Genomic DNA, 115,014 nt, shown 5'->3' with positions numbered 1-115,014 from the left:
ATCTGGTGGGGCGCGTATTCGGGGAGCACCGCTTTTCGCCCTGTGTGATCGTGCTGGTGAACGATGGCCAGGGCCTGCGCGCCGATGCAGTGCTGACCCGGCGGCGCGACGTGGCGCATCTGTTCGGCGTGTCGCGCAGTTATTTCCAGGCCAACCTGGCTACGGTCGGTGATGCGGTGGTGTTCCTGCGCAGCCTGCTGCCGGGCAAGCTGGTCGATGAGATCTATACCGTGCTCGGGCGGGCCAAGCAGGGCAAGACCGAGCGCTACCGCGCCTTCTTCGGACACTTCCTGGAACACCCTCAGGAGCAGCTGGTACACGCCGAGGGCACCCCGGGCATGGTCATGGCGGTGTTCACCCTGCCCAGCTACCCGCTGGTCTTCAAGCTGATACGCGATCGTTTCGCCTGGCCGAAGGCGATGTCGCGCCAGCAGGTGGAAGACAAGTACGCGCTGGTGTTCAACCTGGACCGGGTCGGGCGCCTCCTGGACGCACAGCCCTATCGGCACCTGCGTTTCCCGGCCACGCGATTCGCCCCGGCGCTGCTGCAGGAACTGCTGCAACACTGTGCGCAGGGCGTGCGGCTGGACGGCGAAGAGGTGGAGATCGCGCTGTGCTACGTGCAGCGGCGCTTCCGTCCCCTGAACCTGTACCTGCGCGAGCAGGGGCCCGAGGGGGTACGCGCGGCGGTGCTTGACTACGCCCAGGCGATCACCGACATGGCCCGCAACAACATCTTTCCCGGTGACATGCTGCCAAAGAATTTCGGTGTCTCACGGCATGGCCGCGCCGTGTTCTACGACTACGACGAACTGTGCCTGGTCACCGAGTGCGTGTTCCGCGACTGGCCTGCCCCGCGCAATGCCGATGAGGCCCTGGCCGACGAGCCGTGGTTCCACGTCGGGCCGCGTGATGTGTTCCCCGAGCGCTTCGGCCCGTTCATGGGGCTCCCCGCTGCGGAACTGGCGGCGGTGCGTGAGCACTTCGGGCACCTGTTCCAACCGGCGTGGTGGCGTGCGCTGCAGGACCGTTTCGCCGCGGGCGAGCATCCCGATACGCCACCTTATGCGCGTGGGAACCGCTTGGCCTGAGTTGGAGGCGGCACCGGCCTTTGCTACCCTCGGGGTACACATCGACACGGAGCAGTCAGCATGCGTACCTCGCTTTTCCTTGGAGTGGTTCTGGCACTGGGCGCCGGTGGCGCGCTGGTTTCCGTGGACGCCAGCGCGCAGAACGCGCGCGCGGCCCGTGCGCAGACCGAAGGCAGCATGGTCCTGAGCGGCAGCATCGACATCGCGCCGGACGGCTCGGTCGAAGGCTTCACGCTCAAGAATGAAGACAGGATCGAGCCCTACATCCAGGATTTCCTGAAGCAGAATGTCGCCAGGTGGCGGTTCGAGCCGGTGCTGCGCGAGGGCAGGGCGGTTGCAGCGAAGACCCCGGTGAACCTGCGGCTGGTAGCCCGGCGAGCGTCCGGTGATGGAATGGATGTCGTGCTGAGCAGCGCCAATTTCCGTAATTTCGATCCCAAGGCCAGCGACGCGGTGGGCATCGACCGCATGCCGCCGCCCTCCTTCCCGCGCGAACTGATGGAGATGGGCGGCGCGGGCGAAGTCCAGCTGTTACTGCGGGTGGCGCGCGACGGCACGGTCGACGATGTGATCGCCGAACAGGTCAACGCCTACGTGGCCGGGTCGGCGCGCGCGATGCAGCGGATGCGTGACGTGATGGCGCGCAGTGCAGTCACTGCTGCGCGGAAGTGGGCCTTCATCGCGCCCACCACCGGTGCCAGCGTCGACGATCCGTTCTGGACGGTACGCGTGCCGGTGCGTTTCTTCTACGGTGGCAACGGGGACCGCTACGGCAAATGGCAGGTCTACATCCCGGGACCGAAGCAAAGCGCGCCCTGGAAGGTGAACGATGTTGCCGCCGATGATGCCCCCGATATGCTGCCCGACGGCGGGGTCTACATGGTCGGGGTCGACAACGGCCCGAAGCTGCTGACGCCGCTGCAGGGCTGACTGCGTTACCGGGGTCAGCGGTAGGGGTAGGTCACGCTGCGGTTGCGGCCCTGTTCCTTGGCCATGTACAGCGCTTTGTCGGCCATGCGCAGGGCCTGTTCGGCATCGGCATCGAAGGTCGGGTAATGCGCCACGCCGACCGATACGCTGACGTGACCGACCGGGTCCAGCACCTGCTCCGCGATCCGCTGCCGCAGCCGCTCGGCGATCAGCAGGGCATCGTCGGCATCGGTGGTGGGCAGCAGCATCAGGAACTCTTCGCCGCCGTTGCGGCACAGCACGTCCCCATCGCGTGAGTAGCGGCGCATCTGCTCGGCGATGTGGCTGATGACCTGATCGCCGACCGCATGGCCATGCTGGTCGTTGATGACCTTGAAACGGTCGATGTCCAACGCCAGGATCGCGAAGGACTGCCCCTGCGCCTTCCAGGTTTCCAGCGCCTGCTGCAGCCCACGGCGGTTGAGCAGGCCGGTCAGCGGATCGGTGCGGCTGGCCCGGTTGAGGGTGCCGATGCGGTCCTGCAGCGCGGTGAAGCTGTACAGCACGGCCTGCTTCAGTTGTGCCACTTCGAAATACCACGCGCGGATGCCGCCGACATCGGAGATCGCCCGGCCGGTGTCGCCCTCCTGCACGTTGCGCGCCAGCTGCCACAGCGGCAGCGAGATACGGCGCGCGAACCACCAGGTCACCAGCAGCGACAGTACCCCGAGCGGGATCGCGCGCCAGATGATCGATGACATCACTTGAGACAAGGGCTGCAGGGTGGCCGCCGTCGGGCGCTGGGCTACCACGCCCCACCCGGTGGCGGGCACCGGCGCGTACCCGGCAAGCATGGAGACGCCACGGCTGTTGTCGACCTGCGCCGAACCGCGTTGACCACGTGACACCGCATCGATCACCCGGTTGCCCGGCGCATACCCGCCGACCCGTTCGGGGTCGACGTGGTACAGCAGGCGGCCATTGCGATCGACCACGTACAGGTAGGACCCGTCGCGGTAGTAGTGCGTGCCCAGCAGACTCTGCAGGATGCTGCGCTGGCGCAGGTAGATGGTCCCGCTGACGTAACCGCGGTAGCGGCCCTGCACGTCGAACACTGGATGCGACATGGCGACCAGCAGCCTGCCGGTGGCCGAGTCGTAGGGATCGCTGACCATGGGCTGGCGGCGCTCCAGTGCGATGCGGTTGCCTTCGCTGCGCAGGGTGTCGCCCTTCAGGTGCAACGTCTGTGGCGAGGTGGCCAGGACCAGGCCGGTGTGGTCGACGATCAGTATCGAGTTGAAGCTGTTGGTCTGCAGTTGCAGGCGCGCGGCTTCGTCCTGCGCACGGCGGTCCTGCATGCCACCCCGGCCCAGCAGCATCGCGGTATAGGCGAGCTGCTGCTGCGAGGACAGCACGAAGTTCTGGGTGGTTTCGGCCAGCTTGTTGGCGTACACCCGGTTCGCTTCCAGGGTGCTGCTGACCAGTTGGTCACGTTGCACGCGGTAGCTGGCCATCAGGGTGTTGGCCAGCGCCACCACGGTGCTGAGCAGGGCCAGGGCAAGGATCAGCGAACCCAGGTTGAGGCGTTTGGAAAGCGAGCGCATGCGGGCAGGTCAGCCAGTTCTGATGCTGGCCCGACCGGTCTGTCCGGAGGGTTCGCCAGCGCGGGACGGCGCCCGCACGCAGCAGCCTGCGCACGGTTCGGTGGGGACTGCGCGGGCATTATCGCTGAAAGCGACGGGTCACGTGCGGACGCAGAGCACGGTCAAGGTCAACGTCAACGTCAACGTCAAGGGCTGCAGGGCTATGGGATGGCGGGGCGGGGCGGGTTGGCGGGGGACGGCAAGAGCCGCTCCTGCGGGCCTCGTTTCGCGCCATCCATGGCGCTCTACGCCACCGCCAACCCACCCCGTCCCACCTTCGTCAGGTTCATGGCGGCCTCGGTAGCGCCGACCCATGGTCGGCGGATGGTGGGGGAACGGGGCCCTCGTTTTGCGCTGCCCCGCACAGCCTCCCCGCCCACCCCGCCCCCAACTGCAGCTCGTAAGCAGCCATCCGCGAGGCGGTTCACCCGTTCGACCCACGCAGCAACCGCGTGCGCAGCACCTCGCGCAGCCGTGCGGCGGCTGCCTCATCCAGTTCGCCCAGCACGCCACGCGCATGCTCCGGCACGTGTGCGGCAACCTGATCGTCTGCGTCGAACACGTAATGCCGGAACATCGCCTGCCAGGCCGCGCGTTGTTCCACAGGCAGGTCACGGATCGCCAGCAGGGCCAGCATCAAGGCGTTCATCGGCGCATCGCGCCATGCCTCGACCGGACGCCACCAGTAATTGACAAGGATGTTGAACGCCTCGAGTCCTTCCATGTGGTGCCACCACAGGGAAGGGATGAATACCGCGTCCCCCGGTTCCAGCACGGCGCTCTGTGCCTCCTGCATGGCCAGCGCGAAGCGCGGGAACCGCTGCAGGTCCGGTGCGGCGAAGTCGACCAGGCTGATTGCCTGTCCGGCGGGGGTGAAGTCCAGCGGGCCGACATACAGGTTGCCGACCTGGCCGGGAGGAAACAGCATGACCCGTCGCCGTCCTGCCGCCACGCAGGCCAGATTGTCCGGCGCATCGTAGTGCGCGGCGATCCGCGAGCGGTTGCCGATCCAGATGCTGGCCAGTGGATCGGCCTGTCCCAGCACCAGCGGATTCTCCTCCCGCAGCCCGGGCAGGTAGGTATCCAGCGTGGTGGATGCCACGTAGATGGTCGGTGCGTCCGGTTCGCTGCGGTACTTGAGCAGGGTGTCCAGCACCACGCGCAGCGGCACCTGTTCGCGACGGAAATTGAAGCCGGTGAGGTCGTCGTTGTAGAAGACCCGGCCCTGCGTGCCGGGCGCCGCTGTGGTGGCGGTCACCGGCATGCCACCGTGGTCGAACCGCTTCAGGTAGTCCACCGCGGCGGTGTCGCCACGCCGGGCAGCCTGTACCAGCGGCCACGCGGCGGCCAACCCCCGCACCACCTTCGGCGTGGTCCAGCTGCGCAGCGCGGCAGGCAGTGCCGCAGGATCTGCGAGCTGGACCTCGTCGATGGGGCGGGGCGGGGGCAGGGTCATCGCCACTCAGAACTTGTAGCGCACACCGAACATGTAGCGCGGCCCGGTCTGGGTGGCATACCGCAGCATGTTGCTGTGGCGTGCATAGGTGCGCATCGTCTCGTCGGTCAGGTTGATCGCTTCCACGCTCAGCGTCAGCTGCTCGCTCACCGCGTAGCTGATGTTCAGATCAAGCTGCCCATAGGCTTCGGTGTAGTTCGGGTTCGGCCCCTGGCCACCGATGCCGTTGAGGAACTTGTCGCGCCAGTTGTAGGCCGCCCGGACCTGCCATGCGTTCTTGTCATAGAACAGTACCGCGTTGGCCGAATCGCTCAGGCCGACCATCGGGTACTGGTCGCCCAGGCTCAGGTTGTCGAAGGTCAGCCCGGACTTCACCTTGGTGTAGTTCGCCGCGACACCGAAGCCGGACTCGCCGAACAGGTGCTGCACCGCCAGCTCCCAGCCTTCCAGATGATCCGAGCGCTGGTTGGCCGGCAGGGTGATGTCGAACCCGGCGATGGGATCACCCGGCTGGCCGACGATGCTGCCGGTCTGCTGGCCGGCCGAGTTGACCCCGGTGGAAACCACGCCCGGGTCGCCGGCATGGTTGGTGAAGATGTAATTGCGGATGCACACCGTGTCGGTGGTGACGCAGCCCGACGCCAGCGCTTCGTTCCAGTACGCACCGCCTACCGGCGTGTGCAGGCTGCCGGCATCTTCGCGGGCGATGGTGTTGCTGATGAAGTTCTTGATGTTCTTGCGGAAGAAGCCGACCGAGGCGTAGCTGGCTTCACCGTAGTACCACTCCAGGGACAGGTCGAAGTTGTCCGACAGCAACGGCTCCAGCGCCGGGTTGCCGCGTGAACCGGTGCCGCCCTGGGTGCGCACGATGTTGTCCAGGCGTTGCCCGCTTTCGATCTGCGTCCATCCCGGACGGCCCAGGCTGCGGCTGTAGCTGCCGCGCAGTGCCAGCGACTCGTTGATGTCCAGCTTGAGGTCGACATTGGGCAGCACGTAATCGTACTTGCCCTGGCCGCCGATGAACGCGCCGTCGTCGGCGTAGGTGATGTTGAACTCGTTGAGGGAGTTCCAGCTGATCGAAGTCGGCACGCGCACCAGCGCCAACGACTCCACTTCGGTCTGCTCATAGCGCACGCCGGCGGCGACATGCAGCGGCATGTTCCAGTCGAAGGTGGTGCGGTACTGCAGGTAGGCGCTCTTGGATTTTTCGGTGGTACGGATGTCCTCGGAGTATTCGGTCGGGGCGAGATAGCACGTCGGGCAGGCCGGCTCGGCGCCGTTGGGTACCTGCGCCGCACGGTCACGCAGGCGGTCGAAATCGAACACCAGGAACTGGCCGGTCAGGCGCGGATCATCGTGCCCGGAGAACGCCTTGAAGTATTTGCCCATGTCATCGGCGTACCAGATGCTGTCGTCGTAGTCCGCCGGCGTACCGACGCCGCCCCAGCTGTCGCGTTGCTGGATCGCCGCCGCCGAGCGGTTGTCCACCTGGGTGTGGCCCACGCCGAAATCGAGTGCGGAATAGTCGGCGAAGCGGAACACGCCCTTGGCCTGCAGCTGTTCCACTTCCGACTTGTTGTAGCTGTTCTGGAATACCGAACCGGTGACCAGTGCATCGGCGGCCTGCACCCCACCCGGCGGCAACGCGATGTTGATGATCGGCAGGTCGCCGCTGTAATCCACCGTGGTCGTGCCGCGCACGTAAGCCGCCACGCCGAGCACGCCAGCCGAGCCATAGGGTCCATCGGGCTGCGATTCGGCACTGGCGCGGTGGTAGTCGAAGGACATGTCCAGCGCATCGTTGACTTCCCAGTCAACATTGAAGCCGAGCGAATCCATGCTGTTCCGGGTGGCCAGCTTCATGCCGCCCATCGCCACGTCGCCGTTCACCACGTCCTCGCTGTACACGATGGGGGCGGCAACCGGACCATCGGTCCAGGTACTGTCACCGGGGCCGTAGTTGAACCACACCGACAGTTCGCTGCGCTGCTGCTGCACCTTGTTTTCGACATAGGTGTAATCCAGCGTGGTGGTGACGTTGTCCAGCGGCTTCCACTGCAGCGTGGCCTGGCCGTTGGTGCGCTGGCGCTGCACGGCGTTGACGTTGTACGCGGTGTTCTGCGGACGGCCGTAGATATCATCGGCACCCGGGCGGTTGGTGATGCGGTCCGAATAGCCCGTGCCTGGCTGCGGCAGTGCGCGCCAGTCGCTGGTGTCGTCACCGCGCAGCGTCGCCCAGCCTTCGGCCACGGTGGCCTGGTTGAAGCCGGAATCGCGTTCCTGGTGGCTGGCGCTGAGCGCCACGCCGAAGCGTCCGTCAGAGTAGGTCTGGCTGAACACACCGGACAGCTCGCCGGTGACATTGGATCCCTGCAGCGTGCGCGGCACGTTGTCGTTGGAGGTATCGTGCACCGCCTTCATGCCAAGGCTGACCACCGGTGCCGCTTCCAGGGGGCGCAGGGTCTTGATGTTGATCGTCGCACCGATGCCACCGGTGGGGTTGTCGGCGCGGGTGGTCTTGTAGACCTCCACTGCGGAGATCGATTCGGAGGCGATGTTGGCGAAATCGAACGAGCGCGAGCCGGACAGTCCACCGCCGCCGTTGCCCAGGTTGGAGGCTGGCATCTGGCGGCCGTTGAGCAGCACCAGGTTGTAGTCCGGGCCGATGCCGCGCACGGTGACCTTGGAACCTTCGCCGCTGGAGGTACGGTCGATGGACACGCCGCTGATGCGCTGCAGCGATTCGGCCAGGTTGGTATCGGGGAACTTGCCGATATCCTCGGCCACGATGCCGTCCACCACGCCCTGGCTGTCGCGCTTGAGGTTCATCGACGAGGTGAGGCTGCCGCGGATGCCGGTCACCTGCACGGTGTCCAGGGTGGCCGGGTCGGCCGGTGCGGCGGTGGAAGCATCCTGCGCCCACGCGGGGCCGGCGATGGCCGCCAGCAGCGCGGAAGTGAGCAGTGTCTTGCGGGGTACGGCCTTGTACATCCTCATTGCGGATCCCTCCCCAGGGAGTGCGGAAACAGCGGGTTTGACTTCGGCTGGAACGCGGCAACTACATGACGGGAGCGATTTGGGGATGCGTTGACAGCGTTGTCAACAAAGCGCCTCCGCTGGTGGCCGGGCGGATCCCGGGGAGACCGCGCTGCAGGTCCCGCAAGCCTTGTCATTGCAGTGTCATCGGCCCGCATGCGGCCGCCGCGCGTGCGCGGTGCTACGCGAATGATCGTGTTGCGATGCGGAACGGTTCTGCGCAGGGCAGGTAGCGCTAACACTGACAGCGCTCGACAAAAGCGCGGCATCACCGGGCGCTCAGCGCCTGCGTTTTCCAGGTGCGGCGGTGGATTCGCGGACCAGCACAGCATGGTCGAGCGTGATCATCCTGCCGGCGCCCGACGAACGGATGCGCTCCAGCAGCTGCAGCGTCGCCAGCCGGCCCATTTCCGCAGTGGGCTGCCGCACCGTGGTCAGCGCGGGGAAGATATGGCTGGCGATCGGGGTGTCATCGAAACCGCATACGGACAGATCGCGGGGCACCTGCAGGCCGCGGCCACCGGCGACCCGGTACACGGCCGCCGCCATGTCATCGTTGGCCGCGAAGATCGCCGTGGGCGGATCGGCCAGGTCCAGCAGGCGGTGTGCCGCCGGGATGCCGGATTCGAAAGAGAACTGGCCGCCGACCACCAGCGCGGCGTCGTAGGCGATGCCGGCCTCGCGCAGCGCTGCGCGATACCCGGCGTGGCGCCACTGGCAGGCACCGTGCGCCCGTGGTCCCTTGATGTGGCCGATGCGCCGATGGCCCTGCGCGATCAGGTGGCGCATCAACTCCACCACGGCCGTGGTCTCGTCCATGCGCACCCCGATGGCGCCGGTGGGGTCACGCGGGGCGATGCTGGCAAAGGGGATGTCATGTTCCTGCAGGTAGGACAGCACCACCGGATCATCGCTGAGCGGCGGGATCAGCACGACGCCGTCGGGCCGTGAGTTGTCGAACAGCGCGCTGAGGTCGGGCAGGGCATGGCGGCCGATCCCCACCGGGCCCAGCAGCAGGTTGTAGTGGTTGCCGTGGCAGGCATCGAGCATGCCGCTCTGGATTTCCATCAGGTAGTTGCGCGAAGGATTGTTGTAGGCCAGCGCCAGCGAATAGGAGCGCTGGCCGGCCAGGCTGCGCGCGGAAGGATTGGGCTTGTAGCCGAGCCGCGCGACCGCCTCGCGCACCCGCGACTGGGTCTGCTCACGCACGTTGGGCTCGTTGTTGAGCACCCGCGACACGGTCTTGATGGAGACTCCCGCCGCCGCAGCGACGTCTTCGATTCGACTACGCATGATGCAGGTGGTCCTCGATGTGCCAGCGGCGGCCAGTGCGCGCCGAGCGATGGTGCAGCGTCGGGCCGATATTGCCACGGCGCAGCGCAGCACGGCGGCGCCCCGCCCCGCCCGCTGTGCTCGCCGACCAGGGGCATGCCGGTCGTCCTGACCGGCGCCCTGCGGGCCGCCGCAGGCACGCAGCCTGCTCTTGCCCGGCCCGCCCCCGCAAACAACAAAGCCCCGCAATGCGGGGCCTCGTCGTGGATCGTCCGGCGCCAGGAACTCAGCGCTTCATCGAACCGAAGAACTCGTCGTTGGACTTGGTGTTCTTCATCTTGTCCAGCAGGAACTCCATCGCGGCCATTTCATCCATCGGATGCAGCAGCTTGCGCAGGATCCAGATCTTCTGCAGCAGCTCCGGCTCGATCAGCAGGTCTTCGCGGCGGGTACCCGAACGGTTGATGTCGATCGCCGGGAACACGCGCTTTTCAGAGATGCGACGGCTCAGGTGCACTTCGCTGTTGCCGGTGCCCTTGAACTCTTCGTAGATCACCTCGTCCATCTTGCTGCCGGTGTCCACCAGCGCCGTGGCGATGATGGTCAGGCTGCCGCCTTCCTCCACGTTGCGCGCGGCACCGAAGAAGCGCTTCGGACGGTGCAGGGCATTGGCATCCACGCCACCGGTCAGCACCTTGCCCGAGCTCGGCACCACGTTGTTGTAGGCACGTGCCAGGCGGGTGATCGAGTCCAGCAGGATCACCACGTCCTTCTTGTGCTCGACCAGGCGCTTGGCCCGCTCGATCACCATTTCGGCAACCTGCACGTGGCGCGCGGCCGGCTCGTCGAACGTCGAGCTGATGACCTCGCCGCGCACGGTGCGCTGCATTTCGGTCACTTCTTCCGGGCGCTCATCGATCAGCAGCACGATCAGGTGCACGTCCGGATGGTTGGTGGTGATGGCCGTGGCCACCTGCTGCATCATCATCGTCTTGCCGGCCTTCGGCTGGGAAACGATCAGCGAACGCTGGCCCTTGCCCTGCGGTGCCATCAGATCGAGGATGCGGCCGGTGATGTCTTCGGACGAGCCGTTGCCGCGTTCCAGGGTGAAGCGCTTGCGCGGGAACAGGGCGGTCAGGTTCTCGAACAGCACCTTGTTCTTGGACGCTTCCAGCGGCTCACCGTTGATGGTGTCCACGATGGACAGCGCGAAGTAGCGCTCGCCATCCTTGGGGAAGCGGATGCGGCCGGACAGGTGGTCGCCGGTGCGCAGGTTGAAGCGGCGGATCTGGCTGGGCGAGATGTAGGTGTCGTCCGGGCCGGCCAGGTAGCTGGCTTCGGCCGCGCGCAGGAAGCCGAAGCCGTCGGGCAGGATTTCCAGCACGCCGTCGGCAGCGACGCCATCACCGTGGCGGGTCAGCACCTTCAGCAGCGCGAAGATCACGTCCTGCTTGCGGGCACGGGCGACACCTTCGGAGATCTGCAGCTGCTCGGCGATTTCCAGCAGCTTCTGCGCCGGCATGCGCTTGAGGTCGCTCAGCGAATACACCGGGAAGCCTTCCGGCACGTTCGGCTGGGTGGTACGCACGAACGGCTGCTGTTCGTTGTTGTCCTGCGGCATGCCATCGTCGCGTCCACCACCACGTGCCGGGCGGTCACGGTCGCGTCGGTTGCGGAAGCGGTCACGGCGGTTTCCCTGGCCCTGCGCGTTGTTCTGCTGGTTGCCCTGGTAGGGGCCCTGGTTCTGGCCGCCTGCGGTGTTCTGCTGGCCGCCGCCGGAGGTGTTGTTGTTCTGCTGCGGGCGACCCTGGCCGGATTCGCGGCCTTCGTTGCCGTCACCGCCGTTGGTGGCGGGAGCATCGGCAGCGGGCGCGCTCGGCGCCGCCGCAGCGGGCGCGGGGGGCGGAGCGGGACGGGGTGCTTCGGGCGCATTGGCCAGCGGCAGGCCGGCCTGTGCCGGGGCACTGGTTTCGGCGGACGCGGGTGCGGCGGCCTTGGTCACGCGCGGCTTGCGCACACGCTTTTCGGCGGGCGCATCAGCGCTGCCGGTTTCAGAAGTGGTATCGGACAAGAGCGTTATTCCTCGCTTGAAGGTGCGAGCGCCCGGCTGGGGCGGCGAACGAAGGGATGGGGTCTGGAGTGAACTGCATCCAGCGGGTGCGGCACGCGAACGCGGACCGGATGTGCCGACACTATCACCGGCGCGCGGCGCCTTGCAAGCACCGCGATGCCGCGACATTCAGGCAGCGCAGGGGCTGCAGGCAGCCGGCGTCACCGGCTGCCGGGAAACACAGGCCTCAGGCCAGCGCCTTGTCGAGCAGGCCGGCCAGCTGGGCCTTGCCCACCGCACCCACCTGCTCACCGACCTTCTCGCCGTCCTTGAAGACGACCAGGTAGGGAATGGAACGGACGTGATACTTCACCGCCAGGTCGCGCTCGTGGTCGACGTTGACCTTGACGATCTTCGCGCGGCCACCGTAGGCCACGGCCAGTTCGTCCAGCGCCGGTGCGATCATCTTGCACGGCCCACACCATTCGGCCCAGAAATCAACCAGGACCGGCTCTTTGGAGTTCAGTACGGTGCTTTCGAAATCAGCGGTGCTGACATGTACAACGTTGTCGCTCATCTTGGTTTCTCGTCTTGTGGGGCACCCGGCCGGGGCCGGAGGTGGGTGAACTGGGCTGGACCAGACTGGCGCAACCCTCGTCGTTGCCTGGTGGAGCAGGCTCCACGGTGCGCTGGGCAGGATGCCTGGATGCTCACGGGCGGCAGTTTACCCCTATCGGCACAGGGAGACAGGGGGCGGCTGGAACCCAGCGTATCGCGATCAATATGACCGACGGAATGTGTCGGATTTCACTGTCCACACCTATGGGATAGGGCCCCGTCCCTGATGCACAAGGGAAGCACCGGGAACGATTCAGCGGGCGGTGGCATGGATGAATGCGCAATGGGCGGGCGGTCTCCGGGGGTGGTGAGACGCTTTGGCCCGGTTGCCCGCCCGATTACGCTAAACTGCTTCATTGAGCGGCAAGGGACCCGAGGGTTCCAAGGCCCGCCGACCCGCCGCAGGGGCCGCAGTTTGCGACGGAGCCCCCAGATGACGCCGAGCCGCCCGATTGCAGGTGGCGGCCAGACCAAGACGGACACATGAGCGACAAACCGCTGACCGATTTGACCTTTTCCTCCTTCGATCTGCATCCGGCATTGCACGCCGGTCTTGAAGGAGCCGGATTCACCCGCTGCACCCCGATCCAGGCGTTGACGCTGCCGGTCGCACTCGCCGGTGGCGACGTCGCAGGCCAGGCACAGACCGGTACCGGCAAGACGCTGGCCTTCCTGGTCGCGGTGGTGAACCGCCTGCTGACCCGCCCGGCACTGGCCGACCGCAAGCCGGAAGACCCGCGCGCGCTGATCCTGGCCCCCACCCGCGAACTGGCCATCCAGATCCACAAGGATGCGGTGAAGCTGGGTTCGGACCTGGGGCTGCGCTTCGCGCTGGTGTACGGCGGCGTGGACTACGACAAGCAGCGCGAACTGCTGCAGCAGGGCGTGGACGTGATCATCGCCACCCCCGGCCGCCTGATCGACTACGTCAAGCAGCACAAGGTGGTTTCGCTGCACGCCTGCGAAATCTGCGTGCTGGACGAAGCCGACCGCATGTTCGACCTGGGCTTCATCAAGGACATCCGCTTCCTGCTGCGCCGCATGCCCGAGCGCACCACCCGGCAGACCCTGCTGTTCAGCGCCACGCTCAGCCACCGCGTGCTGGAACTGGCGTATGACCACATGAACGAGCCGCAGAAGATGGTGGTGGAGAGCGAATCCATCACCGCCGCCCGCGTGCGCCAGCGCATGTACTTCCCGGCCGACGAAGAGAAGATCCCGCTGCTGCTGGGCCTGCTGTCGCGCAGCGAAGGCGCGCGTACGATGGTGTTCGTCAACACCAAGGTGTTCGTCGAGCGCGTCGCGCGCGCGCTGGAACGTTCCGGCTACCGCGTCGGCGTGCTGTCCGGTGACGTTCCGCAGAAGAAGCGTGAAAGCCTGCTGAACCGCTTCCAGAAGGGCCAGCTGGAAATCCTGGTGGTGACCGACGTGGCCGCCCGCGGCCTGCACATCGACGGCATCAAGTACGTCTACAACTACGATCTGCCGTTCGACGCCGAAGACTACGTGCACCGCATCGGCCGCACCGCGCGCCTGGGCGAGGAAGGCGATGCGATCAGCTTCGCCTGCGAACGCTATGCGATGGGCCTGCCGGACATCGAGGCCTATATCGACCAGAAGATCCCGGTCGAAGCAGTGACCGCCGAACTGCTGACCTCGCTGCCGCGTCCGGAACGTGCGCCGCCTGCGCCGGGCGAGGAAGGCGACGAGAACGAAAGCGTCAGCCAGATCTTCCGCGAAGCGCGTGAAGCGCGTGCCGCCGAAGAAGAGCGTCGTGGTGGCGGCCGTGGTGGCAAGCCCTCCGCTGGCCGCGGCGAACGCAGTGGCGAGCGCAGCGGCGAACGCCGCCCGCGTCCGCCGCGCAAGCCGCGCGTGGAAGGCGAAGGGGTCGCCGCAGCGGAAGCCGCCGTTGTCGCCGGCAATGGCGAGGCCGCTGCTACCGCCACCGCCGATGCCGTGCAGGCGCCGCGTCCGCCGCGTGCCGAGGCTGGCGCCGCGCAGGATCCCGCATTGCAGGACGGCGAGCGCAAGCCGCGCAAGCGCCGTCGCCGTCGCAACGGCCGTCCGCTGGAAGGTGCCGATGGTGCAACCCACGGCGCGTCCACCGCGCAGGGTGCACCGGTGCAGGTGGTGGCCAAGCCGGTCCGCAGTGCGGACCCGGGCGACTCCTTCCTGACCCGCATCGGCCGCAAGATCCGCCGGATGCTGGCCGGCGGGTAAGCGGTATTGATTGCACTGCCCCCGGCTCCGGGGGCGGTGGTCTCCCCGGCCCCGGCCGACGCAGGGCCAGGCCCTGGCGCGATGTCTCCACGCCGTGGCGCCTGTCCTGCATAATCAGGGGATGAGCGTCCTGCGGTTCGACAACGTAAGCAAACAGTACGCCGGTGGTCACGAGGCGCTGACCGATGTCAGCTTCGACGTGGCACCGGGCGAAATGGTGTTCGTCACCGGCCATTCCGGCGCCGGCAAGAGCACCCTGTTGAAACTGATCCACCTTGACGAGCGGCCCAGCCGCGGCGCGGTGGTGTTCAACGAGCGCAACCTGTTGAAGGTGCGCGGCGGCGACGTGCCACGGCATCGGCGCGAGGTGGGCGCGGTCTACCAGGACCACCGCCTGCTGATGGATCGCAGCATTTCCGAAAACGTGGCGCTGCCGCTGATCCTGCGCGGCACCCGCCGTGCCGACATCGGCAAGCGCGTGCGTTCGGTGCTGGAGCGCATGGGCCTGGGGCATCGCGAGAAGGCCCTGCCTTCGCAGTTGTCCGCCGGTGAGCAGCAGCGCGTTGGCATCGCCCGCGCGATCGTCGGTGAACCGCGCCTGCTGGTGGCCGACGAACCGACCGGCAACCTCGACCCGACCCTCGCCGCGGAAATCATGGCGCTGTTCGCCGAGCTGCCGGCGCGTGGGACCAGCGTGCTGGTGGTCAGCCATGACCTCGCCCTGCTGCGGCGCATGCGCAAGCGCGTGCTGATCCTCGACCACGGCCGCCTGGTGGACGATATTTCGCCGCAGGACCTGGCCGAATGAGCACCGAATCCACTCCCGCGCCCGAGCGTCATGCCAACGCCCCGGCGGCGGCGCCTTCGAAGCTGGGCATCTGGTGGCAACACCACCTGCACAGCGTGGTGTTCAGCCTGGGCCGCGCTTTCCGCAAACCATGGGCCACGCTGTTGACGGTGATGGTCATGGCCCTGGCGCTGGCACTGCCACTGGGCTTGTCGATCGCCTTGGACAACCTCAAGCACTTCACCGGCAGCGTGCAGCAGTCGCGTGACATCAACCTGTTCCTGAAGGCCGAGCTGGATGCCGCCAGCGCGGAGGCCCTGGCCGCCGAGCTGAGGGCGCGTGACGACGTGGCCGCAGTGACCCTGCGCACCCCCGAACAGGGCCTGGAAGAACTTCGCGAGAATGCCGGCCTCGGCGAGGCGATCGATGCCCTGCAGTCCAATCCACTGCCCAGCCTGCTGGTGGTGACGCCGGCGGAAAAGGCCGACGACGCGCGCCTGGCGCGTGCGCTGGGCACCCTGCCGCAGGCTGACCTGGTGCAGCACGATGCGCTGTGGCGGACCCGACTGGACGGCTGGCTGGCCTTCGGCGCGCGCCTGGTTCAGGTGCTGTCGCTGCTGCTGGGGCTGGGTGCGGTGCTGGTGGTCGGCAATACCGTGCGGCTGGACATCCAGGCGCGCCGCGAAGAGATCGGCGTGCTGCAACTGCTGGGCGCCAGCGATGGCTTCATCCGGCGCCCGTTCCTGTACCTTGGCGCGTGGTACGGCCTCGGCGCGGGCCTGGTGGCGCTGGGGCTGATCGCCGCCGCCGGTGCCGCACTGGCCGGACCGCTTGCCCAGTTGTCGCAAAGCTACGCCAGTCCCTTCGCGCTGAAGGGGCTGGACCTGCTGCATTCCTCTGTCGTGCTGCTGGCCATCGTGCTGGTGGGCTGGCTGGGTGCATGGCTGGTCACCGGACATTTCCTGCGCCAGACGCGCCCCACCGAGACCTGAGCCCTTCCGCATGCAGCCGCAAGCACTCAAGCATCTGCACGATGATGCCACCCGGGTCATGGTGGTCGATGGCTCGCGGCTGGTCCGCAAGCTGATCGCCGATGTGCTGCAGCGCGACCTCCCCGGCGTGCAGGTGGTCGGCTGCGCCAGCATCGCAGAGGCACGCCAGGCCCTGGCGGACGGGCCGGTCAACCTGGTGACCACCTCGCTGTCGCTGCCCGACGGCGACGGCCTGGCGCTGGCCAGGACCGTGCGCGAATCGGCGGGGCAGGCGTACGTGCCGGTGATCGTGGTCTCAGGCGATGCCCAGTCGCACCTGGAACAACGCCGCTTCACCGACTACGTCACCGATTACTTCGACAAATCGCTGGGCCATGAAGCGCTGGCCGCTTTCATCCGCGGCTACGTGCAGCCGGCGATCATTCCCGGTGCCACGCTGCTGTACGTGGAAGACAGCCGGGTAGTGGCCGAAGCCACCAAGCGGATGCTCGAGCGCCAGCAGCTCAACGTGCTGCACGTGATGACCGCCGAAGAGGCCGTGACCTTGCTGACCGCCGAGTCGCTGGGCCGCAACCAGCACCGGATCGACCTGGTGCTCACCGACGTGACGCTCAAAGGTGAGCTCAGCGGACGTGACCTGGTGGAACGGGTGCGGGTGGACTTCGGCTACGGCAAACGCCGCCTGCCGGTGCTGGTGATGACCGGTGACGGCAATCCGCTCAACCAGACCGCGCTGCTCCAGGCCGGTGCCAACGACCTGGTGCTCAAGCCGATCGAAGAGCGGCTGCTGGTCACCAAGGTGTTGTTCCAGCTGCGCCTGTCCCGACTGAATCCAAGATCCGTGGTGTGATGAACGAAGCAGTACCTCCTTCCATCCAGCTCGAGCCGAGCTGGAAAGCACACGTCGGCGACTGGCTGCTGCAGCCGCAGATGCGCGAGCTGTCCCGCTTCCTTCGCGAGCGCAAGGCGGGGGGCGCGAACGTGTTCCCGCCCGGCCCGCAGATCTTTGCCGCCTTCGATGCCACCCCGTTCGATGCCACCAAGGTGGTGATCCTGGGCCAGGATCCGTACCACGGTCGTGGCCAGGCGCATGGGCTGAGTTTCTCGGTGCAGCCCGGCGTGCCGGTGCCGCCGTCGCTGTTGAACATCTACAAGGAAATCGAACGCGACCTCGGTATCCCGCGGCCGGACCATGGCTGCCTGCTGCCCTGGGCGCGGCAGGGCGTGCTGCTGCTGAACGCGGTGCTGACGGTGGAAGAGGGCAGCGCGGGGGCGCACCAGAAGCGCGGCTGGGAAGGCTTCACCGACCACGTGGTGGAAGCGCTCAACCGCGAACGCGAAGGGCTGGTGTTCCTGCTGTGGGGCAGCTACGCGCAGCAGAAGGGCAAGGTCATCGACACCGCGCGTCATCGGGTATTGAAGGCACCGCATCCCTCGCCGCTGTCCGCCCACCGCGGCTTCCTCGGCTGTGGTCATTTCTCGGCCACCAACGAGTACCTGCAGCGCCGCGGACAGACACCGATCGACTGGTCGCTGCCACCGGCAGGGTAACGGTGCCTGACGGCACGAGAGGGCGGGTGCCGGCATGGGAGGGTAGGTGACGGCATGGGAGGGCAGGTGACGGCGTGGGAGGGTGGGTGACGACCGTTGGTCGTCACGCCTTTGCTTTTGCCGATGCGCCGGGCACGGCTCGGCGCTACCGGACTCCAAGCGCTGAACGACTGACAACTTCTCCCGACTGAATGCGTGGATGGCGCCGTCCGTTCAGCCAATCTGCACGGTTTTTTCCGCTGATTTATCCGGCAATACATTGATCTCGAAGGGTTTTGTGCTGACCAAATCGACTATCGCCACTGTCACCAAATCGCGGTAGGGTAGATGGGTAGTCAGCGCCATTGTTCTGTCACCGGAACACTGGAACTTTTTTGACCTTTAGCAGTCGAAGTATCGGACTGCTAAGATGAGACCCATGAGCCAGAACACCTCTACTGCCCTTGTGGCAAACAATCTCCCGATTCCCAGTGCGCTCGGTTCGCTGGACGCCTACATCGGTGCCGTGCACCAGATCCCGGTGCTTTCGGTCGATGATGAGCAGGACCTGGCGCGTCGTTTCCGTGATCAGACCGATCTGGATGCGGCCCGCGAACTGGTGCATTCGCACCTGCGTTTCGTGGTGCACGTGGCCCGCGGCTACAACGGTTACGGCCTCGCCCTGGGCGACCTCATCCAGGAAGGCAACATCGGCCTGATGAAGGCAGTCAAGCGCTTCGACCCGGACATGGGCGTGCGCCTGGTGTCCTTCGCGGTGCATTGGATCCGTGCCGAAATGCACGAGTTCATCCTGAAGAACTGGCGCATCGTGAAGGTCGCCACGACCAAGGCGCAGCGCAAGCTGTTCTTCAACCTGCGCCGTTCCAAGAAGCGCCTGGGCTGGATGAACGCGGCCGAAGTGACCGCAGTGGCGAAGGACCTCAACGTCTCCGAACGCGAAGTAATGGAGATGGAGTCGCGCCTGTCCGGCCGTGATATTGGTTTCGACGCCCCCAGCGACGAAGACGACGACCATGCGCCGCCGTCGCCGGCTGCCTACCTGATGGCCAATGAAGAAGATCCTTCGATGGCCTACGAGCGCGCCGACAGCGAAGACAACCAGCTGCAGCTGCTGCGCGAAGGCATGGCCGAACTGGATGCGCGTTCGCGCGACATCATCGCCCGCCGCTGGCTGGATGCCGACAGCAAGGTCACGCTGCAGGAGCTGGCCGATGAGTATGGCGTTTCCGCCGAGCGCATCCGCCAGGTCGAAGCGAACGCACTGAAGAAGATGAAGGCGCTGTTCACCGCGTGAGCGGAAACAGATACCGCACAGGAAAACGCCGGGCACTGCCCGGCGTTTTTTTGCGCGCTCGCCGGTGGTAGTGACGACCGGTCGTGGTGGGTGACGACCGTTGGTCGTCACGCCGTTACCGCCTCAGCTTTCGCGGGCGATCGCGCGCCAGCCGATGTCGTTGCGGTGGAACTCGTTCGCCCACGTCACCTGGGCCACGCCGGCATATGCATTGGCCTGCGCATCGCGCACGCTGTCGCCGAGTGCGGCCACGCACAGTACCCGTCCACCGGCACTGACCACGTTGCCCTGCGCATCCAGCGCGGTGCCTGCGTGGAACACCTTGGCGGTGTCCGGCACGCGGTTCAGGCCGGAAATCACATCGCCGGTGACCGGCGCTTCCGGATACGGAGACGCGGCCAGCACCACGCCCAGCGAAGGACGCGGATCCCACTGCGCCTGCACCTGGTCCAGCCTGCCGTCGATCGCCGCCTGCACCAGGTCCAGCAGGTCCGACTGCAGGCGCAGCATCACCGGCTGGGTTTCCGGGTCGCCGAAGCGCACGTTGAACTCGATCACTTTCGGCGCACCGCTGGCGTCGATCATCAGGCCGGCATACAGGAAGCCGGTGAACGGTACGCCGTCGGCGATCATGCCCTGCACGGTCGGCTCCACCACCTCACGCATCACCCGTGCGTGCACTTCCGGCGTGACCACCGGAGCCGGCGAATACGCGCCCATGCCGCCGGTGTTGGGACCGGTATCGCCGTCGCCGACGCGCTTGTGATCCTGCGAGGTGGCCATCGGCAACGCATGCACGCCATCGACCATCGAGATGAAGCTGGCCTCTTCGCCATCGAGGAATTCTTCGATCACCACGCGTGCGCCGGCGTCGCCGAAGGCATTGCCGGACAGCATGTCGCGCACCGCCGATTCTGCTTCGGGCAGCGACATCGCCACGATCACGCCCTTGCCGGCGGCCAGGCCATCGGCCTTGACCACGATCGGCGCGCCCTTTTCGCGGAGGTACGCCAGCGCGGCGTCGACGTCGGTGTGCACGGCGTAATACGCGGTCGGGATGCCATGCCGGGCCAGGAAGTCCTTGGCGTAGGCCTTGCTGCCTTCCAGCTGGGCAGCGGCGGCGGTCGGACCGAAGATGCGCAGGCCGGCTTCGCCGAACGCATCGACCACGCCGGCCACCAGCGGCACTTCCGGGCCGACCACGGTGACGGCGACGCCTTCGGACCGGGCCAGCGCCAGCAGGCCATCCAGATCAGTGACCTTGACGGCCACGTTGCGGCATTTCGCTTCGGTGGCGGTGCCGGCATTGCCCGGCGCGACCAGCACTTCGCTGACCTGCGCGGACTGGGCCAGCTTCCAGGCCAAGGCGTGTTCGCGGCCGCCGGAGCCGATGACGAGGATCTTCATGCTGAGGGATTTCCGATACGCGGGGAAAGAAGACGCGAGGTGCCGAACGGGCCGGCACCCCCAGGGATCCGCTGCACGTCAGTGACGGAAGTGACGCACGCCGGTGAACACCATCGCCAGGCCGGCTTCGTCGGCGGCCGCGATGACTTCGGCGTCGCGCATCGAACCACCCGGCTGGATCACCGCCTTGATGCCGGCCGCAGCGGCGGCATCGATGCCGTCGCGGAACGGGAAGAACGCATCGGAGGCCATCACCGAACCTTCCACCACCAGGTTCGCATCGGCGGCCTTGATGCCGGCGATGCGCGCCGAATAGACGCGGCTCATCTGGCCGGCGCCGACGCCGATGGTGCGGTTGTCCCTGGCGTACACGATGGCGTTGGACTTCACGAACTTGGCGACCTTCCAGGCGAACAGCAGGTCGGTGAACTGCTTGTCGGTCGGCGCCAGCTTGCTGACCACCTTCAGTTCGTCACGGGTCATGCCGCGGTTGTCGGAAGACTGCAGCAACAGGCCCGAACCGATCCGCTTGCTGTCGTAGTTGTTCAGGCCTTCACCGTGCGGGATGCGCAGCACGCGCACGTTGGCCTTCTTCGTGGCGTATTCCAGCGCGGCCGGTTCGTACTCCGGGGCGATCAGCACTTCAACGAACTGACGGTCCAGGATCACCTGCGTGGTGGCCAGGTCCAGCGGCTTGTTGAAGGCGATGATGCCGCCGAAGGCGCTGGTCGGGTCGGTGGCATAGGCCAACTCATAGGCATCGCCGTTGCCGGCACCCACGGCGACGCCGCACGGATTGGCATGCTTGACGATCACGCAGGCCGGCGCCTCGAACTGCCGCACGCATTCCCACGCGGCATCGGCATCGGCCAGGTTGTTGTAGCTCAGTTCCTTGCCCTGCAGCTGCTGGAAAGTGGCCAGCGTGCCCGGCACCGGATACAGGTCACGGTAGAAGGCGCCGCTCTGGTGTGGGTTCTCGCCGTAGCGCAGGTCCATCACCTTCACGAAGGAGGAATTCATCTGTGCCGGGAACTCACTGCGCACCGGCACCGCGGTCTCGCGCGAGGCAACCGCGGACAGGTAATTGCTGATCGCCGCATCGTACTGGGCAACGCGGTTGAACGCGGCCACCGAGAAGGCGAAGCGCTTGGCGGCAGACAGCTGGCCATCATGCGCGGCCAGTTCGGCCAGCAGTTCGTCGTACTGCGACGGGTCGGTCGCGACCGCGACGCGGGCGAAATTCTTTGCTGCCGAACGCAGCATGGCCGGGCCGCCGATGTCGATGTTCTCCACTGCATCGTCGAGCGCGCAGTCGGCCTTGGCGGTGACCGATTCGAACGGATACAGATTCAGCACCAGCAGGTCGATGGCACCAATGCCGTGCTCGGCCATCACCGCATCATCGGTACCGGCGCGGCCCAGCAGGCCGCCATGCACCATCGGGTGCAGGGTCTTGACCCGGCCATCCATCATTTCCGGGAAGCCGGTGACGTCGGCGACATCCTTGACCGCCAGACCCGCCTCGCGGATCGCCTTGGCGGTGCCGCCGGTGGACAGCAGTTCCACGCCGCGTGCGGACAGGGCAGTGGCCAGCGCGATCAGGCCGGTCTTGTCGGAAACGGAAAGCAGGGCCCGACGGACGGGCAGCAGGTCAGCACTCATGGGGGCAGGGCAACGGCAGCAGGCGGGGCCGATATTGTAGGCCTTGGGGCGCCCTCACACGTAATGCAGTGCCGCCTCAGGCCGTGATGCCGTATTCCTTGAGCTTCTTGCGCAGGGTGGCCCGGTGGATGCCCAGCATCGCCGCAGCGCGGCTCTGGTTGCCCTCGCAATGGTTCAGCACTTCCACGAACAGGGGGATTTCCATCTCGCGCAGCACGATCTCGTACACGTCATCGGCATCGCAGCCATCCAGGTCGCGCAGGTAGCGGCGCACGGACTGGGCAACATGTTCGCGGAGCGGAGGACGCGCAGCGCCACGACTGGTGTCAGGACGAGAGAGTACAGCGTTCAATGGGAATCCCGATCTGGTGGCCGCGCCGGAGCGAAGGCTGGCGCTGGCGAAGAAGGTGGTGGCGGCCAGTCTAGCGCGAGCAGGCCGCCCCTGCACGGGGCGGGCGCCCGGCCGGCCTCACAGGAATTCGAAATTGAAGGCGACCGTGGACGCCGACGGCTCCTTGACCTGGAAGGCGATCTGCGCGCTCTGGCCGGGTTCCAGCAGCCCCGCCGTCCGTGCCCCGGCACCGAGATAGTCCGATGCCTCGAACACACCACTGCCGATCACCCGGCCGTCGGCGTCGGACAGTGACAGCCGCAGCACGGGCCAGTCCTGTGCCCACCGTGCGTCATTGCGGATGCTCGCCTGTACCTGCAGTGCGCCGGCCTGTTGCGGCATCGGCCGCACGTCGCGGCTGATCATGGTGAAGGCCGCCGGTTCGCGCCAGGCGGGCAGGTCACAGCGCAGCACACGGCACAGGCCTGCAACCCAGGGACGGGTGCTGGCATCTGCCGCCAGGCGGGCGCGGTCGGCCAGCGCGATCTGCAGCAACAACAGCAGCGACAGCGCGGCCACCATGGCCCATTGCCAGCGGGGCGTGCGCAATCGATGCCCGCCACCGCGCAGGAACACCGGCTCTGCCTGGGACAGCGTGGGTTCCGCAGCCGCAGCAGGGACCTGCGCGGAGATCGTCGCGCTCGCCTGCACCGGTACTTCCCCGGCCATCGCGGCTGCCTCCGCGACGGGGTCCACAAGCGCTTGGGCGGTGTCGTCTGCGGTGACCGGAGAGGCGTCGGCTGAAGGCGCCGACGGCTCTGCCAACGGGGTCGCATCCGCGTCGGCCTGCGATCCGGCGTGTGGACGCAGGAAGGTGGCCAACGGTCGACGGGGCGGGTTCGGTTCGGACATGAATGTTCCGGCTCGGATCCAGTGGCTATTCAATCACGTCTGCGCGCGATCAGGCGCGTCGCACGCCGGTGATGCGCATCCAGTCGCCGTCCTGGGTCGCCTGCAGGTCATCGAACCAGGCGGCGTATCGCTGCAGCAGTTCGTGTTCCTGGCCATGCAGGATGCCCGACAGCGCGATGCGGCCTCCGGCGGCAACGCGGGCAGCCAGCAGGTCGGCCAGTGCGTCCAGCGCAGAGGCCAGGATGTTGGCGACCACCACCGGGTAGGTGGCCACCGGTTCGTCCTGTGGCAGGTAGACATGCATGCGCGGAAGTTCGCCATTGCGCTCGGCATTGTCGGCGGTGGCGATCAGCGCCTGCGGATCGTTGTCCACGCCGATCGACTCGGCCGCGCCCAGCTTCAACGCGGCCAGTGCCAGGATCCCCGAGCCGCAACCGAAGTCGAGCACGCGTTGTCCCTGCAGCAGTCCCTCACCGGCCAGGCCATCGAGCCAGCGCAGGCACAGGGCGGTGGTCGGGTGGGTGCCGGAGCCGAACGCCAGGCCCGGGTCCAGCCGCACCACGGCCGCATCGGCGGCCTGGGCGGCGTCGGGCAGTTCATGGTTCCACGGCACGATCCAGGTGCGCTCGCCGAAGGACAAGGGCTCGAACTGGTCCAGCCAGACGCGCTCCCAGTCCTGGTCTTCCACCGCACGGAAGCTCACCGTCGACCAGTCCAGGCCATCGTCGAAGGCTTCCAGCGCGGCCAGCAGCAGCAGTCCATCAGCGTCATGCGGGAACAAGGCGCTCAGGACCAGCGTGTCCCACATCGGTGTCTCGCCGACGCCGGGTTCCAGGATGGCCTGTTCGTTGCTGGTGTCGGCCTCGGCATCGAGCAGGGTCACCGCCAACGCGCCGACGTCCTCCAGTGCGTTTTCGTAGCGGGGCTGGGTGGCTTCAGTGCAGCGCAGTGTCAGTTCCAGGAACGGCATGGTGGCAGGCGAACTCCGGCAAAGAAGGGAATGCTAGACGATCCTGGACGGCGGTAGCCATCTCAAGGCCTGCGGAGAATGAATGCGGCGGGCCAGACAGGCGGCAATCCCCTTGGTAGACTCGCGTTCCTGCCTTGCCTGTCAATGGCTTGTCCCCTGATGGCGTTTGCCCCGGCCCTTAAAACCTGGTTGCTCGTGGTGCCGGCCGTGGCCTTGCTCGGCGCAGCGGGCATGCGCATGGGCGGTCACCTGCTGCATGCGCAGGAATCCGGTCCTGCTGCGATGGACGCAGGGATGTCGCAACCCGTGGACACGCAGGCCACGCCCACGGCATTGCCTGCGGCCCTGGCACGCCGGCTTGGGGCCAGCGAACTTCAGCTCAACGGCGTGCCTTCCGGGCTGCCGCTGGACATCCGCGCCGACATGGAAGGCAACACCGATCTGTTCGCGTTCGCCCAGCGCCTGCGCGGCCAGGCCGACAGTGGCAACGTCGAGGCGCGCTGGATGTTGAGCCGGGTCTACGACTACTGCAGCCAGTACGCCAGCGATCCCGGCGGCTACCAGCTGGACAACAGTGTGTTGACCGGGATGGGCGAGCGTGCATCGACCGCGATGGCCGCCGCACGCCAGCGTGTCGCCGCGCGCTGCGGCGGCTTCGTGGCCAGTGATGGGCTGGGCTATCCGCTGGTGTTCGCGCAGCGCCGCCAGGCCGCGCAGGGCGGCAACTTGGCCGCCGAAGCCTCGTTGCTGGCCGACGGTCAACCGCTGCAGACCGACGAAGACTACCGGCGCGGCCTGGTCGAGCGCGTGCGCGATTCGCATGATCCGGAAGCCTACATGGCGCTGGCCCCGGCAATGGGGCTGCGCGCGTCGGGCGACCGGGCCATGACCGGCATGGTGGCCGGGGAGGCACTGAGCGAACTGGCCTGGCGCGTGGCGGCCTGCGAGCTGGGCATGCCGTGCGGCAGCGACAGCGTGCTGATGAACAGCTTCTGCGCCAACGGTGGCATCTGCAGCCAGGATGAGGGGCAGGACTTCACTGATTTTGTATACGACGCTGCGGTATCGCGGCAGGGTGCCGAAAAAATGACCGAATGGGTCGAAGAACTGATTGGAAAGAGGAAAAGGCGATGAAGTACCGTCGAATCCTGCACGGGGCGAAATTCTGGTTCTGGGTGGCGCTGTTCGTCGCCTATTCGGCGGGTGCGGTCGGCCTGCTGCTGATCGATACCCAGGAAGATCGTTACCGACGACTGTCCGCTGTGGAACTGACCAAGGTGCAGTCCACGCCGGAAGCGCGCCGTGTCGGCGCCAGCCAGGTAGCCGCGGTGTACCGTGCGCAGAGTGCCATGCCATTCACCTCGCTGCCGGCGGGCAGCACCTTCCAGGTGGTGTGGCCGGATGGCTCCACTGAAACCATGGTGATCGTCGACCCGTCGTCGCCCAATGGCGTACGTCCGTTGGCGGGCAGCCAGGTTCCCGCACGCGTGACAGAGCGTCGCTGATGCGGCGCGGAGGGGCGGCCGGTTGGCGGCCCTTCATCGGTCGCGTCCTATTCCGCAGGATGGCGTGAAGGGGCTCTAATGGCGACCTCTGCAGTGTCGGCCCGCGTGGTGAACCGATGGCACTGCCCGTCGGAGAAACCCATGCTTACCGTCGTGATGCGATCGCTATCGGCCCTTGCCCTTGCAGCCGTCCTGCTGTGCCCGCTGGCCGCCGAAGCCGGCGTGGTCATTGCCGGCACCCGGCTTGTCTATCCCGCGCAGGAGCGCGAAGTCACCCTGGGGCTGAACAACGAGGCGCAACGCCCGTCGCTGGTGCAGTTGTGGATCGATGACGGTAACCAGGACACCCCGCCGGAAGAGGCCAAAGCCCCGTTCGTGATGACGCCGCCCCTGCTGCGCATGGACGCCGGTGCCCGACAGGCGGTGCGCATCCGCTTCACCGGCCCGGCGCAGCCTGGCGACCGCGAATCGCTGTACTGGGTGAACGTGCTGGAGATCCCGCCGTCCAGCGCCGCAGAGGACAAGCTGGACCTGGCCTTCCGCAGCCGCATCAAGCTGTTCTATCGTCCCGCCGGCTTGCCCGGCGAGGCAGACACTGCCCACCGCCAGTTGCGCTGGTCGCTGCAGCAGCGTGCGGGCGGCCTGGCCGTGCAGGTCGACAATCCGACCCCGTGGCACGTCAGCTTCGCGGCGATCTCGCTGACCGTCGACGGCAAGGTATCGGCTGATACCGGGGGCGGTATGGTCGCGCCGCGTGCCATCCAGGTGTTCCCGCTGGATAGGCTTGCCACACGGCCGCAAGGCGTGATCGGCATCGAGTACAGCACCATCACCGACGTCGGCGCGGTGCAGCCGGCCAGCGCATCGCTGGCCAACTGAGGCGGCGCCCTCGCATTTCGGACGCATCTGATGGGAGGCCACACGGCAGCGGCTGACACTGTGCAAGCGCCGGGCTGACCTCGACGGTACGCTGCCTGCCCGGTCGGTGAAGCCAGTGAAACCCGCTGCCTTGCTGGCAGACCGGAGGGGGGGGCGGGCCGAGTGCGCGGAGGGCCAGAGAGGGGTGGCATTGCGCTACGAACAGCGCGGAATCAGACCCATCCGATGTCGTGTATGGCGGGGGTTGGGGACACTCCTGATGAGCGGGCCCGGTCCACGCCCGGCCTACCTTCACAACTGGTGATGACATGAAGCAGATTCTTTTCTACCGGCTGCTGACCGCGCTGGCGTTGTGCAATGCAGGCTCTGCGTTGGCGCAGAGCTGCGAACATCCCGCTGAATGGCCGACGCCGTTCCAGATAATCCTGCCCCTCCAGGGCACGATCACCGTGGGAGCCGATGTACCGGACGGCGCGGAGATCTACACCGCACGGCATAACAGCGGCTCACCTGCCTTCATCAGGTGCCTGGGTGGGCCCGGTCGTGTGCAGCGGGAGAATGGCTACATAGGGGTCCCGGGCGAACCATCGGCGTTGCCCGGGATCTACAAGACATCGGTTCCCGGCGTCGGCATTGCGGTGTGGTACGCCGGAACCAGGTTCCCGTTCGATCCGGGTGCCTACACCGTCGACAGCTCCCCTCTGCGTGTGACGTTCAACAAGCAGTTGGATTTCAGCCTGTACAAGATCGGTCCGATCAGTGCGGGCGTGTTGCAGGGCAGTTCGCTTCCACGCGCGCGCCAGTCCACCCTGGGCACGGGCGGCATCAATATCTGGGAAGCGCAGATCTTCGGGCAGTTGAACATCGTGACCGGCACCTGCCGGGTGGGCGATGTGACCGTGTCGATGGGAAGCCCGGCGCAGCGCGAGCTGAACGCGCCAGGTGCGGCCACGGCGTGGAAGCTGTTCATCGTTCCACTGAGCGGCTGCCCGGCGTTCTTCGGCAGGCAACCGGCGTATGTCCAGGATGACAGCGGTGCCAGTGAAGTGGTGGGCCGCCGCGTGGCCAACCGCATCGGTCTACGCCTGGATCCGAGCACGCCGGTGCTGGATGCGGCCCAGTCGATCATGGCGCTCAGCAACAAAGACCATCCCGATACGGCCAAAGGCCTCGGCATCCAGGTGGCGCTGCCGGACAACACCCCGGTGGGCTACGGCGTGTTCCGCGACAGTGGGTTGACCCTCACCACAACGCCGAATGGGACCTACGCCGTGCGGATGCGCGCGCGCTATGTGCAGACCGAAGCGCGGGTAAGGCCCGGTATCGCCAATGGCGCGATGGTGGTGACGCTGCGTTACGAATGAGCGCTGCAGGATCGCCTCAGCGCCGTGATTCCGCCCGATCCGATGTTGCATGGCGTGCCCGCGGCGGAGAATTCGATCCAGTTGGGCCTTTTGCGACGATTTCTTCTTGCCCTGTCTGGTGATGACCATGAAACGTTGTTCCGTACTCCGCCTGCTGTTGCCATTGGCCCTGTGCTGGGTGGGGCCGGCGTTGGCGCAGACATGCACCTACGACGGTGGAATAACCGGTCCGCAGCGCGTGACGATGCCCTTGCAGGGCACCATCACGGTGGGCGCCGACGTGCCCGTCGGAAGCGTCATCTACTACAGCGGCCATAGTGCGACCATTCCCGGGGCGATCGTCTGTGGCGGCGGCACGGGGAGCAGCGATTGGCAGCTGGAGTACACCGGTGACCCGGGGCTCCCGGTACCAGGACGGGCTGGGTTCTACGCGACGCGCATTCCCGGCGTTGCGATCCGCTGGTGGCGAGCGTCCAACACGGTACCGGCAGTCATCGTCAGCGATCCCCTGGGCGCAGGTTACCTCCGGCGCAGCATTCTGGCGTCGCTGACCTTCGAGCTGATCAAGACCGGACCCATTTCACCGGGTACGCTGCTGGCCAGCAGTCTCCCCACGCCTCGAATGGTGGTGCGCTGGGGTCCGGGAAGGGAGCTCGAGGCGTATGAGGCGAACGTACAAGGGCAGCTCAATCTCGTGATCGGTACCTGCAACGTCCGCGACGCCACCGTGCCATTGGGCAGCCATCCCGCGCGCCTGCTGACCGGACCTGGCAGCGCAACGCCGTGGGTTGATTTCTCCGTGGCACTGGAGCAATGCCCGGTGTTTCCCGGCTGGCGCCGCTCCTTCCATACCAGCAACAGCGGCACGGCAGAGCGGTTGAACGAGGGTCGCGCCAATGCGATCGGTTTCCGCGTTGATCCCCAGACCGCGATCCTGGACCCCGCCCAGTCGGTCATGGCACTGCAGCGTGCGCCTGGCACCGTGCCGGCACAGGGCGTCGGGATACAGGTCGCCCTGCCGAACGACACTCCGGTGGGCTATGGCGTGTTCCGGGCCAGCGGTCTGGTGCTGAGCGATACGCCCAACGGCCGCTACACCATCCCGCTGCGCGCCCGTTACTACCAGACGGAGGAACGTGTGCGCGGAGGTCCGGCCAATGGCGCGATGGTGGTGACGCTGCGTTACGAATGAGCTTCGGCGCCGGCCTGCTGGCCGGCGCCTGGGTGTGATCAGGTCAGCGCGATCGACTTGGTCTTGCGCTCGGCCAGGCGCTTTTCCAGGTAGTGGATGTTCTGTCCACCGGCCTGGAAGCCCTTGTCGCGCATGATGCGCTGCTGCAGGGCGACGTTGGTCTTGATGCCATCCACCACCATCTCGCTCAGCGCCACCCGCATGCGGGCGATGGCGGTCTCGCGGTCCGGTCCGTGCACGATCAGCTTGCCGATCATCGAATCGTAGTTGGACGGTACGCGGTACCCAGCATAGATATGCGTATCCACGCGCACGCCGGGGCCGCCGGGTGCATGGAAAGCGGTGATCTGGCCCGGGCTCGGCACGAAGGTCTCCGAATCTTCCGCGTTGATGCGGCATTCGATGGCATGCCCGGTCAGCACGATGTCGCTCTGCTTGATCGACAGCTTCTGGCCGGCGGCGATCTTCAGCTGCTCCACCACCAGGTCGATGCCAGTGACCATTTCGGTGACCGGATGCTCCACCTGGATGCGGGTGTTCATTTCGATGAAATAGAAGCGGCCGTCTTCGTACAGGAACTCGAAGGTGCCGGCGCCGCGATAACCGATGCGGATGCAGGCTTCCACGCAGACCTTGCCGATCTGCTCGCGGGCCTCGTCGCTGATGCCCGGTGCCGGTGCTTCTTCCACCACTTTCTGATGGCGACGCTGCATCGAGCAGTCGCGCTCACCGAGGTGGATGGCGTTGCCCTGGCCGTCGGCGAGGACCTGGATTTCCACGTGGCGCGGATTCTCCAGGTACTTCTCCATGTACACCTCACCGTTGCCGAACGCCGCCTTGGCTTCGCTCTTGGTGGTTTCGATGGACGTCTTCAGCGAGGCTTCTGCATGCACCACGCGCATGCCGCGTCCGCCGCCGCCGCCGGAGGCCTTGATGATGACCGGGTAGCCGATCTCACGCGCGATCTTGGTGTTGGCGACGATGTCATCGCCCAGTGGACCACCCGATCCCGGCACGCACGGCACGCCGGCGGCCTTCATCGCGCGGATCGCTTCCACCTTGTCACCCATCAGGCGGATGGTGTCGGCCTTGGGGCCGATGAAGATGAAGCCGGATTCTTCCACGCGTTCGGCGAAGTTCGCGTTTTCCGACAGGAAACCGTAGCCGGGATGGATGGCCTGGGCGTCGGTTACTTCAGCGGCGGCGATCAACGCCGGGATGTTGAGGTAGCTGTCGCTGGAGGCCGCCGGGCCGATGCAGACCGATTCATCGGCCATGGCCACGTGCTTGAGGTTGCGGTCGACGGTGGAGTGCACGGCCACCGTGCGGATGCCCAGGGTGTGGCACGCGCGCAGGATGCGCAGCGCGATTTCCCCTCGGTTGGCAATGACGATTTTATCGAGCATGGCCGGCCCCTCAGCCGATCACGAACAGCGGCTGGTCGAACTCAACCGGCTGGCCGTTCTCGCCGAGGATGGCGACGATGGTGCCCGACGCATCGGCTTCGATCGGATTGAACATCTTCATCGCTTCGATGATCGCCAGGGTCTCGCCTTCCTTGACCTGCTGGCCGATGCTGACGAAGGCCGGCTTGTCCGGCGAGGCCGACGCATAGAAGGTGCCGACCATCGGCGAACGCAGCACGTGGCCTTCCGGCAGCGCGTTGCCCGGCTTGGCGGTGCCACCGGTGGAGGCTTCGGTCGGCGACTGCATCGGCATGGCTGGGGCGGCAGCGGCGGCCGGCGCGGCGATCATCTGCGGCTGCACGGCCATCTGCGCGAAGGTGCCGACCGGCGCACGCGACAGGCGCACCGACTCTTCGCCTTCCTTGATTTCAATCTCGGCGAGGTTGGATTCTTCCAGCAGGTCGATCAACTTCTTGATTTTGCGCAGATCCATGAGGGCCTCTTCTTCTGTTTTGATTATCTGGGGTGGGAAGGGCGCAGGCGCCCGTTCGAAGCTCAGGCGTTGGACAACCGCTGCAGGGCGGCATCCATCGCATAACGGTAACTGTCGGCACCGAAACCGCAGATGACACCGACCGCCTTGTCGCTGAAATAGCTGTGCTGGCGGAAGGGTTCGCGGGAATGCGGATTGGACAGGTGGATTTCGATGAACGGCACGTCCACCGCGGCCAGCGCATCGCGCAGGGCCACCGAGGTATGGGTGAACGCAGCCGGGTTGATCAGGATGAAGGCGGTGCCGTCAAGGCGCGCAGCCTGGATGCGGTCCACCAGCACGTGTTCGGCATTGGACTGCAGGCTTTCCACCGCGTGCCCGGCCGCCGCCCCCTGCGCGTGCAGCGCCTGGTCGATCTGCGCCAGGGTGGTGTGGCCATAGACCCCCGGCTCGCGCGTGCCGAGCAGGTTGAGGTTGGGGCCGTGCAGTACCAGCAGTTTCGCCATGGGAGCCGAACAACGGGAAAGGGCGGCAGTCTGGCGGAAGCTGGAGTTGATGTCCAGTTCGGCGAAGTTATGCGCGTTTCAAGCATTCGTTTGAAATCTGTCGGCCGCGCGGCGGTTCGCCGGAGCAGGCGGCGGCCCATCATGGCACGCCGCCGCCTGTCCCTCTGTTCCGCTCAGGTCAGAATGTCCAGCCCAGCCGGGCGTAGTAGAACCCGCCGTTGAAGCCATACGGTGAATGCACCGGGTATTCCGCGCCAGCCACGCCGGCCCACGGGTTCTTCGAGGGCACCCGGTCGAACAGGTTCTGCGCGCCCAGGCTGAAGTACAGCCCGGAAGCGAACTTCCAGCCCACTTCGGCATCCACGATCAGCGCGCTGCCGGCGTGGATCGGCAGGCCACCGTCCTCGGCGGAGACCACCCCGCTGTCCAGGTGGTCTTCGTACCAGCTGCTGTAGTAGTTGAAGCGCAGGTTGGCATGGAAGACCTGGCGCTGGTGGTTGACGCTGAAGTAGCCCTTGGTGCGCGGCAGCGACTCTTCCAGCTTGTAGACGCGGGCGGCATCGATGAAGTCGGTATCGAAGCGGTCCACTTCGGTGCGGTTCCAGTTGGCGGCCAGCGCGTAGGTGGTGGTGCCACCGAAATGATCGCTGCGGTAGCTGGTGACCACGTCCACGCCGGTGGTGGTGGTGTCGAAGGCGTTGCCGAAATAGGTGACCTGGGAAATCGATGCCGCTTCCGGATTGCCGCCGGCCACCAGCGCGGCGCGTTCGGCCGGGGTCACCGCGAAGCTGGTGCTCAGTGCGATGCGATCCTCCACCTTGATCTGGTAACCGTCCACGGTGAACAGCCAGTCGCCCTGCGTCCACACCGCCCCCAGCGAGACGTTCTTCGACTCTTCCGGGGTCAACGGCTGGGCGCCCTTGAGTTGGGCGATCGGATCGGTGGGGGGCAGGGTGGCGATGTCTTCCAGCGCCGTCCCCCCGAACACGGTGCTGATCTGGCTGATGTTGGCCTGGCCGGGAGTGGGAGCACGGAAGCCGGTGTTGTAGGCACCGCGCACGGCGAAGTTTTCAGTGAAGTCGAAGCGGCCGGTGAGCTTGCCGGTGGTGGTGCTGCCGAACGAATCGTAATCTTCGTAGCGCAGCGCGCCGGCCAGCAGGAAGCGTTCGGTGAGCTGCGCTTCCAGGTCCGCATAGGCGGCCCAGTTGCGACGGTCGAAGGTGCCGGCGGTGCGCGCGCTGAAGCCGTTGAAGCCGTTGGAGCCCAGCGCGAAGCCCTGCTCGGTCAGCGGGCCGATGGCGGTGGACGGGCCGTCACCGGGGCTGATGGTGAAGCTTTCCTCGCGCCATTCCGCGCCCATCGCCAGGCGCAGGGGCTGGTTGCTGAAGCCGGTGGCGATATCGCGGCTGACATCCACGTTGAGGTTCTTTTCGGTCTGGGTGTTGCCGCCGGGCTTGAACGACAGGCCCGTCGGCTGCACCGGGCCCATCGAGGCGTTGACCGTGTTGTAGATGGTGAAGTCGATCTCGTTGCGGCCCCAGGAACCGCTGACGTCCCAGTACCAGTCCTCCCAGGTGCCCTTGGCGCCGGCGAATACCGAGGTGTCTTCCAGCGACCCGCCGAAGCGCGGGGTGAAGCCGCCCGGCAGGCTGGACAGGAAGGTGTAGCAGTTCGCGGGCAGGGCCGCGACCGCTGCACTGACGCCGGCGTACGGCAGCAGGGTGCCGCTGCCGTCGCGCAGGGCGATGGAAGGGCAGGCACCGGCGCCGGTCAGGTTGCCGACCAGCAGGGTGTCGCCGCCATCGTTGGAATACACGCCCGAGCGCGAGGTCGGATCGCGGTAGTAGAAGCCGCCGTCCACGTCGCGTTTGGCATGGTTGCCGAACAGATAGAAGTCCACGTTGTCGGTGGACAGGCCCAGGTTGTAGACCAGCTTGAAGTCGTCATCGACCTTCGGCGAGCCCCACACCTGCGCTGGCTGGCCGACCCCGGGATAGCCCGCCGCGATCGCGGCGGCGGCGTCGTCACGCTGAACGCTGCGCGAGGTGTCATCGGCGTTGCGCCATTCGGCAGTCAGCGTGGCAAAGCCGCGTTCAGTCAGCGGCAGGCCGATCTGCGCCGAGTACTGCGTGGTCAGGCCGTCGCCTTCGTAGTACTTGCCGGTGAACACTTCGGCGGTGCCGCCTTCGCGCAGCTTCTTCAGGCCGAAATTGATGACCCCGGCGATGGCGTCCGAGCCGTACTGGGCGGCGGCGCCATCGCGCAGCACCTCCACCTGTTCCAGCGCCAGCGATGGGAATACCGACAGGTCTGGACCCTGCGCACCGTCGGACAGGCCATGTCCGAGGAAGGTGATCACCGCCGCACGGTGGAAGCGTTTGCCGTTGACCAGCAGCAGGGTGTTGTCCGGCGGCAGGCCGCGCAGGTTGGCCGGGCGCACCAGGCTGGCGGCGTCATCGATGGGAATGGTGCTGACGTTGAAGGAGGGCACCAGCACCTTCAGCTGGTCCAGCGCATCGGTAGCGCCCTGGTTGCGGAATTCTTCACCGCTGATGATGTCGATCGGTACCGCCGAGGAGGACACGGTACGTGGTTTGGTGCGGCTGCCCAGCACCGACACGGTGTCCAGGTTGGTGGCCGCTTCGGGCGTGGCCGGGCTGTCCTGTGCCAGCGCTCCCGTGCTGGTGACCAGCAGGGCGGTCGCCAGCGCCACGTGTACTGCAGATGCCAATGGCGAAAAGGCTTTCGGAGCGTGAACACACTTGCCAATGCGGTCGTTCATGCATGCACCTTGCAGTCGGATTGTTGAGTTGTCGTTCGGTTAGGGGCTCATCCTGTTGGTTCTCCCTGCGCGTCAGCGGATCTGTTGCGCTGCATCAATAATTAACAGAAGATTAACCGTACTGCAACGAATGTGTGCCGACTTTGGCGGTTCACCGGCGCGGTGGCCGATGGACCGACGCGCCGTACCCGCCGCCCGCTGGCCTTTCGCGGCGTATCCTTGCCGCATGGGGACTCTTATTCCGACGCACCGACGGTCGCGCCTTCGTGCCTGCGCCTGTGCTGCGTTCTGCCTGCTGGTCGGGGCTGCGGCGCTGCCGGCGGCCGCCGCGACGCCAACCACTGTGCTGTTGGACCCGTCTGAACAGGCCTGGATCGCCGCCCATCCGGTGATCCGGGTCACCTCCGATGCCACCCTTCCGCCATTGGAATATGTCCGTGACGGTCAGCTGCGGGGCCTGTCCGGGGACTACCTGCGGCTGATCAGCGCGCGCACCGGGCTGCAGTTCCAATTCGTACAGGCCGCTGACTGGCCGGCCGCGCAGCGCGCGCTGGAATCGCGCGAGGCGGACATGCTGCTCAATGCCATGGACGAGCGCCTGTCACCGGCGACGCGTGCGGCGGTGCGCCTGGGCCGGCCCTATCTGTCGGCCTACAGCGTTGTGTTCACGCGACCGGATTCGCCGGCCGTATGGGACCTGCAGGAGCTGGCCGGGCGTCGGGTCGCTGCACGTGCCGCCGGGGATTACGCCCGGATCCTGCAGGCCCGTTATCCACAGTTGACCGTCGTGCCGACCGCTACCCCGCAGGCCTCCATGCAGATGGTGCTGGACGGCCAGGCCGACGCGGCGATGGGCACCAACGCGACCTTCCAGCCGTTTGTCGCGCGCCGGTATCTCGATGAGCTGCATATCTCCCGGCCGCGCATCGACCTGGTGATGCAGGCGCAGTTCGCGGTACGCAGCGACTGGCCGCAGCTGGAGGCGATCATCGGCAAGGCGATGGCGTCGATCAACACCCAGGAGGAATCGCAGATCCGCCAGCAATGGCTGCGCGAAGAGGACTACGGTGCGCCCAGCGTGGCCACCGTGCTGCGCTACAACTGGCCTTGGCTGCTGGCGATCGGCCTGCTGGTGCTGGCGCTGGGCGTGGTCGCGCGCTGGGCTTGGCGCGCACGCGCGGCGGCGATCGAAAGCGAACGGGTCAAGGCGCGTTTCCTGGCGACCATGAGCCATGAGATACGCACCCCGATCAACGCTGTGCTGGGGGCCATCGAAGTGCTGGCCGACCACGTTCCCGCCGGCCGGCCGCGCGCGCTGGTGCGGGCGGCCGAGGAGGCGGCCGAGTCGCTGACCGGCCTGCTGGACAACGTGCTGGACCTGTCCAGGCTGGACGAAGGCCGCATGCAGCTGGAGAAGATCCCGGTGGATGTGCGCGCGCTGGGGCGCAGCGTCGCGGCGGTATTCCAGGGCGAACTGGAAAAGCGCGGCATCGCGCTGGTCGTCGAGGTACCGGCGCACGACAGCTGGCTGATGCTTGACCCGACCCGGCTGCGCCAGGTGCTGATGAACCTGCTCGGCAACGCGCGCAAGTTCACCGAGCGCGGCAGCATCCGGTTGGCGCTGCAGGTGCAGGACGCACCGGCCGGCACCTGGTTGCACGCGGCGGTGACCGACACCGGCTGCGGGATTCCCGCAGCGCTGCAGGGCCACCTGTTCGATCCCTACACGCAGGCCGACGGCAGCATCTCGCGCCAGTACGGCGGCACCGGCCTGGGGCTGTCGATCAGCCACGATCTGGTGCAGCTGATGGGCGGCCAGATCGACCTGCACAGCGTGGAAGGCGAAGGCACCACGGTGTCGCTGCGGATCCCGGCCGAGCGTACCGATGCCGCAGCTGCACCTGCCGTCGCCACGCCGGGCGGCGTGCTGCGGGGCGTGCGCGTGCTGGTGGTCGATGACCATGCGCCCAACCGCATGGTGCTGGAGGAACAGCTCGGCCGGCTGGGCGCGGTGGCGATGCTGGCAGACAGTGCCGCGCAGGCGTTGGCCACGCTCACCGCGGACCTGCCGGACATCGTGCTGCTGGACTGCTTCATGCCGGACATCGACGGCTACCAGGCAAGCCGGATGATCCGCGCGGCGGGCATCCCGGGCGTGGCCGACCTGCCGATCATCGCCATATCCGCTGCCAGCGATGCTGCCCACCTGGCGCGTTGCCAGCAGGCCGGCATGAACGGCGTGTTGAAGAAGCCGATCCGCTTGGCCGAACTGCAGGGCATGCTGGCGCTGTGGACCGGCCGCACTGCTGCAGCGGGATCCGCCGACAGGGCGGGGCAGACCGCCGCGCTGGAGGCCATCGAACGGGTCACCGTAGACCGGCTGGAGCCAGACCTGCGCGTGCTGCTGGCCGACGATCTGCACAAGCTGCGCGACGCGGTGGATGCCAGCGATCTCGCGCGCATCATCTTTTACGCGCATCGCCTGCATGGGGCCGCCGGGCTGGTCGGGCGGCCGGCGCTGGCCGCGTTGGCCGCCCGGCTGGAAGCCGATCCGGAAATGGATCCGGACCCGGCGCTGGACCAAATCGACGCGCAACTGGCAAGCCTGTCGCGGGCGGGGCCGATCCGGGTATGAACCGTGAGGCGGCTTTGGCGGGATCCTAGACGACTGGTCTAATCGGGTATATAGTGGCTGCCATGAACGCCGTCCCCGCCACCGCCAACGTCCGCGAAAAGATCCTGGCCACTGGCCAGCGGATCATGGGCGGCAAAGGCTTTTCGGCGGTCGGACTGAATGAAGTGCTGGCCGCTGCCGGCGTGCCCAAGGGCTCGTTCTACCACTACTTCGGCTCGAAGGACGCCTTCGGCGAGGCGCTGCTGGAGGGGTACTTCGAGGCCTATGTGGCCGACATGGAGCGCATCTTCCGCCAGCCCGGCAAGACCAAGGCCGCGCAGATCGAAGACTATTTCGCCGCCTGGCAGGACAACCAATCCTTCGAGGACTGCCAGGGCAAGTGCCTGGCGGTGAAGCTGGGCGCCGAAGTGGCAGACCTTTCCGACAGCATGCGATCGGCGCTGGATCGCGGCACTGCGGCGATCATCGCCGGCATGGCTGCGGCGATCGAAGCCGGCCAGGCGGAAGGCTCGTTGCCGGTCCAGGACGACGCCAAGGCGCTGGCGCAGAGCCTCTACCAGCTGTGGTTGGGCGCCAGCATCATGGTCAAGATCGTCCGTACTCCGCAGCCGTTCGACAACGCGCTGCGCACCACCCGTCACCTGCTGGGTCTACCCGCCAACACCGCCGTTCCCTGAACGCAGGGGGCGACACGTTTGTCCTTTTTCACGCGCAATTTCCTAGACGACCGGTCTAATTTTTGTTGTATCTGCACCTCACTGGAGCACACCCATGAAAGTCCTCATTGTTCTCACCTCCCACGACCAACTCGGCGACACCGGCAAGAAGACCGGCTTCTGGCTGGAAGAACTGGCCGCGCCGTACTACACCTTCAAGGACGCCGGCGCCGAGATCGTGCTGGCCTCGCCGAAAGGCGGGCAGCCGCCGCTGGACCCGAAGAGCAACGAGCCTGATTTCCAGACCGCGCTGACCCGGCGCTTCGAAGCCGACGCCGAGGCCAATGCACAGCTGGCCCGCACCGTGCGCCTGGACAGCGTGTCGCAGGCCGATTTCGACACGGTGTTCTATCCCGGTGGCCACGGGCCGCTGTGGGATCTCGCCGAAGATCGTGATTCCATCGCCCTGATCGAATCGTTCATCGCAGCGGACAAGCCGGTCGCGCTGGTCTGCCACGCCCCCGGCGTGCTGCGCCACGTCAAGGCCGCCACCGGTCGCCCGCTGGTGGAAGGCCTGCAGGTCACCGGTTTCACCAACACCGAAGAGGAAGGCGTGGGCCTGACCCAGGTGGTGCCGTTCCTGGTCGAGGACGAACTGAAGGCCAACGGTGGCCACTATTCCAAGGGCCCGGACTGGGGTTCGTACGTGGTCCGCGATGGATTGCTGATCACCGGGCAGAATCCGGCGTCCTCCACCGAAGCGGCGGACGTACTGATCAGGCAGCTCGCGATCCACTGATCACGGCGCCGCCTGCCGTGGCGCTGCGGTGGCTGCAGCGCCACACCGTAATGCGCTAATGCGCTTCAATGGGACCCGCGGTGGGCTGCCCGCAGAGTGCACGCTGCGGCTCGCATAATGGGCCATGCCCAGCTCCCTCGACGCCCTTCCCGCCGCCTTCGCCCCCGCCACGCGCACATGGTTCAGCGGCGCATTCCCCGCTGCAACGCCAGCGCAGGTAGACGCCTGGGCGGCAATCAGCCAGGGGCAGCACACGCTGGTCATCGCGCCCACCGGTTCGGGCAAGACGCTGGCCGCGTTCCTGCATGCCATCGACCAGTTGTTCACCGAACGCGACCAGCAGGCGCGCACTGGCCTGCTGCCACAGCGGGGAACCACCCGCGTGCTGTACATCTCCCCGATCAAGGCACTGGGGGCGGACGTGCAACGCAACCTGCAGGTGCCGCTGCAGGGCGTGCGTGCCGAGCGCGCTCGGCGCGGCGATCCGGACGTGGACCTGTCAGTGGCGATACGCAGCGGTGACACCACCGCGTCCGAGCGCGCGCGGCTGGCGCGGCGTCCACCGGACATCCTGATCACCACGCCGGAATCGCTGTTCCTGATGCTCACCTCCAACGTGCGCGACACGCTGCGCCATGTGCATACGGTGATCATCGATGAAATCCATGCGGTGGCCGGCAGCAAGCGTGGCACACACCTGGCACTCAGCCTGGAGCGGCTGGAGAACCTGCTGCAGGCGCCTGCACAAAGAATCGGCTTGTCGGCCACGGTGCGCCCGGTGGACGAGGTGGCGCGCTTCCTTGGTGGCGGCCGTGCGGTCAGCGTGGTGCAGCCACCGTCTTCGCGCCAGCTGGCGATGCGCATCGTGGTGCCGGTGGAGGACATGGCCGACCTGCCCACGCAGGGGGCGGGTTCCGGCGCGGGCGAGTCGTCCACGCGGGTGGGTTCAATCTGGCCCCATGTCGAGGCCAGCATCCTCGAAGAGGTGCTGCGCTGGCGCTCCACCATCGTGTTCGCCAACTCGCGCGGCGTGGCGGAAAAGCTGACCGCGCGGCTCAACGCACTGTATGCCGAACGCCTGGAGACCGATGCGGGCGGGGGGGCGTCGGGCCAGCGCGATCCCACGGCCTTCAGTTCGTTCAATGGCGGCACGGCGGGGCGCTCCACCGGTGCCGAGCCGCTGCTGGCGCGCTCGCATCACGGCTCGGTCAGCAAGGAACAGCGGCGCGAGATCGAAGAAGCGCTCAAGTCAGGCGCACTGCGCTGCGTGGTCGCCACCTCCAGCCTGGAACTGGGCATCGACATGGGACTGGTGGACCTGGTGATCCAGGTCGCCGCGCCGCCTTCGGTGGCCAGTGCGTTGCAGCGGGTCGGGCGCGCCGGCCACCAGGTGGGTGGCATCTCCACCGGCTTCGTCTACCCGCGCACCCGGCGTGACCTGATCGATGCAGCGGTGATCGTCGACAGCATGCTGGCCGGTCGCATCGAAGCGCTGGATCCACCGCGCAATCCGTTGGACGTGCTGGCCCAGCAGACCGTGGCCGCAGTGGCGATGGACGCGCTGGACGTGGAGGACTGGTACGCCTGCGTACGCCGCGCCGCACCCTATCGCGAGCTGCCACGCAGCGCCTTCGATGCGGTGCTGGACATGCTGGCCGGACGCTATCCCTCGGATGATTTCGCCGGATTCCGACCGCGCTTGGTATGGAACCGCGACAGCGGAAAACTCACCGCGCGCCCCGGTGCGCGCCAGCTGGCGGTGACCAGTGGTGGCACCATCCCGGACCGCGGCATGTTCAGCGTCGTGCTGCCGGAAGGTGAGGAGCGTGCCGGCTCGCGCCGGGTCGGCGAGCTGGACGAAGAGATGGTGCACGAGTCGCGGGTGAACGATGTGATCACCCTCGGCGCCACCTCGTGGCGGGTGGAACAGATCACCCATGACCAGGTGATCGTCACTCCGGCCCCGGGGCGCTCGGCACGCTTGCCATTCTGGCGCGGCGAAAATGCCGGCCGTCCGGCCGAACTCGGCGCGGCGATCGGCGCGTTCCTGGCTGAGCTGGATGGCGCGGCGACGGAGGAGGGCGCCTTTCCGGAGGCAGTGGCCGCACGGCTCCAGGCCAGCGGCCTGGATGGACGCGCCATCACCAACATCCTCGGCCTGCTCGGTGAGCAGCGGCAGGCGACCGGCGTGCTGCCGACGGACCGGCAACTGGTGGTTGAACGCTGCCGCGATGAACTGGGCGACTGGCGGGTGATGCTGCATTCGCCGTATGGCCGCCGCGTGCATGATCCGTGGGCGCTGGCGATCGCAGAGCGGATCCGCGAACGCTGGCACGTCGATCCTTCCGTGGTATCCAGCGAGGACGGCATCATGGCGCGCATTCCGGACAGCAGCGGGCACCTGCCGGGTGCGGATCTGTTCCTGTTCGAGCCCGAGCCGCTGCGGCGCCAGGTAACCGCCGCGGTCGGCAGCTCGGCGCTGTTCGCTGCCCGCTTCCGCGAATGTGCTTCGCGCGCGTTGCTGTTGCCACGGCGCACGCCAGGACGCCGCTCGCCGCTGTGGCAGCAGCGCCTGCGCGCGGGCCAGTTGCTGGACGTGGCGAGCGCCTATCCGGATTTCCCGATCCTGATCGAAACTGCACGCGAGTGCCTGCAGGATGTCTACGACCTCGATGCGCTGGGCGGGCTGATGCAGCGCCTGGAGGCTGGCCACGTGCAGATCGCCGAGGTCACCACCGCAGTGCCATCGCCATTCGCGGCCAACCTGCTGTTCGGCTACGTCGCCGAGTTCATGTACGGCACCGATGTCCCGCTGGCCGAGCGTCGCGCCTCGATCCTGTCCTTGGACAGTGGCTTGCTGGCTGACCTGCTGGGCCAGGTGGATATAGGCGAGCTGTTGGATGCTGGCGTGGTCGAGCGCGTGGTGGACGAGCTGCAGCGGCTGGCGCCGGATCGGCGTGCCGCGGGCAAGGAGGGCGTTGCCGACCTGCTGCGCGAACTGGGTCCGTTGTCTGTGGGCGAGCTTGCCGTGCGGTTGCATGATGCCGATGGTGACGTGCGCGCGCACCTGGCGGCGCTGCAGGAAGAGCAACGCATCATCGCCGTCGCGCTGGCAGGTGAAGCACGCTGGGCGGCGATCGAAGATGCCGGCCGGTTGCGCGATGCACTGGGAATCGCGCTTCCCGGACCGATTCCCGCAGTGTTCCTGCTGCCGTCACCGGATCCGCTGGGCGATCTGGTCGCACGATTCGCGCGCACGCGTGGTCCGTTCACCACGGCCGATGTCGCCGCCCGGTTCGGGCTGGGTGTGGCGGTGGCCGACAACGCACTGGCGCGCCTGGCTGAGCAGGGCAAGCTGCTCAGCGGCCGGTTCGGCGCTACGCCGTCCGCGCACGGCACGCCACTGGCGCGCCACGAATGGATGGCCGAGGCGGTGTTCCGCCGGCTGCGCGTGCGCTCGCTGCAGGCGGCACGCGAAGCGACCCGACCGGTGCCGGGAACGGCGTATGTGCGCTTGTTGCTGGAACGCCACGCGTTGCTGGGATCGGCGGCCGGGCATGCTGCACTGGGTTCGGCTGTGCAGGTCATCGGCACGCTGGAAGGCAGCGAAGGCGTGCTGCGGGTGGTGGAACAACTGGCCGGGGTGCCGCTGCCTGTTTCTGCCTGGGAGAACCAGGTCCTGCCGGCGCGTGTACGGGATTATGCGCCTGCGTTGCTGGACCAGCTGCTGGCCACCGGCAGCGTGCTGTGGTGCGGGCACGGCACGCTGGGCGAGGACGATGGGCTGGTGTCGCTGCATCTGCAGCAGGTGGCTGCGGAGACGCTGCCGGTGATCAGCGAAGGCGCGGTGTCGCCGCTGCAGGAGGTGATCCTGTCGGTGCTGGCAGACGGTGGTGGATTCTTTGCACGGCAACTTGCGACGAGCATCCATGCCCGGATACAGGCGGCGGACCATCTCGCAGCAGGCATCGATCTGTCGCCGGAATCATTGCATGCCGCACTGTGGGGGCTCGCCTGGCAGGGCCGCGTGGCAACGGATATCTGGGCGCCGCTGCGGGCGCTGTCAATGGCTCGCGCGCCATCCCGCGCACGCGCATCGCACGCGTCGCGCCGCCGCCGCGGGTTCATGGGCGTACCGATGGACGATGCAGTGCCTGCCGCCGGGGTGCCGTCCTCCGGCCCGGCGACCTACGACGCGCCTTCGTTGGCCGGCCGCTGGTCGCTGCTGCAGCGGGATGCTGCCAGTGACACCGTGCGTGCGGTCGCACTGGCTGAAGCGTTGCTGGATCGCCACGGCGTGGTGACGCGCGGCGCTGCGGTGGCAGAAGGCATCGCCGGCGGCTTCCCTGCGTTGCAGCAGGTCTACCGGGGCATGGAGGATGCCGGCCGGGTGCTGCGTGGACGTTTCGTGGAAGGACTGGGCGGTGCGCAGTTCGCCGAACGTTCCAACGTCGACCGGCTGCGTGATATCGCCGATGACACCACGCCTGCCGCATCCGCGATGGCCATCGGCCTGTCGGCGGTGGACCCTGCCAATGCCTACGGCACGCTGCTGGCGTGGCCGGCGCATGTGGCCCGCCGCGGCCGGTGCGCCGGTCCGGCGCGTTGGTGGTGCTGGCAGGCGGCGCGTTGCGGATGTACCTGGCGCAGGGCGGACGTTCCCTGCTGCTGTATTTCGACGGCGAGGATCCCGCGCACGCCGATCTGCTGACTGCCTCGGCCTGCGCGCTGGCCGCGGCGCTGCGTCGGGGCCGGCGCCAGTCGTTCACCCTGGACCGGATCAACGATGCGGAAATCGGTCGCGGCCCGGTTACCGAGGCACTGCGTACGGCGGGCTTCCGCAATGCACCGCGCGGGCTGAGCTGGGAAGGCTGAGCTTCCCGGCAGCAGCGCGTCTGGTGACAGTGCTCAGCGCCGCGGGCGCACCGAAACATGCAGATGGTCGGCCACGTGCCAGCGCCACGGAAAGTCCATGGCCCGGCTGATGCCGATACGCGGGCCCACCACCGGATCGCGCGGCGGCGCGGTGCCATCATCGGCCAGCACGATGCCGCCGTCGGCACCGACCAGATCGGCACCGTCCATCGCGCCGGTGATGCCGAAGGCCTGCGAGAGTTTCCCCGGGCCGCTGGCGAGATCGCGGTCGCGCTTCGCCTTGGGCCGGGCCTGGCGCATCGCATCCAGGCCCAGCAGGGGCTCGGCAGCGCGCAGCAATACGCCCACGCCCTCGCCGACCTCGCCGCAGACCGCGTTGCTGCCCCAGTGCATGCCATAGGTGAAGTACACGTACAGATGCCCCGGCTCGCCGAACATGGTGGCATTGCGCGCGGTCATGCCTCGGTAGGAGTGCGCCGCCGGGTCTTCGCTGCCCGCATAGGCTTCCACCTCGACGATGCGTGCGGCGCGGCCATCGGCGCGCAGCAGCACTTTGTTCAACAGCTCCGGGGCCACCATCGTGGGATGGCGGCGATAGAACGCGCGGGGCAGGACCGACCACTGCGGGGGAAGAAAATCGAGCATGCCAACAGGCTGCACCGACAACGGTGTGCACGAAGTCAAAGCGGCGCCTGCACGGCGCAGGCATGCGCACTTCGCCTGTTGCTAACGGTCGCGGGGAGACGCTGCGGGCAGGCGTTGGGAGGACAGGCAGTGGCAACCGAGGTGCGCGTGGGATGTGCGGGGTGGTCGATACCGGGGCGCTACCGGACAGCGTTCGAGTCCGATGGCAGTGCACTGGAGCGTTACGCTTCGCGTCTGTCTGCGGCCGAAATCAACTCCTCGTTCTATCGCGCGCACCAGCCGGCAACCTATGCGCGCTGGGCGGCAGCGGTGCCGGCGCACTTCCGCTTCACCGTGAAAATACCACGCGCCATATCGCATGAGCTGCGGCTACGCGGCACGGGTGCCTTGCTGGACCGGTTCCTTGATGAAAGCGGCCACCTGGGCGACCGTCTCGGCGGGCTGCTGCTCCAGTTGCCGCCGACACTGGCCTTCGATGCGCGCATGGCATCCACGTTCTTTGCGATGCTGCGCCGGCGTACTGCCGTGCCCGTGGCGTGCGAGCCCCGCCACGCTCGCTGGTTCGATGAAGCGGCGGAGGCGTTGATGGATCGCTACGGCATCGCGCGTGTCGCAGCGGATCCGCCGCGCATGGATGCAGGCGCCAGGCCTGCCGGAGCGATTTGTTGGCATTACTGGCGCTGGCATGGCAGCCCGCGGACCTATTACAGCGACTATGACGAGCAGGCACTGCATCGGCTGGCGGCAGAGGTGCGTGTGGCATCCACCGAGGGGCACCCATCCTGGGTGATCTTCGACAACACCGCGCACGGCTTCGCCACGGCCAACGCGTTGCGCCTGCAGGCGCTGCTGGAGCCCGCCCATGCCTGAAGGTCCTTCCATCGTCATCCTGCGCGAAGCCGCGGCGCGTTTCCGCAACCACACGGTGCGCGTGGCTTCCGGCAACAGCAGCCTCGACCTTGCCCGCATGCAGGGCCGACGCGTGGTGTCCGTGCGCAGCTGGGGCAAGCATTTCCTGCTGGAGTTCCGTGGCTTCAGCCTGCGCGCCCACCTGCTGATGTTCGGCACGTGGCGCATCGACGAAAGGAAGCCGACGACCGCGCGTGCCTCGCTGGCCTTCGATAACGGCGAGCTCAATCTCTACACCTGCTCGTTGAAGTACATCGAAGGTCCACTCGACGATGCCTACGACTGGCGCGCGGACGTGATGAATCCCGCGTGGGATCCCAGGCTGGCACGGCGCAAGCTGAAAGCACGGCCGGACACGCTGATATGCGATGCCTTGCTGGACCAGGACATCTTTGCCGGGGTGGGCAACATCATCAAGAACGAGGTGCTGTTCCGCACGCGCGTGCATCCGGCTGCGACCATCGCCAGCATCCCGCCGCGAAAGCTGGGGCAGGTGATTACCCAGGCACGCCAGTACAGTTTCGACTTCCTGGCCTGGAAGAAGGCCTGCGAACTCAAGAAGCATTGGCAGGTACATACCCGCCGGACGTGCCCCCGCTGTGGCGGGCCGGTGTCCAAGCAGTACCTGGGGACCACCCGGCGCCGCACGTTCTTCTGCCCGGTCTGCCAGGCGCTGCCATGAACGTGCGGATCGACGGCCAATGGTTCACCTATGTGTTTCCCTGCGCGTGGGAGGACTACTGCAAGATAGGCTTCTCGCGCGATCCACTCGGACGCATCGGTGCGCTGCACCGGCGATGGTTCGAATTCTTCGACCTGGAAAATGGGTGGCTGGTGGAAACGGAAACCCAGCGTGATGCGCGTGACCTGGAACTGGAGCTGCGCCGTCCGCTGAAGCTGCATCGTTCGCCTGCACCGTTGACCGTGCAGCAGAAGGCGGGCGGGAAGACCGAGTGGGTCCGTGGCGCCAGCGAGGGATTGGACGCCGCCGTGCGCGGGCTGGCAGCGCGCGGCCATCATGTGTATCCGCTGCGTGCCTGGTTGCAGGCGATGCTGCTGCAACGTATTGACCGGCTGTACGCATGGTCTGCCGCGCAGCTGCCTGAAGAGGACGATCTCCGCCATGAACGCATCGAGGTTGAGGTGGCGCTGCGCGACGCGCTCGATGCTTATGCCGCATTGGACATTGACCCGCGCCCCTGGTTGCCGGAGCACGTGGCAAGCTGGTACGCCGGGGATGGGCCACGTCGCTTCTGACCAGGCGGCGCGCCAGTCACGCGGACACACCCTGACATTCTTCGCCCTTCCTGCAGCACAGGCTGTGACCTTCTCCGCAGACCCATATCGCGGCGCAGGGAGAACGAAGGACGGCGTGCCACGTTGAGGCTCCTTGCAGCAAGGAGTCGACGTGGACAATTCTTTCATCGGGCTGCGTGTTCTGGCCGGCCTGGGTCTCGCCGCGGCAGCGCAGGGTGCGCTCGCACAGGGTGTCACCGGTGACTGGGGCGGCCGCCGCCCGGCATGGCAGGACAACGGCATCACGCTGGATCTCGGCTACACCGTGGAAGCGGCGCGCAACACAGCCGGTGGCCAGCGCCGCACCAGTGCCCATGCGGGCCAGCTGTCCGCAAGCGCACGCTTCGACCTGGAGCGGTTGTGGGGCTGGTCCGGCACCCGTGCCCAGCTTTCCCTGAGCCTGCGCGACGGAGACAGCGTCACCGCCCGGGCCGGCCTGGGCAGCCTGATGGCAAGCCAGGAAATCCATGGGCGTGGCCACATCCCGCGGCTGGGCAGCCTGTGGCTGGGGCGGCAGTCCGCCGATGGCCGCTTCGACGCAAAGGCGGGCCGTCTTGCGGTGGGGGAGGACTTCAACATGCTCGACTGCGTTGCCATGAACCTGGCGCTGTGCGGTGGCCAGGTGGCGCTGTTCGGGGGCGACTACTGGTTCAATTCGCCGCTCAGCCAATGGGGCGCGGTGGTCACCTACCGGCCGCTGCCCGCGGTCTACCTGCGTGCGGCTGCGTACCAGATCAACCCCCGCTATGCCGATGAACGTGGGGGTGGCCTGCGCCTGGCACCGGCCGGCACGGTCGGCACCCTCACACCGCTGGAACTGGGCTGGGAGCCGTCATTCGACGGGCGCAAGGGTCGGTATGCGGTGGGTGGCTGGTACAGCAGTGCGCCGCGTGCGGACGCGGTGCAGCCGCTACCGATCCCTGCGGGCGGCGGCATGGCGTTGCTGCGCACCGGTGCCTACGGCGGATGGGCCAGCGCGCAGCAGCAGCTGACCCACGGCAACGCAAGCAGCGAATCATCGGGATTGCGGACCCAGCTGGCCTTCGCACAGGGTGATCGCCGCACTGGCGAGATCGACCAGATGATCAGCCTGCAGCTCGTCCACACCGGAACCATCCGCTCGCGGCCGGATGACCGCATCGGCCTGGGGCTTGCCAGTACCCGGGTCAATCCGCGCGTGGCCGACAGCCAGCGACAGCGCCACCGCGGTCCGCCCGCAAGGCGCGAGCAGGTCGCCGAGGTCTTCTACGGCTGGAAGCCCGCCGCCGGACTGGACCTGCAGCCCGGTGTCCAGTACGTGCGCCACCCCGGTGGGCTGGCATCGCGCAAGGATGCGGTGGTCGTAGGCATCAAGGCGGACGTGCGCTTCTGAGCCGTCTCAGCGTTCGCCGGTTTCGTCATCCAGGCTGATGATGCCGCGGCGCAGGGCCATGGTGACCGCATGCGTGCGGTCACCGACGCCCAGCTTCTCCATGATGCTTTTCATGTGCGCTTTGACGGTCTGCTCGGAAATCTGCATCTGCTCGCCCACGCGCCGGTTGGACATGCCGGCCGCAACGTGGACCAGCACTTCGGTTTCGCGCGGGGACAACCGGTCTTCCACCACGTGGGCCGCGATGCTGGCGGCCAGTTGAGCCGGAATGGCAGCGCGGCGACCGCCAGCGACGCTGCGGATGGTGTCGATCAGCTCATGCCGCAGCATGTCCTTGAGCAGGTAGGCACTGGCGCCGGCCTGCAGCGCGCGTACCGCGCGGACATCGCCGCGGTACGTCGTCAACACGATGATGCGGGCCTTGGGATCCTGTGCACGGATGCGCATGATGGCTTCAACACCATCGATGCCAGGCAGCTGCAGGTCCATCAGCACCACCTCCGGGTGCAGCCGCAGATAGCATTCCACCGCCTGTTCGCCATCGGCGGCTTCGCCCACCAGATGCATGTCCGACTGGGTGGACAGCAGCGCGCCCAGGCCATCGCGCAGCAGCGGATGGTCGTCGACGATCAGCACGCCGATGGAATCGTTGGGGTTCATGCTGGAGGTTTCCTGTTGGGCAGCCAGCGTCGCCATGGGGAGGGACGTTGCCGGTAGATGCGATTGGCGGGCACCGACAGCGCGATCTCGGTGCCCAGCCCGGGACGCGACCAGACGCGTAGTTCTCCGCCCAGTCGGCGCGCGCGCTCGCGCATGCCCTGCATGCCCCAGTGGCCGTCGGCGGCGCCGTGGGTGTCGGTCATGCCGCGGCCGTCATCGCGCACGTGCAGCAGCAGGCAACTGCGCCCGTAGGCCAGTTCCACTTCGATCGCCCCGGCCTGGGCATGGTGCAGGGCGTTGCGGATCGCTTCGCGACCGATCAGGAAGACTTCTTCGGCCGCGTGGGCCTGCAACGGCGGTGCCGCCCCTTCGATGGTTAGCCGTAGTGGATTGACGCCCTGGCCGGCGAACTCTTCATGCACATGGGCCAAGGCGGTCACCAGGTCCTGGCCGGCAGCCGGGCCGTCGCGCAGCGCCGCAACGCGTTCGCGGCCTTCGGCGAGGTTCTGCTCGGCCAGCTGCATGGCCGCCTCCAGGCTGCTGCGCACGGCGGGCGAGGCGTGGGCGGACTGGCTGATGGCATGCAGGCGCAGGATCAGGCCCTGGCTGCCCTGCAGCAGGGTGTCGTGCAGGTCGCGCGCGATCCGCTCGCGTTCGCCGTGGCGCTCCTGCAAGCGGGCGCGCACCAGCGCGGCAAGCTGCCCACTGCGGATGCGCACGGCCATCACCAGCAGGGCCAGCACCGCCAGCACGCACAGCAGCTTGAACCACAGCGTCTGCATGAAGGTGGGGGCGATCTGGAAAGTGCGTGCCGCCGGGGTGCTGCTCCAGACGCCATCTTCGTTGGCGGCCATCACCTCGAAGCGGTAGGTTCCGGGCATGAGGTTGGTGTAGTGCGCGCGGGTCTGGCTGCCTGCCTCCTGCCAGCTGCTGTCCACGCCGGACAGCTGGTAGCGGTAGCGGGTGCGCTCGGGTCGCGCCAGTGACAGCGCCACGTAGTCGATCTGCACCTGGTCGGTGCCGGCGGGAAGCCGCAGTCCGTCGCGCAGCAGTGCATGCTGCCCATCAAAGGACACCTCGCCGATGCGCACGTCCGGCGCACGTTCGTTGCGATGGGGCAGGGTGGTGTCCAGCCACGCCAGGCCCTGGTTGGTCGCCAGCCACAGCAACCCATCATCGGCCAGCATCGCCGTGGCGGTGGGGCTGCTCTGCAGCGCGATGCCTGGCATGCCGTCGGCATCGTCGAACAGGCGCGGGGAGAGCGCGCGGGCGCTGCCTGCCGCCGCCCGCAGCGCATCGGCATCGGTGCGCAGCAGGCCGCGGCTGCCGTTCAACCAGCGCGTGCCCGTTGCTTCACCGGCGATGCCGGTAATGCCTTCCAGCACGCCGGGGATATCGGCCTGCAGCACGTGGAAGCGCGCGCCTTCCCGTGCGGCAAGGCCGGATTCGCCGGCGACCAGCAGTTCCTCACCGCGTGCGTACACGGCGGTGACTGGACCGACATCCAGGCCCTGCGCCGGACCGTAAGCGCGTACCGAGCGGCCATCGACCACGTGCAGCGTGCCATCGTCATGCCCGACCAGCACACGCCCGCGTCCATCGACGCTGACCAGGCTGCAACTGCGTGCGGGCAGACGCGGATCATTGCGCCATCGACCGTCCTTGAAGTGCAGCGTGTAGGGGCCGGCACACGCCCACGCTTCGTCCTTCGTGGCGAAGAACACCGAATTGAAGGATTGCCCGGCGGTCCAGCTCGGCGCGGCGAACGCTACCGTCCGGCCAGCGGTACGTCGGTACAGCACGTCATCATGGAACAGCCATAGTGGAACAGCAGAGTGCAGGCTGGCGCGCTGCATCGCCGCCGCGCCGGCATGGACCAGGCTGCGTTGCAGGTCGAACATCCGCAGGTCGTCATCGTAGCCCTGCACCTGGCCACCCGCGGTGCGGTACAGGGTCCGGTACGGCCCCGACGAACCGACATCCTGCAGCGCATGCACGCTGCGCGCACGGAACCGGTTCAGGCCCAGGTTGGTGCCGATCCAGATGTTGCCTTCGCGGTCTTCCAGCAGCGGCGAGGCCGAGGTCGACGTCAGTCCCTGCGCCACGTCGAAGTTTTCCAGCAGTGTGGGCTGGGTGCCGTCGAAGCTGAGCCGGAACACGCCGCCACTGCCGATGCGGGTGCCCCACAGGCTGCCATCGCGCGCGAACAGGATGCGATCGGCGCGCAGGTCGGCAAGGCGTCGGGATTCGCGTTGCGCGGGCGACAGCACGGTGCCGTTGCGCGCCACCGGCAGGATGCCGCGTCGCCGGTCGGCCAGCCACAGGCTGCCATCGGCACGCTCGGCCAGCACCGACTGCGGTGATGCCTCCACCTCCGTGGGCTCGAACCGCTTGGCGCCGCGCGGAAGCCGCCACAGTGCGTTGCCGGCCAGCAGCCACAGCGTTCCCTGGTGGTCGCGCTGCAGCCAGTGCGCGGGCTGGGAGGGAACCTGCATCGCCGGCGTGGGCGGCTGCCACTGTCGGCCGTCGTACCAGCGCAGGCCGCCCTTGAGCGCCGCCCACAGCCGTCCACCGCCATCGCGTGCCATGCGCGGCACCGGGCCGTTGGGGACATCGCGCCCGGTAAGGAAACTGCGCAGCCGGTCTGGGTGCAGATGGCTGATGCCGGCCTGGAAATAACCGATCCACAGGCTGTCGTCGTGGTCCAGCAGCAACGACACCATGTTGGTGGACGGAAAGCTGCTGCCCGGCGGCGCCGCGTCGCGCTCGAAGCGGTGGCCATCGAACCGGTAGAGCCCGGATCCGGTTGCCAGCAGCAGTGTGCCCTGGCGATCCTGCGCGATGTCCCAGACATCTCCCGGCGCGCCCTGGCCGACGCGCCAGGCGCTGTGCTGGAAGCCGGGCAGCCCGGCCTGCGCCTGCGGTGGCACCGGCAGCGCCGCACGCGCGGCCATCGGCACCGCGACCCACAGCAACACCCCCTGCAGCAGGCAGGTGCACACGTGGCGCAGCAGCAGGGAAGGTGCAAGCGGCATGCTGCATTCTCGCAGGCCGGGGGCACTGGCGGCCTACCCGATCGGGGCAGGTGGGCCGGTGCTGGATCAGGTAACCATGCAGGCCTGTCCACGGGAGGGTGGAATGCAGCGTCTGTTCGTGATGTTTCCTGATCGTGCCCCGGGTATCGGCCTGCTGTGGATACGGCTGTGCCTGGCGGTTGCGATGTGCTCGCCCTGGCCGGTGGCCGCGTGGCAGCAATGGGGCGCGGCCTCGGCGGCGCTGCTGCTGGCCCTCGGCGGGCTGACCCCGCTGGCCGTGGCGTTGGCTACGCTGGTGTTGTGGACCGGGGAGGGCGGCGCGGCGCTGGTCCTGCTGCCTGCTTGCCTGTTGCTGCTCGGTCCCGGCGCCTACTCGCTGGATGCCTGTCTGTTCGGTCGGCGGGTGCTGCTGGCCGCCCGGCGGGTGCCCCCCCCGAAAGAGTGAGCGTGCTGCCCACCCCGTCGGGGGTAGGGCCTCGGCGCGTCTGCAGCCACGCTATGCACTCCCCACCACGAGCACTGCCGATGGCCACCGACACCCCGTGCCGCGGCGCACCTTCGGCGATGCCTGGTCTCAATGCGGGGCAGGCGGCAGCGGTCCGCCGCGCGCAGGCGTTCATGGAGCAGAACCTCGGCCAGCCGATCGACGTGGTGCAGATCGCCGCCGCTGCGTGTGTCAGCCGCTTCCACCTCGCCCGCTTGTTCCGAAGCGCCACCGGGCTCAGCCCGACCGGATGGCTGCGCCAGCGTCGCATCGACCAGGCCCGCCACTGGTTGCGCGAAGGCTCGCAGCCGGTCGGCCGTATTGCCAGCGAACTGGCGTTCTTCGACCAGAGCCATTTCACCCGCAGTTTCCGCGCCGCCACCGGTTGCAGTCCGCGCCGTTACGCGCTGCACGCTGCGTCTCCTTACTGATTCCCTCCCACCCTCCCTGGAGCCAACCGCATGAACAAGGCCACCGCCGTCCCCGGCAACGCGCTGCTGTCCCCGACCGACCACGCGCTGGTGCTGATCGACCATCAGTCGCAGATGGCGTTTGCCACCCACACCATCGACATCTCCGCGCTGCGCAACAACGTCTCGTTGATCAGCAAGGGCGCCAAAGGCTTCAAGGTGCCGGTGGTGCTGACCACCGTGGCGGAGAAGTCGTTCTCCGGTCCGCTGTTCCCGGAACTGCCGGCGATCTTCCCGGGCCAGCCGGTGTTCGACCGCACTTCGATGAACGCCTGGGAAGACCAGGGCGTGATCGATGAGATCAACCGCATCGGCAAGCAGCGCCTGGTCATCGCCGGCCTGTGGACCAGCGTCTGCATCGTCGGCCCGACCCTGTCGGCGATCGAGCAGGGCTTCGAGATCTATGTCATCACCGATGCCTGCGGCGACGTGAGCGAGGAGGCGCATGAGCGCGCCGTCACCCGCATGGTGCAGGCCGGCGCGGTGCCGATCACCAGCGTGCAGTACCTGCTTGAGCTGCAGCGCGACTGGGCGCGCGGTGAAACCTACGACCTCACCACCGGCATCGCCCGCGAGCATGCAGGGGGTTACGGGGTGGGAATCCAGTACGCCAAGACCATGTTCGGCGCACAGGAAGGCGGTCACTGAGCATGGGCAGCAGCCATGCCCTGGACGTGGCGCTGCTGATGCTGCGCGTGGCGGCGGGAGGATTTCTGTTGCCACACGCGCTGGGCAAGTTGTTCGGCTGGTTCAACGGCCCGGGCCTTGCCGGCTTTGCCGGCGAGCTGCGCGGGTTCGGCCTGCCTGCCGCGGCACCGTTGCCGCTGCTGCTGGCGGGGGTACAGGTGCTGGCCGGGCTGTCGGTGCTGCTCGGCTGGCAGACCCACCTCGCCGCGCTGGTCGGCGCAGCGTTCATTGCGTTCACCGCGCTGCTGGCGCTGCCACGCGGGTGGTTCTGGATGCGCGGCGGCGTGGAGTACCCGGTGATGTGGACGCTGCTGCTGCTGTCGGTCGCGCTGGCTGGCGCCGGTACGTTCTCGCTTGATTCCTTCCTTGCTTCCCCTGGAGTGCCGTCATGAGCCCCGACCCCACCCTGCCTGGCCGCCGCGAGGTGCTGCTGGGGGCTGGCGCGGCACTCGCGCTGGGCCTGGCCGGCCGCGGCCTGGCAGCGGCTTCTTCCCCCTCATCGCAGGAGCGTCGCATGAGCACGCTGGTCATCCGCAATGCCCGCATCACCACCCTCGACCCGGCGCAGCCGCACGCACAGGCACTGGCCGTGCAGGACGGGCGCATCGTCGCCGTCGGCAGCGACGAGGACATCATGCGCGGCTGGTCCGCTGAGGCAACGATCATTGATGCTCAGGGGCGCCGGCTGGTGCCCGGGCTCAATGACAGCCATACCCACCTGATCCGCGGTGGACTCAACTACAACCTGGAACTGCGCTGGGACGGCCTGCGCTCGCTGGCCGATGCGTTGGCCATGCTGAAAGTGCAGGTCGATCGCACGCCCGCACCGCAATGGGTGCGCGTGGTCGGTGGCTTCACCGCTGCCCAGTTCACCGAAAAGCGCCTGCCGACGCTGGAAGAAATCAACACCATCGCCCCGGATACGCCGGTGTTCCTGCTGCACTTGTACGACCGCGCGCTGCTCAACCGTGCTGCGCTGCGGGCCTGCGGCTATGACAAGAACACGCCGGATCCGCCCGGTGGGCAGATCGTGCGCGACAAACTGGGCAATCCCACCGGCCTGCTGCTGGCCAAGCCGAACGCGGTGATCCTGTACGCCACGCTGGCCAAGGGCCCCAGGCTGCCGATCGAGTACCAGGCCAATTCGACACGCCATTTCATGCGCGAGCTGAACCGGCTGGGGATCACCTCGGTGATCGATGCCGGCGGTGGCTTCCAGAACTATCCCGAGGATTACCAGGTCATCGAACAGCTGCACCGCGATGACCAGCTCAGCGTGCGCATCGCCTACAACCTGTTCACCCAGAACAAGGGCGGTGAAGTCGGTGACTTCCAGCGCTGGAGCGAGATCCTGCAACCACGCCAGGGCGACGACCTGCTGCGCCACAATGGCGCGGGCGAGATGCTGGTGTTCTCCGCGGCGGACTTCGAACTGTTCAACGAACCACGACCGGAGTTGCCGCCGGAACTGGAGCCGGAACTGCATGACGTGGTGCGGCTGCTGGTGGAAAAGCGTTGGCCGTTCCGCATCCATGCGACCTACGACGAAAGCATCTCGCGCATCCTGGACGTCTACGAGCAGGTCAACCGCGAGGTGCCGTTCGACGGCCTGCACTGGTTCATCGACCACGCCGAGACCATCACCCCGCGCAACATCGAGCGCATCCGCGCGATGGGTGGCGGGCTGGCGATCCAGCACCGCATGGCCTACCAGGGCGAGGCGTTCGTCGAACGCTACGGCGTGCAGGCGGCACGCCACACGCCGCCGGTGAAGCGGATGCTGGCCGAAGGCGTCCCGGTGGGTGCCGGCACCGACGCCACGCGCGTGGCCAGCTACAACCCGTGGGTCGCGCTGTCGTGGCTGGTCACCGGCCGTACCGTGGGCGGGCTGGCACTGTATGGCGATGAGAACCTGCTGGAACGCGAACAGGCGCTGCGTCTGTGGACCCAGGGCAGCGCGTGGTTCTCCGGCGATGAAGACCACAAGGGCACGCTGAAGGCCGGCCAGCTGGCCGATTTCATCGTGCTGTCGGCCGATTACTTCCGCGTGGACGACAACCAGATCGCCGACATCATCAGTGTGCTGACCGTGCTGGGCGGACGCATCGTGCACGCCGGCGAAGACTACGACGGGCTGGCACCGGTACTGCCGCCGGCAATGCCGGACTGGTCACCGGTCAACCGCTTCGGCGGCTACCACGTCGGCGGCACGGCCACGGGTCTGGCGATGGCGCATCACCATCACCACGGCGCGTCCTGTGCCACCCACGGCGCACACGGCCATGCGGCACAGCATGCGGCGCCTACCGGTGACCTGCAGGCTTTCTGGGGTGCCATGGGCTGCTCGTGCTTCGCGTTCTGACCCTCGCCATGCTGGCACTGCCTGCGCTGGCACAGGCGCGGGCGCAGGCCGGCTGCGAGGCGGGCCATTGCAGCGCACTGGGCAACGGCGATGTGCAGTGGGACGCCTCGCTGCGGCTGCGTGGGATGTACTTCGACCCCACCCGCTTCGGCATTGGCGGCAGCGAAGATGGCTATGGCCTGCTGCGCGGGCTGGGATCGGCGACGTATCGCCGCGATGACTGGCAGGCGCGCGTGCAGCTGGGCGTGCATGCCGAACAGGGACGCGCCGGTGGACCCGGCGGCACCGATCAAGGTGCGCTGGACGTGCAGCAGGTCTACTGGCGCTGGCAGGGGCGGCACGCTTGGCTGCAGCTGGGACGGCAGGAAGCCAGCTACGGCAGTTCGCGGTTGCTGTCGGTGCGCGATGGACCGAACATCCGGCTGGCGTTCGATGGCGTGCGGCTGGGCTGGCGTGGCGCAGCCGGCCGGCTGGATCTGCTGGCGCTGCGCGTGGTGGACAACCGCCCCGGCGCGTTCGACGACCGCGGCGAGCCGGGTGCCCACCTGTGGGGCGCGTACGCGACCAGCGCAGCAAGGGGCAGCAGCGGTCAATGGGATGGCTACCTGCTGGATTACCAGCGCGACGGCGCACGCTTCGCCGACGGCAACGGGCGCGAACGGCGGCAGACGCTGGGTACGCGCTGGTTCGGCCAGGCCGATGCACTCGATTGGAACGTGGAGGCAGTGGCACAGCGGGGTCATCTGGACACCGCCACGCAGCGGCTGCAGGTCCGTGCCTGGACGCTGGCCAGCGATACCGGCTGGCGCTGGCACCAGGCGCCGCTGCAACCACGGCTGGGGGTGAAGCTGGACATCGCCAGCGGTGACCGCGATGCGGGCGATGGGCGCCTGCAGACCTTCAATGCGCTGTACCCGAAGTCGTCCTATTTCAGCGAGGCCAGCCTGCTGGCGCCGGCCAACCTGCTCGACGTCCAGCCGACCCTGGACCTGCAGCTCAGCGAGCGCCTCAGCACCCAGCTGGGCGTGCAGCTGGCCTGGAAACAACAGCGCAGCGATGCGGTGTACACCACGCCGGCACCGCTGCTGCCGTTGCCCGGCAGTGGCGGTGGCGCGCGCCGCATCGGCACCCAGTACAAGGCCGAAACCCGCTGGCAGGCCAGCGATGACTGGCTATGGCAATGGCAGCTGGCCTGGGTGGATGCCGGTCCGGCACTGCGCCAGGCCGGTGGCCGCAACACTCTTTTTGCCTCCATCGTAGGAGCGTGGCAATGGTAAACACCGCATCCCCCGCTGCACCCGGCGCCTGGGCGCCGCTGCAGATCAGCATGTTCCGCGCGTTGTGGTTGGCCATCATGGGCAGCAACATCGGCACCTGGGTGAACGACGTGGCCGCGGCCTGGGTGATGGCCGAACGCACCGGCTCGCCGCTGATGGTCGCGCTGGTGCAATCGGCCACCACCGTGCCGATCGTGCTGCTGGCACTGGTGGCCGGCACGCTGGCCGACATCGTCGACCGTCGCCGCTACCTGCTGGCCACCCAGGGCTGGATGCTGGCGGTGGCCGGCACCATGGCCGTGCTGACCCACCTGGACATGCTCAGCCCGACCCTGCTGGTGGTGCTCACCTTCTGCATGGGCTGCGGCGCGGCGATGGCGATGCCGGCGCAGGCGGCGATCGTGTCCGAACTGGTACCGCCGCCGATGCTGGCCTCGGCAGTGGCGCTGAACTCGATCGGCATCAACATCGCGCGTTCGCTGGGCCCGGCCATCGGCGGGGTGATCGTTGCCCAGCTGGGGGCTACGTGGGCGTTCGGCTTCAATGCGATCAGCTTTGCCGCCATGCTGGTGGTGCTGCTGCGCTGGCAGCGCGATCCGAAGGTCGCCAGCCTGCCGCCGGAAGGCTTCGGCGCCGGGCTGAAATCCGGCCTGCGCTATGCCAGCCGGGCCGGCCACCTGCAGGCGGTGCTGATCAAGTCCGCAGGTTTCTTTTTCTTCGCCAGTGCGATGACCGCGCTGCTGCCGGTGGTGGTGCGCGGGCAGATGCAGGGCGGGGCAGGGCAGTACGGCATGTTGCTGGGCTGCGTGGGCATCGGCGCGGTCAGTGGTGCCCTGCTGCTGCCGAAACTGCGCGCGCGGCTGGACCGTGACCTGCTGGTGCTGCTGGCCACGCTGGCACTGGCGCTGAGCCTGGTCGGGCTGGCCGTGCTGCGCAGCTGGGTGCTGTTGCCGCTGGCCATGCTGGTCAATGGCTTTGCCTGGATCACCGTGCTGTCCTCGCTGCAGATCGCCGCGCAGACCGCGGTTCCGGCGTGGGTGAGGGCGCGTGCGCTGGCGCTTTACATCATGGTGTTTTCGCTCGGCATGGCGGCCGGTGGACTGTGCTGGGGCGCACTCGCCCAGCGCAGCACGCCCACCCTGGCGCTGCTGGTGGCGGCCGTCGGTTCGGTGGTGGCGGGCCTGCTGGTATGGCGCGTGCGCATCTCCGGGACCGAAGAACTGGACCTGCGTCCGGCCGGCCATTGGCCTGCACCGGAACTGTCGGTGGCGGTGGCGCATGACCGCGGACCGGTGCTGGTGACGGTGGAATACCGCATCGATGCCGCCGACCGTGCGGCTTTCCATGCGTGCATGCGGCTGCTTGGCCGCGTGCGCCGCCGCGATGGCGCAGTGCTGTGGGGCGTGGCCGAGGATGTCGCCAGCCCGGGCGTGCACCTGGAGTATTTCCTCACCGCGTCGTGGCTGGAGCACCTGCGCCAGCACGAGCGCATCACCTCCGATGACAAGGCCGTACAGGAGCAGCTGCGTGCGTTGCACCGGGGCGAGCGGCACCCGGTGGTACGTCATTTCGTCGGCGGCAGCGATCCACTCGAAGCCGCCGTGCCGCACACCCACAGTGACATCTGACCCACTGTTCCATCCACTTCGACAGGAGCCAACCACATGAGCCACTTCGTTACCGTCAAAGACGGCGCCCGCATCTTCTACAAGGATTGGGGCAGCGGCCAGCCGATCGTGTTCGCGCATGGCTGGCCGCTCAGCTCCGACGCCTGGGACCCGCAGATGCTGTTCATGGGCCAGAACGGCTTCCGCGTCATCGCCCACGACCGTCGCAGCCACGGACGTTCCAGCCAGACCTGGGACGGCAACAACATGGACACCTACGCCGACGACCTGGCCGCCGTGCTGGAGCAGGCCCAGGTCAAGGACGCGATCCTGGTCGGGCATTCCACCGGTGGTGGTGAAGTGGCGCATTACGTGGCCCGCCATGGCAGCAGCCGCGTGGCCAAGGTGGTGCTGGTCGGTGCGGTGCCGCCGCTGATGCTGCAGACCGCCGGCAACCCGGAAGGCACGCCGCTGGATGTCTTCGACGGCATCCGCAAGGGCACCGGCGGTGACCGCTCGCAGTTCTTCCAGGACCTGGCCACGCCGTTCTTCGGTGCCAACCGCGATGGCAACGCGGTCACCCAGGGCATGCGCGATTCGTTCTGGCTGCAGGGCATGCTGGGCGGTGTGAAGGGCCAGTACGACTGCGTGCGTGAGTTCTCTGAAGTGGACTACAGCGAAGACCTGAAGAAGATCGACGTGCCGACGCTGGTGATCCACGGCGACGACGATCAGATCGTGCCGATCAAGGCCGCTGCCGAGAAGTCGATCAAGCTGCTCGCCAACGGTACGCTGAAGGTCTACCCGGGTGCGCCGCATGGCCTGACCTCGACCCACGCCGATCAGTTCAACGCCGACCTGCTGGCCTTCGCCAGGGCCTGATCAGGCCCCACGCACGAGCGGTACATCGGAATGGCCGGAGCGTGCGAGCGCTTCGGCCAGTTCGTTTCCGGCCTTGCCGGATCGCGGTGAAGTACGCAATGACCGGGGTGCCGCAGCGAACCAGGCCACAGCCTGGAGCGTGCACTGTCATCGATGCGACTTGCGGCGCTGTTACAACGAGCAGCGTCCCGCGTGCAGCGCGGCACATTCCGGCAACAACGGGCTAAAGTCCGGCCAGCGCGGGCCGATACCGATGCGTCATTCCGCCTCGGATCCTGTCATGCCGGCTGCCCCCCCCATCCTGCGTTCCGCCTCCCTCCGCCTGCGCCACCTTGCGGCGCGCGCGTGGCCTTCCCTGCAGCATCTGGCCCGGCTCAGCGTGGCCGCCAAGATCAAGGCCAGCCTGCTGGTCTGTGGCCTGGGCCTGGTCACCATTGCCGCGATGTACGGCTGGACCAGCCACGGCAGCGAGCGTGCCGCACAGAGCTTCGCGGTCTACCAGCAGGGCACCGGACTGGCCGCCACGCTGGCCGCCGACATCGCCGAAGCCAGGCGGCTGCAGACCCAGTATGCACGCAGTTTCGATGCCGCCGACCGCGATGCGCTGCAGGTTGCCCAGCAGCGGCTGCGGGCCACCTTGCAGCAGTTGCGGGCACTGCCGATGGACGCAACGCGTCGGCAGGCATTGGCCGAACTGACCACCCAGGCCGATGCGTTTGCCGAAGGCATCGCCGCGCTCAACGCGCGAGTGGATGAAATGGGACGTGGTGACGAAGCGATGTCGGCGCAGCTGGCGCAGGCGGCCGACGCCGTGCAGGCGGCGGTGGACGCAACGCAACGCCCGCTGCTGGCCCTGCACGTGCAGCGCATGCGCCGGCAGGAAAGCCTGCTGCTGCTGAGCGGCGACTCCCGGCATGCCGACCGCGCCAGCGAGGAGAAACTCCCGTTCGATCTCGCGCTGGCGGGCCTGCCGGACGATGCGCAGCAGCAGCTGCGCGATCTGATGGATACCTACCAGGGCGCGCTGTTGACCTACACCGCCGCCCGCATGGGGCTGGACGTGGAAGCGCAGTCGCTGGTGGATACGGCGGCCAGCATCACCCCCGCGCTGCAGGCCTTCCAACAGGCGCAGGCAGCCAGCCTGGAGCAGGCGCGCAGCCGCCAGCAGGCGCAGGCCACACGTCTGGGTGTGCTGTTCGCCGCCTCGCTGCTGGTGGTGGCCGTGGTGCTGATCGGCACGCTGTTGATGGTGCTGCATGCCGTGCGCCGACCGATCCAGGACACCCTGCGTTTTGCGCAGGACATCGCCGAGGACCGCCTGGATACGGTGTTGCGCGTGCATAACCCGCACGATGAAATCGGCCAGTTGGCGCAGCGGCTGGGCCACATGCAGCAGCAGCTGCGCGCACGCATCGAACACGAACGGGCGGTGGCGCAGGAGAACGCCCGTGCGCGGCAGGCACTGGACAGCGCCTCCACCGGCCTGATGGTGGTCAATCCGCAGGGCGAAGTGACCCATGCCAATCCGGCGTTGCTGCAGACCCTGGGGGCGGGCGGGAACGACGTGCTGGGCCGGCCTGCCCGACAGCTGCATCCAGCGCTGGCGCGGATCGACGGCAGCGGCCGACGCGAGTACGACATCCAGCACGGCGGCACCACCTGGCAGCTGGTGACCACGCCGATCTTCGAGGCCGGCCAGTCACTCGGCGAGGTGGTGGAGTGGCGCAGCCGTGCGCTGGAAGTCCTGCTGGAAACCGAAGTCGGCGCGCTGGTGGATGCGGCGGCCCAGGGTGAGCTGGCCGGCCGCATTCCGCTGCAGGGAAAGCAGGGCTACGTGCATCGCCTGTCAGCCAGCATCAACCACCTGCTGGCGACCTTCGAACACAACCTCGGCGACCTGCAGGTCCTGCTGGCGGCACTGGCGCGGGGCGACCTGCGCGTACGCATGGAGGGTGAGCTGGACGGGGTGTTCGCGCGCATGCGCGATGATGCCAACGCGACCGTGGACCAGCTTGCGGGCATCGTGGCGGGCATCCAGGACGCGGCGCGCTCGATCGGCGATGCGGCCGGTGAAATCAGCGCAGGCAATGCGGATCTTTCCATCCGTACCGAGCTGCAGGCGGCCAACCTGGAAGAGACCGCCGCCTCGATGCACGAGCTGACCGATACCGTATCGCGCAATGCCGACGCCGCCGGACAGGCCGACACACTGGTACGTGCCAGCGCGGACGTGGCGACGCGCGGTGGTGAGGCGGTGGGGCAGGTGCAGCGTTCGATGCAGGACATCAGCGCGTCGTCGCGACGCATCGGCGAGATCACCGCGCTGATCGACGGCATCGCCTTCCAGACCAACATCCTGGCGTTGAATGCCGCCGTCGAGGCGGCACGTGCCGGCGAGCAGGGTCGCAGCTTCGCGGTGGTCGCCAGTGAAGTGCGCCTGCTGGCGCAGCGCAGCGCCGATGCGGCCAGGCAGATCAAGGGACTGATCGAGGACTCGGTGCAGCAGGTGGGGCAGGGCACGCGTGCGGTCAGCCAGGCCGGTGCCACCATGGAAGAACTGCAGGCCAGCGTGCAGCAGGTGGCCGCGATCATGGCGCAGATCCGCGATGCCTCGCTGGAGCAGCGCAACGGCATCGGCCAGGTCAACCAGACCATTGTGCAGATGGATGCCAGTACCCAGCAGAATGCGGCGATGGTGGAAGAGGCCACGGCTTCGGCGCGTGCACTGGAAGCGCAGGCGGAGGTGCTGGCCGAGGCGGTGGCGGTGTTCCAGCTGCGCGGTGTCGGCGATGTGCGGTCGGCGCCCCTTTCCCCATCGGGAAAAAGGACGCCGGTCGTGGGCTGAGGCCGCCGTTGCGGATCGCCTAGATGAACATGCCGCCAGAGGCTTCCACGCGTTGGGCATTGATCCAGCGCGTGTCCGCCGACATCAGCGCGACCACGGCCGGGCCGATGTCATCGGGTTTGCCGGCGCGGCCGAGCGCGGTGGACGAGGCGACCATCGCATTGATGCCGGCATCGTCACGCACGCGGCCGCCGCCGAAATCGGTTTCGATCGCACCGGGCGCCAGCGTGTTGGCACTGATGCCCCGCGCGCCCAGTTCCTTGGCCAGGTAGCGGGTGAACACTTCGATGCCGCCCTTCATCATCGCGTAGGCCGAACTGCCCGGCAGCGAAAAGCGCGCCAGCCCGCTGGACACGTTGAGGATGCGGCTGCCATCGGCGAGCAGCGGCAGCAGCGCCTGGGTCAGGAAGTAGGGGCCTTTCAGGTGCACGTTGACCAGGTGGTCGAACGAGGCCGGGGTGGTGTCGGCGATCAGCGCGTAGTGGCCTTCGCCGGCATTGTTGACCAGGCCGTCCAGGCGCTCACGGCCCCAGTCGGCGAGCTGGGTCTGCAGACTTTCGACGAACGCGGCGAACGAGGCGCTGTCGGCCACGTCCAGTGGCAACGCGGCAGCGCGTCGGCCCAGTGCTTCAATCTGCGCCACGACCTCGTCGGCGGCGGACGACTGGCTGCGGTAGGTCAATACGATGTCGGCGCCGTCGGCGGCCAGGGCGAGGGCGGCGTTGCGGCCGAGGCCACGGCTGCCACCGGTGATCAGCAGGGTGCGGGAAACGGACATGTCCAACTCCAACGGGCGGGTAGGTGACCAGCCTATTGGGCTTGCGAGGGCGAATAAACTGCGTGATCCTGATATGACTGTTCAACAATGGCCGACAATCAATGGACAGCGTGTCGCAACTGCGTACCTTCCTGCATGTGGCCGAGCGTGGCTCCTTCACCCGCGCGGCAGAGAGCCTGGGGCTGCCAAAGGCCAGCGTGTCGCTGGCGGTACAGCGTCTGGAAGCAGCACTGGGCACCCAGCTGCTGCACCGGACCACGCGCCGCGTGCAGCTGACGGCGGACGGTGAACAGCTTTTCCAGCGCGCCCGCGACCTGCTGGATGACATGGAGGACCTGCAGGGCATGTTCCGCCGCGATACCGCGCAGCTGCGCGGGCGGCTGCGGGTGGACATGTCCAGTGGGCTCGCACGGCACCTGATCCTGCCGCAGCTGCCGGCCTTCCTGGAACAGCACCCAGGGCTGGAGATCGAACTCAGCGGCACCGATCGCCGTGTCGACCTGGTGCGCGAAGGCTTCGACTGCGTGCTGCGGGTCGGTGCGCTGGACGACAACACGCTGGTGGCGCGACCGCTGGGCAGCATGGACATGGTCAACTGTGCCAGCCCCGGTTACCTCGCCGCGCGTGGCACGCCGCTCACACTCCAGGCGCTGGGCGGACATCGCCTGGTGCACTACGTGAGCACGCTGGGGCAACGGCCCGCAGGGTTTGAATACCGCGATGGCGACCACTACCGGAGCCTGCCGATGGCCGGTGCGGTGACCGTCAACAGCGGCGATGGCTACACCGCCGCCGCGCTGGCCGGGCTGGGCATCATCCAGGTGCCACGGCTGGGCGTGCGCCAGGCGCTGCGTGACGGAACGCTGGTTGAAATCCTGCCGCAGCTGCCGTCCGAACCGATGCCGGTCACCCTGCTGTACGCGCAGCGCCGACATCTGCCCGCACGGGCGCGGGTGTTCATGGACTGGGTGGCCGCGCTGCTGCAGCCGCATCTGTTGCCCTCGTAGTGTCGAGCTTGCTCGACACAGGGGCGGTATCGAGCAGGCTCGACACTACTCAATACACGTCGCGCCGGTAGCGGCCCTCGGCCCTCAGCGCATCCACCGCCTCCTCGCCCAGGGTTTCGCGCAGCACGTCGTCCACGCCCTGCGCCATGCCCTGCAGCGAACCGCACACGTACACACAGGCGCCGTCGGCGATCCAATGACGCAGCTCCGCGCTGGCCGCGCGCAGCAGATCCTGCACGTACATCCGGGTGCTGCCATCGCGCGACCACGCCTGGTCCACCCGGGCCAGGTGCCCCTGCTGCTGCCAGGCGATGATTTCCTGCGCGTACAGCGCATCGCAGGCCTGCTGGCGTTCGCCGAACAGCAGCCAATGGCCATGCTGGCCTGCGCCGTCGGCTTCGCGCAGCAGGCTGCGCAGGCCGGCAATGCCGGTGCCGTTGCCGATCAGGATCATCGGTGGCGCATCGTCGTGCCGGTGGAAGCCCGCATTGCGCCGCACGCGCGCGGGCACGCCGCCGCCAATGCCCGCATGCAGGGACAACCAACCCGAACCGATGCCGGGCCGGCCATCCTCACCCTGCACCAGGCGCACCACCAGCTGCACGTGGCCATCGGCCAGGCAGCTGGCGATGGAGTATTCGCGCGTTGGCAGCGCCGGCAGCTGGTCGAGCCACTGCGCGGGGTCATGCACCGGCTGCACCTGGTCGATCGGCGGCAACATGCGCCGCGCCGCCGCATCGCGCACGCGCTGTTCCAGCCCATCCACATGCACCGGCGCGTCGACATCCAGCCCGGCCGCGGCCAGCACCGCAGTGACATCGTCCGCAGCATGGCGCGGTGCCACCTGCAGGATGTCGCCGGCCTGCCAGCCCGCGCCGTCCGGCGGCCGCAACGTCACCTGCCAGATCGCGCCGCCCTGGCTGCCGGGATTGAGCAGGCTGCGTTCGTGCAGCGTCCACTCCTGCAGCACGCTGCGCGCCTCGGCGTCCTCGGCCACTTCCACGCCGGTCAGCGAGGAAAGCTGGGCCTGCCAGCGCTGCAGCGCACCGGCGTCATCGCCATCCACGTCGATGCACGGGAACAACGCCGCCGCGCCCTGTTCGCCCAGCCACTGTTCCACCCGCCGCGCGAAGCCGCAGAAACGCGCGTACTGGCGATCGCCCAGCGCCAGCATCGCGTAGCCCAGTTCCGGCAGCGCCTGCGCTTGCATCAGCACCTTGCGTTCGAAGGCGCGCGCGCTGTCCGGCGCTTCGCCATCGCCGAAGGTGCTGACCACGAACAACGCACGGCGCGCCTGCTGCAGCATGCCGCCATCCAGGCGCGCCATCGGCGTGACCTGCACGCGCATGCCGGCCGCCTGCAGCTGCCCGGCCGCGCGCCAGGCCAGTTGTTCGGCTTGGCCACTCTGGCTGGCGAAGGACACCAGCCACGCCGGCCCGTCCGCATCGCCCGCCGGCAGCGCTGCGGCGAGGTCCACGCGTGAGGCGCGCACTGCGTGCTTCTTCGCGCGGCGATCCAGGTACAGCATCCAGCCGGTGACGAAGAACAGCACCATCAGCAGGCTCGACAGCATCACGACCAGTCGCCCGGGCAGACCGAAGAAGCTGCCCGAATGCAGCGCGAACATGCTGCCCAGCACCTTTTCACCGCCATCCAGATCGGCATACGCGCGCCGGCCCAGCACGGCGCCACTGGCGGGATCGATCTGCAGGGTGTCGTAGGCGCGGTCATGGTGGGAACGCCCGACGGACATCACCCGTGCGGTGACCCGGCGGTCGCCGCGCGCCGGCAGGCGCAGGTCGATGTAGCCTTCGCGCACGCCGGGCAGCGCATACAGGCTGGCCTGCACGCGCTGCAGGTCCAGCGCCCCGCTTGCCTGCAGCGCGGGCGTGGCAACCGGTTGCCCGCCGAGCAGGCGGGTCAGCCCATCGCGGTACCAGTCGAAGGACCACCACAGGCCGGTCAGGGCGATCAGCAGGTAGACCGGCAGCACCCAGGTGCCGATCACCGAATGCAGGCTCCACAGGAAGCTGCGGCCGCTGTGTTTCCATTCCACCGCCAGCCAGTTGCGCCAGCTCCACCATTGCCGCGGCCAGCGCAGGTAGATGCCCGACAGCACGAACACCAGCAGGATGATCGTGCAGCTGCCGGTGACCAGCCGGCCACGGTCGCCCGCGACCAGGCGCCGGTGCAGGTCTTCGGTGAAGTCGAAAAACCCCTGGCCACGCAGTGCGCTGAAGCGCTCGCCGGTGAAGGGATCGAAGTACACCCAGTTGTCGCGGCCGCCATCGAAGCGGGCCACCGACGGGCGCTGGCCGGTGGCATCCACGCGCAGACGCTGCAGGGCGGTGTCGCTGCCTTCGGCCATCGTGGCCACCAGGATGTCCAGCGGCAGCGTCTGGCGGCCATCGCCCTGCTGGGCGGCAACTGCGGCGAAGTGCGGATTCAACGCGCGCAGCAGATCGTCCTCGAAGGAGAGGGTGGCGCCGGTGAGACCCATCAGGGCGAGCACGGTGCCGGCGGTGATGCCGAGGAACCAGTGCACCTGGAAGAGAACGGTCTTGAACATCGGGGGGAGAAGAAAGCCGGTAGCGCCGGGCCGAGGGTCCGGGTATCACGAGGGAGGGCCGACGGTATCGATCTCCATCGGCAAATGAGAATCACTCGCGTAGTGTTCCGGTCGGCGGCCGCCGGGTCAAGCGCGCTCAGCCGCCGCTCGCCCAGCCTTCGATCTCACCCTTGGCGAACGGTCCCAGCTTCTGCCGCACGATGCGGCCCTGCGCGTCCACCAGCACCGTGTAGGGCAGCAGGCCCTGCGTGTTGCCCACGCGCACGCTGGCGTCGGCCGGGCCAGGGGTTTCCAGCACGATGGGGTAGTCCACCGGCACACGGCGCAGGAAGTCCTGCACGCCTTCGGCGGTATCCAGCGCCAGTCCCAGCACCTGCACGCCCTGGTCGCCCTGGGCGGCGGCGAAGTGGGCCAGCTCGGGCATTTCTTCCACGCAGGGGGCGCACCAGCTTGCCCATACGTTGATCAGCAGCGGCCGGCCACGGAACCGTTGCAGGTCCACCGGCGCGCCGGAAAGATCCGGCAGCACGATGGGCGGGAGCGGATCGCCGATGCCCGCCGTGGCCGCTTTACTGGTGGGGTCAGGTTCCTTTTCCGCACCGGAAAAAGAACCTGACCCCACCTCCGAAGACGTATCCAGCTGCTGCCCGGCCCACAGGCCCAATCCACCGGCCAGCACCGCTGTCCACAGCAGTGCCGGCCTCAGCTTCATCGCGCGGTACGCAGCAGCGCTTCTTCGGCCAGCGCCTGGGTCAGCACGCTGGGCAGCACGATCGGCGGCGCGCCGGGGCCGTACACCACGTACAGCGGCACGCCCACGGCTTTGTGTTCATCCAGGAAGGCGGTGATCTGCGGGTCCACGTTGGTGTAGTCGCCGCGCATGTACACCGCGTTGGTCCGCCGCAGCAGCTCCTGGAAATCAGGCCGCGACAGCACCGCGCGTTCGTTGGCCTTGCAGGTCACGCACCAGTCGGCGGTCATGTTGACGAACACCACGCGGTTGTCCGCGCGCAGACGGTCCAACATTTCCGGCGAATAGGCCACCACGTTTTCGCCGGCAGCCTGCGCGGCGGTCGCCGGCGGGGCCAGCCGGGCAACGCCCCACACCGGCACCAGCGCAGCCAGGATCACCACGCCGGCCAGCAGCGCACCGATCCGCTGGCTGCGCCAGCGGCTGCGCTCGAACCACCACAGCCCCAGCGCCAGCAGGACCAGCCCGCCCAGCACCAGCGCCATCGCATCCACGCCGCGCTGCTTGCCCAGCACCCACAGCAGCCACAGCGCGGTGGCGTACATCGGGAACGCCAGCACATGTTTCAGCGTTTCCATCCACGCGCCAGGACGCGGCAGGCGACGCGCCAGCGTGGGCACGAAACCGACCAGCAGGAACGGCAGCGCCAGGCCCAGTCCCAGCGCCAGGAACACCAGCATGGACTGCAGCGCGGGGGCCGCGAATGCATAGGCCAACGCCGGGCCCATGAACGGCGCCACGCACGGGCTGGCCACCACGCAGGCCAATACCCCGGTGAAGAAATCACCGACCGGACCGCTGCGCGAGGCCAGCGACTGGCCGATGCCGCCCACGTTGCCGCCCAGGGTGAACACCCCGGACAGGCTCAGGCCGACGGCGAACATCAGGTACACCAGCGCGGCGATGAACCACGGATGCTGCAGCTGGAAGCCCCAGCCTGCGGCCTGGCCAGCTGCGCGCAGGGCCAGCACCAGCCCGCCGATCACCGCGAACGCCACCAGCACGCCGGCGGTGTACCAGAGCGCATGCGCGCGTGCACGCTGGCGGCTCTCACCGCTCTGCGCCAGGCCCAGCACCTTCAGCGACAGGATCGGCAGCACGCACGGCATCAGGTTCAGCACCAGGCCGCCGGCCAGTGCCAGCAGCAGCACCACCAGCAGGCCCTTGGCGCTGGTCGGTTCCGGTGGGCGCGTGCGCTGTGCGTTGTCCGCGCTGGCATCCGGGCTGGGGGCCGTGGCACCCGTGGTGGCCGCATCCAGACCCGCAGCGTCAGCGGGAATGCTGTCGGGGATGATCGGCACCACGCGCCGGTTGTCGGTCTTTTCGCCGCCCGTGCCGTCGGTGCGCTGTGCCTCGCGCGGCAATGCGGCTGGCAGTTCATTGCCGGCCGCGGTGGTCGCCGCCGTCGCGTCGACCTTGCCCGCGGGAATATCCAGCCGCACCCGGCGGGTCATCGGCGGGTAGCAGATGCCATCGGTCTGGCAGCCCTGGAAAGTCACCACCAGGGTGGCATCCAGTGCCTCGGCGCGGCTGCGGTGCAGTGGCAGGGTGGCGTCGGTCTGGTCGAAGAACACCGCCACGTCGCCGAAATGTTCATCGCGATGCGACTTCGCCTGCGGCCAGCGCAGCGCATCCACGCGGATGCCGTTGGCCCCTTCCAGCTTCAGCGAAGTGCGGTCGCGGTACAGGTAATACCCCTTGGCCGGAGTGAAGCGCAGCAGCAGGGTGTTGCCATCGTCGACGATGGCTTCGAAGCCGAAGGCCTTCTCCGAAGGCAGCGGCAGGCCCTGCACGGCCGCGGCGGTGCCGGGCAGGCGCAGGCCGCCGCTGTTGCCACCCAGCGGGCTGCCCAACGGCGAAGTGCCGGTTGCTGCGGCAATGCCTGTAGAAGCGATGCCGGCGCCTGCACCGCCGCCGGGCAGCGCGACCTGGATCACGCGCTTCTGCGGCGGATAGCACACGCCCGCATCGGCGCAGCCCTGGAAGCGCACTTCCACGCTGACGGTGCCGGCGTCGGGTGCCGGCTGGCCGGGCAACGTCGCGGCCAGGCGTTGGCGATAGGTCTCTACTTCGCCGAAGAAATCATCATGGTGGCGCTCGCCCGCCGGCATTTTCAACGCGCCGGCATTGAACGAAGGATCTGCCTTGACGCTGGTGCGATGGCGATACAGGTAGTAGCCCGGGGCGATCTTCCATTGCAGCTGGATCTGGTCGCGCTGGGTCGCCGTGGTGCTCAGCGCGAACGCTTCGTCCACCGGCAGCAGGTCCTTTTCGCTCAGTGCCCACGCGGGCAGGGCAAGCGCCAGCAACGCGCACACCGCAACGCTACGACGCAGCGACGCCATCCAACCTGACTTCATGAAAGCTGCCTTCATCAACTGTGTTCCTCCCGGGTCTGTGCCCGGATCCAATCCAGATAGGCCGGCAAGCCGGCGCGTGCTTCGACCGCGATGCACTCGGGGAGTTCATACGGATGCAGTTCGACCAGCCGCGCCATCGCGGCATCGAGCCGGCTGGCGGTGGTCTTGACCAGCAGCTGCAGTTCGCTGTCTGTGGTCACTTCGCCCTGCCAGCGATAGGTGGAGCGCGCACCCTCCTGACGGGTGACGCAGGCCGCCAGCCGCTCGTCGACCAGCGCATGCGCGATGCGCTCGGCGCTGGCCAGGTCAGGGCAGGTGGTGAACAGCAGCAGGACGGGATCGGCGGTCGACATCGCCGCCGAGTATAGGGCCCCGGTCCGGGCAGAAGGCCGGACCGGGGCATGAGGCAAATCGGAAAATGATCAGTTGGCCAGCTGGCAGCTGCTGGGCTTGGCCGAGGTGAACAGGGCCGGGGTGGCCCATTCGGGGTGGTCGATGAACGGATTGCGGTTGCCCTGGAAGCTGTAGATCACCTCGTTGCGGGCCCGCTCCGCGTCGGTCGGCGGGTCGGCGAGGTGCCAGTCGATCAAGGTGGACAGCAGGCCCATGTAGGCCGGCGAACTGCTGGTCTTGATGATCCTGCTGCGGTCATCGGTCAGCTCCAGATCCGGTTCGGACTGGCCGGTTGCGGCATCCTTGCCGCCTTCATACCGGATGGCCATGTACATCACCGCGCGCGCCATGTCGCCCTTGCGCTTGCCCCACACTTCGAACGTGCCCTGGTTGCCATCGGGGGTGCGCACCCAGTTGGAGTTGCCCGGATAGGCACCGCTGCCGCCGCCTTGGCCATTGTTGGACTCGGTGGCGCGCTCGCCGCAGTTGCTGTCGCACTTGGCGAAGGGCTTGTTGCCCCGGTCGGCATTCCACTGCGCATCGGTCAGGTACAGCATGTGGGTGTCGGTGTAGGGCGCATACGGCAGGCCCTTGTCGCCGGTGGTGCTGGCAAAGCCCAGCGAATTGGGCCAGGTGTGCTCGCGGTTGTAGGTCAACCCGCTGCCGGTGCCTGCGCGGCCGCTGCCCTTGACGTAGCTGCGGTTGCGGTAGGCATCGAGCACGTTGCCGGCGTTGTTGGGATCTTCGTCGGCGATCTCCAGGATGGTCCAGGTGCTGGTGCCCGAGCCGCTGTACGGATACGCGGTGTGGCCCTTGATGGTTTCATGCAGCGAACAGCGCAACTGGCTCGGACTGGAGGTATTTACCCGCGCGTAGTACGCGCCGGGATTGCCCGGGTTGCCCGGGTCCGGGTTGCCGGTGCTGCTGGCCACGGTGAAGCCGATGCGCGAATCAGCGGCGGGCCGGGCGCCCTGGCTGTCGCTGATGCGGCTGGCCCGGATGTCGAAGCGGCAGGCCTCGCCGGCCACCAGCGCGGTGTTGGTGGAAATCTTCAGCGTGCGGCCAGTGGACGGATGGCTCAGCGGCACGCTGCCGGACTGGCCGCAGCTCAGCGCCAAGGCGCCGCTGGCCAGCGTGACATTCTCGCTGAACACCACTTCCAGATCACCGGCGGCGGGGAAGCTGCTGCTGCCCTGGGCCGGCGTGGTGGTGGACACCGACGGCGGCGTATTCGGGCCCGGGGTGCCGGGGCTGCCGCTGAAGGTCTGGCCGGCATTGCAGGCGCCGAAGGTCTGGGCGGCGGACTCGGCCCAGGTGAAATGGGTGTACTGGCTGCCGCTGCCGGTGAGCTGCAGGGAGGTGCCGGCTGCGGTGCTGTTGCTTTCGGCGACCGGGATGTTCTGGCTGGTCAGGCCGGCGGCCGGGCCGCTGGCGGCGGTGATGGTGCCCTCGTAGCTGAGGAACTGGACCACCGCACCGCTGGCATCGACCAGCGCGATGCCATCGTTGGACCCGTTCTGCAGGCCATTGGTCGGGTAGCTGACCACCGCGATACGGGCGCTGCCACAGGCGGCCGTGGTGCCGGCCGGGACCGGGTTGTTGGCATACACGCTGGCTGCCGACGGGGTGCTGCCGTTGTACAGGTACAGGCGGTAACCGGACAGGTCCTCGCCCGCCGTGGCGACCACTTCAATCGCCTCGCCGACGTCCCCGGCCGGGGTGCTGTCGTCGTAGTGCAGTTCGTTGATGAAGACATCGGCCCGGGCGGGCGAGATCGCCAGCGCCAGCAGGCAGCCAGCGGCAAGTGGTGACAGCATTCGCATCGACTACTCCTTGTGAGCGGATCCCCTGAAGGGGGAATCTAAGCCGATTGCGTGACACTTCTGTCGTATTCGGCATGGTTGAGCCCAATGCCGTGACGGTGGTCACCAAAAAAATTCTTTCCGAGGCCCTTGAAAGGGCAGGTCCGGGCTCCATCTCTGCTGTGTCCCGGTCTGCCGGGCTTTTTTCTCGCGCGGTTCTGGCAGTCACCTGGGGTGAGTGCTAAAGTCGCCGGAATACTTCCGTACAATCAACAACTTGAGAGGTCTCACATGAGCAACTTGAAGCCGCTTCACGACCGCGTCGTAGTCAAGCCGATCGAAGCCGACGAAATCTCCGCCGGCGGCATCCTGATCCCGGACTCGGCCAAGGAAAAGTCGACCAAGGGTGAAGTGGTTGCCGTGGGTCCGGGCAAGGCGCTGGACAATGGCAGCGTGCGCGCCCCGTCCCTGAAGGTCGGCGACAAGGTCATCTACGGCCAGTACGCCGGCAGCAGCTACAAGGAAGCTGGCGTGGAATACAAGGTCCTGCGCGAAGACGACGTGCTCGCCATCATCGGCTGAGCTGCTGTCGCGCGATCCGTTACCCCGTAGACCCCTTTCATATCAATGCTGCCGGGCTTGTCCCGGCGCTACATAACAGGTGAATTCAATGGCTGCCAAAGATATTCGTTTCGGTGAAGACGCCCGCGCCCGCATGGTGCGTGGTGTCAACGTGCTCGCCAATGCCGTGAAGGCAACCCTGGGCCCGAAGGGCCGCAACGTCGTGCTCGAAAAGAGCTTCGGCGCCCCGACCATCACCAAGGACGGCGTGTCCGTTGCCAAGGAAATCGAACTGGCTGACAAGTTCGAGAACATGGGCGCGCAGATGGTGTAGGAAGTTGCTTCGCGCACCAATGACGACGCAGGCGACGGCACCACCACCGCCACCGTGCTGGCCCAGGCCCTGATCCGCGAAGGCGCCAAGGCCGTTGCTGCCGGCATGAACCCGATGGACCTCAAGCGCGGTATCGACAAGGCCGTGATCGCCGCCGTCGCCGAGCTGAAGAAGATCTCCCAGCCGACCGCTGACGACAAGGCGATTGCCCAGGTCGGCACGATCTCGGCCAACTCGGACGAGTCGATCGGCAACATCATCGCCGAAGCGATGAAGAAGGTTGGCAAGGAAGGCGTGATCACCGTTGAAGAAGGCTCGGGCTTGGACAACGAGCTGGACGTCGTCGAAGGCATGCAGTTCGACCGCGGCTACCTGTCCCCGTACTTCGTCAACAACCAGCAGGGCCAGACCGCTGACCTGGATGACCCGTTCATCCTGCTGCACGACAAGAAGATCTCCAACGTGCGCGACCTGCTGCCGGTGCTGGAAGGCGTCGCCAAGTCGGGCAAGCCGCTGCTGATCGTGGCTGAAGAAGTCGAAGGCGAAGCGCTGGCGACCCTGGTCGTCAACACCATCCGCGGCATCGTCAAGGTCGTGGCCGTGAAGGCTCCGGGCTTCGGCGACCGTCGCAAGGCGATGCTGGAAGACATGGCCGTGCTGACCGGCGGCACCGTGATTTCCGAAGAAGTGGGCCTGTCGCTGGAGAAGGCCACCATCACTGACCTGGGCCGCGCCAAGAAGGTGCAGGTTTCCAAGGAAAACACCATCATCATCGACGGTGCCGGCGACGCTGCAGGCATCCAGGCGCGCGTCACCCAGATCAAGACCCAGATCGAAGACACCTCGTCCGATTACGACCGTGAGAAGCTGCAGGAACGCGTTGCCAAGCTGGCCGGCGGCGTTGCAGTGATCAAGGTCGGCGCATCGACCGAAATCGAAATGAAGGAAAAGAAGGCCCGCGTTGAAGACGCCCTGCACGCAACCCGCGCAGCCGTCGAAGAAGGCGTGGTCCCGGGCGGCGGCGTGGCCCTGGTGCGTGCGCTGGTCGCCGTCGGCGATCTGAAGGGTGCCAACGAGGACCAGACCCACGGCATCCAGATCGCCCTGCGCGCCATGGAAGCCCCGCTGCGCGAGATCGTGGCCAACGCCGGTGAAGAGCCGTCGGTCATCCTGAACAAGGTGAAGGAAGGTACCGGCAACTACGGCTACAACGCCGGCAACGGCGAGTTCGGCGACATGGTCGAGTTCGGCATCCTGGATCCGACCAAGGTGACCCGTTCGGCCCTGCAGAACGCCGCTTCCATCGCTGGCCTGATGATCACCACCGAAGCCATGGTGGCCGAAGCCCCGCGCAAGGAAGAAGCTGCCGGCGGCGCCGGTGGTGGCATGGGCGGCATGGGTGGCATGGGCGGCATGGACTTCTAAGTCCTACGCTTCCCGTAGCACCTGCATCATCAAAAACCCCGCCGGAAACGGCGGGGTTTTTTTGTGGCCGTGGTGGGTGACCACCCGAGCCAGAGTGGATGACGACCGCTGCTCTTGGTGGGTGACGACCGTTGGTCGTGGTGGGTGACGACCGTTGGTCGTGGTGGGTGACGACCGTTGGTCGTCACGCTGTTGACTCTCCGTTTCGGCATCGCGATGTTCGACGCATGCCGTGCAGATGTTGCAGAGCCGGCTCAATCGCTTCCGCAGTTGCCGATGTAACAGTTGGCAGCCCTGAAACCCTGTGTTATCAATACTCCCCAATGAACGCACGTCACGCCAACTCGTACTTTTGGTATTACTTTCCGAAGCCACCGGCGGAGGAAGGACTGCGTTCACCCTGAAGAAACCCTTCAGCCGCATTCCCGAAAGCCGCCAGCGACCCTGGCGGCTTTTTTGTTGCCGCCACGCTGGGGACCCCCACACGTTCGAGAGACCCCCGCCATGCCCCCCCATACCGACGACCTCCGCATCCGCAAGATCGAACCCCTGACCCCGCCGGCGCAGCTGCTGGCGATGCTGCCCTGCGACGATGAAGCATCCGATACGGTCAGTGCCTCGCGCGCGTCGCTGCACGCCATCCTGCACGGAACCGATGACCGCCTGGCGGTGGTGGTCGGACCATGTTCGATCCACGACCCGGCCGCGGCGATCGAGTACGCCCAGAAGCTCAAGCCCCTGCGCGATGCGCTGGCCGGCGAACTGGAAATCGTCATGCGCGTGTACTTTGAAAAGCCGCGTACCACGGTGGGCTGGAAGGGCCTGATCAACGATCCGGACCTGGATGGCAGCTTCAACATCAACAAGGGCCTGCGCATCGCGCGTGGCCTGCTGCGCGACATCAACAAGCTCGGCCTGCCGGCCGGCGTCGAGTTCCTCGATGTGATCTCGCCGCAGTACATCGCCGACCTGGTGGCCTGGGGCGCGATCGGGGCGCGTACCACCGAAAGCCAGGTGCATCGCGAACTGGCCTCGGGACTGTCGTGCCCGGTGGGCTTCAAGAACGGCACCGACGGCAACATCAAGATCGCCGCAGACGCGGTGGGCGCGGCGACCAATCCGCATCACTTCCTGTCGGTGACCAAGCAGGGCGATACCGCCATCGTGGCCACCGCCGGCAACCCGGACTGCCATGTGATCCTTCGCGGCGGCAAGCAGCCGAACTACGATGCGGCCAGCATCGCCGATGCCTGCCACGTACTGGCCAAGGCCAGGCTGCAAACGCGCCTCATGGTCGATGCCAGCCATGCCAACAGCCTGAAGAACCCGGATAACCAGCCGAAGGTGATCGAGGACATCGCCGTGCAGATGGCCGGCGGCGAACAGCGCATCGTCGGAGTGATGATCGAAAGCAACCTGGTCGGCGGACGCCAGGAACTGGTGGAAGGCCAGCCGCTGGTGCATGGCCAGAGCATCACCGATGGCTGCATCGACTGGGCGACCACTGAAGTGGTGCTGGAACGACTGGCCGCTGCCGTGCGCGCACGCCGTGAAGCAATCGCGGCGCTCGCCGAGGAAGTGGAAACCGAAGCCGCCTGAACGGTGCAACGCGTGTGGGTGATGGCTGCTGCCTGCGGGGGCGCGCCGTCACCAGCGGTGGCTGGCGGAGTTGGCAGCCACTGCAGCCGCACCGGCGATGCGCCTGGCGCTGGGTAATGACCCGGCGCCAGGTCCATCGCCGGGGGGCGGGTTTCTTCCTGGGATTCAACGGTTGCCAGCAGGTGACGCCGAGCCTGGCTCGGCGCTACCAAGGCAAGTGTGCTGCACACCAACACGCGTATCCTGCAGGGCATGCCATCCCATGACATCGCCAGTCCATTACGCACCCTGCATGCGCACGAACGCCTGTTGATCCAGGCCGTCGCCGCTGTGTTGCCTGCCGACCCGGCAGCGCAGCTGCGCGCGGATGCGGGCGTTGCGATGGCGGTGGATGAAAGCACGTTGCTGGTGGGCTTCGTGCTGGCCGGCCACGCGCGTCCAACGCCGCCCGGTGATCATCCCTATCCGGTGGACATCGAGGTGCCCGACGCCGATGGCGAGGCGCTGAGCATCATCCTGTTCGCCGATGAAGACGGCCGGTTGCTGCAGCTGGAGATCATCCGCTGGGACGACGAGGCGGTGCGGGCGCCCAGGTGGGATGAGGCGACGTACGCGGTGTAGGGCGTCCGGGCCAGGCGGGATCCCGGCGCAGCCTGGCCAGCGCCAGGTACATCGCCGGCCTGGTGTACCGGGTGAGCAGCTGGCTCATCGGGCAGCCCGCCGACGATGGCGATGCCGAGTGGGCGCCCAGCAGGAAGCCTACCCATTCTCAGTGCACTTCGTCGTGGTACACGAACTTCGGCATTTCCCAGCGGTAATGGATCGCCAGCAGGCGCAGTGCGAAGCCGCCAGCCAGGCAGCACAGGATGGCGGTGGTGTCGGCCACGTTCCAGTGCAGCAGCAGCAGGTAGGCCGCGCCGGTCAGCAGCGAGATGATCGCGTACAGCTCCTTCTGGAAGATCAGCGGTACTTCGTTGCACAGGATGTCGCGCAGCACGCCACCGAAGGCGCCGGTCAGCATGCCGGCGATCAGCACGATCGGCGTGGCATGGCCGCCATCGCGGGCGATCGCGCAGCCGATCAGGGTGAAGGCGATCAGGCCCAGCCCGTCCAGCACCAGGAAGGTGCGGCGGAAATGATGCATCCAGCGCGCCACCCAGGTGGCGATCAGCGCGGCACACACGGTGAAGCCGAGGTACTCGGGATGCTTCACCCAGGCCAGCGGATAGTGGCCGAGGATGATGTCGCGCAGCGATCCGCCGCCGAGGGCGGTGACGCAGGCGATCATCACCACGCCGAACAGGTCCATGCGGCGGCGGCCGGCAGACAGCGCGCCGGTCATGGCTTCGGCGGAAATGGCGATCAGGTAGATGATGGACAACAACATGGGCAGGCTCCGGATGCGGTGGGGCCGGCCACGCAGCACGCAGCGCCGATGCAGGTGCATCGCCGTACGAAGGTGACCGGTGCCGCTCCCGCTGTCCTTTTGCCTGAGAGTTCAGCGGGCGTGCCCGCGTGCCCCTTCGGCGGATCCCTGCGGATCTCTCTCCAGCTCGGCGATTCGGATACATGGTTGGTGGAATGCCATTCCACCGGCCTGAGCGATCATGGGAGCCTGCGCCTTCGGCGGGTGCCAGCGTGGCACCACTCTCCTGCATCCGGCACGTAGTGTAGCCGCTGGCGGCGGTTGGGCGATAATCAGGGCATGGCCCGCCCTGACACGCCCTGGTTCCTGTACCTGCTCGAATGCCGGGACGGCAGCTATTACGCAGGCATCAGCACCGATGTGCAGGCACGCTTTGCCGCCCACCAGGTCGGCAAGGGCGCGCGCTATACCCGTGCGCGCCCACCGCTGCAGATCCTTGCGGTGCGCCAGTACCCGGACCGCGCCGAAGCCTCGCGCGCGGAGTGGCAGCTTAAAAAGCAGCCACGTGCGCGCAAGCTGGCGTGGCTGAGCGAAGCGCTGTAACACCGCAGTGCGTCCGCCGAGCACGGCTCGGCGCTACCCAGGCCGCCGCGGTAGCACCGAGCCATGCTCGGCGAGCGCAGCGGGTGTGTGCCGGTCACCCGCGCGTTGGGTCCTTCGGCGGTTTCACGTCGCCGAAGATGATCCGCGCGCTGCGCTGGTAGCTCCAGTACGCCACCGCCCAGTTCAGCAGCACCACCATCCGGTTGCGGAAGCCGATCAGGAAGAACACGTGGGCGGCCAGCCAGAACCACCAGGCGAGCACGCCGGACAGCTGCAGTCTGCCCAGGTGCACGATCGCGGCCATGCGCCCGATGGTGGCCAGGTTGCCGTAGTCGGCGTACTTGAACGGACCCGGCACCGGCTTGCCATGCAGGCGCGCACGGATGGTGTCGGCCACGTGCTTGCCCATCTGCTTGGCGGCCGGCGCCACGCCGGGCACCGGCCGGCCATCGGCCTGGGTCAGGGCGGCGAGATCGCCGGCCACGAACAGCTCCGGGTGGCCGGGCAGGGTCAGGTCGGGCTGTACCAGCACGCGACCGGCGCGGTCGAGCGCGACATCCAGCGTGGCGCCGAGCGGCGATGCGGCCACGCCCGCGGCCCAGACCACGGTGCGCGCGGGGACGAACTGTTCGCCCAGCTGGAAGCCCAGGCTGTCGATGGAGGTCACCGGCGTGCCGGTCAGTACTTCCACGCCCAGCTTTTCCAGCTGCCGGCGCGCCTTCAGCGAAAGCACGTCGGGGAAGGTGGACAGCACCCGCGGTCCGGCTTCCACCAGCCGCACCCTGGCCGACGCCGGGTCGATGTGGCGGAACTCGTTGCGCAGCGTATGCCGGGCGATCTCTGCCAGGGTTCCTGCCAGTTCCACGCCGGTAGGACCCCCGCCGACCACCGCGAAACTCAGCCACGCGGCTTTCTTTTCCGGGTCCGGCTCGGCCTCGGCGCGCTCGAACGCCAGCAGCAGCTTGCGGCGCAAGGCAATGGCGTCATCCAGCGTCTTCAGGCCGGGCGCATCCTTGGCCCATTCGTCGTGGCCGAAATAGGCGTGGGTGGCGCCGCTGGCCAACAGCAGGGTGTCGTACTCCAGCGATGTGCCATCGACCAACTGCACGCTGCGGGCTTGCTTGTCGATGCGGGTGACTTCGCCCAGCCGTACTTCCACGTTGCGCTGGTGGCCGAGGATATGCCGCAGCGGCGCGGCGATGTCCGGGGCGGACAGGCCCGCAGTGGCGACCTGGTACAGCAGCGGCTGGAACAGATGATGGTTGCGGCGATCGACCAGGGTGATACGGATGCGCTCACTGGCAAGGGCGCGGGTCGCCCAGAGGCCGGCGAAACCACCGCCGACGATGACCAGGTGGGGAGTGCGCTCGCGCGTCATTCGCGTGGCTCCAGTAGGGGGGCGTTGGGATGATCGCATGTCACACGGCCCGCTGCCGGTGTGGAACATACTGTCCGCACACCATCGTCAGCCTGGAGCAGGTATGTCCGAGCCGGAAAAGCGCATTGCCCTGTTGATCGACGCCGACAACGCACCCGCGTCGAAGATCGAAGAGGTGCTGGCCGAAGTGGCCCGGCACGGCGTGGCCAACGTCCGTCGCGCCTACGGCAACTGGAAAAGTCCCAGCCTGAAGGGCTGGGAAGCGGTGCTGCACGAGTATGCGATCCGTCCGATCCAGCAGTTCGCCTACAGCCGCGGCAAGAATGCATCGGACATGGCGATGGTGATCGATGCGATGGACCTGCTGTACGCGCGCAACCTGGATGGGTTCGCCATCGTGTCCAGCGATGCCGACTTCACTCCGCTGGTGATGCGCCTGCTCACCGACGGGGTCAAGGTGTATGGCTTCGGCGAGAAGAAGACTCCGGATCCGTTCGTCAACGCGTGCTCGAAATTCACCTATCTGGAAGCATTGGGGCAGGCCCATGCCAGTGCGCCGGATGCCCATCCCGAAGGCGCGGGCACGGGCGAGACCGGCGAGGCGGGCAGCGAAGCACGGCCGCGCAAGACCGGTGCGGAAATGCGCAGCGATACCAAGCTGGTCAACCTGCTGCGTCGTGCGGTGGCCTCGGCCGAAGGTGAGGACGGCTGGTCGCACCTGGGGCCGGTGGGCAGCCAGATCGGCAACCAGGCCTCGTTCGATCCGCGCAACTATGGCTACGGCAAGCTCAGCGACCTGCTGGCGGCCATCGGCCTGTTCGAGATGAAGAAGGACGGCAAATCGTCGTACGTGCGGGCGCTGGCGAAGAAGCCGGTGGCCAAGCAGGCAACCAAAAGGGCCGCCAGGACCGGCAACACCACGGCAGGCTGACCGGCGTATCGTAGCGGTCCCGCGCCACGCCGGCGCACGTTTGCCTGCAAGGAAAACCACATGCTGAAGATCTGGGGCCGCCGCAATTCCAGCAACGTGCGCAAGGTGCTTTGGTGTGCTGAAGAAATCGGACTGGCGTATGAGTCGATCGAAGTCGGCGGTAGTTTCGGCGGCACCCAGGCCGCCGACTACCGGGCGATGAATCCCAACGGGCTGGTACCGGCGATCGAAGACAACGGCCTGCCGCTGTGGGAATCCAATGCGATCGTGCGCTATCTGTCCGCGCGTTATGCGCTGGGCACGCTGTACCCGGAAGATGCGGCCGAGCGCGCGCGCGGTGAAAAGTGGATGGACTGGACCACCTCGCGGATGGCGCCGCTGTACAGCGAGCTGATCTGGGGGGTGATGCGTACCGCACCGGCGGATCGCGATGAGGTCCGCATCAATGCCGCGTTGGTCAAGGCCGGCGATCTGCTGGCGATGGCCGATACCGAGCTGTCGAAGCAGCCGTGGTTGTCCGGCGACCGCTTCGCGATGGGGGATATTCCGTTGGGTGCGCTGGCGTATGCCTGGTTCGAGATGCCGATCCAGCGCCCGGACCTGCCCTACCTGGCGGACTGGTATGCGCGCCTGCGCGAACGCCCGGCGTACCAGCGCGGCGTGATGACCGGGATGAGCTGAGGTTCGCAGGCGGGATCGACGGCCAGCGGCCGTCGCTACCAAAGGCGCCGTGACGGCCAATGGCGGGGTAGCGCCGAGCCATGCTCGGCGAGCGCAGCGGCGTGACGACCAACGGTCGTCACCCACCAGAGCCTGTCGTCATCCCCAAAGGCGGCCCGTCATCAACGATGGCCGGTCAGTACAGATCCACCGGATCCACATCCAGCGACCAGCGCACCTTGCGGGCCTCCGGCAAGCCCTGCAGCAAGGGCGCCACATGATCCAGCACGGCATGCAGCGCGGGGCGCTGCGCGCTGGACAGCAGCAGCTGCGTACGCTGGTACCCCGCCCGCCGTGGCATCGGCGCGGGCATCGGCCCGAACGCTTCCAGGCGCGGCTGTTCGCCCACCAGCGCACGCACGGCGAGCAGGAACGCATTGGCATGTTCGACCTGCTGCGCTTCGGCGCGCAGCAGCGCCAGATGCGCGAACGGCGGGAAGCCGGCGGCCTGGCGCTGGTTGAGTTCGGCTGCGGCGAACGGGTGGTAACCGCCGTTGACCAGGGTTTCCAGCAGCGGGTGGCCAGGATGGTGGGTCTGCAGCCAGACCTCGCCGGGATCGCGCGCGCGCCCGGCGCGGCCGGCCACCTGGATCAACTGCTGGGCCAGCTTCTCGGTGGCGCGGAAATCCGAAGAGAACAATCCTTCGTCGATGCCCACCACCACCACCAGGGTCAGCTTGGGCAGGTCGTGGCCCTTGGCCAGGATCTGCGTGCCGACCAGGATGCCGGGCTGGTCGCCGAGCCGGGCCAGCTGTTGTTCCAGCGCATCGCGGCGCGAAGTGGTGCTGCGGTCGATGCGCAGCACCGGCACGTCCGGGAACGCCTGTACCAGGTGTTCCTCCAGCCGCTCCGTGCCGATCCCCTGCGGCTGCAGCGCCAGGCTGGCGCAGGCCGGGCAGGCCAGCGGGGCGGCCTGCCGCGCACCGCAGTGGTGGCACTGCAGGCGCCGGCCCGCGCCATGCACGGTCATCGGCGCATCGCAGCGCTGGCAGGGCGCAGTCCAACCGCAGTCGTGGCACAGCAGTACCGGTGCATAGCCACGGCGGTTCTTGAAGACCAGCACCTGCTGTCCGTTGCGCAGGTGCTCGGCGATGCCTTCCAGTACCTGCGGCGACAGGCCGTCCCGAAGCGGTCGCTTGCGTACATCCAGGATGCGCACGCGCGGTGGCATCGCGTCACCGGCACGTACCTTCAGGCGCAGGTGGGCGAAGCGGCCGGCATGCGCATTGTGCAGGGTCTCCATGGCCGGGGTGGCGCTGCCCAGCACTACCGGAATGCCCAGCGCCTTGGCCCGCACCAGGGCGAAATCGCGCGCGTGGTAGCGGATGCCGTCCTGCTGCTTGTAGCTGTTGTCGTGTTCCTCATCGACGATCAACAGGCCGGCTTCCGGCAGCGGCATGAAGATCGCCGAGCGGGTGCCGACGACCACCCGCGCTTCGCCGCGCGATGCCGCCGCCCAGACCCGCGCGCGTTCGTTGTCGTTGAGGCCGGAGTGGAAGGCGTGCACGGCGATCCCCAAGCGGCCGCGGAAGCGCGCCAGGGTCTGCGGGGTGAGGCCGATTTCCGGCACCAGCACCAGGGCCTGCCGACCCTGGGCCAGGCACTGGATGATGGCCTGCAGATAGACCTCGGTCTTGCCACTGCCGGTGACCCCGTCCAGCAGGAACGGGGCGAAACCCTGCGCGGCGGTGATCGCCTGCACTGCGGTGGCCTGCCCCGGGTTCAGGGTGGGGCCGCCCAGTGGACTGGCCTGCAGCGGTGCCACTGCCAGCGCCACGCGCTCGGCCAAGCCACGCTTGGCCAGGCTGCGCGCAGGCGCGCGCCAGTCGTCCATCCGCGCGGCGATCACGTCTTCGTCGACCACCGCTTCGGCCAGCAGTTCGGCCAACTGGCGCGGCCGGCTGCCGGCGCGCAGGCTGCCCCGCTGTTCGTGCCCGGCGGCAGTGAGCTGCCAGCCCCAGTGGTGGGTTTCCGGCAGCGGCTCACCGTGCCGCAGCGGGCCGGGCAGGGCGGTGGACACCACTTCGCCCAGTGGCGCGTGGGTGTAGCGTGCCAGCCATTGCAGGCTTTGCCACAGTTCGCCCTGCAGCAGTGGTGCGCAATCCAGCCAGGCAAGCGCTTGGCGCAGGCTGGACGCCGGATCCGCGCTGCCCTGTTCCACCACCAGCCCGACCAGCTCGCGCGGGCCGAACGGCACCCGGACCCGGCAGCCAACGACCGCTTCCGGTGCAGCACCCTCTGGCGGCAGATAGTCGAACAACTGCGGCAACGGGACCGGCAGGGCGATGCGCAGGGTGGGCAGGGGAGCTTCCATGGTGCGCAGTGTACCGACCCATCCGGGACCACCGCAGTGCGCATTCAGGGGCGTCGATCCTCAGTGAAGACAGTCTAAACAAGAGGTAAATATCGGACTGCATTGGAGATTCAGGGTTATCCACATCTTTTGTGGATAAGTCTGTGTGTTAGCGAGGGTGGAACACGGCAAGTGCCGATGCCGACAGCCTTCAAGTTCTCGTGGTCAAAAAATAGCCACATGATATTGATCATTGAAATCAATTACTTAGGTGTGAAATACCGCTGAAACATGAAGTGGGAGGGGTTTGGGCATGAGTGTCGCCAGGTTTTCTTGACGCTGTGCACAACGTGCAGCACGAACGCTTGTCGGTAGCAAGCCCTCGGCGTCTCTGGTTGGGAGCGGCTATCATTCCGCGTGAATTCCTGGAGTCCCCGATGACGGCAGCGTCCGCCTCTTCATCCCCTACTGCGGCCGGTGCGTTGTCGGCATTTCTACGTGGCGTCGAGCGCCGTGCCCTGGTGGTCGCCGAGCTGCAGACCGGTGACGGAGCGCGGGCAGAGCAGGAGTTGGTTGCGGTCATGCGCGCGTTCGCCGCAGTGGCCAGTGATCTGCCGATGGCCCAGTGGCCACCCCGCTTCTGGGCGCTGCTGGCGGCCCGGCAGGCACTGCGCGACACCCCCACCGGCCGCTGGGAGGGGCCGCTGGCCCATCTGGGCAACCTGGAGCCGCTGATCCGCCTGGCGCTGCTGCTGCGTATCGGTGCCGGGCTAGATGAAGACACCGCCGCGCGCCTGCTGGATACCGATGTAGACGGTTACCAGGAGGCACTGGCCGCTGCCTGCCCGCGTGATCGGCAAGGCAATCCCGACGCGCAGGCCTGGCGGGGGCTGGCCGAGCAGGTCCAGCAGCAGATCCGGGAACTGCCCGCGCAGCGACTGAAGGAACTGCAGCAACCGGTGGTGGCGGGCAGGAAGGACGATGCACCCAAGACCTGGCGCGCCCCCGCAGCCGAACAGCGCACGCCCTCGGCACCGCCACGCCGTCGGTCCTCGCAGCAACGCCGTTGGCGTGGGCCGGTGATCCTGCTCGGCACCGTGCTGGTACTGCTGCTGGCCGGGCTCGGATGGCGCGCTTGGCAGGGGCGGGTACCCGATGCACCTGCCGTCGTCCCGGAAGGCGCGGTGGGCGAGGCCGGTCCGGTCACCGTGGAAGCCTTGGAAGGCGATGCGCCGAAGGTCGCCGCCGCCGCCGCCGATCCGATGGCGACAGAAGATGCGGCCATGCTGGCAGACCGCGATTTCCCGCTGCTCGCCGACGCAGACCTGCATGCCTGGTCGGCCGCGGGTGGTCCGCTGCCCGTCGATGAGTCCCAGGCCAGACCGACCCGGCCGGAGCCGGTGGCGGCCGCGCTGGAAACGGCGGCGGCTGATGAGTAAGCGTCTATGCGCGCTGGTGTTGCTGGGCGCTGCCGGGCTGGCACACGGCGCCCCTGACCGAACCGCGCTGCCGCTCTCCGGGCCCGCAAGCCCGGGCGCCATCGGCAGTCCCGCCGCCCCGGTGGCCATGCCGTGGCAGCAGCTCAGCGCGGAACAGAAGCGCGAGCGCCGCAGCCAGTACGCGGCGTGGCGGGCCATGAGCGAGTCCGAGCGGGCGCGCGTGCGCGAGGCCGCCGGGCGTTTCGCGGCCCTGCCGCCCGCCAGGCAGCAGGAGCTGCGTGACCAGTTCACTGCGCAGGACCAGGCATTCCGTGATGGCTGGCGCCTGGGCCCGCTGCTGGGCGAGCATTTCAGCCGGCTGCAGGGGATGTTCGGTTATGTGCCGGAAAACCAACGCGACGCCACCCTGGCGACGCTGCGGCAGCTCACTGCGGCGCAGGTGTCGCAATTGACGCTGGTGGCGCAGCGCACGCCGCCGCAGCAGCGCGATGCGGTGCGGACCGAATTCCTGTCCGTGGCGCCGGCCCAGCGGGATGCCTGGCTGGCCCGGCAGGTCGGGCGCTAGCGCCAGGCTGCCCGGGTCCGGCGGGAGAAGCGTGACGACCAACGGTCGTCACCCACCCGGGCAGCGGTCGTCACCCACCCGGCCCGGCCGCGATGTCCCAGGAACGGGTAAGATGGCGCCCCGCAACCCGGTGTCTGTGCCCTTCGCGCGCAGCCGTAGTCGCCGACCCCCTGCAGCACCATGTCTATCGCATCCCCTGCCCCGCGCTTCAGCCAAGAAGTGCGCGCCACCGGCATCCTTGCCCTGCCGCTCGTCCTGGGCCATGTCTCCACCGGCCTGATCTCCTTCGTCGACAACGTGATTGCCGGCCACCACGGCACCCACACGCTTGCGGCGGTGACCATCGGCACCGCGCTGCTGTGGCTGCCGATGCTGATCCCGATCGGGACGCTGATTTCGCTCACCGCGTCGGTATCGCAGCTGCACGGCGCCGGCCGCGAGCGCGAGATCGGGCCGTTGTTCCGCCAGGCCCTGTGGCTGGCGCTGGGCCTGGGCCTGATCATGTTCACCTTCCTCAGCGTGGTGCCGCCGCTGTTGCCTGCCTTCGGCATCGCGCCGGATATCGTGCCGGGCGCCACCGCGTTCCTGCATGCGGTGCGCTGGGGCGGCCCGGCGCTGACCCTGTACTTCTGCATGCGTTATCTCAGCGAGGGCATGCACTGGACCCTGCCGACCATGCTGATCGGCTTCGGCGGGCTGCTGGTGCTGGCGCCGATGGGCTACGTACTGGCCAATGGCAGACTGGGTTTCCCGGAGCTGGGCGCCGAAGGCCTCGGCATCGCCTCGGCGATCATGATGTGGCTGCAGGCGCTGTGCTTCGGCGCTTATCTGTGGAAGACCCGGCGCTTCGAACACCTGCAGTTGTTCAGCCATTTCGAAGGCCCGCGCTGGCGTGCCATCTGGGACCTGCTGCGTACCGGCCTGCCGATCGGCATCACCGTGCTGATGGAGGGTGGGCTGTTCATCGTCACCGCGTTGCTGATCGGCCGGCTGGGTGCCAACGAGGCCGCCGCGCACCAGATCGCGATCAACGTGGCCCAGCTGTGCTTCATGATCCCGATGGGCGTGGCCGAGGCCACCACCGTGCGCGTGGGCCATTCGGTCGGGCGCGGCGATGGCCATGGCGTGCGCCGCGCGGCGTGGGCCGGCTACGCAATCATCATGGGCACGCAGACAGTGTCGGCGCTGGCGCTGTTGTTCGGCCACGACGCCATCGTCGGGGTGTACACCAATGACCTGGCGGTCGCCGGGCTGGCCTCCACGCTGCTGTTGTACGCGGCTGCCTTCCAGTTCCCCGACGGCATCCAGGTGCTGTCGGCCGGCGCGCTGCGCGGGCTGAAAGACACCCGCGTGCCGATGTTCATCGCCATGTTCGCGTACTGGGGGCTGGGCATGCCGCTCGGTGCCGGGCTTGGCCTGGGGCTGGGCATGGGGCCGCAGGGCATGTGGATCGGCCTGATCGTCGGACTGACCGCCGCCGCCATCCTGATGGGCTGGCGCCTGCATCGCAGCGGCGCGCGCGTGGGCCAGTCAGCGCTGTCCTGAATGCCAGCAGCGTCGGCCGCGCTTCACGGTGGCACCCTTACTTGTGTCCGATGCTGCAGGCAACCACACCCGTTATGCTGATCCCGCAATTTCCACGGCAAGACGCCAACCGGAGCAATCCATGAACCAAACCGTGCCACCGCTGCCCCCCGCGCGACGCAATCCCATCGCGGCATTCTTCATCGGGCTGTGGGACGTGATGAACTTCACGCGGCGGCTGATCCTCAACGTGCTGTTCTTCGGCCTGTTGTTCTTCATCCTGGTCGCGCTGGTCGTGGCGGCCGGCATGGGTGCGGGCGCAAGCAAGTCGCTGCAGGACCGCACCACCCTGGTGATCGCCCCGGAAGGACGCCTGGTGGAGCAGTTCAGCGCTGATCCGGTCAGCCGCGCTTTCGCCAAGGCGATGGGAGATACCAGTGCCGAAGAGATCCAGCTGCGCGATCTGATCCGGGCCATCGACGCCGCGCGCGAGGACAAGAAGATCGAGCGGGTGGTGCTGGAACTGGACAAGCTGCAGCCGTCCGGCTTCGCCTCGCTGCGCGAAGTCGCCGCTTCCCTGCAGCAGCTGCGTGCGTCCGGCAAGCAGCTGGTGGCCTACAGCGAAAGCATGGGCCAATCGCAGTACCTGCTGGCCGCACAGGCCGACGAGGTCTACCTGGACCCGATGGGCGCGGTGTTGCTGGAAGGCCTCGGCCGCTATCGCCAGTACTTCCGCACCGGCCTGCAGGACAAACTGGGCGTGGACGTGCACCTGTTCAAGGTGGGCGAGTACAAGTCCGCCGCCGAACCGTACGTGCTGGACGCCGCATCGCCGCAGGCCAAGGAAGCGGACCTGTACTGGATGAACGATGTCTGGCAGCGCTACCTCGGTGACATCGCCAAGGCACGTCGCCTGGATCCGGCACAGCTGGCCGCCGGCATCGATACGTTGCCCGAAGGCGTGGCCGCCGCCGGCGGTGACCTGGCAAAGTTCGCCCTGCAGCAGAAGCTGGTCACCGCGCTGAAGACCCGCGAAGAGTTCGAAGACCTGATGGTTGAACGCGGCGTGGCCGACGGCGATGCCGAAGGTGGTTTCCGCAGCATCAACCTGGGCGCCTACCTGGGCCAGGTCGACGCAGGTCGCAGCCCGGTGGATTCGCGTCCGCAGGTGGCCGTGGTGGTGGCATCGGGCGAGATCAGCGGCGGCGACCTGCCGGCCGGTCGCATCGGCGGCGAGTCGACCTCCGCGCTGCTGCGCGAAGCCCGCGACGACGATGACGTGAAGGCCGTGGTGCTGCGCGTGGATTCGCCGGGTGGCGAAGTGTTCGCCTCCGAGCAGATCCGCCGCGAAGTGGTGGCGTTGCAGGCCGCCGGCAAGCCGGTGGTGGTGTCGATGGGTGACCTGGCCGCCTCCGGTGGCTACTGGATCAGCATGAATGCCGACCGCATCTATGCCGATGCCTCGACCATCACCGGTTCGATCGGCATCTTCGGCATGGTGCCGAACGTGGCGCGCGCGCTGGACAAGATCGGCGTGCATACCGACGGCGTGGGCACCACCCGTTTCGCCGGCGCGTTCGACATGACCAAGCCGCTGGACCCGGCCGTGGGCCAGGTGATCCAGTCGGTGATCGACAAGGGTTACGCGGACTTCACCGGTCGCGTGGCCGATGCGCGCAAGAAGCCGGTCGAGGCCGTGGACGAAGTGGCCCGTGGCCGCGTCTGGTCCGGTGCCCAGGCCAAGGAGCGCGGCCTGGTCGATGCCTTCGGCGGCCTGAAGGACGCCGTGGCCGACGCTGCGGGCCGGGCCAAGCTCGGTGCCGATGACAAGTACCGCGTGCGTTACATCGAAAAGCCCGCTACCCCGTTCGCACAGTTCGTGGGCGGTTTCGCCGGCAGCCACGCCGGTGCCTGGATGCTGGCCGAATCCGGCGTGGGCCGGATGGTGCTGGCGCGGACGATGCCGGAAGTGGATACCCAGCTGCGCTTCGTGCAGAACGCCGCGCGCGAGCAGGGCAAGGGCACCCCGGTCAAGGCGCTGGCGTACTGCTTCTGCGGTTTCTGACTGTCTTCAGACGGTAGCAGCCGACCTCGGTCGGCTCTACCTGGCACTGATCATTCCTTCTCGGCGCGCTCTTCCTGGGCGCGCCGTTTTTGTTCGGCATCCTCCAGCGTCTGCTGCACGCCGCGCGCTTTTTCCAGTGGCGCCTGCACGTTGCGCGCCAGCGCCTTGGGCTCCGGTGGTTTGTCCTGCGGCGGGACCGCGGGGCGCTGGCAGGCGGCCAGCGAGGCCAGTGTGACGATCAGGGCGAAGGTTTTCAGCTGGTGCATCGAAGATCTCCCGGCGACGGCGCTATGCTTGCCGCATCGTTACACGGGCAGCGCCCGGATGGGAGTTCAAGATCGTGACTGCGCAGCGCTGGCGGCTGGATGGACAGACCGCCCTCATCACCGGAGCCAGTGCCGGCATCGGCCTGGCCATCGCACGTGAACTGCTCGGCTTCGGCGCTGACGTGATGATCGTGGGCCGCGATATCGACATGCTGGAAAGTGCCCGCGACGACCTTGCCGATGAGTTCCCCGCACAGGCGATCCACGCCCTGGCCGCCGACGTGTCCGATGACGAAGACCGGCGTGAGATCCTGGACTGGGTCGAGGACCATGCCGACGGGCTGCATATCCTGGTCAACAATGCCGGTGGCAACATCACCCGGCCGGCCATCGATTACACCGAAGACGAATGGCGCAACATCTTCGAGACCAACCTGTTCTCGGCCTTCGAGCTGTCGCGCTACGCGCATCCGCTGCTGGCACGGCATGCCGCTTCGGCCATCGTCAACGTCGGCAGCGTGTCCGGCCTGACCCACGTGCGCAGCGGGGCGGTCTATGGCATGACCAAGGCCGCCATGCACCAGATGACCCGCAACCTGGCCGTCGAATGGGCCGAAGACGGGATCCGGGTGAATGCCGTGGCGCCGTGGTACATCCGTACCCGACGCACGTCCGGGCCGTTGGCCGACCCGGATTACTACGAGCAGGTGATCGACCGCACGCCGATGCGCCGTATCGGTGAACCGGAAGAGGTCGCCTCCGCAGTGGGGTTCCTGTGCCTGCCTGCCGCCAGCTATGTCACCGGTGAGTGCATCGCGGTGGACGGCGGCTTCCTGCGCTACGGGTTCTGACCCGGGTCACAGCGGCGGCAACGCATTTTCCACCACATCGGTGGCCCGGTCGTGGTTGTTCCAGATCGGGTGGGCCAGCGCAGGCAGTCGTGCCAGTGCGGCCCGCGTGCTGCTGTCCAGCGCGATGCCCCACTGTTCGAAGAAGGGGGTCATGTTGCGCTCGGCGACCTGGCCGACGGTGAGGGCGAACAGCTGCCGCTTTTCCTGGTCGGCACGCGGATTGACTCCGTCGCGTCGCAGCTGGCGATAGCGGGCCGACAGGCGTGGGTAGAACGCTTCGCCAAACGAACGACGCAGTTGGTCGAACATCAGCAGCTTGAACCAGATGTCTGTCTGCTTGTCGAAGTCGCGCTTCGCCGGTGCACGCCCGAAGTAGGCCGTGCGCTTGGCTCGATAGCCGGCGGTGTCCAGCCGGTTGCGGCCGGTCAATCGCTCTTCGATTGCCATGGAAGACAGGTTGACGGTTACCTCCGTCAATCCGGCCCAGCGGTATTGCGGGGTCTGGTAAGTGTGCCCGATCTCGTGCCAGAGGCCCCACTGGTCATCTGCTTCACGCTGCAGCAGGACCGCGCCGCCGGTGCTTTGGAAGGTCAGGCGATAGTTGGTGGCGCTGGCGGCGCCGGGTCCAGTGTCCGGATTGGTGATATGGATACGGTTGCTGGACTTGCGGTCCAGGCCGCTGGCCATTGCGGACAGCCCATACACTTCGTTGGTGAGCCTGGCTGCCTGGTCCCAGCCCGCGATGCGGCCTGCGGTGACCGACGCCAGGTTGTCGCGCACCCAGCGGTACTGGATGTCGGCGAAAACCTGTTCGCCGATGAAGGTCGCGAACGGAGCCCGCGGCCAGCGCGTCATCTGCGCGTCGAAGCTGGCTTTCGTCGTTACCCCGCCTACGAAAGTCGGTATCGGCTCACCGCCTTCGAGGGTGACCTGAAGCGGCTGGCTGCCCTCGTTCTTCACGTAGACCAGTCCATCAAGCGGTGCGGTTACCCACGTGGGGACGCCGGGCCGCACGGTCTGGTGATTGAACGAAGACTGCGCCACGCCGCCATTGAGATCCTTGTAGACACCGAACAATCCGATCGCGATGACGGCGGCGTGGGGCCCTGCGACGGTCACGCTCAGGCGCTGTCCACGGCGGACGAAACGTCCCGTCGGCTGCAGGTTGCTGTGTGCGAACCATCGGTTCTCGCGATCGGCTTCGGCGCGCGGAACACCCCATGGCACCGCGACGACCACTGAATGATCATCCGTCACGTCCAGCAAGGGCGGTTCTGCGTGTGCGGCGGATGTGAACAGGATCAACGCCGGGGCGAAAAGAAGCGGGCGGATGGCCCGGGCGATGGGTGACGTTGCAAGCTGATCCACGGTGCGGTTCCTCGTGCAGTCTGGCTTCGCCGCAGAGGCGCGGCGTGGCCACACTGAATGCGCATGCCGGAACGTGGAAGCGCTGTGCTGTCGTGCTGTGATCGACGGCACTGTCCGCTGCGGCCGCTGTCCTGCGCACGACAAGGCACGACGCGGCTGCAGGGTAGGTGCAGCGACAGGGCGGGGGCAGCGCGTCAGCTACGCCGCGCCAGGCCACCGGTGCCGACCGCTCAGGGCACCGCGCAGCTGCTGGCTTCCAGCACTGCCTGCACGCGCAGGCGCTCGTCGCGTGCCTTTGGCTGGGCGTCGGCGGCTGCAAAGCTTTCGCGGCCGCGTGCATCGCGCAGTCGTTGCTGCCAGGCACCGCAGCGCTGCGCCAGCTCCACTTCGCTGCAGGCATCACGCACGACTTCGCAGCTGGCCGCGTTGTAGGGGGCGACGCCGCCGCCCAGGCCGGCGATCGGCAACACCGTGCAGTGTGACGGGGCAGCCTCGTATTCGTGGAAGTACTGGCCGCCGCCGCTGGAAGTGCAGCGGAAAATCACCGGCGGCGGAGGCCGGTCCGGCACGGCGCTGGCATCGGCGATGGCGCGTGCGCGCAGCACGTCGCTGTCCAGGATCGCCTCGCCGCTGCCGGCTGCAGCGCCGGTTGCCGACGCGTCGAGCTGGTCGCTGTCCAGCACCGCCGCCGCGGCGGGTACGGGCGAATCACCCAGCGCGGTGGAGGCCGTGGACGCGCTCGACGCGCCACGCCGCTGGATGATCTGTGCCGTGCCGGACGGACACGGCGCATCCTGCACGGTCACCTTCGCATTGGCATCGGTGCAGCGGAACACGATGTCCTCGTTGGCGGACACCGGCAGGGCGGTCAGCAGCGCCAGCGCGGCCAGGCAGATCCAGGTCTTCATCCGCTGATTGTAGCGGCGCGGGCGCGCGATCAGCGTCCGCCGCAGTCCTGGTCCAGGCGCGCGTCGATGCCGCGCTGCTCGCGGGTGATCGCCTGGCGCTCGCCCTGCAGGGCGCTGTTGTAGCGTCGGTCCAGCTCCCAGCGCTGGTCACGCAGGCGCGCACAGACCTCTTGCGGGGGCAATGCGTTGCACGTATCGCGCACCAGGATGTTGCCCGCCGGGAAACTGATGCCGTGGCCGATGCCATGCGGCGGCCGCTGTCCGGGCCCTGCGTTGCCGCGGCCTTCGGCGCGGATCGGCGGCAGTCCGGGCTGGCCCGGGCCGTGCCACGGACGGTGCCCGCCGCCGACCCACGCGCTGGTCCACAGCGGCACCCAGCGCGGATTGCCCTCGTTGCTGTCGCTCAGGTACCGCCGGCCCTCTTCGGTCACGCATTCGTACATCGGCTGCGGCGGCCGCACGTAGACATGGCGGATTTCGCGCTGCACCTGCGCGCTGCTGGCGGCAGGCGTGGCGACGTCGTCGGTGCTGGCACGGCGCGGCGGGGGATCCTGCGGCCGCTGCATCTGTCGCACTTCCTGTCGCCCGCTGCTGCAGGGGCTGTCCTGCAATGTAACCGCACCATCGCTGCCGACGCAGCGGTAGATCCGCACGCTGTCAGCGGCAGGGGGCGCCGGGGCCGCCAGGGCCAGCGCCGGCAGCAGGACGATCAGCAGGGCAGGGAATGCGCGCATGGCCCATCGTGCGGTATCCGGCGCGGCGGCGCCAGCGGCTCAGAAGCGCAGTACGTTGCCGCTAAGCCCATCGCGGATCGGCGTGGGCTGGGCCAGGCCGCCGGTATCGCCATCCAGCAGGCCGTCGAGCAGCGACAGCAGGCGCGGGTCCAACTCGGCACGGGTGCGTGCAGGCGGCTCGCCGGCCAGGTTGGCGCTGGTGGACACCAGCGGCCCGCCCCATGCCCGGCACAGCGCTGCCACCAGCGGATGCGCGCTGATGCGCACGGCAAGCCCGCTGTGCTCCCCGGTGACCCACTTCGGGGCGCGGGGGCCGGCAGGCAGGATCCAGGTGTTGGCGCCAGGCCAGCTGGCCAGCACTTCGCGCTGTCGTTCGTCCGGCAAGGCGTCCAGCACCGCCCAGCCCTGCAGCTGCTGCAGTTCGGCGGCGACCAGGATCATGCCTTTCTCCACCGGCCGTTGCTTGAGCTTGAGCAGGGCATGCACCGCCATCTGATGGCCGGGGTCGCAGCCCAGGCCCCACACCGCTTCGGTGGGATAGGCGATGACCCCGCCGGCGCGCAGGCTGGCCACCGCACTGATCAGGTTGAGTTCTTTCATGGACGCAGTATCCGCCTGCCACGCGAAAACCGGTAGCGCCGAGCCATGCTCGGCGAGCGCGCAGCGCGGGGGTTGATTCCGCCGAGCATGGCTCGGCGCTACCAGGACCTGCCGGATCAGCCGGCGGTCTTCTTCGCCACGGCCTTCTTGGCGACCTTTTTCACCGCTTTCCTGGCGGTCTTCTTGGTCGCTTTCTTGGTGGCCTTCTTCACCGCGATCTTCTTGGCGGCGACCTTCTTCGGCGCGGCCTCCTTCTTCACGGTCTTCTTGGCGGCCTTCTTGCCGAAGCCCTTGCGCACCGGCTTGCCGGTTTCTTCCATGAACTGCTGCGCTTCGGCCAGGGTCAGCGAGGCCGGCTCGCGATCCTTGGGGATCTTGCCGTTCATCTTGCCGTCGCTCAGGTACGGGCCGAAGCGACCGTTCAGTACCTGGATCTCGCTGCCGTCGAATTCCTTGATGATCCGGTTGCGCGCGATCTCTTCCTTTTCCTCGATCAGGAAGACCGCACGGTCCAGGTCGATCGTGTACGGATCATCTTCCTTCTTCAGCGAGGCATAGGTGCTGCCACGCTTGGCGAACGGACCAAAGCGACCGATGCCCACGCTGACGTCCTCGCCCTTGTCCTGGCCCAGCGCGCGCGGCATCAGGAACAGCTCCAGCGCATCTTCCAGGCTGATGGTGTGCATGCTCTGGCCTGGGCGCAGCGAGGCGAACTTCGGCTTGTCTTCGGCATCTTCGGCGGTGCTGCCGATCGCCGCATACGGCCCGAAGCGGCCCAGCCGCACGCTGACCGGCTTGCCGGTCTTGGGATCGGTGCCGAGCTCGCGCGCGCCACTGGCTTCGGCGCGGTCGACCGATTCGTTCTTCTCCACCACCAGCTTGTTGAACGGCTCCCAGAAGCGGGCCATCAACGGAATCCAGTCCTCTTCGCCACGCGACACCGCATCCAGCTCATCTTCGAGCTTGGCGGTGAAGTCGTAATCCACGTACTGGGTGAAATGGCTGGACAGGAACTTGGAGACCGCGCGACCCACGTCGGACGGGCGGAAGCTGCGGCCTTCCATTTCCACGTACTTGCGGAACTGCAGGGTCTGGATGATCGAGGCGTAGGTCGACGGACGGCCGATGCCATATTCTTCCAGCGCCTTCACCAGCGCCGCTTCGGTGAAGCGCGGCGGCGGCTGGGTGAAGTGCTGGTCGGCAACGATGCGGTCCAGCGGCACGCGGTCGCCGGGCTTCATCAGCGGCAGCTTGCGGCCTTCGTCTTCGTCATCGGCGCTCTTGGTGTCCTTGCCTTCTTCGTACACGGCCAGGAAACCGGCGACCACCACGGTGGTGCCGCTGGCGCGGAACACATGCTCGCTGCCGGCAGACAGGTCCACGCTGACGGTATTGAGCGTGGCCGGGATCATCTGGCAGGCCACCGACCGCTTCCAGATCAGCTCGTACAGCTTGCGCTCGTCGTCGGTCAGGAAGCGCGATACCTGCGCCGGGGTCCGCAGCGCGGAGGTGGGACGCACCGCTTCATGGGCTTCCTGCGCGTTCTTGGACTTGGTCTGGTAGGTGTTGGGCTGGTCCGGCAGCGAGGCGATGCCGTAATCACGGGCGATCACGTCGCGGATTTCAGCCAGCGCGTCCTGCGACAGGTTGACCGAGTCGGTACGCATGTACGAAATCAGGCCGACCGTGCCTTCCTCGCCGATCGCCACGCCTTCGTACAGCTTCTGCGCGACCTGCATGGTCTTGCGCGTGGTGAAGCCCAGCTTGCGCGAAGCTTCCTGCTGCAGGGTGGAGGTGGTGAACGGCGGTGCCGGGCGGCGCTTGCGTTCCTTGCTGGCCACGTCGGTGACATGCAGGCTGCCCTGGGCGGCCTGCTGGATGCGCAGGCGTGCGGCTTCTGCGGTGTCGCCGTCGGTGACGGTGAACTGTTCGAACTTCTGCCCGTCCAGCTTGATCAGCTTGGCGTTGAACGGCTGCGAAGGATGCGCGCAGGCCGCGGCGATGGACCAGTACTCGCGGGCGATGAAGGCTTCGATTTCTTCCTCGCGCTCCACGATCATGCGCAGCGCCGGGCTCTGCACGCGGCCGGCGGACAGGCCGCGCTGCACCTTGCGCCACAGCACCGGGGACAGGTTGAAGCCGACCAGGTAGTCCAGCGCGCGGCGAGCCTGCTGCGCATCGACCAGGTCGGCGGCAATGGCGCGCGGCTGGTTCATGGCCTCCTTGATGGCCCGCGGGGTGATTTCGGTGAACACCACCCGCTGCATCGGCTTGTCGCCGACCAGGCCACGTTCCTTCAGGATCTCGGCGATATGCCAGCTGATCGCTTCACCCTCGCGATCCGGATCGGTCGCCAGGAAGATGTCGTCGGCGCCCTTTGCGGCTTTGGCAATGGCATCGACGTGCTTTTCGTTCTTGTCGATGACGTCGTAACGCATCGCGAAATTGTTGTCCGGGTCGACCGCGCCTTCCTTGGGTATCAGGTCGCGCACATGCCCATACGAGGCCAGGACGGTGTAGTCCTTGCCGAGGTATTTGTTGATCGTCTTGGCCTTGGCGGGCGATTCGACGATGAGCAGGTGCTTGGGCATGGGGTCGCTTTTGTGTGCGCACGGCCGGGAAGGGCCGCTAGGGTGGAGCAAATGGCCGCATTAGTGAAGCGGCCGGGTCGATTTCCATAAACTGAACGCCCGGGGATGAGCCGGGCGTTCAGCTTTTACCTTATTAGAGGAATCACGTCGTGAGCGCTCTGTCAAGCGTCCCGGCCGCATCCGCCTGTATTCAGCCGGCCATCCTGGCGATCGCGCCGACCGCCACCACCATCGCGATGATCAGGCCGATGAACAGGATGCCGGTCAGTACCAGCACCACCACGCCGACCGCGCCCAGTTGCGGACGCTGCAGGTGCGGCTGGTCGGTGAAGGCCCACTTGTCGACCACGACGGTGTCGCAGATCATGTCGTGCAGGGCCTGCTTGCGCTCGGTGAAGGCGGCCATGATGTAGCCGACCAGCAGGGTCAGGCTGCTCAGGAGCGTCGCGAAGTAGCGGCCGATCGAGCGCGCGCCGGAGATCCGGTCGCCATCGCTGCGCACCACTTTGATGCCCAGCGCCATCTTGCCCGGGGTCGCCCCGCCGATGGAGGCGTGGAACCAGCCGTAATAGGCCAGGCTGATGCCGAAGCCGATCAGCGCGCCGAGCAGCTGGCTGAGCACGCCTGCGGTGGTCGAACCCCCACCGGTCAGGCTGGCCGCGCCACCGATGCCCAGTCCAACGATAGCGCCGATGATCATCGAGCTCGCGGTCAGGATGACGTAGTCGATCATGTAGGCGGCGAACCGCTTCCAGAAGCCGGCATACAGCACCTCGGCACCGTGTACCGGCACGGCATTGCCGTAGCCCACCGATGCGGCCGATGCGCCGTACGGCGACGGGCTCAGCGGGCCACTGCCCGGCAGCGGCGCGGTGCCGTTGTCGATCGCCGCGTAGTCGCCGCGCAGGTCGAAACCGGTGCTCGGCTCGGCGGCAACCGAAGCCAGGGTCTGCAGCTGCAGCTCATCGACCACCGTGCGCAGTGCGGCCCATTGTCCCATTCCCTCGCGCCATACCAGCGTATCCAGCGTGATCTGGCTGCGCTGGAACAGCTGGCGGATTTCCTGCTCGGCTACCGGGCCCTGGCGTTGCTGGCCTTCGGCGTAATACCACTCACTCATCATCGTCCCCTGTGGGTCTTCCTTGGAAATCGGTCCGTGCCCGCCTGCCGGCTCAGTCGCGGCAGTTCACGGGCAGGTATTTATCGGCGCCGTCACTACTGCATTCCCAGCGCGACGCCTGGGGATCGTACTCCTGCCAGAGCAGGTCGCCGTCGACCTTTGACTCGCCTACCGCCAACGTCGCTTCGATGCCGCAGTGATCGTTCTCGAACTGACCGAACTGCACGCTCGACAGGCCCTGCCCAGTGTAATGGTCGTGGGCCGGGAAATCGGGGTCGGCGCTGGTCGGGCAACGGCCTTCACGATTGACGAATTCCGTCACCTGCACCTGCAGTGGCTGCAGCGCCGCCACCGACTGCGCCACCTTGGCGCGGATCGTGTAGTCCTTGTAGGCCGGCAGTGCGATGGCCGCCAGGATGGCGCACACCGGCACCAGCACCAGCAACGCCGCACCGCCGATGACGGCGGTCATCGCACAGCCGGACAGTGGCTTCTTCTGGGCCTGCATCGGCAGCACGCGCGCACCGGCATAGGGCGCAGCGGGCGAAGGAGGGGCAGGAGGACTGCCCGGTGGCAACGGTGGCAACGGGGGGACGTTGGCCGCAGCAGTGGCAGCTGGGACCGCGGTCAGCCCCAGCTCGTCCACCACGGTGCGCAGCGGCTGCCATGCCGGCAGGCCCTCGCGCCATACCAGTGTATCCAGTCCGATCCGGTTGCCCCGGAACAGCTCCCCCATGTCTTCAGCCGAAACCGGGCCAACCTGGCGGCTGCCCTCGGCATGGAACCACTCGCTCACGTGAACGCCCCCTGTATGCGCAAGGCATGCAGTGTACGGTCAGTGAAGGGGTTCTGGCTCGTCCATGAACATCTGCGTTTCCATCCAGGCATAGGCGGCTTCCGAGCCGGGCTGGTTGAACAGCACCATCAGGACCACCCACTTGAGGTCGTCCAGATCCAGTTCGTCCTGGTCCAGCGCCATGGCACGGTCCAGCACCAGCTCGCGCTGGTCGGCATCCAGGATGCCGTGCTGCTCCAGGTACAGGATGAAACCGCGGCATTCCACGTCCAGCTTGTCCAGCTCCGGACCGTGGTAGACGCGTACCGGGCCGTCGACCCGGGCCTGCGACACGGTAGGGCGCTGGGCGGCCAGTGCGTCCAGCCAATCGAACGCTTTGGCGGTCTCGGCCGGGCTGAAGCCCGCCTGGATCAGGCCGTTCTGGAGGGAGTCGCGGTCGCGGATGAGATCAGCGTCTTCGCTGAAATAGTGTTCAAACAGGTACAGCAGCACATCGAGAATGCTCTCTTTCATTGCCCCTCGGCCTGCGTCATCTGGACGCTGTGGAGGTTGGGAAACCAGGGTTTCGACAGTAGCGGCCGTGTTCGCACACCACGATACCCGCCAGTTCCATGGCCAGCAGCATGGAGGACAGCCGGGCGGCCGTCAATCCACAGTGCATGATCAATGAATCCATAGGGATTGGGTCGTGGTCGAGCGCTTTCCACAAGGTCTGGTAGTCCGGTTCGGACGCCAGGTGTGCGGGAAGATGGGCTCGCCGTCCCTGTTCAGTGGGGGCCTGGCGGCGGCTTTGCAAGTCGGGCAGGGCGGTGGCGAGCTGCGCGGCAATCAGGGCCATCACCTCGCCGGGGGTTTCAACCAATGCGGCACCGTCGCGGATCAGGCGGTGGCAACCGGCGGCCCGTGGATTGCGGACCGAGCCGGGCAGGGCGCAGACCTCGCGTCCGGCTTCGGCGGCCAATCGAGCGGTGATCAGTGCGCCGGAGCGGTTGGCGGCTTCGATCACCACCGTTGCCAGCGCCAGCCCAGCCACCAGCCGGTTGCGGGCGGGAAAATGCGCTGCCCGGGCCGGCGTGCCGGGAGGATATTCGCTGACGACCACGCCGTGGTCGGCGATCTCGCGCTGCAATGCGACGTGGTGCGATGGAAACACCGCGTCCGGCCCGCTGCCGATCACCGCAAGGGTGATGCCGCCTGCGGCCAGCGCGGCACGATGGGCCGACGCGTCGACGCCGGCGGCCAGTCCGCTGATGACGGCCAGGCCGGCATTGCAGAATGCGGTGCTGAACTCGGCAGCCAGTGCGCGCCCGCTCGGTGTGGGCGAACGGCTGCCCACCACGGCGATGGACGGATGCCACAGCGGGGCGGGGTCTCCGTGCACGAACAGCGCCAGGGGAGGCTCCGGGATCGTGCGCAGCAGGGCCGGGAAACGTGGATCGCCAAGCGGCAGCAGGTGGTGGCCGTCTTGCTTCAGCCAGCGCAGGGCGGCCTGCAGTGCAGCCGGATCCGGCGCGGCGAGGCGGCGCAGCTGGCCGGGCGAGCAGCCGGCCTGCCGCCAGGCGACCGGCCCGGCGTCCAGCGCGGCGGCCACGCTGGGGCGAGCGCAGGCCAGCGCGCGCCGCGCCGGCAGTCCGCCGCCGGCAAGGACCAGGGTCAACAGGGCTCGGGTTTCCTCATCCATGGCCCAGCCTGCCGCGCATACGGCAACGGCGCCCTAGGGCGCCGTTGCGGTGTGCTGTCAGTGGGAGACGGCCGCCGGCCGTCAGTCCACTTACTCCGTCGCGTCGGGGTGGCGGGCGTTGTAGCCCACCAGCACCGGCTTGATGCCTTCCATCACCAGCGCATAGCTGACGTTGTCGAACGTACGGAACACCATGGCATGGGCGGCATATTCATCCGGCATGGTCAGGCGGTTGTTGCCATCGACGCGCGAATCGTCCATCTGCGACGAATTCGGGGCCTTCATCACGTGCTTGACGTGGCTGCCCTGCCGCCACAGCGAGAACACCGTGCCGTTGTCCACGCCCTGCGCGCTGCCTGCGGAAAGGGCAATGACATCACGTGCGCCGCCGGACAGCAGCATGTCCGCTACCGCCAGTACCCGGACATCCAGCCCGTCGGTGCCCGGCGCCGGGACATGCGGGAAGAACTGCAGGTCGTACGGCGTGGCTTCCACCGGGACCAGGCGGTCACCGGCGCGCACCTCGCGGCCATCGCCGGTGCCCTGCAGCGCCAGCGTGGCGACATCCACGTTGCCCGAGGGCACGCGCGTGATGGTGCCGACGTTGACCTTGGCCAGTTCATAGCCCAGCTGCTGGTGCGGACGCTTGTTCGGGACGGTGAAGTCCTTCCACAGGTTGCCGCTGCCCGGCGTGGTGCGGCCGCTGGCGTCCAGGTCCTCGGTGGGCTTGGGCAGTGCATAGCGCACCGTCGGCCGGACCACGGCGTAGCGCTGGCCCACGGCGGCGCCGTCCAGCCCGTGCACGTAAGCCAGCTGGCCCGAGGTGGCGCGCAGGCGGTTGTCTTCCAGCCCGGCCACATAGGGCAGGTGATCGATGCGATCGACCACGCTCAGTTCTTTCAGGAAAGGCTCGACTTCGGACAGCGGAATGCCGGTGATCGGCGCTTCCTGGCGCGGTCCGGGCTCCTGGCGCGCCACGACGCGGTCCAGGTAGGCCAGGCTCAGCACATCGCCCGGGTAGATCAGGTGCGGGTTCGCCACCTGGGGATTTGCCTGCCAGATTTCCGGCCAAAGCCAAGGCTTTTTCAGGAATCGCGCAGAGATATCCCACAGTGTGTCGCCCTTCTGGACGACATAGGTGGTCGGGTGCCCGTTCATTTCGACGGCGGTAGCATAGGCGGCAACGGTCAACATCGCCGCGGCGACGACCGTGCGGATTCGTAGCAACATAGGAGTGGTCAGCCCGGTTCCCCAACAGGTTGGCGCACTATAGTCCAGAAACCGGGGCGCAGGGCAAGCGTTGGCGATAGAATTACAACGCAGGCCGGCGTTGACCGGCCCCCACCCAGATGATTACTGCCATGGCACTGCTCCCAATTCTCGAGTTTCCCGATCCGCGCCTGCGCACCAAGGCCGCGTCGGTCGACGCCGCCGAGGTCACCACGCCGGCCTTCCAGACCCTGCTGACGGACATGTTCGAGACCATGTACGACGCACCCGGCATCGGCCTGGCGGCCAGCCAGGTGGACGTGCACAAGCGCTTCATGGTCATCGACGTAAGCGAAGAAAAGAACCAGCCGATGGTCTTCATCAACCCGGAGATCGTCCAGCAGGACGGTGGCCAGGTGTACCAGGAAGGTTGCCTTTCGGTGCCGGGCATCTTTGCCGACGTCACCCGCGCCGACCAGATCACCGTGCGCTACCTGGACCGCCAGGGCCAGCCGCAGGAGCTGGCCACCGACGGCCTGCTGGCGGTCTGCGTGCAGCATGAAATGGACCACCTGGACGGCAAGCTGTTCATCGATTACCTGTCGCCGCTGAAGCGCGAGATGGTGCGCAAGAAGCTGGCCAAGGCGCGCAAGCACGTCGCCTGATCCATCACCGGGCACGGCCGCTGCCGTGCCGACCGTCCGCGCCTGCGCGGACCCTGCGGCACCGGAGCGCGGTGCCGTTTTCTGACCTGCAGGTCGCTGGCCTGCGCAATGGGGTGACCATGAGGATTGTCTTTGCCGGTACGCCGGAGTTCGCGGTGTCGTCGCTGCGCGCGGCGGCGCGCCATCACGAAGTGGTGGCCGTCTATACCCAGCCGGACCGTCCGGCCGGGCGCGGACGCGGCCTTGCGCCGTCGCCGGTGAAGCTGGAAGCGGTGGCCCGAGGCATCCCGGTCCTGCAGCCGGAGAACCTGAAGGATGAGGCTGCCCAGCAGCAGCTGCGCGCGCTGCAGCCGGACCTGATGGTGGTGGTGGCCTACGGCCTGATCCTGCCGCGCGCGGTGCTGGCCATCCCCACCCACGGCTGCTGGAACGTGCACGCCTCGCTGTTGCCGCGCTGGCGCGGTGCCGCTCCGATCCAGCGTGCCATCCAGGCCGGGGATGCGCAGACCGGCGTATGCCTGATGCAGATGGAAGCCGGCCTGGATACCGGCCCGGTGCTGCTGCAGCAGGCGCTGCCGATCCTGCCGACGGACACCGGCGGACAGCTGCACGACAAGCTGGCCGAACTGGGTGCGCAGGTGCTGGCCGATGGCCTGGGCCTGCTGCGCGCCGGCCTGAAGCCGGTCGTGCAGCCGCAGCCGGTCGAAGGGGTGACCTATGCGCACAAGTTGGACAAGGCCGAAGCAAGGCTGGACTGGAGCATGGATGCCGCGTCGCTGGCGCGCACCGTGCTGGCGTTCAATCCGTGGCCGATCGCCGAAGCACAACTGGCCGGCGAACGGGTGCGCATCCATGGCGCGGTGGCGCTGGAGGACAACGGCGGCCATGCGCCGGGCACGGTGATCGGCGCCGCCCGCGAAGGCATCGACATCGCCTGCGGGCAGGGCGCGTTGCGCCTGCGCGTGCTGCAGCGCGAGGGGGGCAAGGCGATCACTGCCGCCGACTACCTCAACGCGCGCCGCGACCTGCGCGTGGGAGCCTGAGCCGGTGAGCAAGCAGGATGACCTCAAGATTTCCCACGCCGCGCCGGGAGCCGCCACCCGCATGCTGGCCGCGCGCGTGCTGGCGCAGGTGTTCACCCGTGGGCGTTCGCTGAAGGCCGAGCTGGCCTGGGCGCTGCCCAAGCTGGCCGACACCCGCGACCGTGCGCTGCTGGAAGCGCTGTGCTTTGCGGTGCTGCGCCGGCGTAGTACGTACGACGCGGCGCTGGCCAGCTGGATGCAGAAGCCGTTGTCGGCGCGCGATGCCGACCTGCGCACGTTGCTGATGGTCGGCTTTGCGCAGCTGGACGTGCTGGAACTGCCGGCCCATGCCGCGCTGTCGGCCACGGTCGACGCCGCCCGCGCGCTGGGGCGTGAGCGCCAGGCGGGCCTGGTCAACGCGATCCTGCGCCGGGCGCAGCGCGAAGGATTCCCGGTACAGCCGCCGCGTGATGCGTTCCCGGCCTGGCTGGCCGAAAGCATCGAGCGCGACTGGCCGGTCCAGGCCGAGGCGATCTTCGCTGCCAGCCTGCAGCCGGCGCCGTTGTGGCTGCGCGTCAACCGCCAGCAGGGTGATCGTGCAGCGTCGCTGGCCGCGCTGGAGGCCGCCGGCATCAGCGCCGAGGCCGGTCCGGTGAGCGCCGATGCGATCCGGCTGGCGTCCTCGGCGGCGGTCAACCAGCTGCCCGGCTTCAACGAGGGCGCGCTGTCGGTGCAGGACCTGTCCGCGCAGTGCGCCGCCGATGCGCTGGCGCCGCCGCCGGGTGCGCGCGTGCTCGATGCCTGCGCCGCCCCGGGCGGCAAGTCCGCGCACCTGCTGGAACGTGATCCGTCGCTGCGCCTGCTGGCGCTGGACATCGATGCGCGGCGGCTGGCGCGGGTCAAGGACACCTTCTCCCGCACTGGCGTGGGTGCCGATGCGCAGGTCAAGGCAGCTGATGCGAGTGATCCCGGTGCGTGGTGGGACGGGGTGCCGTTCGACGCGATCCTGCTCGATGCTCCGTGTTCGGCGACCGGCATCATCCGTCGCCAGCCCGACGTGATGTTCCATCGTCGCGCCGAGGACGTCGACGCGCTGGTGGGCGTGCAGGCACGGTTGCTTGAAGCGTGCTGGTCGATGCTGCGTCCGGGTGGCGTGCTGCTGTACGCCACCTGCTCGATACTGCGCGCGGAGAACATAGACCAGGTGCAGGCGTTCCTGAAGTGGCATCCGGATGCCTCTGCCGACACGCTGGATGACGGATTCGGCATTGATTGTGCGGGAGTGGCACGCCAGCGACTGCCCGGTGATGATGGCGGCGACGGCTTTTTCTATGCGCGTCTGCTAAAAAGCGCCTGATACCTTTTCCGAGCCTGCGGTGCCCATGCTGACCACACGCGCTTCCCGTGAGACCTCGCTGCTGGTGCTGATGGCCCTGCTGGTGCTGGGCGCAGGCCTGGGCCTGCGCGATCCCTGGCCGTCGGACGAGCCGCGTTTCGCGCTGGTCGCCAAGCAGATGGTGACCAGCGGCGACTGGCTGTTCCCACATCGCGGGCTGGAGCTGTATTCGGACAAGCCGCCGATGCTGATGTGGCTGCAGGCCACGCTGTATTCGGTCATCGGCAACTGGCGCATCGCCTTCCTGCTGCCCTCGATGCTGGCTGCGCTGGGCACACTATGGTGCGTGCATGACCTGGGACGCCGGCTGTGGACGCGGCGGGTGGGGCTGTACGCGGCCTGGCTGCTGCTGTTCGCACTGCATTTCACCTTCCAGTCGAAAAAGGCGCAGATCGATCCGCTGATCGTGTTCTTCATCACCCTGGCCAACTATGGCTTGATCCGGCATCTGCTGCTGGGGCCGGCGTGGGGCTGGTGGTGGTTCGGCTGGTTCGCCGCCGGGCTGGGGGTGATCACCAAGGGCGTGGGCGTGGTCGCGCTGCTGATGATCATCCCGGCCGCGCTGGCATCGGTATGGGGGTGGCGTGGGGTGGGGCTGAGTGTCCGCCACTGGCGGTTCTGGGTGGCGCCGCTGCTGTTCCTGCTGGCGATCGCGCTGTGGCTGGTGCCGATGGTGGTCGTCGCGCTGTCCACGGGGTCGGTCGAGTACCGCGCCTACATGGACGACATCCTGTTCCGCCAGACCGCTGGCCGCTATGCGCAGTCCTGGGACCACCACCAGCCGTGGTGGTACTTCCTGGCGACCATGCCGTCGATGTGGATCCCGGCGTTCCTGGCCGTTCCCTGGGCGATCCCGGCGTGGTGGCGAAGGCTGCGTCGGCGTGACCCGCGCTATCTGGTCCTGCTGGGCTGGTGGGCGTTGATCGTGCTGTTCTTCTCCATCCCCGATGGCAAGCGCGATGTCTATATCCTGCCTTCGCTGCCGATGTTCTGCCTGGCGCTGGCGCCGCTGCTGCCCGGCCTGCTGCGCAAGCGCGCGTTCCAGTGGCTGCTGGCGGCCTTCACTGCAGGGCTGGCACTGTTCACGCTCGGCGCGGGCGGCGCGCTGTTGACCGGCCAAGGGGGCCTGGAGGCGAGGTTGATGGGCTCGCGCGGCATCGACCAGGCAGCGATCGCCTCACTGGCCTGGGCCGCCGTGGCGATGGGCTGCTGGGGCGTGGTCAGCCTGCTGGCCTGGGGGCATCGCCGTGCGCATCTGGGCGTGGTATCCACGCTGACCGGGGTCTGGTTGCTGTACAGCCTGGTCGGCTATCCGTTGTTGAACAGCGCCAGTTCGGCCAGTGGGCTGATGCACGCCGTTGGCCAGCGCATCGGGCCCGAGGCCGAACTGGGGCTGGTGGCGTGGAAAGAGCAGAACCTGCTGATGGCCGACCGCCCGGCGGCGACCTTCGGCTTCCAGAAGGACTGGGATGCACAGCTCCGCGATGGCGTTGCCTGGCAGGCACAGGCGCCGGCCACGCGCTGGCTGCTGGTGCAGCAGGACGCCCTGTTGCCCTGCGTGGACCGCAGCCGCGCCGAGTTGGCCGGAATCTCCAACCGCCGTCGTTGGTGGCTGGTGCCGGCCGCCGCTGTCCACGGGGCCTGCGAGCTGCCTGCCGATGCGCGCGAGCGCGAGCGCGCGCTGCAGGCGCGGCAGTTCGAAGAATGACCACGTGCAGCCAGCTGCCTGCAGCGTTCCAGCGGACAGCGCGCGTTCTGTGTCGGCTGGCCAGAATCGCTGTCCCTTGCCGACCTGACCTGATGACCCTCCAGTGAGTCTGCCTCCCTACGGCTACGCCAACGACCTGCACCGATCCGGGGCGCCGCAAGGCATGCGTGCGCGCATTGCCCGCGGCATGGGTCAGCTTGGGCTGCTGCTGATGCCGGCGCTGGTGGTTTCCACGCCGGTCAACCTGCTGCCGTTCGGGCTGCTGCTGCTGGCCAGCACCCTGCTGGTGCCCGGGCTGCTGTGGGATGCCCGCCGCGACGCGGGGCCGACGGTGAAGGTGCTGGCGCTGCTGATGCTTGCGGTCCTCGTGGGCGGGGTGGTGTCGATGCTGCTGTTCGAGCATGGCTTCCGCGACGTGGACAACCGCTCGCGATTCTTCGTCATGCCGTGGATCGCGCTGTGGGTGTGTGCGCTGGATCTTCGGCTGCGCTGGCTGTGGCGTGGCGCCCTGGTGGGACTGGTGCTGGTCTTCGTGCTGTCATTGCGACAGGTGCTGGGAGGCGCGCCGCGTGCGGAGCTTTTCACCAATGCCATCGTGCTGGCGGACATCGTGGTGATGCTGCTGGTGCTCGCATTGTTCTGCCGGCCCCACGGTGTACGCGGTTGGGCCTGGGGCCTGCCGGCGCTGGCCCTGGGGTGCGCGGCGCTGGTGCTGACCGGCAGCCGCGGTGCGTTGCTGGCGCTGCTGGCAGTGTTCCTGGTGATGGCGCTGAGCCTGCGCTGGCGCACCCTGCGCCTGCGGCTGCTGATCCTGGCGGCGATGCTTGGCGTGGCCGGCGTGGCGCTTGTCGCCGTACCGGAGCTGCGCCAGCAGGTGCGGCTGACCGAGCTGCACAACGACGTGCGGCGGCTCGAACACGGCGATACCGATTCATCGGCAGGTGCGCGCGTGGAGCGCCTCCAGGTTGCCTGGGACACCTTCGTCGACCATCCGTTGACCGGAGTGGGCGTGGGTCATTTCGACACCGCCATGCAGCGCTTGCCGGAGTGCCGCGACAACCCGATGGAACCGCGTTGCCACCTGGGGCATGCGCACAACGACCTCGCCGAATGGGGCGCCACCCAGGGCGCGCCGGGCGCCCTGCTGCTGCTGGCCGTGTACGGCGTGCCGTTGTGGCTGTTCCTGTGGCTGCACCGGCGCAGTGGCCGTTCCACCTTCCGCGGGCCGGCGGCCGCCGGGGTGATGATCGTGGTCAGCTACATTCTGTGCGGGCTGACCCAGTCGATGTTCGCCCACCAGATCACCGCCAGCTTCTACGCTTCCATCGTCGGCGCACTGGCCGGGCTGTCGCGCCTGGAAGCCCTGCGCCACCAGCGTCGGCTGTCCACCGCTGCGGCGCCCGACGCGGCCTGAGCGGGGTTACTTTCCACCGACCGGCTGCCCGTTCTGCAGCAGCCACAGCATGATCGTCTTCTGCCGCACGTAGTTGGCGCTGACGAAGGATTCAATCAGCCCCGGCCATCCATCCAGCATGCCCCCGCGCAGCACGTAGCCGCGGAAGAACCGCCATGCCGGGGCCAGCACCAGCTTGGCCAGGGTGGCCCTGCGGCCACGCGCGAACTCGTGTTCGGCCATCATCCGCGCGTACTTCTGCTTCTTGTCCAGCAGCTGCATGAAGTTGCGGAACGGGTGGTGCAGCAGGTCGCCTGGCAGCAGGCCGGCCGGTCCGTCCAGTGACACTGCTTCGTGGATTTCGCGGTCGCCGCGCCAGCCGCCACGACGACGGTCGAACAGCCGCAGCACCCGGTCGGGGTAGGCGGTGCCATGCTTGAGGAAGCGTCCGTAGTATTCCGAGCAGCGCGCGAAGCGATAGCCGGCGACACTGCCAAAGCCGTCCGCGCGCGCCGCTTCGATGCTCTGGCGCAGCGGTGCGGACACGCGCTCGTCGGCGTCCAGGCACAGCACCCAGTCATGCGCGGCCTGCTGCACGCAGAAGTCCTTCTGGCTGCGGAAGCCATCGAAGGGGCGCTGCAGCACGCGGGCACCGGCGGCACGGGCGACCTCCACGGTGGCGTCGGTGGAAAAAGAATCCACCACTACGATGTCCTCGCAGAAGGACAGCGAGGCCAGGCAGTCGGCCAGCCGGTCGGCCTCGTTGAAGGTGATGATGCAGGCCGACAAGGGCGCGCGCGGTTCGGGTCGGGTAGAGGTCATGCAACCGGGCCTTGGGCGTGTTCGTGGCAGAGCCTAGCAGCGACACCGCTGATTGGCGATGCGATACTAGCCGCCGGCCATCGAAGAGGAGCAGACCGACGTGCCACGCCACTACCTGTTGTACGGATCGGAACGTTACGCGCTGGCCATCCTGCGGCCCGTGCAGGCGGCGATCCGGGCGCGCGGCGACGAGACGGCCTGGTTCTTCGACGGCCCCGGCGCGGAAGACCTCGCCGCGGATGAAACCCTGCTGACGGTGGAACAGGTGCGCGCCTGGGACCCCTATGCGGTGATCACCTCGTCCAATGCGGTGCCGCACTTCTTTCCCGGCGTGAAGGTGGAAACCTTCCATGGCTTCGATGCGGGCAAGCCGCGGCACATCTACGTGCGCGGTTTCTTCGATCTGTACTGCACCACCGGCCCGCGTGACACGGCCGCGTTCTCGGCGTTGGCCGAGGCGCAGGGCCATTTCGCGGTGGTGGAGACCGGATTCCCGAAGATCGACCCGTTCATGAGCCAGCTGCCGGCACAGCCCGAACCCGTGCGTGAACCGCCGGTGGTGCTGTACCACTCGACGTTCTCACCGTCCTGGAGCGCGGCCGGCGTGTTGCATGACGAGATCGCGCGGCTGTCGCGCACCGGCGAATGGCGCTGGATCGTCACCTTCCATCCGAAGATGGATCCGGAGATCGTGGCGCGCTACCGCGCGCTGGAAAACGAGTACCTGCGGTTTGCAGACAACGACAACATCCTGGAGCTGTTCCCGCAGGTCGACCTGATGTGTTCGGACACGTCTTCGGCATTGAACGAGTTCCTGCTGACCTACAAGCCGGTGGTTACCTTCAAGAACCGTCGCCCCGGCCCACAGCTCATCGACATCGATGACCCGGCCGAATTCGAAGGCGCGATCCGGCGTGCACTCGCCCGGCCGCCGGAGCTGATGGCAGCCATCCGCGAGTTCGCCGATACGTTGCATCCCTATCGCGACGGGCGTTCCAGCGAGCGGATCCTGCAGGCGATCGATGACTTCGTCGCCAAAGGGGGGCGCAACCGCAAGCCCAAGCCGCTGAACTTCTGGCGCAAGATCAAACTGCGCCGGCGCATCGGCTACTGGGGCCCGGCGCGCACCCGCTGACCCCGCGTGCAGCGCTGGATCACCAGCGCAGCTTGCGCCGGGCGAGCGCCGCACCGAGTGTTTCCAGCACCTCCGCGGCCTGCGCCTGCGGCAGATAACGCAGGCACAGCGCGACGTCTCCGCGTGCACCGGCGGTATCCAGCCAGACGCTGCTGGTGCCCAGCAGACGGTCCAGCGGCGAGCGTGAAAGGCGCAGCGCCTGCAGTTTGTCCAGTTCTGCCCAGCGCCACCAGCGGCGCCACCAGCCACCCCGCAGCGCCACATGCTGGCCGTCCAGGTGCCAGCCGATGCGCGCCATCTGCAGGCGTGCCGTCCACAGCGCCACCGGTATCCAGGCCAGCACCAGCAGGCCCAGGTAGCCCCAGCGCCAGGTCAATCCTGCCGCCAGCACCGGGGTCAGCCACAGGCTGGTAAGGCACAGGCGCCAGCTTCCGCGCAGCGGCACCGGCTGCCACTGCGCAGGCGGCCATTGCACCTGTGGCAGCAGGTGGCTCACCAGCGCATCGCAGGCCTGTGGGGTGGCCAATGGAGCCAGCTCGCGCAGTCCGCGCTGCTGGTGGTCTTCGGTGCCCTGGCTGGCGGCGCTGTCGATGCGCAGCTGGCGCCGGCCGGCCCACCGCTGCAGCAGCGTTTCACTGAGTGTCCAGGCCTGGATGCGGCGCAGTGCCACGCTGCTGCGCACCTTGCTCAGCAATCCGCTGCTGACGGTCAGCCGCCGCTGCTGTTCGCTCAGCTCGAAGCCGTAATAGCGCAACAGGGCCAGCAGCACCGACAGTGCGCGCAGGATCAGCCAGCCGGCGATCAGCAGCCCCGCTGCGACCAGCAGCAGGCCACTGATCCCGGGCTGCAGGCCGCTGGCATAGCCGAAGGCCTGGCGACCTCCCTGCTCGACGAAGGCATCCATGCTGCGCCGGGGCACCACCTGCACCAATGCCGCCAGCGCTGCGGCCACCATCACCCAGCCGCGGTTGGACAGCAGGCCCAGTTTCACGACTTCGCCGTGGGTCATGCGCAGCAGGAGGTGGCGCTCGTCGGCCTCCGGCAGCGGCGGCGGCGTGCCGTCGTCGGCACGGCCAGCGTCCAGCTGCGGCGCCGGGCCGCGGTGGCGTACGCGCTGCTCCAGCGCCAACGCCTCATCCAGCCGCAGCACGCGCATCTCGGCTTCAGGGCGGTTGCCACCGGCCGATTCCAGGCGCAGTTCGGCCACCCCGAACAGCCGGTGCAGCAGGTTCTGGTGCACCACCACGTTGTGGATGCGCGCGAACGGGATCTCTCGCCGGTTGCGGGAAAACACGCCGCTGCGGATGCTGATGCCTTCCTCGCCGATGCGGTAACGGTAGCTCAGGTACTGCAGCACCGAAGCCAGCACCAGCACCACGATGACGATCAGCGGGCCCAACTGGGCCCATAGCGGGTCGCGGTCGCCGCGCTGGCCGAACACCAGCAGCGCGACCAGCGGCAGCAGGTACTGGCGCAGCTGCAGGATCAGCACGAACAGCCAGGACCACGGATGCAACCGGCGCTCCTGGTCGGCGCTCGGCAGGGGCGGAGGCGCGGTGCTCACAGGGCGTCGGCGTCCTGGTCCAGCTGGCGCGCGAGTGTGTCGCGCAGGTGCTCGGCATCGGCCTCGTCCAGGCCGTCCAGCACCACCGCACTGAAGCGGCTGCCGGCGGTGTGGACCACCAGCGTGGCCAGCCGCGCGCGGCGCTGCAGCGGGCCGCGACGGACGTCCAGGTGCTGCACGCGCGAGGTCGGCACGCGGGTATCGCGCTGCCACCACAGGTCCCGGCGCAGGCCCAGCCCGGTGTCATCCAGCCTCCACCATGTGCGGCGCATCCTGCGCCAGCCGATCCGTGCCCCCAGCAGCGCCCCGGCCAGCAGCCACGCGACGGCCGCTGCGATACCGCCCGGCAGGTCCAGCAGCCACCAGGCCGCAGCAGCGGGCAGGCCGGGGAATACCGCGCCGGCCGGCAGGCCGCCGAGCGCGGCCAGGCGTGCCGCGCGCAGCGGCAGCAGCTGCCAGCCGTCGGGCATGTCAGTGGAGGTTGAAGGTGAGGTCACGCAGGCTCCGGGTGCAGGCAATGGCGACAACGTTAGCAGGGCCGGGCCTGCGCCATGCTACTGGGCGGCCTGGATCAGTGCGTCCACGTCCAGCAGGTGGCCGGCGCGCTCGGCCTTGGTGCGCAGGTAGTGCTCGTTCTCGGTGGTGATGTCACCGGTCACCGGAATGCACTCGACCACGTCCATGCCCGCATTGCGCAGGCGCTGCGCCTTGGTCGGGTTGTTGCTGAGCAGTGCGATCCGCGCGATGCCCAAGCCCCGCAGCATCGCCACCGCGCTGCCGTAGCGGCGCTCGTCGGCGCCGAAGCCCAGCTGCGCATCGGCGTCGATGGTGTCCAGTCCGTCGTGCTGGTAACCGTAGGCGCGCATCTTGGCGGCGATGCCGGTGCCACGGCCTTCCTGGTCCAGGTACAGCAGCACACCGCCGCCGAGTTCCTTCAGCTTGTGCAGGCCGCGCCGCAGCTGGTCGCCGCAATCGCACTTCAACGAGCCGAACAGATCGCCGGTCAGGCAGGACGAATGCACGCGCACCGGCACCACGGCGGCAAGGTCGGGCTGGCCGACGATGATCGCGACCTGGTCGCGCTGCGCCACGCCGCCGCGGAACACCGCGAAGGTGGTCATGCCGATGTCGCGCAGCGGCACCGGTGAGCGTGCCACCAGTTCGTAATCATGGGCCGCATGGGCGGCGCCTTCGGCGAGGTCGCACAGGGCGACCTGGGCGGCCGCTTCAAAGCGCGAATCCGCCGGATCCAGCGGCAGGCCGACCATTGCCGGCAGCAGCAGCCCCAGCCGTGCCAGCTCCACCGCACCGGCATCCAGCGCATCGCCAGCGCTTGCCTCTGCCGGCATCGGGCCGGGCTCGCGCAGGTAGCCCAGCGAGGGCAGGGCATCGAAGTCGATCCCCTGCAGTGGCAGGCGCACGCCTTGCGGCGCTTCCATGCCCAGCACACGGGCACGGGTCTCGGTCAGGAACAGGTAATGGCGGCCGGCGGCCAGCCCGGCGAAGGCATCGAAGCTGCGCCGGGTGGCGCTGTCCAGCGCGATCACCGCCATCCGCTGCTGCGCATCGCCGGTGATCACCACCGGGCGTCCGGATCGCAGTTCGGCGACCGCGCGTTCGCAACGGATCGCCGCCGGGTCACCAAACAGGGAGGGGGCAGCAGCAGGCATGGCAGGACCGGGGCAGGGAGTAAGCAAGCGATAAATGGGGGCCACGACGACGGAATCAACCGTCAGTGTGGATGCCTGGCGGTGGCGTACGGGTTGGGCTCCTGGTCGTCTGGGCGCAGGGTATAGCGCTTGTAGGTCCACTGGTACTGGGCCGGGTCACGCCGTGCGATGCGCTCGATGCCGGCGTTCAGTGCGGCGGCGGCCACGTGCAGGTCCGGGTCGGCAACTGCCGCATCGGCGGCTTCCAGGTGCAGGGCGAACTGCATGTCCGGGCCGGTGCGTTCGCACCAGCCATACAGCACGGTAGCGCCCGTGCGCTCGGCCAGCCGGTTGACCAGGGTCATGGTCAGGGCGGGCATGCCGAAGAACGGCACGAACACCCCGTCGCCGGCCTTGGGCTGCTGGTCGGGCAGGATGCCGGTAGCGCCGCCGTCCTTGAGCACCTTGAACAACTGGCGCACGGCCGGCCCCTCGGCACGCACCTGCTGCACATTGTGGCCGCCGCGCACGATCTGCAGGAAGGCATCGCCGGCCGGATCTTCCGGCGCCTTGTAGACGATGGCGATCTGCCCGCGCGAGGCCAGCCACTGGTTCAACAGCTCCCAGTTGCCGAAGTGCGGAGCGGCCACGATCACGCCCTTGCCGGAAGCCAGCGCGGCGTCGTACAGCGCCTCGCCGTGGCGTTCCTTCAGGTTATCGCGCAGGTTGCTCGCCGCTGGGCGGGTCCACAGCCAGAGTGTCTCCACCGCCTGCAGGGCAGTGGAGCGCAACACGTCGCGGTGCATCCGCGCGCGCTGTGCGCCGTCCAGTTCCGGGTAGGCCAGTTCCAGGTTGCGTCGGGTCACCCGGCTTTCCCGCGCGTTGCCGCGGATCCATGCCCAGGCCAAGGAGTTGGCGAAGCCGCGCAGGACCGGCCACGGCAGACGGGTGAACAGGGTGGCGGCCCGGTAGGCCAGCCGGGCTTTGCGTTCCGGATTCATCCGGCCAAGTTTAGCGTGGCCGCTGATAAGGTGGCGGGCTGCCCCTGCTTGGAGGTTCCCATGCTCGTCCTGATCCAGCGCGTCAGCCAGGCCGCCGTCCACGTCGATGATCACCCCGTGGGGCAGATCGGCCCCGGCCTGTTGGCCCTGGTGGGCATGGAGCCTGGCGATTCGGAGGCCCAGCTGCAGCGGATGGCCGATCGGTTGCTCGGCTACCGTGTGTTTGCAGACGAGGCGGGAAAAATGAACCGGTCTCTTCGCGACACCGGCGGCGGGTTGCTGTTGGTCAGCCAGTTCACGCTGGTCGCAGACACCGCCTCCGGCATGCGTCCCAGCTTCACCACGGCGGCGCCGCCGGCCGAGGCTGAACGCGGGTTCAACCGTTTTGCGGAGATATGTCGTGAAAAGCATGCCTTCGGGGTGGAAACGGGACGCTTTGGCGCCCATATGGTCGTCAGCCTGGTCAACGACGGTCCCGTGACCTTCCTGCTCAGGCCCTGACCCCCCCGGGACCACCGCCCGGGCAGGCCGGGCGAGGGGCTGGTATAATGCTACGTTCCCTTTTCCTACTCCAGCCGGTGGCGCGAGCATCCATGGCCAACGAACGTCCTGCCCAATCCGAAATCAAGCAACTGATCAGCAAGGGCCTGGAACAGGGCTACCTGACCTATGCCGAAGTCAACGATCACCTGCCCGACGACATGGTCGATCCGGAGCAGATCGAAGACATCATCGGCATGATCAACGGCATGGGCATTGATGTCCATGAAGTGGCCCCTGATGCGGAAACCCTGCTGCTCAATGACGGCAACACCGGCAATCGCGAGGTGGATGACACCGCCGCTGAAGAAGCCGCTGCCGCACTGACCGCACTCGACACCGAAGGTGGCCGCACCACCGACCCGGTGCGCATGTACATGCGCGAAATGGGTACGGTCGAGCTGCTGACCCGCGAAGGCGAAATCGCCATCGCCAAGCGCATCGAAGAAGGCCTGGGCCAGGTCCAGGCTGCACTCGGCCTGTTCCCGGTGTCGGTCGAATCGCTGCTGTCCGATTACGAAGCGCACAAGGAAGGCAAGAAGCGCCTGGCCGAAGTGATCGTCGGCTTCAACGACCTGTCCGAAGAAGTGCCGGCCCCGGCCGTTGTCGAGGACACCAGCGACGACGCTGATGCCGACGAGGACGACGACGAGGAAGAAGACGGCGACGATGCCGAGGAAGAAGCCGGCCCGACCGGCCCGGATCCGGAAGAAGTCGCCGCGCGCATGCAGGCGCTGGCCGATGCCTTCAATGCCTTCAAGAAGGCGGCCGCCAAGGGCGATGGCAAGAACCTGCTGAAGCTCCGCGAGGAGATGTCGGCGGTGTTCGTCACGCTGAAGCTGCCGCTGCCGCTGACCGACGTGCTGACCAAGCAGCTGCGCGACACCATGGCTGGCATCAAGTCGCATGAGCGTCGCGTGCTGAACCTGGCCACGGTCACTGCGCGCATGCCGCGCAAGGACTTCATCCGTTCGTGGGAAGGCAACCAGACCAACCTTGAGTGGGTGGAAGACGCACTGAAGCGCAAGCAGAAGTGGTCCTCGGCCCTGCGTGACGTCAAGGACCAGATCATCTCCGAACAGCAGGCCACGATCGATATCGAGAAGGGCACCCTGCTGAGCCTGGATGACCTGAAGGAAATCAGCCGTGCGATGGCTTACGGCGAAGCCCGTGCGCGCAAGGCCAAGAAGGAAATGGTCGAGGCCAACCTGCGCCTGGTCATTTCCATCGCCAAGAAGTACACCAACCGCGGCCTGCAGTTCCTCGACCTGATCCAGGAAGGCAACATCGGCCTGATGAAGGCCGTGGACAAGTTCGAGTACCGTCGCGGCTACAAGTTCTCCACCTATGCGACCTGGTGGATCCGCCAGGCCATCACCCGTTCGATCGCCGACCAGGCGCGCACCATCCGTATTCCGGTGCACATGATCGAAACGATCAACAAGTTGAACCGCATTTCCCGCCAGATGCTCCAGCAGTACGGCCGCGAGGCCACGCCGGAGGAGCTGGCCAAGGAAATGGACATGCCGGAAGACAAGATCCGCAAGGTGATGAAGATCGCCAAGGAGCCGATCTCGATGGAAACCCCGATCGGCGACGACGAGGATTCCCATCTGGGCGACTTCATCGAGGACACCAACGAGGAGTCCCCGATCGAGAACACCACCAACACCCCCTGGGCTGAACCCGTGCGCGACGTGCTGGCCGG

At 67.6% G+C, this 115,014-nt stretch carries 95 protein-coding genes, 1 pseudogene and 2 riboswitches (1 of these 98 only partly in view); of the genes and pseudogenes, 52 read left to right on the top strand and 44 right to left on the bottom strand.

The window, feature by feature from the left end:
• Both aceK and ACI2JH_RS14065 read left to right on the top strand, forming a co-directional pair.
• A protein-coding gene (aceK, locus tag ACI2JH_RS14070) for a bifunctional isocitrate dehydrogenase kinase/phosphatase (protein WP_404736519.1) crosses the window boundary here: on the top strand, positions 1–1,091 show its 3' portion. The gene continues 640 nt to the left of window position 1, outside the view; 1,091 of the gene's 1,731 nt are visible here — the last part of the coding sequence; its start codon lies beyond the left edge, outside the window; it ends in the stop codon at positions 1,089–1,091.
• A gap of 60 nt (positions 1,092–1,151) precedes the next feature.
• Complete coding sequence (locus ACI2JH_RS14065) at positions 1,152–2,021, top strand: energy transducer TonB (RefSeq protein WP_404736518.1); 870 nt, start codon at positions 1,152–1,154, stop codon at positions 2,019–2,021.
• 14 nt (positions 2,022–2,035) lie between these two features.
• Here ACI2JH_RS14065 and ACI2JH_RS14060 read toward each other — a convergent pair whose 3' ends face one another.
• The 6 genes from ACI2JH_RS14060 to trxA form a co-directional block, all read right to left on the bottom strand.
• Complete coding sequence (locus tag ACI2JH_RS14060; RefSeq protein ID WP_404736517.1) at positions 2,036–3,604, bottom strand: diguanylate cyclase; 1,569 nt, start codon at positions 3,602–3,604, stop codon at positions 2,036–2,038.
• Positions 3,605–4,067: 463 nt separating this feature from the next.
• Positions 4,068–5,099: a cupin-like domain-containing protein gene (locus ACI2JH_RS14055; protein WP_404736516.1), complete on the bottom strand. Its 1,032-nt coding sequence runs from the start codon at positions 5,097–5,099 to the stop codon at positions 4,068–4,070.
• A 6-nt stretch (positions 5,100–5,105) separates the two neighbouring features.
• A complete protein-coding gene (locus ACI2JH_RS14050) occupies positions 5,106–8,096 on the bottom strand; it encodes a TonB-dependent receptor (RefSeq protein WP_404736515.1) in 2,991 nt (996 codons plus the stop codon).
• 318 nt (positions 8,097–8,414) lie between these two features.
• Positions 8,415–9,428 (bottom strand): LacI family DNA-binding transcriptional regulator, encoded by a 1,014-nt coding sequence (locus ACI2JH_RS14045; protein ID WP_404736514.1) that lies wholly within the window; start codon positions 9,426–9,428, stop codon positions 8,415–8,417.
• Positions 9,429–9,693: 265 nt separating this feature from the next.
• Complete coding sequence (gene rho / locus ACI2JH_RS14040; RefSeq protein ID WP_404736513.1) at positions 9,694–11,478, bottom strand: transcription termination factor Rho; 1,785 nt, start codon at positions 11,476–11,478, stop codon at positions 9,694–9,696.
• Positions 11,479–11,704: 226 nt separating this feature from the next.
• Positions 11,705–12,034, bottom strand: coding sequence for a thioredoxin (trxA, locus tag ACI2JH_RS14035; protein WP_042612690.1), 330 nt, complete (start codon positions 12,032–12,034; stop codon positions 11,705–11,707).
• 524 nt (positions 12,035–12,558) lie between these two features.
• Between trxA and rhlB the strand changes: the two genes are divergently transcribed.
• The 5 genes from rhlB (at position 12,559) to ung (ending at position 17,625) form a co-directional block, all read left to right on the top strand.
• Complete coding sequence (rhlB, locus tag ACI2JH_RS14030; protein WP_319276732.1) at positions 12,559–14,295, top strand: ATP-dependent RNA helicase RhlB; 1,737 nt, start codon at positions 12,559–12,561, stop codon at positions 14,293–14,295.
• 121 nt (positions 14,296–14,416) lie between these two features.
• Positions 14,417–15,103: a cell division ATP-binding protein FtsE gene (gene ftsE / locus ACI2JH_RS14025; protein ID WP_101101455.1), complete on the top strand. Its 687-nt coding sequence runs from the start codon at positions 14,417–14,419 to the stop codon at positions 15,101–15,103.
• Entirely contained in the window at positions 15,100–16,074 is a 975-nt protein-coding gene (gene ftsX, locus ACI2JH_RS14020; protein ID WP_101101453.1) for a permease-like cell division protein FtsX, read from the top strand. The genes ftsE and ftsX overlap by 4 nt, the downstream gene beginning before the upstream one ends.
• 10 nt (positions 16,075–16,084) lie before the next feature.
• Positions 16,085–16,924, top strand: a complete 840-nt coding sequence (locus ACI2JH_RS14015) for a response regulator (protein WP_042612686.1) — start codon at positions 16,085–16,087, stop codon at positions 16,922–16,924.
• Entirely contained in the window at positions 16,924–17,625 is a 702-nt protein-coding gene (gene ung, locus ACI2JH_RS14010; RefSeq protein ID WP_101101451.1) for a uracil-DNA glycosylase, read from the top strand. The genes ACI2JH_RS14015 and ung overlap by 1 nt, the downstream gene beginning before the upstream one ends.
• Positions 17,626–17,838: 213 nt before the next feature.
• Here the strand turns inward: ung and ACI2JH_RS14005 are convergent, their stop codons facing one another.
• Positions 17,839–17,970 carry a hypothetical protein gene (locus tag ACI2JH_RS14005; protein ID WP_404736512.1) on the bottom strand — a complete coding sequence of 44 codons (132 nt, stop codon included), beginning with the start codon at positions 17,968–17,970 and terminating at the stop codon, positions 17,839–17,841.
• A 73-nt stretch (positions 17,971–18,043) separates the two neighbouring features.
• Between ACI2JH_RS14005 and rpoH the strand changes: the two genes are divergently transcribed.
• Complete coding sequence (rpoH, locus tag ACI2JH_RS14000; RefSeq protein WP_042612682.1) at positions 18,044–18,919, top strand: RNA polymerase sigma factor RpoH; 876 nt, start codon at positions 18,044–18,046, stop codon at positions 18,917–18,919.
• 123 nt (positions 18,920–19,042) lie between these two features.
• Here the strand turns inward: rpoH and purD are convergent, their stop codons facing one another.
• The 5 genes from purD to prmA all read right to left on the bottom strand — a co-directional run bounded on the left by purD (position 19,043) and on the right by prmA (position 24,201).
• Positions 19,043–20,326, bottom strand: a complete 1,284-nt coding sequence (gene purD, locus ACI2JH_RS13995) for a phosphoribosylamine--glycine ligase (RefSeq protein WP_404736511.1) — start codon at positions 20,324–20,326, stop codon at positions 19,043–19,045.
• Between the two features lie 78 nt (positions 20,327–20,404).
• Positions 20,405–21,988 carry a bifunctional phosphoribosylaminoimidazolecarboxamide formyltransferase/IMP cyclohydrolase gene (purH, locus tag ACI2JH_RS13990; protein ID WP_101101447.1) on the bottom strand — a complete coding sequence of 528 codons (1,584 nt, stop codon included), beginning with the start codon at positions 21,986–21,988 and terminating at the stop codon, positions 20,405–20,407.
• A gap of 76 nt (positions 21,989–22,064) precedes the next feature.
• Complete coding sequence (fis, locus tag ACI2JH_RS13985; protein WP_042612679.1) at positions 22,065–22,340, bottom strand: DNA-binding transcriptional regulator Fis; 276 nt, start codon at positions 22,338–22,340, stop codon at positions 22,065–22,067.
• Between the two features lie 117 nt (positions 22,341–22,457).
• Complete coding sequence (locus tag ACI2JH_RS13980) at positions 22,458–23,231, bottom strand: DUF3426 domain-containing protein (RefSeq protein ID WP_349998760.1); 774 nt, start codon at positions 23,229–23,231, stop codon at positions 22,458–22,460.
• 49 nt (positions 23,232–23,280) lie between these two features.
• Positions 23,281–24,201 (bottom strand): 50S ribosomal protein L11 methyltransferase, encoded by a 921-nt coding sequence (gene prmA / locus ACI2JH_RS13975; protein WP_101101443.1) that lies wholly within the window; start codon positions 24,199–24,201, stop codon positions 23,281–23,283.
• A 159-nt stretch (positions 24,202–24,360) separates the two neighbouring features.
• Between prmA and ACI2JH_RS13970 the strand changes: the two genes are divergently transcribed.
• From ACI2JH_RS13970 to ACI2JH_RS13950, 5 genes are all read left to right on the top strand, one after another.
• Positions 24,361–25,335, top strand: a complete 975-nt coding sequence (locus ACI2JH_RS13970) for a hypothetical protein (RefSeq protein ID WP_182656214.1) — start codon at positions 24,361–24,363, stop codon at positions 25,333–25,335.
• Entirely contained in the window at positions 25,332–25,706 is a 375-nt protein-coding gene (locus ACI2JH_RS13965) for a hypothetical protein (protein WP_101101439.1), read from the top strand. Before ACI2JH_RS13970 ends, ACI2JH_RS13965 begins: the two co-directional genes overlap by 4 nt.
• 141 nt (positions 25,707–25,847) lie before the next feature.
• Entirely contained in the window at positions 25,848–26,585 is a 738-nt protein-coding gene (locus ACI2JH_RS13960) for a molecular chaperone (protein ID WP_404736510.1), read from the top strand.
• 308 nt (positions 26,586–26,893) lie between these two features.
• Complete coding sequence (locus tag ACI2JH_RS13955; RefSeq protein WP_404736509.1) at positions 26,894–27,949, top strand: fimbrial protein; 1,056 nt, start codon at positions 26,894–26,896, stop codon at positions 27,947–27,949.
• 127 nt (positions 27,950–28,076) lie between these two features.
• A complete protein-coding gene (locus ACI2JH_RS13950) occupies positions 28,077–29,141 on the top strand; it encodes a fimbrial protein (RefSeq protein WP_404736508.1) in 1,065 nt (354 codons plus the stop codon).
• Positions 29,142–29,179: 38 nt separating this feature from the next.
• Here the strand turns inward: ACI2JH_RS13950 and accC are convergent, their stop codons facing one another.
• From accC to ACI2JH_RS13930, 4 genes are all read right to left on the bottom strand, one after another.
• Positions 29,180–30,547: an acetyl-CoA carboxylase biotin carboxylase subunit gene (accC, locus tag ACI2JH_RS13945; RefSeq protein WP_101101430.1), complete on the bottom strand. Its 1,368-nt coding sequence runs from the start codon at positions 30,545–30,547 to the stop codon at positions 29,180–29,182.
• Between the two features lie 10 nt (positions 30,548–30,557).
• On the bottom strand, positions 30,558–31,040 hold the full coding sequence (gene accB, locus ACI2JH_RS13940; RefSeq protein WP_042614743.1) for an acetyl-CoA carboxylase biotin carboxyl carrier protein: 483 nt from the start codon (positions 31,038–31,040) through the stop codon (positions 30,558–30,560).
• A gap of 62 nt (positions 31,041–31,102) precedes the next feature.
• Entirely contained in the window at positions 31,103–31,546 is a 444-nt protein-coding gene (aroQ, locus tag ACI2JH_RS13935) for a type II 3-dehydroquinate dehydratase (protein ID WP_042614744.1), read from the bottom strand.
• Between the two features lie 178 nt (positions 31,547–31,724).
• The gene (locus tag ACI2JH_RS13930; RefSeq protein ID WP_404736507.1) at positions 31,725–34,259 is read right to left on the bottom strand and encodes a TonB-dependent receptor plug domain-containing protein; all 2,535 of its coding nucleotides are present in this window, start codon (positions 34,257–34,259) and stop codon (positions 31,725–31,727) included.
• A gap of 418 nt (positions 34,260–34,677) precedes the next feature.
• On the opposite strand from ACI2JH_RS13930, the gene ACI2JH_RS13925 reads away from it, so the two are divergent.
• The 5 genes from ACI2JH_RS13925 (at position 34,678) to ACI2JH_RS13905 (ending at position 43,293) form a co-directional block, all read left to right on the top strand.
• Positions 34,678–36,963, top strand: a complete 2,286-nt coding sequence (locus tag ACI2JH_RS13925) for an ATP-binding protein (RefSeq protein WP_404736506.1) — start codon at positions 34,678–34,680, stop codon at positions 36,961–36,963.
• Between the two features lie 62 nt (positions 36,964–37,025).
• Entirely contained in the window at positions 37,026–37,640 is a 615-nt protein-coding gene (locus tag ACI2JH_RS13920; RefSeq protein WP_319276700.1) for a TetR/AcrR family transcriptional regulator, read from the top strand.
• 94 nt (positions 37,641–37,734) lie between these two features.
• Positions 37,735–38,418 carry a type 1 glutamine amidotransferase domain-containing protein gene (locus tag ACI2JH_RS13915; protein WP_191769573.1) on the top strand — a complete coding sequence of 228 codons (684 nt, stop codon included), beginning with the start codon at positions 37,735–37,737 and terminating at the stop codon, positions 38,416–38,418.
• A 124-nt stretch (positions 38,419–38,542) separates the two neighbouring features.
• A complete protein-coding gene (locus tag ACI2JH_RS13910) occupies positions 38,543–43,129 on the top strand; it encodes an ATP-dependent helicase (RefSeq protein ID WP_404736505.1) in 4,587 nt (1,528 codons plus the stop codon).
• A complete protein-coding gene (locus ACI2JH_RS13905) occupies positions 43,054–43,293 on the top strand; it encodes a hypothetical protein (protein ID WP_404736504.1) in 240 nt (79 codons plus the stop codon). Before ACI2JH_RS13910 ends, ACI2JH_RS13905 begins: the two co-directional genes overlap by 76 nt.
• Before the next feature lie 33 nt (positions 43,294–43,326).
• Here ACI2JH_RS13905 and ACI2JH_RS13900 read toward each other — a convergent pair whose 3' ends face one another.
• On the bottom strand, positions 43,327–43,938 hold the full coding sequence (locus ACI2JH_RS13900) for a DNA-3-methyladenine glycosylase (protein ID WP_101101418.1): 612 nt from the start codon (positions 43,936–43,938) through the stop codon (positions 43,327–43,329).
• Between the two features lie 114 nt (positions 43,939–44,052).
• Between ACI2JH_RS13900 and ACI2JH_RS13895 the strand changes: the two genes are divergently transcribed.
• The 4 genes from ACI2JH_RS13895 to ACI2JH_RS13880 all read left to right on the top strand — a co-directional run bounded on the left by ACI2JH_RS13895 (position 44,053) and on the right by ACI2JH_RS13880 (position 47,515).
• Positions 44,053–44,808, top strand: a complete 756-nt coding sequence (locus ACI2JH_RS13895) for a DUF72 domain-containing protein (protein WP_404736503.1) — start codon at positions 44,053–44,055, stop codon at positions 44,806–44,808.
• Positions 44,801–45,529 carry a DNA-formamidopyrimidine glycosylase family protein gene (locus ACI2JH_RS13890; protein ID WP_349998780.1) on the top strand — a complete coding sequence of 243 codons (729 nt, stop codon included), beginning with the start codon at positions 44,801–44,803 and terminating at the stop codon, positions 45,527–45,529. The genes ACI2JH_RS13895 and ACI2JH_RS13890 overlap by 8 nt, the downstream gene beginning before the upstream one ends.
• Positions 45,526–46,104, top strand: a complete 579-nt coding sequence (locus ACI2JH_RS13885; RefSeq protein ID WP_101101414.1) for a GIY-YIG nuclease family protein — start codon at positions 45,526–45,528, stop codon at positions 46,102–46,104. Before ACI2JH_RS13890 ends, ACI2JH_RS13885 begins: the two co-directional genes overlap by 4 nt.
• Before the next feature lie 151 nt (positions 46,105–46,255).
• The gene (locus ACI2JH_RS13880; RefSeq protein WP_404736502.1) at positions 46,256–47,515 is read left to right on the top strand and encodes a carbohydrate porin; all 1,260 of its coding nucleotides are present in this window, start codon (positions 46,256–46,258) and stop codon (positions 47,513–47,515) included.
• A 6-nt stretch (positions 47,516–47,521) separates the two neighbouring features.
• Here the strand turns inward: ACI2JH_RS13880 and ACI2JH_RS13875 are convergent, their stop codons facing one another.
• Together ACI2JH_RS13875 and ACI2JH_RS13870 are read right to left on the bottom strand one after the other, a co-directional pair.
• Positions 47,522–48,175, bottom strand: coding sequence for a response regulator transcription factor (locus ACI2JH_RS13875; RefSeq protein ID WP_101101495.1), 654 nt, complete (start codon positions 48,173–48,175; stop codon positions 47,522–47,524).
• Positions 48,172–51,210 (bottom strand): two-component regulator propeller domain-containing protein, encoded by a 3,039-nt coding sequence (locus ACI2JH_RS13870; protein WP_404736501.1) that lies wholly within the window; start codon positions 51,208–51,210, stop codon positions 48,172–48,174. The genes ACI2JH_RS13875 and ACI2JH_RS13870 overlap by 4 nt, the downstream gene beginning before the upstream one ends.
• Positions 51,211–51,313: 103 nt before the next feature.
• Between ACI2JH_RS13870 and ACI2JH_RS13865 the strand changes: the two genes are divergently transcribed.
• From ACI2JH_RS13865 to ACI2JH_RS13825, 9 genes are all read left to right on the top strand, one after another.
• Positions 51,314–51,655, top strand: coding sequence for a hypothetical protein (locus ACI2JH_RS13865; RefSeq protein ID WP_319276682.1), 342 nt, complete (start codon positions 51,314–51,316; stop codon positions 51,653–51,655).
• Between the two features lie 80 nt (positions 51,656–51,735).
• A complete protein-coding gene (locus ACI2JH_RS13860; RefSeq protein ID WP_101116329.1) occupies positions 51,736–52,125 on the top strand; it encodes a helix-turn-helix transcriptional regulator in 390 nt (129 codons plus the stop codon).
• 30 nt (positions 52,126–52,155) lie between these two features.
• Complete coding sequence (locus ACI2JH_RS13855) at positions 52,156–52,812, top strand: hydrolase (RefSeq protein ID WP_101101405.1); 657 nt, start codon at positions 52,156–52,158, stop codon at positions 52,810–52,812.
• A gap of 2 nt (positions 52,813–52,814) precedes the next feature.
• Positions 52,815–53,243: a DoxX family protein gene (locus ACI2JH_RS13850; protein ID WP_101101403.1), complete on the top strand. Its 429-nt coding sequence runs from the start codon at positions 52,815–52,817 to the stop codon at positions 53,241–53,243.
• Positions 53,244–53,365: 122 nt separating this feature from the next.
• Complete coding sequence (locus tag ACI2JH_RS13845; protein WP_404736532.1) at positions 53,366–55,213, top strand: amidohydrolase; 1,848 nt, start codon at positions 53,366–53,368, stop codon at positions 55,211–55,213.
• An 8-nt stretch (positions 55,214–55,221) separates the two neighbouring features.
• Entirely contained in the window at positions 55,222–56,490 is a 1,269-nt protein-coding gene (locus ACI2JH_RS13840; RefSeq protein WP_404736500.1) for an alginate export family protein, read from the top strand.
• Complete coding sequence (locus ACI2JH_RS13835; RefSeq protein ID WP_404736499.1) at positions 56,484–58,118, top strand: MFS transporter; 1,635 nt, start codon at positions 56,484–56,486, stop codon at positions 58,116–58,118. Before ACI2JH_RS13840 ends, ACI2JH_RS13835 begins: the two co-directional genes overlap by 7 nt.
• Before the next feature lie 36 nt (positions 58,119–58,154).
• Positions 58,155–58,979, top strand: a complete 825-nt coding sequence (locus ACI2JH_RS13830) for an alpha/beta fold hydrolase (RefSeq protein WP_404736498.1) — start codon at positions 58,155–58,157, stop codon at positions 58,977–58,979.
• A 280-nt stretch (positions 58,980–59,259) separates the two neighbouring features.
• The gene (locus tag ACI2JH_RS13825) at positions 59,260–61,824 is read left to right on the top strand and encodes a methyl-accepting chemotaxis protein (RefSeq protein ID WP_404736497.1); all 2,565 of its coding nucleotides are present in this window, start codon (positions 59,260–59,262) and stop codon (positions 61,822–61,824) included.
• Positions 61,825–61,843: 19 nt separating this feature from the next.
• Here the strand turns inward: ACI2JH_RS13825 and ACI2JH_RS13820 are convergent, their stop codons facing one another.
• Positions 61,844–62,602, bottom strand: a complete 759-nt coding sequence (locus ACI2JH_RS13820; RefSeq protein ID WP_404736496.1) for an SDR family NAD(P)-dependent oxidoreductase — start codon at positions 62,600–62,602, stop codon at positions 61,844–61,846.
• A gap of 101 nt (positions 62,603–62,703) precedes the next feature.
• Between ACI2JH_RS13820 and ACI2JH_RS13815 the strand changes: the two genes are divergently transcribed.
• Positions 62,704–63,609, top strand: coding sequence for a LysR family transcriptional regulator (locus ACI2JH_RS13815; RefSeq protein WP_101101389.1), 906 nt, complete (start codon positions 62,704–62,706; stop codon positions 63,607–63,609).
• Positions 63,610–63,658: 49 nt separating this feature from the next.
• Here the strand turns inward: ACI2JH_RS13815 and ACI2JH_RS13810 are convergent, their stop codons facing one another.
• The 5 genes from ACI2JH_RS13810 to ACI2JH_RS13790 all read right to left on the bottom strand — a co-directional run bounded on the left by ACI2JH_RS13810 (position 63,659) and on the right by ACI2JH_RS13790 (position 71,505).
• Entirely contained in the window at positions 63,659–66,178 is a 2,520-nt protein-coding gene (locus ACI2JH_RS13810) for a PepSY domain-containing protein (protein ID WP_404736495.1), read from the bottom strand.
• A gap of 136 nt (positions 66,179–66,314) precedes the next feature.
• Positions 66,315–66,890: a TlpA family protein disulfide reductase gene (locus tag ACI2JH_RS13805; RefSeq protein WP_404736494.1), complete on the bottom strand. Its 576-nt coding sequence runs from the start codon at positions 66,888–66,890 to the stop codon at positions 66,315–66,317.
• A complete protein-coding gene (locus ACI2JH_RS13800) occupies positions 66,887–69,274 on the bottom strand; it encodes a protein-disulfide reductase DsbD family protein (protein ID WP_404736531.1) in 2,388 nt (795 codons plus the stop codon). Before ACI2JH_RS13800 ends, ACI2JH_RS13805 begins: the two co-directional genes overlap by 4 nt.
• 29 nt (positions 69,275–69,303) lie before the next feature.
• Positions 69,304–69,642, bottom strand: coding sequence for a divalent-cation tolerance protein CutA (gene cutA / locus ACI2JH_RS13795; RefSeq protein WP_191769542.1), 339 nt, complete (start codon positions 69,640–69,642; stop codon positions 69,304–69,306).
• 69 nt (positions 69,643–69,711) lie between these two features.
• Positions 69,712–71,505: an endonuclease gene (locus ACI2JH_RS13790; RefSeq protein ID WP_404736493.1), complete on the bottom strand. Its 1,794-nt coding sequence runs from the start codon at positions 71,503–71,505 to the stop codon at positions 69,712–69,714.
• Positions 71,506–71,775: 270 nt separating this feature from the next.
• On the opposite strand from ACI2JH_RS13790, the gene ACI2JH_RS13785 reads away from it, so the two are divergent.
• The 4 genes and pseudogenes from ACI2JH_RS13785 to ACI2JH_RS13770 all read left to right on the top strand — a co-directional run bounded on the left by ACI2JH_RS13785 (position 71,776) and on the right by ACI2JH_RS13770 (position 76,024).
• The gene (locus ACI2JH_RS13785; RefSeq protein WP_042614504.1) at positions 71,776–72,066 is read left to right on the top strand and encodes a co-chaperone GroES; all 291 of its coding nucleotides are present in this window, start codon (positions 71,776–71,778) and stop codon (positions 72,064–72,066) included.
• 88 nt (positions 72,067–72,154) lie between these two features.
• Positions 72,155–73,804, top strand: a pseudogene (groL, locus tag ACI2JH_RS13780) (chaperonin GroEL).
• A 504-nt stretch (positions 73,805–74,308) separates the two neighbouring features.
• Entirely contained in the window at positions 74,309–75,403 is a 1,095-nt protein-coding gene (locus tag ACI2JH_RS13775; RefSeq protein WP_404736492.1) for a 3-deoxy-7-phosphoheptulonate synthase, read from the top strand.
• A 252-nt stretch (positions 75,404–75,655) separates the two neighbouring features.
• Complete coding sequence (locus tag ACI2JH_RS13770) at positions 75,656–76,024, top strand: DUF6984 family protein (RefSeq protein ID WP_404736491.1); 369 nt, start codon at positions 75,656–75,658, stop codon at positions 76,022–76,024.
• Between the two features lie 148 nt (positions 76,025–76,172).
• Here the strand turns inward: ACI2JH_RS13770 and ACI2JH_RS13765 are convergent, their stop codons facing one another.
• Entirely contained in the window at positions 76,173–76,790 is a 618-nt protein-coding gene (locus tag ACI2JH_RS13765) for a trimeric intracellular cation channel family protein (RefSeq protein WP_101101491.1), read from the bottom strand.
• A gap of 81 nt (positions 76,791–76,871) precedes the next feature.
• Positions 76,872–76,965, bottom strand: a riboswitch (glycine riboswitch).
• A gap of 12 nt (positions 76,966–76,977) precedes the next feature.
• Positions 76,978–77,068, bottom strand: a riboswitch (glycine riboswitch).
• 40 nt (positions 77,069–77,108) lie between these two features.
• Between ACI2JH_RS13765 and ACI2JH_RS13760 the strand changes: the two genes are divergently transcribed.
• On the top strand, positions 77,109–77,372 hold the full coding sequence (locus tag ACI2JH_RS13760; RefSeq protein WP_404736490.1) for a GIY-YIG nuclease family protein: 264 nt from the start codon (positions 77,109–77,111) through the stop codon (positions 77,370–77,372).
• A 94-nt stretch (positions 77,373–77,466) separates the two neighbouring features.
• Here ACI2JH_RS13760 and ACI2JH_RS13755 read toward each other — a convergent pair whose 3' ends face one another.
• Entirely contained in the window at positions 77,467–78,750 is a 1,284-nt protein-coding gene (locus ACI2JH_RS13755) for an NAD(P)/FAD-dependent oxidoreductase (RefSeq protein ID WP_404736489.1), read from the bottom strand.
• A gap of 103 nt (positions 78,751–78,853) precedes the next feature.
• Here ACI2JH_RS13755 and ACI2JH_RS13750 point away from each other — a divergent pair, with 103 nt between their 5' ends.
• On the top strand, positions 78,854–79,681 hold the full coding sequence (locus ACI2JH_RS13750; protein ID WP_404736488.1) for an NYN domain-containing protein: 828 nt from the start codon (positions 78,854–78,856) through the stop codon (positions 79,679–79,681).
• A 60-nt stretch (positions 79,682–79,741) separates the two neighbouring features.
• The gene (locus tag ACI2JH_RS13745) at positions 79,742–80,362 is read left to right on the top strand and encodes a glutathione S-transferase family protein (RefSeq protein ID WP_404736487.1); all 621 of its coding nucleotides are present in this window, start codon (positions 79,742–79,744) and stop codon (positions 80,360–80,362) included.
• Between the two features lie 175 nt (positions 80,363–80,537).
• Here ACI2JH_RS13745 and ACI2JH_RS13740 read toward each other — a convergent pair whose 3' ends face one another.
• Positions 80,538–82,715 (bottom strand): primosomal protein N', encoded by a 2,178-nt coding sequence (locus ACI2JH_RS13740; RefSeq protein WP_404736486.1) that lies wholly within the window; start codon positions 82,713–82,715, stop codon positions 80,538–80,540.
• 416 nt (positions 82,716–83,131) lie between these two features.
• Here ACI2JH_RS13740 and ACI2JH_RS13735 point away from each other — a divergent pair, with 416 nt between their 5' ends.
• From ACI2JH_RS13735 to sppA, 4 genes are all read left to right on the top strand, one after another.
• A complete protein-coding gene (locus ACI2JH_RS13735) occupies positions 83,132–84,133 on the top strand; it encodes a hypothetical protein (RefSeq protein ID WP_404736485.1) in 1,002 nt (333 codons plus the stop codon).
• The gene (locus ACI2JH_RS13730) at positions 84,126–84,698 is read left to right on the top strand and encodes a DUF3106 domain-containing protein (protein WP_182656180.1); all 573 of its coding nucleotides are present in this window, start codon (positions 84,126–84,128) and stop codon (positions 84,696–84,698) included. Before ACI2JH_RS13735 ends, ACI2JH_RS13730 begins: the two co-directional genes overlap by 8 nt.
• A 180-nt stretch (positions 84,699–84,878) precedes the next feature.
• Positions 84,879–86,243: an MATE family efflux transporter gene (locus tag ACI2JH_RS13725; protein ID WP_182656179.1), complete on the top strand. Its 1,365-nt coding sequence runs from the start codon at positions 84,879–84,881 to the stop codon at positions 86,241–86,243.
• A gap of 121 nt (positions 86,244–86,364) precedes the next feature.
• Positions 86,365–88,287, top strand: a complete 1,923-nt coding sequence (gene sppA, locus ACI2JH_RS13720) for a signal peptide peptidase SppA (RefSeq protein WP_404736484.1) — start codon at positions 86,365–86,367, stop codon at positions 88,285–88,287.
• Positions 88,288–88,337: 50 nt separating this feature from the next.
• On the opposite strand, the gene ACI2JH_RS13715 is transcribed toward sppA, so the two are convergent.
• Positions 88,338–88,553: a hypothetical protein gene (locus ACI2JH_RS13715; protein ID WP_404736483.1), complete on the bottom strand. Its 216-nt coding sequence runs from the start codon at positions 88,551–88,553 to the stop codon at positions 88,338–88,340.
• Between the two features lie 74 nt (positions 88,554–88,627).
• On the opposite strand from ACI2JH_RS13715, the gene ACI2JH_RS13710 reads away from it, so the two are divergent.
• A complete protein-coding gene (locus ACI2JH_RS13710; RefSeq protein WP_042614487.1) occupies positions 88,628–89,404 on the top strand; it encodes an SDR family oxidoreductase in 777 nt (258 codons plus the stop codon).
• 6 nt (positions 89,405–89,410) lie between these two features.
• On the opposite strand, the gene ACI2JH_RS13705 is transcribed toward ACI2JH_RS13710, so the two are convergent.
• The 10 genes from ACI2JH_RS13705 to ACI2JH_RS13660 form a co-directional block, all read right to left on the bottom strand.
• Positions 89,411–90,772 (bottom strand): M60 family metallopeptidase, encoded by a 1,362-nt coding sequence (locus ACI2JH_RS13705; protein WP_404736482.1) that lies wholly within the window; start codon positions 90,770–90,772, stop codon positions 89,411–89,413.
• A 230-nt stretch (positions 90,773–91,002) separates the two neighbouring features.
• Positions 91,003–91,680, bottom strand: a complete 678-nt coding sequence (locus ACI2JH_RS13700; RefSeq protein ID WP_319276639.1) for a hypothetical protein — start codon at positions 91,678–91,680, stop codon at positions 91,003–91,005.
• Between the two features lie 29 nt (positions 91,681–91,709).
• Positions 91,710–92,414: a DUF4124 domain-containing protein gene (locus tag ACI2JH_RS13695; RefSeq protein WP_182656176.1), complete on the bottom strand. Its 705-nt coding sequence runs from the start codon at positions 92,412–92,414 to the stop codon at positions 91,710–91,712.
• Positions 92,415–92,453: 39 nt separating this feature from the next.
• Entirely contained in the window at positions 92,454–93,014 is a 561-nt protein-coding gene (locus ACI2JH_RS13690) for a Sua5/YciO/YrdC/YwlC family protein (RefSeq protein ID WP_042614483.1), read from the bottom strand.
• A 116-nt stretch (positions 93,015–93,130) separates the two neighbouring features.
• Positions 93,131–95,605: a DNA topoisomerase I gene (locus ACI2JH_RS13685; protein ID WP_101101344.1), complete on the bottom strand. Its 2,475-nt coding sequence runs from the start codon at positions 95,603–95,605 to the stop codon at positions 93,131–93,133.
• Between the two features lie 190 nt (positions 95,606–95,795).
• Entirely contained in the window at positions 95,796–96,725 is a 930-nt protein-coding gene (locus ACI2JH_RS13680) for an RDD family protein (protein ID WP_404736481.1), read from the bottom strand.
• 52 nt (positions 96,726–96,777) lie between these two features.
• Positions 96,778–97,521: a pilin gene (locus ACI2JH_RS13675; protein WP_404736480.1), complete on the bottom strand. Its 744-nt coding sequence runs from the start codon at positions 97,519–97,521 to the stop codon at positions 96,778–96,780.
• Between the two features lie 39 nt (positions 97,522–97,560).
• The gene (locus tag ACI2JH_RS13670) at positions 97,561–98,034 is read right to left on the bottom strand and encodes a DUF494 family protein (RefSeq protein WP_057507476.1); all 474 of its coding nucleotides are present in this window, start codon (positions 98,032–98,034) and stop codon (positions 97,561–97,563) included.
• A gap of 16 nt (positions 98,035–98,050) precedes the next feature.
• Positions 98,051–99,202: a DNA-processing protein DprA gene (gene dprA, locus ACI2JH_RS13665; protein ID WP_404736479.1), complete on the bottom strand. Its 1,152-nt coding sequence runs from the start codon at positions 99,200–99,202 to the stop codon at positions 98,051–98,053.
• A 90-nt stretch (positions 99,203–99,292) separates the two neighbouring features.
• Complete coding sequence (locus ACI2JH_RS13660) at positions 99,293–100,432, bottom strand: LysM peptidoglycan-binding domain-containing protein (protein WP_042614478.1); 1,140 nt, start codon at positions 100,430–100,432, stop codon at positions 99,293–99,295.
• 131 nt (positions 100,433–100,563) lie between these two features.
• On the opposite strand from ACI2JH_RS13660, the gene def reads away from it, so the two are divergent.
• From def to ACI2JH_RS13635, 5 genes are all read left to right on the top strand, one after another.
• Positions 100,564–101,076 (top strand): peptide deformylase, encoded by a 513-nt coding sequence (gene def, locus ACI2JH_RS13655; RefSeq protein ID WP_101101336.1) that lies wholly within the window; start codon positions 100,564–100,566, stop codon positions 101,074–101,076.
• A gap of 119 nt (positions 101,077–101,195) precedes the next feature.
• Positions 101,196–102,119, top strand: a complete 924-nt coding sequence (fmt, locus tag ACI2JH_RS13650) for a methionyl-tRNA formyltransferase (RefSeq protein ID WP_101101487.1) — start codon at positions 101,196–101,198, stop codon at positions 102,117–102,119.
• 4 nt (positions 102,120–102,123) lie between these two features.
• The gene (gene rsmB / locus ACI2JH_RS13645; protein WP_101101334.1) at positions 102,124–103,455 is read left to right on the top strand and encodes a 16S rRNA (cytosine(967)-C(5))-methyltransferase RsmB; all 1,332 of its coding nucleotides are present in this window, start codon (positions 102,124–102,126) and stop codon (positions 103,453–103,455) included.
• Positions 103,456–103,480: 25 nt separating this feature from the next.
• Positions 103,481–105,202: an ArnT family glycosyltransferase gene (locus tag ACI2JH_RS13640; RefSeq protein ID WP_404736478.1), complete on the top strand. Its 1,722-nt coding sequence runs from the start codon at positions 103,481–103,483 to the stop codon at positions 105,200–105,202.
• Positions 105,203–105,365: 163 nt separating this feature from the next.
• Positions 105,366–106,616, top strand: coding sequence for an O-antigen ligase family protein (locus ACI2JH_RS13635; protein WP_404736530.1), 1,251 nt, complete (start codon positions 105,366–105,368; stop codon positions 106,614–106,616).
• 6 nt (positions 106,617–106,622) lie between these two features.
• Here the strand turns inward: ACI2JH_RS13635 and ACI2JH_RS13630 are convergent, their stop codons facing one another.
• Complete coding sequence (locus tag ACI2JH_RS13630; protein ID WP_101101330.1) at positions 106,623–107,417, bottom strand: glycosyltransferase family 2 protein; 795 nt, start codon at positions 107,415–107,417, stop codon at positions 106,623–106,625.
• Between the two features lie 100 nt (positions 107,418–107,517).
• Between ACI2JH_RS13630 and ACI2JH_RS13625 the strand changes: the two genes are divergently transcribed.
• Positions 107,518–108,552: a CDP-glycerol glycerophosphotransferase family protein gene (locus tag ACI2JH_RS13625; protein WP_101101328.1), complete on the top strand. Its 1,035-nt coding sequence runs from the start codon at positions 107,518–107,520 to the stop codon at positions 108,550–108,552.
• Positions 108,553–108,571: 19 nt separating this feature from the next.
• Here the strand turns inward: ACI2JH_RS13625 and ACI2JH_RS13620 are convergent, their stop codons facing one another.
• From ACI2JH_RS13620 to ACI2JH_RS13605, 4 genes are all read right to left on the bottom strand, one after another.
• Entirely contained in the window at positions 108,572–110,116 is a 1,545-nt protein-coding gene (locus tag ACI2JH_RS13620; RefSeq protein WP_349998810.1) for a PH domain-containing protein, read from the bottom strand.
• Positions 110,113–110,586 (bottom strand): PH domain-containing protein, encoded by a 474-nt coding sequence (locus ACI2JH_RS13615; RefSeq protein WP_101101324.1) that lies wholly within the window; start codon positions 110,584–110,586, stop codon positions 110,113–110,115. Before ACI2JH_RS13615 ends, ACI2JH_RS13620 begins: the two co-directional genes overlap by 4 nt.
• Positions 110,587–110,670: 84 nt before the next feature.
• A complete protein-coding gene (gene ribA, locus ACI2JH_RS13610; RefSeq protein WP_372487479.1) occupies positions 110,671–111,813 on the bottom strand; it encodes a GTP cyclohydrolase II RibA in 1,143 nt (380 codons plus the stop codon).
• 35 nt (positions 111,814–111,848) lie between these two features.
• Positions 111,849–112,766 (bottom strand): lauroyl acyltransferase, encoded by a 918-nt coding sequence (locus ACI2JH_RS13605; protein ID WP_404736477.1) that lies wholly within the window; start codon positions 112,764–112,766, stop codon positions 111,849–111,851.
• A gap of 60 nt (positions 112,767–112,826) precedes the next feature.
• Between ACI2JH_RS13605 and dtd the strand changes: the two genes are divergently transcribed.
• Both dtd and rpoD read left to right on the top strand, forming a co-directional pair.
• The gene (gene dtd / locus ACI2JH_RS13600) at positions 112,827–113,267 is read left to right on the top strand and encodes a D-aminoacyl-tRNA deacylase (RefSeq protein ID WP_101101318.1); all 441 of its coding nucleotides are present in this window, start codon (positions 112,827–112,829) and stop codon (positions 113,265–113,267) included.
• A gap of 92 nt (positions 113,268–113,359) precedes the next feature.
• Positions 113,360–115,014 (top strand): RNA polymerase sigma factor RpoD (gene rpoD, locus ACI2JH_RS13595; protein WP_404736476.1); only part of this gene is annotated, 1,655 nt, incomplete at its 3' end.

Origin of the sequence: Stenotrophomonas sp. NPDC078853 (genome assembly GCF_044901215.1) — a bacterium.
GTDB lineage: Bacteria > Pseudomonadota > Gammaproteobacteria > Xanthomonadales > Xanthomonadaceae > Stenotrophomonas > Stenotrophomonas lacuserhaii.
This window is presented reverse-complemented; position numbering and strand designations above follow the sequence as displayed.

Excerpts from the sequence above, each read along its gene's own strand:
- ACI2JH_RS14065 (WP_404736518.1), top strand. The coding sequence starts at position 1,152 with ATGCGTACCTCGCTTTTCCTTGGAGTGGTTCTGGCACTGGGCGCCGGT.
- ACI2JH_RS14060 (WP_404736517.1), bottom strand. The coding sequence starts at position 3,604 with ATGCGCTCGCTTTCCAAACGCCTCAACCTGGGTTCGCTGATCCTTGCC.
- ACI2JH_RS14055 (WP_404736516.1), bottom strand. The coding sequence starts at position 5,099 with ATGACCCTGCCCCCGCCCCGCCCCATCGACGAGGTCCAGCTCGCAGAT.
- ACI2JH_RS14050 (WP_404736515.1), bottom strand. The coding sequence starts at position 8,096 with ATGAGGATGTACAAGGCCGTACCCCGCAAGACACTGCTCACTTCCGCG.
- ACI2JH_RS14045 (WP_404736514.1), bottom strand. The coding sequence starts at position 9,428 with ATGCGTAGTCGAATCGAAGACGTCGCTGCGGCGGCGGGAGTCTCCATC.
- trxA (WP_042612690.1), bottom strand. The coding sequence starts at position 12,034 with ATGAGCGACAACGTTGTACATGTCAGCACCGCTGATTTCGAAAGCACC.
- rhlB (WP_319276732.1), top strand. The coding sequence starts at position 12,559 with ATGAGCGACAAACCGCTGACCGATTTGACCTTTTCCTCCTTCGATCTG.
- ftsE (WP_101101455.1), top strand. The coding sequence starts at position 14,417 with ATGAGCGTCCTGCGGTTCGACAACGTAAGCAAACAGTACGCCGGTGGT.
- ftsX (WP_101101453.1), top strand. The coding sequence starts at position 15,100 with ATGAGCACCGAATCCACTCCCGCGCCCGAGCGTCATGCCAACGCCCCG.
- ACI2JH_RS14015 (WP_042612686.1), top strand. The coding sequence starts at position 16,085 with ATGCAGCCGCAAGCACTCAAGCATCTGCACGATGATGCCACCCGGGTC.
- ung (WP_101101451.1), top strand. The coding sequence starts at position 16,924 with ATGAACGAAGCAGTACCTCCTTCCATCCAGCTCGAGCCGAGCTGGAAA.
- ACI2JH_RS14005 (WP_404736512.1), bottom strand. The coding sequence starts at position 17,970 with ATGGCGCTGACTACCCATCTACCCTACCGCGATTTGGTGACAGTGGCG.
- rpoH (WP_042612682.1), top strand. The coding sequence starts at position 18,044 with ATGAGCCAGAACACCTCTACTGCCCTTGTGGCAAACAATCTCCCGATT.
- purD (WP_404736511.1), bottom strand. The coding sequence starts at position 20,326 with ATGAAGATCCTCGTCATCGGCTCCGGCGGCCGCGAACACGCCTTGGCC.
- purH (WP_101101447.1), bottom strand. The coding sequence starts at position 21,988 with ATGAGTGCTGACCTGCTGCCCGTCCGTCGGGCCCTGCTTTCCGTTTCC.
- ACI2JH_RS13980 (WP_349998760.1), bottom strand. The coding sequence starts at position 23,231 with ATGTCCGAACCGAACCCGCCCCGTCGACCGTTGGCCACCTTCCTGCGT.
- prmA (WP_101101443.1), bottom strand. The coding sequence starts at position 24,201 with ATGCCGTTCCTGGAACTGACACTGCGCTGCACTGAAGCCACCCAGCCC.
- ACI2JH_RS13970 (WP_182656214.1), top strand. The coding sequence starts at position 24,361 with ATGGCGTTTGCCCCGGCCCTTAAAACCTGGTTGCTCGTGGTGCCGGCC.
- ACI2JH_RS13965 (WP_101101439.1), top strand. The coding sequence starts at position 25,332 with ATGAAGTACCGTCGAATCCTGCACGGGGCGAAATTCTGGTTCTGGGTG.
- ACI2JH_RS13960 (WP_404736510.1), top strand. The coding sequence starts at position 25,848 with ATGCTTACCGTCGTGATGCGATCGCTATCGGCCCTTGCCCTTGCAGCC.
- ACI2JH_RS13955 (WP_404736509.1), top strand. The coding sequence starts at position 26,894 with ATGAAGCAGATTCTTTTCTACCGGCTGCTGACCGCGCTGGCGTTGTGC.
- ACI2JH_RS13950 (WP_404736508.1), top strand. The coding sequence starts at position 28,077 with ATGAAACGTTGTTCCGTACTCCGCCTGCTGTTGCCATTGGCCCTGTGC.
- accC (WP_101101430.1), bottom strand. The coding sequence starts at position 30,547 with ATGCTCGATAAAATCGTCATTGCCAACCGAGGGGAAATCGCGCTGCGC.
- accB (WP_042614743.1), bottom strand. The coding sequence starts at position 31,040 with ATGGATCTGCGCAAAATCAAGAAGTTGATCGACCTGCTGGAAGAATCC.
- aroQ (WP_042614744.1), bottom strand. The coding sequence starts at position 31,546 with ATGGCGAAACTGCTGGTACTGCACGGCCCCAACCTCAACCTGCTCGGC.
- ACI2JH_RS13920 (WP_319276700.1), top strand. The coding sequence starts at position 37,026 with ATGAACGCCGTCCCCGCCACCGCCAACGTCCGCGAAAAGATCCTGGCC.
- ACI2JH_RS13915 (WP_191769573.1), top strand. The coding sequence starts at position 37,735 with ATGAAAGTCCTCATTGTTCTCACCTCCCACGACCAACTCGGCGACACC.
- ACI2JH_RS13910 (WP_404736505.1), top strand. The coding sequence starts at position 38,543 with ATGCCCAGCTCCCTCGACGCCCTTCCCGCCGCCTTCGCCCCCGCCACG.
- ACI2JH_RS13905 (WP_404736504.1), top strand. The coding sequence starts at position 43,054 with ATGTACCTGGCGCAGGGCGGACGTTCCCTGCTGCTGTATTTCGACGGC.
- ACI2JH_RS13900 (WP_101101418.1), bottom strand. The coding sequence starts at position 43,938 with ATGCTCGATTTTCTTCCCCCGCAGTGGTCGGTCCTGCCCCGCGCGTTC.
- ACI2JH_RS13890 (WP_349998780.1), top strand. The coding sequence starts at position 44,801 with ATGCCTGAAGGTCCTTCCATCGTCATCCTGCGCGAAGCCGCGGCGCGT.
- ACI2JH_RS13885 (WP_101101414.1), top strand. The coding sequence starts at position 45,526 with ATGAACGTGCGGATCGACGGCCAATGGTTCACCTATGTGTTTCCCTGC.
- ACI2JH_RS13875 (WP_101101495.1), bottom strand. The coding sequence starts at position 48,175 with ATGAACCCCAACGATTCCATCGGCGTGCTGATCGTCGACGACCATCCG.
- ACI2JH_RS13870 (WP_404736501.1), bottom strand. The coding sequence starts at position 51,210 with ATGCCGCTTGCACCTTCCCTGCTGCTGCGCCACGTGTGCACCTGCCTG.
- ACI2JH_RS13865 (WP_319276682.1), top strand. The coding sequence starts at position 51,314 with ATGCAGCGTCTGTTCGTGATGTTTCCTGATCGTGCCCCGGGTATCGGC.
- ACI2JH_RS13860 (WP_101116329.1), top strand. The coding sequence starts at position 51,736 with ATGGCCACCGACACCCCGTGCCGCGGCGCACCTTCGGCGATGCCTGGT.
- ACI2JH_RS13855 (WP_101101405.1), top strand. The coding sequence starts at position 52,156 with ATGAACAAGGCCACCGCCGTCCCCGGCAACGCGCTGCTGTCCCCGACC.
- ACI2JH_RS13850 (WP_101101403.1), top strand. The coding sequence starts at position 52,815 with ATGGGCAGCAGCCATGCCCTGGACGTGGCGCTGCTGATGCTGCGCGTG.
- ACI2JH_RS13845 (WP_404736532.1), top strand. The coding sequence starts at position 53,366 with ATGAGCACGCTGGTCATCCGCAATGCCCGCATCACCACCCTCGACCCG.
- ACI2JH_RS13840 (WP_404736500.1), top strand. The coding sequence starts at position 55,222 with ATGCTGGCACTGCCTGCGCTGGCACAGGCGCGGGCGCAGGCCGGCTGC.
- ACI2JH_RS13835 (WP_404736499.1), top strand. The coding sequence starts at position 56,484 with ATGGTAAACACCGCATCCCCCGCTGCACCCGGCGCCTGGGCGCCGCTG.
- ACI2JH_RS13830 (WP_404736498.1), top strand. The coding sequence starts at position 58,155 with ATGAGCCACTTCGTTACCGTCAAAGACGGCGCCCGCATCTTCTACAAG.
- ACI2JH_RS13825 (WP_404736497.1), top strand. The coding sequence starts at position 59,260 with ATGCCGGCTGCCCCCCCCATCCTGCGTTCCGCCTCCCTCCGCCTGCGC.
- ACI2JH_RS13820 (WP_404736496.1), bottom strand. The coding sequence starts at position 62,602 with ATGTCCGTTTCCCGCACCCTGCTGATCACCGGTGGCAGCCGTGGCCTC.
- ACI2JH_RS13815 (WP_101101389.1), top strand. The coding sequence starts at position 62,704 with ATGGACAGCGTGTCGCAACTGCGTACCTTCCTGCATGTGGCCGAGCGT.
- ACI2JH_RS13810 (WP_404736495.1), bottom strand. The coding sequence starts at position 66,178 with ATGTTCAAGACCGTTCTCTTCCAGGTGCACTGGTTCCTCGGCATCACC.
- ACI2JH_RS13805 (WP_404736494.1), bottom strand. The coding sequence starts at position 66,890 with ATGAAGCTGAGGCCGGCACTGCTGTGGACAGCGGTGCTGGCCGGTGGA.
- ACI2JH_RS13800 (WP_404736531.1), bottom strand. The coding sequence starts at position 69,274 with ATGGCGTCGCTGCGTCGTAGCGTTGCGGTGTGCGCGTTGCTGGCGCTT.
- cutA (WP_191769542.1), bottom strand. The coding sequence starts at position 69,642 with ATGTCGACCGCCGATCCCGTCCTGCTGCTGTTCACCACCTGCCCTGAC.
- ACI2JH_RS13790 (WP_404736493.1), bottom strand. The coding sequence starts at position 71,505 with ATGCGAATGCTGTCACCACTTGCCGCTGGCTGCCTGCTGGCGCTGGCG.
- ACI2JH_RS13785 (WP_042614504.1), top strand. The coding sequence starts at position 71,776 with ATGAGCAACTTGAAGCCGCTTCACGACCGCGTCGTAGTCAAGCCGATC.
- ACI2JH_RS13775 (WP_404736492.1), top strand. The coding sequence starts at position 74,309 with ATGCCCCCCCATACCGACGACCTCCGCATCCGCAAGATCGAACCCCTG.
- ACI2JH_RS13770 (WP_404736491.1), top strand. The coding sequence starts at position 75,656 with ATGCCATCCCATGACATCGCCAGTCCATTACGCACCCTGCATGCGCAC.
- ACI2JH_RS13765 (WP_101101491.1), bottom strand. The coding sequence starts at position 76,790 with ATGTTGTTGTCCATCATCTACCTGATCGCCATTTCCGCCGAAGCCATG.
- ACI2JH_RS13760 (WP_404736490.1), top strand. The coding sequence starts at position 77,109 with ATGGCCCGCCCTGACACGCCCTGGTTCCTGTACCTGCTCGAATGCCGG.
- ACI2JH_RS13755 (WP_404736489.1), bottom strand. The coding sequence starts at position 78,750 with ATGACGCGCGAGCGCACTCCCCACCTGGTCATCGTCGGCGGTGGTTTC.
- ACI2JH_RS13750 (WP_404736488.1), top strand. The coding sequence starts at position 78,854 with ATGTCCGAGCCGGAAAAGCGCATTGCCCTGTTGATCGACGCCGACAAC.
- ACI2JH_RS13745 (WP_404736487.1), top strand. The coding sequence starts at position 79,742 with ATGCTGAAGATCTGGGGCCGCCGCAATTCCAGCAACGTGCGCAAGGTG.
- ACI2JH_RS13740 (WP_404736486.1), bottom strand. The coding sequence starts at position 82,715 with ATGGAAGCTCCCCTGCCCACCCTGCGCATCGCCCTGCCGGTCCCGTTG.
- ACI2JH_RS13735 (WP_404736485.1), top strand. The coding sequence starts at position 83,132 with ATGACGGCAGCGTCCGCCTCTTCATCCCCTACTGCGGCCGGTGCGTTG.
- ACI2JH_RS13730 (WP_182656180.1), top strand. The coding sequence starts at position 84,126 with ATGAGTAAGCGTCTATGCGCGCTGGTGTTGCTGGGCGCTGCCGGGCTG.
- ACI2JH_RS13725 (WP_182656179.1), top strand. The coding sequence starts at position 84,879 with ATGTCTATCGCATCCCCTGCCCCGCGCTTCAGCCAAGAAGTGCGCGCC.
- sppA (WP_404736484.1), top strand. The coding sequence starts at position 86,365 with ATGAACCAAACCGTGCCACCGCTGCCCCCCGCGCGACGCAATCCCATC.
- ACI2JH_RS13715 (WP_404736483.1), bottom strand. The coding sequence starts at position 88,553 with ATGCACCAGCTGAAAACCTTCGCCCTGATCGTCACACTGGCCTCGCTG.
- ACI2JH_RS13700 (WP_319276639.1), bottom strand. The coding sequence starts at position 91,680 with ATGAAGACCTGGATCTGCCTGGCCGCGCTGGCGCTGCTGACCGCCCTG.
- ACI2JH_RS13695 (WP_182656176.1), bottom strand. The coding sequence starts at position 92,414 with ATGCGCGCATTCCCTGCCCTGCTGATCGTCCTGCTGCCGGCGCTGGCC.
- ACI2JH_RS13690 (WP_042614483.1), bottom strand. The coding sequence starts at position 93,014 with ATGAAAGAACTCAACCTGATCAGTGCGGTGGCCAGCCTGCGCGCCGGC.
- ACI2JH_RS13685 (WP_101101344.1), bottom strand. The coding sequence starts at position 95,605 with ATGCCCAAGCACCTGCTCATCGTCGAATCGCCCGCCAAGGCCAAGACG.
- ACI2JH_RS13680 (WP_404736481.1), bottom strand. The coding sequence starts at position 96,725 with ATGAGTGAGTGGTATTACGCCGAAGGCCAGCAACGCCAGGGCCCGGTA.
- ACI2JH_RS13670 (WP_057507476.1), bottom strand. The coding sequence starts at position 98,034 with ATGAAAGAGAGCATTCTCGATGTGCTGCTGTACCTGTTTGAACACTAT.
- dprA (WP_404736479.1), bottom strand. The coding sequence starts at position 99,202 with ATGGATGAGGAAACCCGAGCCCTGTTGACCCTGGTCCTTGCCGGCGGC.
- ACI2JH_RS13660 (WP_042614478.1), bottom strand. The coding sequence starts at position 100,432 with ATGTTGCTACGAATCCGCACGGTCGTCGCCGCGGCGATGTTGACCGTT.
- def (WP_101101336.1), top strand. The coding sequence starts at position 100,564 with ATGGCACTGCTCCCAATTCTCGAGTTTCCCGATCCGCGCCTGCGCACC.
- fmt (WP_101101487.1), top strand. The coding sequence starts at position 101,196 with ATGAGGATTGTCTTTGCCGGTACGCCGGAGTTCGCGGTGTCGTCGCTG.
- ACI2JH_RS13640 (WP_404736478.1), top strand. The coding sequence starts at position 103,481 with ATGCTGACCACACGCGCTTCCCGTGAGACCTCGCTGCTGGTGCTGATG.
- ACI2JH_RS13635 (WP_404736530.1), top strand. The coding sequence starts at position 105,366 with ATGCGTGCGCGCATTGCCCGCGGCATGGGTCAGCTTGGGCTGCTGCTG.
- ACI2JH_RS13630 (WP_101101330.1), bottom strand. The coding sequence starts at position 107,417 with ATGACCTCTACCCGACCCGAACCGCGCGCGCCCTTGTCGGCCTGCATC.
- ACI2JH_RS13615 (WP_101101324.1), bottom strand. The coding sequence starts at position 110,586 with ATGCCCGACGGCTGGCAGCTGCTGCCGCTGCGCGCGGCACGCCTGGCC.
- ACI2JH_RS13605 (WP_404736477.1), bottom strand. The coding sequence starts at position 112,766 with ATGAATCCGGAACGCAAAGCCCGGCTGGCCTACCGGGCCGCCACCCTG.
- dtd (WP_101101318.1), top strand. The coding sequence starts at position 112,827 with ATGCTCGTCCTGATCCAGCGCGTCAGCCAGGCCGCCGTCCACGTCGAT.